Raw genomic sequence first — 110,327 nt, 5'->3', positions numbered from 1 at the left:
CCCTTGGCCACCAGACCCTCGACGGTGACCTCGCCACCCTCGGGGTAGAGCGCGGCCAGCTTGTCGAGGTTCACGACCTGGAACTCGGTCTTGAACGGGTTCTTGAAGCCCTTGAGCTTCGGCAGGCGCATGTGGAGGGGCATCTGGCCACCCTCGAAGCGCTGCGGAACCTGGTAACGGGCCTTGGTGCCCTTGGTACCACGTCCAGCCGTCTTACCCTTCGACGCCTCACCACGACCGACACGGGTCTTGGCGGTCTTGGCGCCCGGGGCGGGACGGAGGTTGTGGATCTTGAGCGGGTTGTTCTCCGCCATGATCAGACCTCCTCAACCGTCACGAGGTGGCGGACGGTGTGCACCATGCCGCGGAACTCGGGGCGGTCCTCCTTGACGACCTGCGTGTTGATGCCCTTGAGACCAAGGGAACGCAGGGTGTCACGGTGGTTCTGCTTGCTGCCGATGTACGACTTGACCTGCGTGATCTTGAGCTGCGCCATTACGCACCAGCCCCGGCACGCGCACGAAGCAGAGCCGCGGGAGCGACGTCCTCGAGGGGCAGGCCACGGCGGGCCGCGACCTCCTCGGGACGCTGCAGGCCCTTGAGGGCCGCCACGGTCGCGTGCACGATGTTGATCGCGTTGGACGAGCCGAGCGACTTCGACAGGATGTCGTGGATACCGGCGCACTCGAGCACGGCGCGCACCGGGCCACCGGCGATAACGCCGGTACCGGGGGACGCGGGCTTGAGCAGCACGACGCCGGCAGCCTTCTCACCCGTGATCGGGTGCGGGATGGTGCCCTGGATACGGGGGACCTTGAAGAAGTGCTTCTTGGCCTCCTCAACACCCTTGGCGATGGCGGCCGGCACCTCCTTGGCCTTGCCGTAACCGACACCGACGGTGCCGTCACCATCGCCCACCACGACCAGCGCGGTGAAGCTGAAGCGACGACCACCCTTCACAACCTTGGCGACGCGGTTGATCGCGACAACGCGCTCAACGTACGCGGTCTTCTCGGCGGCAGCTGCGCCGCCGTCACGGCCCTTCCGGTCCCGCCGCTCGCCGCCACCGGCACCGCCACCGCGGCGCTGGGGTCCAGCCATTGGAATTACCTCTCTTCGATTTCCGCTAGCTACGCAGTGACATCAGTCGCTGCGCGACGGGGACTCAGAACTTGAGTCCGGCTTCGCGGGCGGCGTCCGCCAGGGCGGCGATGCGCCCGGCGTACTGGTTGCCACCACGGTCGAATACGACAGCCTCGACACCGGCAGCCTTGGCGCGCTCGGCGACAAGAGCGCCGACCGACTTGGCCTGCGCCGACTTGTCGCTCTCGCCACCGCGGATCGAGGCGTCCAGGGTCGACGCCGACGCCAGGGTGTGACCCTTGATGTCGTCGATGACCTGGGCCACGATGTGGCGGTTGGAGCGCGTCACAACGAGACGCGGACGCTCAGCCGTACCCGAGATGTGCTTGCGGATCCGGATGTGGCGGCGCTTGATCGCGGCGCGCTTGTAGGCGTCGCCCTTGAGGATCTTCTGTCCGTATGCCATGGCTTACTTACCCGCCTTTCCGACCTTGCGGCGGATAACTTCGCCCTCGTACTTGACGCCCTTGGCCTTGTACGGGTCAGGCTTGCGCAGCTTGCGGATGTTCGCCGCAACCTCGCCGACCTTCTGCTTGTCGATGCCCTCGACCTGGAAGCGGGTCGGGGTCTCGACCTTGAAGGTGATGCCCTCGGGCGCCTCGACGGTGATCGAGTGGCTGTAGCCGAGCGCGAACTCGAGGTTCGAACCCTTGGCCGCAACGCGGTAACCGACACCGCTGATCTCGAGCTTCTTCACGTAACCCTGGGTCACGCCGGTGATCATGTTCGCCACCAGCGTGCGGGACAGGCCGTGCAGGGCCTTGTTCTGACGCTCGTCGTTGGGGCGGGTGACGTTCAGAACGCCGTCCTCACCCTTGGCGATGTCGATCGGCGCCACAACGGTGTGGGTCAGCGAGCCCTTGGGGCCCTTGACCGAAACCGTACGGCCGTCGATGGTGACGTCCACGCCGGCGGGAACCGTGATGGGGAGCTTGCCAATACGCGACATAGCTGTTTCCTCCGTTCCCTTCCGTTACCAGACGTAGGCGAGAACTTCTCCGCCTACGCCCTTCTTGCCGGCCTGCTTGTCGGTGAGGAGACCGTGGGACGTGGAGATGATCGCCACGCCCAGGCCGCCGAGCACCTTCGGCAGGTTGGTGGACTTCGCGTAAACCCGGAGACCGGGCTTCGAGATCCGCTTGATGCCCGCGATGGAGCGCTCACGGTTCGGGCCGAACTTCAGCTCGAGGACGAGGTTCTTGCCAACCTCGGCGTCCTCGGTCTTCCAGCCGGTGATGAAGCCCTCCTGCTGGAGGATCTCCGCGATGTGAGACTTGATCTTCGACGCCGGCATCGTCACGGAGTCGTGGTATGCCGAGTTCGCGTTACGCAGACGCGTAAGCATGTCTGCGATCGGATCAGTCATGGTCATGAATTGGCCTTCGGCCTCTCTCGCCGGGGTTTCCTGGTGCGCCATCCCTCTCCCCGATCCGAGACGGGGCGGGTGCGGCGCGGTGGACCTACGGCGTAGTAAGTCGTACGGGCACGACAGGCGCCCAACCCCACCAGCCTACGGCATGGAGGGGCGGGCCCCTGTCGACCCAGTTGCTTACCGAGAGCTTCGGGAATCCCTGTTTAGGGGGATTACCAGGAGCTCTTGGTCACGCCCGGCAGCTCGCCACGGTGAGCCATCTCACGAAGGCACACGCGGCAGAGGCCGAACTTGCGGTACACGGAGTGCGGACGGCCGCAGCGCTGGCAGCGCGTGTAGCCTCGCACGCCGAACTTGGGCTTGCGAGCAGCCTTAGCGATAAGAGCCTTCTTCGCCATCTCGCTCACGCCTCCTTGAACGGGAAGCCGAGGTGACGAAGGAGCGCGCGGCCCTCAGCGTCGTTGGTCGCCGTGGTGACCACGGTGATGTCCATACCCCGGACGCGGTCGATCTTGTCCTGGTCGATCTCGTGGAACATGACCTGCTCCGTGAGACCGAAGGTGTAGTTGCCACGGCCGTCGAACTGCTTGGGGGACAGGCCGCGGAAGTCGCGGATGCGCGGAAGCGCGAGCGACAGGGTGCGGTCGAGGAACTCCCACATGCGGTCGCCACGGAGCGTGACGTGGGCACCGATCGGCTGACCCTCGCGCAGCTTGAACTGCGCGATGGACTTGCGGGCCTTGGTGACGGCCGGCTTCTGACCGGTGATCGTGGTGAGGTCGCGAATGGCGCCATCGATCAGCTTGGAGTCGCGGGCGGCGTCGCCCACACCCATGTTGACCACGATCTTGACGAGGCCGGGGATCTGCATGACGTTCTCGTACTTGAACTCGTCACGCAGCTTGCCCGCGATCTCCTCGCGGTACTTCGTCTTCAGACGCGGAGTGGTGGTGGTAGCCATCAGATGTCCTCACCCGTCCGCTTGGCAACGCGGATCTTGTTGCCTTCGTCGTCGAAGCGGAAGCCGACACGCGTGACGACCTTGTTGCCATCCTTCTCAACGACCAGCTGGACGTTGGAGACGTGGATAGGCGCCTCGGTCGTGACGATGCCGCCCGCCTGCGAACCGCTGGCGGTCGGGCCGGCCTTGGTGTGCTTCTTGACCCGGTTGACACCCTCGACCAGGACACGCTCGTCGCGCGGGAAAGCGGCAATGACCTTGCCCTGCTTGCCCTTGTCCTTACCGGTGATGACCTGAACCAGGTCGCCCTTCTTGATCTTCATGCTTACAGCACCTCCGGCGCGAGCGAGATGATCTTCATGAACTTCTTCTCGCGCAGCTCACGGCCGACAGGGCCGAAGATACGGGTGCCGCGAGGGTCGCCGTCGTTCTTGAGAATGACAGCGGCGTTCTCGTCGAAGCGGATGTACGAGCCGTCGGGACGACGGCGCTCCTTGACGGTACGAACGATGACCGCCTTGATGACGTCACCCTTCTTCACGTTACCGCCGGGGATCGCGTCCTTGACGGTGGCGACGATGACGTCACCGATGCCCGCGTAGCGGCGACCGGAGCCACCGAGCACACGGATGCAAAGGATCTCCTTCGCACCAGTGTTGTCGGCGACACGCAGCCGCGACTCCTGCTGGATCACGTCTATCTCCTGATTGTCTGCCGGTTCCCGGCCGGGGCCCTGTTACGGACCCCGACCGAGCCTGGCGGAACTGACCTGCGAGTTTTCCCCGCAGGAATACCTTGCTAAAGGAACTCCCTTACGGGAATTACTTGGCCTTCTCGAGGATCTCGACGATGCGCCAGCGCTTCGTCGAGGACAGCGGCCGGGTCTCCGCGAGGAGGACACGGTCGCCGACACCGGCGGCGTTCTGCTCGTCGTGCGCCTTGAGCTTGTTCGTACGGCGGATGACCTTGCCGTACAGCGCGTGCTTCACACGGTCCTCGACAGCGACGACGACAGTCTTGTCCATCTTGTCGCTGACGACGAGACCCTCACGGGTCTTGCGGAAGCCGCGGGCCTCTGCGTTCTCAGTCACGTTCTTCTCGCTCATCAGGCGTTCTCCACCGTCTCGATGCCCAGCTCACGCTCGCGCATCAGGGTGTAGATCCGCGCGATGTCCTTGCGGACCGCCTTCAGACGGCCGTGGTTCTCGAGCTGCCCTGTCGCCGCCTGGAAGCGGAGATTGAACAGCTCTTCCTTGGCCTCGCGGAGCTTCGCAAGAAGCTCTTCGTTGCCCAGCTCGCGCAGCTCGGACGCCTTAGTACCGGCCGACATCACGCTTCACCTGCCTCGCGCTTGACGATCCGGCACTTCATCGGCAGCTTGTGAGCCGCACGAGTGAGGGCCTCACGCGCAATCTTCTCGTTGGGATACGACAGCTCGAACATCACGCGTCCGGGCTTGACGTTGGCGATCCACCACTCCGGGGAACCCTTACCGGAACCCATGCGGGTCTCGGCAGGCTTCTTGGTGAGGGGACGGTCCGGGTAAATGTTGATCCAGACCTTGCCGCCACGCTTGATGTGGCGGGTCATGGCGATACGAGCCGCTTCGATCTGACGGTTCGTCACATACGCCGGGGTCAGCGCCTGGATGCCGTACTCGCCGAACGCAACCTGCGTGCCGCCCTTGGCCATGCCGCTGCGCTTGGGGTGGTGCTGCTTGCGGTGCTTGACCCTACGGGGGATCAGCATTTCGGTCAGGCCTCCGTTCCGGTGCTCTCAGCCGGAGCGGCGGCGGCGGGAGCCTCGGCCTTGGGGGCCTCGGCGCCGGCAGCCTGCTGCGGCTTACGACCACGCCCGCCACGCTCGCCACCGCGGCCACCACGGGCCGGGCGGTCGGCGCCACCACGGGCCGGGCGGTTACCCGCACGGGCCGCAGCGTTCTCGGCGCGGACCTCGGCGATGTTCTTGACATCGCCCTTGTAGATCCAGACCTTCACACCGATGCGGCCGAAGGTCGTCTTGGCCTCGAAGAAGCCGTAGTCCACGTTCGCGCGGAGCGTGTGCAGGGGCACACGGCCCTCGCGGTAGAACTCCGAGCGGGACATCTCGGCGCCGCCGAGGCGGCCACCGCACTGGATCTTGATGCCCTTGGCGCCGGCCTTCATCGACGACTGCATGCTCTTACGCATGGCGCGTCGGAAGGAGACACGCGAGGACAGCTGCTCGGCGACGGCCTGAGCAACCAGCTGGGCATCCGTCTCGGGGTTCTTGACCTCGAGGATGTTCAGCTGGACCTGCTTGCCCGTCAGCTTCTCCAGCTGACCGCGGATCTTGTCGGCCTCCGCACCGCGGCGGCCGATGACGATGCCCGGACGCGCGGTGTGGATGTCCACGCGGACACGGTCACGGGTGCGCTCGATCTCCACCTTGGAGATACCCGCGCGCTCCATGCCCTGCGTCAGCATGCGACGGATGGCCACGTCTTCCTTGACGTAGTCCTTGTACAGCTTGTCGGCGTACCAACGCGACTTGAAGTCGGTCGTGACACCGAGCCGGAACCCGTGCGGGTTTACCTTCTGGCCCATTACCGGGTTCCTTCCTTGCTGCTGACGACCACGGTGATGTGGCTGGTCCGCTTGCGGATCCGGTAGGCACGGCCCTGGGCGCGCGGCCGGAACCGCTTCAGGGTCGGGCCCTCGTCGACGTACGCCTCGGAGATGTAGAGGCTGTCGGCGTCGGTGTGGTCGTAGTTGTGCGCGGCGTTGGCGATGGCGCTGTCGAGCACCTTGCCGACCGGCACGGAGGCGGCCTGCGGAGCGAATCGCAGGACGGCCTGGGCCTCCGTGGCGTGCATGCCACGGATGAGGTCCACCACGCGGCGGGCCTTCATGGGCGTGACGCGGATGTACCGCGCCTGGGCCCTGGCTTCCATGGTTGTCCCTTCAGTTACTTACGTGTCTGAATGCGATCCGCTGTTAGCGGCGCTTCGACTTCCGGTCGTCCTTGACGTGGCCGCGGAAGGTGCGAGTCGGCGAGAACTCGCCGAGCTTGTGGCCGACCATCGCCTCGGTGACGAACACCGGGATGTGGGTCTTGCCGTTGTGCACCGCGATCGTGTGGCCCAGCATCGCCGGGACGATCATCGAGCGACGGGACCAGGTCTTGATGACGTTCTTGGTGCCCGATTCGTTCTGGACGTCCACCTTCTTGATCAGGTGGTCGTCGACGAAGGGCCCCTTCTTCAAGCTACGAGGCATCTCAACCCGTCCTTAACGCTTCTTGTTCGTCTTGCGGCGGCGGACGATGTACTTGTTCGACGCCTTCTTGGGCGAACGAGTACGGCCTTCCTTCTTGCCCCACGGGGACACAGGGTGGCGACCACCGGAAGTCCGGCCCTCACCACCACCGTGCGGGTGGTCGACCGGGTTCATGACCACACCACGGACGGTCGGGCGAACGCCCAGCCACCGCTTACGGCCGGCCTTACCCCAGTTGATGTTGCTCTGCTCGGCGTTGCCGACCTCACCGACGGTGGCGCGGCAGCGCGCGTCGACAAGACGGATCTCACCGGACGGCATGCGCAGGTGGGCCATGGAGCCCTCCTTCGCGAGCAGCTGCACGGAGGCACCGGCGGAACGAGCGAACTTGGCACCGCCACCGGGACGGAGCTCGATCGCGTGGATCGTGGTACCGACCGGGATGTTGCGGAGCGCCAGGTTGTTGCCCGGCTTGATGTCAGCGCCCGGACCGTTCTCGACGCGGTCACCCTGCTGCAGGTTGCGCGGGGCGAGGATGTAGCGCTTCTCGCCGTCCGCGTAGTGCAGCAGCGCGATGCGCGCGGTGCGGTTGGGGTCGTACTCGATGTGCGCGACCTTCGCCGGCACGCCGTCCTTGTCGTGACGACGGAAGTCGATCACTCGGTAGGCGCGCTTGTGTCCGCCACCCTGGTGGCGAACGGTCACACGACCGGCGTTGTTACGGCCGCCCTTGCTGTGCAGAGGGCGGACCAGCGACTTCTCCGGCGTGGACCGCGTGACCTCGACGAAGTCGGCGACGCTGGCGCCACGACGGCCCGGCGTAGTCGGCTTGTACTTGCGGATTCCCATTTCTCAGTCCTCGTCCGATATCGGACGATCCAGACCGCCGTCAGGCGGTCGGACCGCCGAAGATGTCGATACGGTCGCCCTCAGCGAGGGTCACGATCGCGCGCTTGCTGCCGGCACGCTGACCGAAACCGGTCTTCGTGCGCTTGCGCTTGCCCTGGCGGTTGATCGTGTTGACCCCGGTGACCTTGACGTCGAAGACCGCCTGGACGGCCTGCTTGATCTGGGTCTTGTTGGCGTTCGGGGCGACGATGAACGTGTACTTGCCCTCGTCGAGGAGCGCGTAGCTCTTCTCCGAGACGACCGGCTTGAGCAGCACGTCACGGGGGTCCGTGAAGGACTTGCTCAGCGGGGTCTCGACGGTGTTCTTGCCCTCGGTCGCGTGACGCTTCGCCTTGGCGACGCGCGCGACCTTGGCGGCCTTGGCGGCCTTCGAGGCGATGCTCGGGTGGCGCGTAGCCATCAGGCCTCGCTCCCTTCGGTGTCATTGGCCTTCGGGCCGGACACGAAGGACTCGAAAGCGGCCTGGGTGAAGACCACGTCGTCCGAGACGAGAACGTCGTACGTGTTCAGCTGGCCCGGCTCCAGGATGTGGACCTGGGGCAGGTTGCGCGCGGAAAGCAGCGCGGCCTCGTCGGAGCGCTCGATGACCAGGAGCACGTTCTTGCGCTCGCTGACCTTGCCGAGGAAGCTCTTGGCGGCCTTGGTGGAGGGGGTCTCGCCCTCGACCACGTTGGTGATGACGTGGATACGAGCGTTGCGGGCCCGGTCGGTGAGGGCGTGGCGCAGGGCCGCGGCCTTCATCTTCTTCGGGGTCCGCTGCGAGTAGTCACGCGGCGTGGGGCCGTGGACGACGCCACCGCCGGCGAACTGCGGCGCACGGGTCGAACCCTGGCGCGCGCGGCCGGTGCCCTTCTGACGGTAGGGCTTCCTACCGCCACCGCGGACCTCGCCACGACGCTTGACCTTGTGCGTGCCCTGACGGGCGGCGGCCAGCTGCGCGACGACGACCTGGTGAAGCAGCGGAACGCTGATCTTCTCCACGTCGAAGATCTCGGCCGGGAGCTCTACGGTCCCGGCGTTGTCGCCGGAGGGCGACTGAATGTCAATGGTGCTCATAGTCCTCAGGCCCCCTTGGCCGCGGTGCGGACCAGGACGAGGCCGCCGTTCGGACCAGGAACCGCGCCCTTGATGAGGAGCAGGCCCTTCTCCGCGTCAACGGCGTGAACGGTCAGGTTCTGGGTGGTGACCCGCTCGTTGCCCATGCGACCCGCCATGCGCATGCCCTTGAAGACACGGCCGGGGGTGGCACAGCCACCGATGGAACCGGGCATGCGGTGCACACGGTGGGCACCGTGGGACGCCTTGCCACCCTTGAAGTTGTGGCGCTTCATGACACCGGCGAAGCCCTTGCCCTTGCTCTTCGCGGTGACGTCAACCTTGACGCCCGACTCGAAGACCTCGGCAGTGATCTCCTGACCCAGCGTGTACTCGCTGGCGTCGGAGGTACGGAGCTCCACCAGGTGGCGGCGCGGAGTTACGTCGGCCTTGGCGAAGTGGCCCTTGAGGGGCTTGTTCACCTTGCGCGGGTCGATCTCGCCGAAGGCGATCTGGACCGACTCGTAGCCGTCGACGTCGTTCGTGCGGACCTGGGTCACGACGTTCGGACCGGCCTTGACGACGGTGACCGGAACAACACGGTTGTTCTCGTCCCACACCTGCGTCATGCCGAGCTTCTCGCCCAGGATGCCCTTGATCTGCTTAGCCATTCTCAGATCACCGACCCTTAGAGCTTGATCTCGATGTCGACACCGGCCGGGAGGTCGAGTCGCATCAGGGAGTCAACGGTCTTCGGAGTCGGGTCGAGGATGTCGATCAGGCGCTTGTGCGTGCGCATCTCGAAGTGCTCGCGCGAGTCCTTGTACTTGTGCGGCGACTTGATGACGCAGTACACGTTCTTCTCAGTGGGCAGCGGCACCGGGCCCGCGACCGACGCACCAGTGCGGGTCACCGTCTCGACGATCTTCTTCGCCGAGGAGTCGATGACCTCGTGGTCGTAGGCCTTGAGCCGGATGCGGATCTTCTGTCCCGCCATGGCTACTCAGTAGTCCTGTCTTCTTCTCACGCTCTGGAACCCGGCGGTTTCACACTGCCTTCTCTCCGACCCACGCGGTCGGGCGTGTCGCACTGCCGCTGACGCGGATGCCCATCACTGGAACATCCCTCCAGGGAATGCACACGGCCCTGCCGGAACCGCGGGCCGGGGGCGGAAGGCCCACCGGGTGCCTGGTCGGTATTGCGCTCACGCTTCCCGGAAGATTCCCGTACGTCCAACCCGCAGGGGGTTGACGAGTACTGTGGGACTCGCTTCCGGTCCTCCCGGCGGGAGGCGCGCAGCATCAACGCTCGACCGAGCAACTCCGACAGTCTGCCATATGGCCTACCCCCCTGGCCAATCGAGCCGAGTAGATTACCCCGATAGTGACGCAGGTCAAACTCCCCCCGCACTATGGGTCCTCATCAACTCCCGCCGAAGGCAGGGGAAGCGGCCGGGAAACGCCCCGCGCGCCCGCCCAACGCCCTGTGGGGCAGCCAGGCATGGCACGATGCCGGCAACAGCAGAGAGGCCCGCACGACCTGAGTCGTGCGGGCCTCTCTGGGTCAGTCAGTGACCCTCAGGCAAGCGAATGCTTACTTGACGATCTTGGTGACCTGGCCGGCGCCCACCGTGCGGCCACCCTCGCGGATGGCGAACTTCAGGCCCTCTTCCATCGCGACGGGCTGGATGAGCGAAACGGTCATCTCAGTGTTGTCGCCCGGCATGACCATCTCGGTGCCCTCGGGGAGGGTCACGACGCCGGTCACGTCCGTGGTACGGAAGTAGAACTGCGGGCGGTAGTTGTTGAAGAACGGCGTGTGGCGGCCACCCTCGTCCTTGGACAGGATGTAGGCCTGGGCCTCGAACTCGGTGTGCGGGGTGACCGAACCGGGCTTGATGATGACCTGGCCGCGCTCGACGTCCTCGCGCTTGATGCCGCGGAGCAGCAGACCGACGTTCTCACCGGCCTGGCCCTCGTCGAGCAGCTTGCGGAACATCTCGATGCCGGTGACCGTGGTGGTGGTCTTGTCCTGCTTGATGCCCACGATGTCGACGGTCTCGTTGACCTTGAGGACACCACGCTCGATACGACCGGTGACGACGGTGCCACGACCGGTGATCGTGAAGACGTCCTCGATCGGCATCAGGAACGGCTTGTCGACGTCACGCTCGGGCTGCGGGATGCTCTCGTCGACGGCCTTCATCAGGTCGAGGACGGTCTGGCCCCACTCCTTGTCGCCCTCGAGCGCCTTGAGCGCCGAGACCTTGACGACCGGCAGGTCGTCGCCCGGGAACTCGTACTCGGAGAGGAGCTCACGGACCTCGAGCTCGACGAGCTCCAGGATCTCCTCGTCGTCCACCATGTCGGCCTTGTTCAGGGCGACGACGATGTAGGGAACGCCGACCTGGCGGGCCAGGAGCACGTGCTCCTTGGTCTGCGGCATCGGGCCGTCGGTGGCGGCGACCACGAGGATGGCGCCGTCCATCTGCGCCGCACCCGTGATCATGTTCTTGATGTAGTCCGCGTGACCGGGGCAGTCGACGTGGGCGTAGTGACGCGTCTCGGTCTGGTACTCGACGTGCGCGATCGAGATCGTGATACCGCGCTGGCGCTCCTCGGGAGCCTTGTCGATCTGGTCGAAGGCCGAGGCCTCGTTCAGGTCCGGGTACGCGTCGTGCAGCACCTTGGTAATGGCGGCCGTGAGGGTCGTCTTACCGTGGTCGATGTGACCGATGGTGCCGATGTTGACGTGCGGCTTAGTCCGCTCGAACTTCGCCTTCGCCACTGGGTCCTCCTGTGGAGTGGTTCTGGTACGCCTTACTCATCGGCGCCAGGTGATCTTTGCTGGGATGCCGCCCGCCAGGGTCTTTCCGCGTGGTCCGACCCTGGCGGTCGGTGTCAAGCCTAAAGCGTGCGAACGGGGTGCGTTACTCGCCCTTGGCCTTCGCGATGATCTCCTCGGCGACGTTCCGGGGAACCTCGGCGTAGGAGTCGAACTGCATCGAGTAGCTTGCGCGACCCGAGGTCTTGCTGCGGAGGTCGCCGACGTAGCCGAACATCTCCGAGAGGGGCACGAGGCCCTTCACGATGCGAGCGCCCATCCGCTCCTCCATGGCCTGGATCTGGCCACGGCGGGAGTTGATGTCGCCGATGACCTCGCCCATGTAGTCCTCGGGCGTGGTGACCTCAACGGCCATCATCGGCTCGAGGAGCACGGGGGAAGCCTTGCGCGCGGCCTCCTTGAAGGCCTGCGAACCGGCGATCTTGAAGGCCAGCTCGGAGGAGTCGACCTCGTGGTAGCCACCGTCGAGAAGAATGACGCGGACGCCCGTCATCTCGTAGCCGGCCAGGATGCCGAACTGCATGGCCTCCTGCGCACCGGCGTCCACCGAAGGGATGTACTCCTTCGGGATGCGGCCACCGGTGACCTTGTTCACGAACTCGTACGAGGCGTCGCCGCCCTCGATCGGCTCGATCGCGATCTGCACCTTGGCGAACTGACCGGTACCACCGGTCTGCTTCTTGTGCGTGTAGTCGAGTCGCTCGACGGCCTTGCGGATCGTCTCGCGGTACGCGACCTGCGGCTTGCCGACGTTCGCCTCGACCTTGAACTCACGGCGCATACGGTCGACCAGCACCTCGAGGTGCAGCTCGCCCATACCACCGATGATGGTCTGGCCGGTCTCCTCGTCCGAGTGAACCTGGAAGGAGGGGTCCTCCTCCGCGAGACGCTGGATGGCAACACCCAGCTTCTCCTGGTCACCCTTGGACTTGGGCTCGATGGCGACCTGGATCACCGGCGCCGGGAAGTCCATGGACTCCAGGATGACCGGGTTCTTGTCGTCGGACAGCGTCTCACCGGTGGTGGTCTGCTTCAGGCCCATGACGGCGACGATGTCACCGGCGCCCACCGACTCGATCTCCTCACGCTTGTTCGCGTGCATGCGGTAGATCTTGCCGATGCGCTCCTTCTTGCCCTTGACGGAGTTCAGCACCGAGGTGCCGGACTCCAGGCGGCCCGAGTAGACCCGGACGAAGGTGAGCTTGCCGAGGTGCGGGTCGCTCATGATCTTGAACGCCAGCGCCGACAGCGGCTCGTCCTCGGACGGCTTGCGCTTGACGACGACCTCGGGGTCCTTGACGTCGTGGCCCTCGATGGCCTCGACGTCGAGCGGGGTCGGCAGGTAGCGCACGACCGCGTCGAGCAGGGGCTGAACGCCCTTGTTCTTGAACGCGGTGCCACAGAACACCGGGGTGACCGTGACGCCATCGGACTTGCCGGACGCGATGGTGATGCGACGGATCGCGGCGTAGAGCTGCTCCTCGGTGGGCTCCTGGCCCTCCAGGAACAGCTCCATGATCTCGTCGTCGTGCTCCGCGACGGTCTCGACCAGCTTGCCGCGGTACTCCTCGGCAGCCTCGACGTGCGTGGCCGGGATGTCGACAACGTCGTACATCTCGCCCTTGGCCGCCTCGGCGGACCACACGAGCGCCTTCATGCGGACGAGGTCCACAACGCCCTGGAAGTCCATCTCGGCACCGATCGGGAGCTGCATGATGATCGGGACAGCGCCGAGGCGGTCCTTGATCATGTCCACGCAGCGGTGGAACTCGGCGCCGGTACGGTCCAGCTTGTTCACGAAGCAGATGCGCGGCACGCCGTAACGGTCGGCCTGACGCCACACCGTCTCGGACTGCGGCTCGACACCGGCGACACCGTCGAACACCGTGACGGCACCGTCGAGGACGCGGAGCGAACGCTCCACCTCGACCGTGAAGTCGACGTGCCCGGGGGTGTCGATGATGTTGATGGTGTAGTCGTCGCCCTCAAGCGGCCAGTGACAGGTGGTGGCAGCAGACGTGATCGTGATGCCACGCTCCTGCTCCTGCTCCATCCAGTCCATGGTGGCAGCGCCGTCGTGGACCTCACCGATCTTGTAGCTGACGCCGGTGTAGAAGAGGATCCGCTCGGTGGTGGTCGTCTTGCCCGCGTCGATGTGGGCCATGATCCCGATGTTGCGGACCTTGGCCAGGTCAAGTGAAGTGGTAGCCATAAGGCTTCAGTCTTCTCTCGGTCTCGATGTGGGTAGCGACTACCAGCGGTAGTGCGCGAAGGCCTTGTTGGACTCGGCCATCTTGTGCGTGTCCTCGCGCTTCTTGACGGCCGCACCGAGGCCGTTCGAAGCGTCGAGAAGCTCGTTGAGCAGACGCTCGGTCATCGTCTTCTCGCGACGGGCGCGGGAGTAACCGACGAGCCAGCGCAGCGCGAGCGTGCTGGCGCGACCGGGCTTGACCTCGATCGGCACCTGGTACGTCGCACCGCCGACGCGGCGGGACTTGACCTCGAGGGTCGGCTTGATGTTCTCCAGCGCGCGCTTCAGCGTGATGACCGGGTCGTTGCCGGTCTTCTCACGCAGACCCTCCATGGCGCCGTAGACGATGCGCTCGGCGGTGGAGCGCTTGCCGTTCAGCAGCACCTTGTTGATGAGGGAGGTCACCAGAGGAGAACCGTAGACCGGGTCGATGATGACCGGGCGCTTCGGGGCGGGGCCCTTACGAGGCATTCTTACTTCTCCTTCTTGGCGCCGTAGCGGCTGCGGGCCTGCTTGCGGTTCTTGACACCCTGGGTGTCGAGCGAGCCGCGGATGATCTTGTAGCGAACACCCGGCAGGTCCTTCACACGGCCGCCGCGCACGAGCACGATGGAGTGCTCCTGCAGGTTGTGTCCCTCACCCGGAATGTAAGCGGTGACTTCGATCCCACTGGTCAGACGCACACGCGCGACCTTACGCAGGGCCGAGTTCGGCTTCTTCGGGGTGGTCGTGAACACACGCGTGCAGACGCCACGACGCTGGGGCGAACCCTCGAGTGCGGGCGTCTTGTTCTTCTCGACCTTGTCCTGCCGGCCCTTCCGGACCAGCTGCTGGATCGTAGGCACTACTTCTCCGGTTTCTGTGTGCCGAATGGTGAAGCTAACCTGGAACGCCCCCGACCCACGCGGTCGGGTGTGTCGAACCCGCGGACTCCCGCCGCAAAGGGAAGGACGCAGATTTCGGTGGCCGTTGTCAGCTCGCCGTGCGGTGAAAAGCACACGCGGGAACCAGGGCACACCCCAGGCACAAGGTCTGAGCGTACCTATCGCACGGACTTCGGTCAAAACAAATGCCAGGCGGCCACCCGCGACGGACAGGTCATGTCAAGTCCCAACGCCGCCAACGATCTTCGATTTCACGTAGCGCACACACCGCGCCACGCTCCCGTCATCGGTCCAGCACGCCCACCGCGATCAGCAGCAGCCAGAACAGGGCCCAGCCGCCGACGGACAGCCAGCCCATAACAAGGCCGGTCAGAGCCAGTCCGTCCCCGTCCTCGCCGGTGCGGCGGATCTCCGCGCGCGCGGTGTGCCCGAGCACCACCGCCGGGATTCCGGTGAGTCCCGCGGTCAGCAGGCACAGCAGCCCGCACACCGCGGACCCGACCGCCTTGCCGTTCGCCGCCGGCCGCGGTGTGGGCAGAAACACCTGCGGTACGGGCGTCACGGGCGCCGGATACGGCGCGGGCCCCTGCGGGAGGTCGGCCACCACCAGCGCCAGCTCGCCGACCGTACGGGCCGCGTAGACCCGGCCCACCCGGCGGTCGAACTCGTCCTTCTCCAGCCGCCCTTCGGCGAACCCGGCGCGCAGCACGTCCACGGCCCGCTCCCGGTCGGCGTGCGAGGCCAGCATGAACGGGGCTCCGCCGCCCTGGCCCTGGGGCGGCCCCGGCCAGTGAGCGGGGGGCCGGGGCTGGAAGGGGCCCGCGAAGGGCGCCACAGGCCACTCCTGCGGCCGCGGCGGAGCCGGTGGTGTGCCGGCCGCCGCCGGGTCGTTGTTGTCCGGCCACGACGGATGCCACGACGGTTGCGACACGGAGCACCTCCCGAACCCCCGACCGGGGTTCTTCCATGATGCGCCCAAATGTCCGCCGGGCGGAGGGAAACGCCGAAGGGCGGCACCCCCGAGAGGATGCCGCCCTTCAGTTCAAGCGCCTTTCGGCTGCTCGCCTACTGGTTGTACGGACCGTAGTCGTAGTCCTCCAGCGGAACGGCCTGGCCGGAGCCGGCGCCGAACGGCGAGTAGTCGATGTCGTCGTAGCCGACGGCCGAGTACATCGCGGCCTTGGCCTCCTCGGTCGGCTCGACCCGGATGTTGCGGTAGCGGGACAGACCCGTACCAGCCGGGATGAGCTTACCGATGATGACGTTCTCCTTGAGGCCGATCAGGGAGTCGGACTTGGCGTTGATCGCCGCGTCCGTCAGGACCCTGGTCGTCTCCTGGAAGGAGGCCGCGGACAGCCACGACTCGGTCGCCAGCGACGCCTTGGTGATACCCATCAGCTGCGGGCGGCCGGAGGCGGGGTGACCGTTCTCCTGGACCACACGACGGTTCTCGGTCTCGAACTTCGAGCGCTCGACCAGCTCGCCGGGCAGCAGCTCGGCGTCGCCCGACTCGATGATCGTCACACGGCGGAGCATCTGCCGGATGATGATCTCGATGTGCTTGTCGTGGATCGACACACCCTGCGAGTTGTAGACCTTCTGGACCTCGCCGACCAGGTGGACCTGGACGGCACGCTGACCCAGGATGCGCAGCACGTCGTGCGGGTTGGTGGCACCCACGGTGAGCTGCTGGCCCACCTCGACGTGCTCGCCGTCGCGGACCAGGACCTTGGCACGCTTCGAGATCGGGAACGGCGTCTCTTCGCTGCCGTCGTCCGGGGTCACGACGAGCTTCTTGGTCTTCTCGGTCTCCTCGATCCGCACGCGGCCGCTGGCCTCGGAGATCGGGGCGACACCCTTCGGGGTACGGGCCTCGAAGAGCTCGACGACACGCGGCAGACCCTGGGTGATGTCGTCACCGGCCACACCACCGGTGTGGAAGGTACGCATCGTCAGCTGGGTACCGGGCTCACCGATGGACTGGGCGGCGATGATGCCGACCGCCTCACCGATGTCCACCAGCTTGCCGGTGGCCAGCGAACGGCCGTAGCACATCGCGCAGGTACCGACGGCGGACTCGCAGGTCAGGACCGAGCGGGTCTTGACCTCCTCGACGCCGGCCTTGACCAGCTGGTCGATGAGGACGTCACCGAGGTCGACGCCCGCCGGGGCGAGCACCTTGCCGTCGACGACGATGTCCTCGGCGAGGCAGCGCGCGTACACGGACGTCTCGACGTTGTCCGCCTTGCGCAGCACACCGTCGGCGCCGCGCTCGGCGATCGACAGCTTGAGGCCGCGCTCGGTGCCGCAGTCCTCCTCGCGGATGATGACGTCCTGCGAGACGTCCACCAGACGACGGGTGAGGTAACCCGAGTCGGCGGTACGCAGGGCGGTGTCCGCCAGACCCTTACGGGCACCGTGGGTGGAGATGAAGTACTCCAGCACGGACAGGCCCTCACGGAAGGACGCCTTGATCGGACGCGGGATGGTCTCGTTCTTGGCGTTCGACACCAGACCACGCATACCGGCGATCTGCCGCATCTGCATCATGTTTCCTCGGGCACCCGAGTCAACCATCATGAAGATGGGGTTCGTCTTGGGGAAGTTCGCGTTCATCGCCTCGGCAACCTCGTTGGTCGCCTTGGTCCAGATCGCGATGAGCTCCTGAGTGCGCTCTTCCTTGGTGATCAGACCGCGCTCGTACTGCTTCTGGACCTTCTCGTCCTGCGCCTCGTAGCCCTTGACGATCTCCTTCTTCGCCTCGGGAACGACGACGTCGGAGATGGCCACGGTGACGCCGGAACGGGTCGCCCAGTAGAAGCCCGCCGCCTTCAGGTTGTCGAGCGTCGCCGCCACGATGACCTTGGGGTAGCGCTCGGCCAGGTCGTTGACGATCTCGGAGAGCTGCTTCTTGCCCACCGAGTAGTCGACGAACGGGTAGTCCTCGGGCAGCAGCTCGTTGAAGAGCGCGCGGCCCAGGGTGGTGCGCAGCCGGAAGGTGTCGCCCGTCTGGTACTCGGGCTCGCCCTCCTCGCGCGCCGGCGGCGTCCAGCCACGCGGCGGGATGGTGCCCACCGGGAAGCGGATGTCGATCGGCGACTGGAGCGCCAGCTCGCCGGCGTCGAACGCCATGATCGCCTCGGCCGTGGAGCCGAACGCGCGGCCCTCGCCCTTGGTGTCACGCAGTTCACCGTCGGTGGTGAGGAAGAACAGACCGAGGACCATGTCCTGGGTCGGCATCGTCACCGGACGGCCGTCGGCGGGCTTGAGGATGTTGTTCGAGGACAGCATCAGGATGCGGGCCTCGGCCTGCGCCTCCGCGGACAGCGGCAGGTGCACGGCCATCTGGTCACCGTCGAAGTCCGCGTTGAACGCGGTGCAGACGAGCGGGTGGATCTGGATGGCCTTGCCCTCGACCAGCTGCGGCTCGAAGGCCTGGATGCCGAGGCGGTGCAGGGTGGGAGCACGGTTCAGCAGAACCGGGTGCTCGGCGATGACCTCTTCGAGGACGTCGTACACGACCGTGCGGCCGCGCTCCACCATGCGCTTGGCGCTCTTGATGTTCTGCGCGTGGTTCAGGTCGACCAGACGCTTCATCACGAACGGCTTGAAGAGCTCCAGCGCCATGGCCTTGGGCAGACCACACTGGTGCAGCTTCAGCTGCGGGCCGACGACGATGACGGAACGCGCCGAGTAGTCGACTCGCTTGCCGAGCAGGTTCTGACGGAAACGACCCTGCTTGCCCTTCAGCATGTCGCTGAGGGACTTCAGCGGACGGTTGCCGGGGCCCGTGACCGGGCGACCACGACGGCCGTTGTCGAAGAGGGCGTCGACCGCCTCCTGGAGCATGCGCTTCTCGTTGTTCACGATGATCTCGGGCGCGCCGAGGTCGAGAAGCCGCTTCAGGCGGTTGTTGCGGTTGATCACACGGCGGTACAGGTCGTTCAGGTCGGAGGTCGCGAAGCGGCCACCGTCCAGCTGCACCATCGGACGCAGGTCCGGCGGGATGACCGGGACGCAGTCCAGGACCATGCCCTTGGGGCTGTTGGAGGTCTGCAGGAACGCGGAGACGACCTTCAGCCGCTTCAGGGCACGGGTCTTCTTCTGGCCCTTGCCGGTGCGGATGATCTCGCGGAGGCGCTCGGCCTCCTCCTCCAGGTCGAAGGACTCCAGGCGCTTCTGCAGCGCCGCGGCACCCATCGAGCCGTCGAAGTACGTGCCGAAGCGGTCACGCAGCTCGCGGTAGAGCAGCTCGTCGCCCTCGAGGTCCTGGACCTTGAGGTTCTTGAAGCGGCTCCACACCTCGTCGAGACGGTCGATCTCGCGCTGCGCACGGTCGCGCAGCTGCTTCATCTCGCGCTCGGCACCCTCGCGCACCTTGCGGCGCACGTCGGCCTTGGCGCCCTCGGCCTCCAGCTCGGCCAGGTCGGTCTCGAGCTTCTTGGCGCGGGCCTCCAGGTCGGAGTCGCGGCGGTTCTCGATCTGCTGACGCTCGACGGAGACGTGAGCCTCCAGCGACGGCAGGTCGCGCTGACGACGCTCCTCGTCGACGTACGTGATCATGTACGCGGCGAAGTAGATGACCTTCTCGAGGTCCTTCGGGGCGAGGTCGAGCAGGTAGCCCAGCCGCGACGGAACGCCCTTGAAGTACCAGATGTGGGTGACGGGGGCGGCAAGCTCGATGTGGCCCATCCGCTCACGGCGCACCTTGGCGCGCGTGACCTCGACGCCACAGCGCTCACAGATGATGCCCTTGAAGCGGACGCGCTTGTACTTGCCGCAGTAGCACTCCCAGTCCCGGGTCGGACCGAAGATCTTCTCGCAGAAGAGTCCGTCCTTCTCGGGCTTGAGCGTGCGGTAGTTGATGGTCTCCGGCTTCTTGACCTCGCCGTGGCTCCACTGACGGATGTCGTCAGCGGTGGCCAGACCGATCCGGAGCTCGTCGAAGAAGTTGACGTCGAGCACTATGCGTCAATCCCTCTCAGGGTTGTAAGTCATGGGGTCTGATACGGGGGTCCTGGGGCCGGTCGGGGGCTCGTTGCCGAGCCCCCGGCCGGAACTCCCGTCAGACCTCTTCGACGCTGCTCGGCTCACGCCGGGACAGGTCGATGCCAAGCTCCTCCGCTGCGCGGAAGACGTCCTCGTCGGTGTCGCGCATCTCGATGGACATGCCGTCCGAGGACAGCACCTCCACGTTGAGGCACAGGGACTGCATCTCCTTGATGAGCACCTTGAAGGACTCGGGGATGCCGGGCTCGGGGATGTTCTCGCCCTTGACGATGGCCTCGTAGACCTTCACGCGGCCGGTGACGTCGTCGGACTTGATGGTCAGCAGCTCCTGGAGGGCGTACGCGGCGCCGTATGCCTCGAGCGCCCACACCTCCATCTCACCGAAGCGCTGGCCACCGAACTGAGCCTTACCACCCAGCGGCTGCTGGGTGATCATCGAGTACGGACCGGTCGAACGAGCGTGCAGCTTGTCGTCGACCAGGTGGTGGAGCTTCAGGATGTACATGTAGCCGACCGAGATCGGCTCCGGGAACGGCTCACCCGAGCGACCGTCGAACAGCGGCGCCTTACCGGTCGGGAGCACCATGCGCTCTCCGTCGCGGTTCGGGATCGTGTGCTCGAGCAGGCCGGCGAGCTCGTCCTCACGCGCACCGTCGAACACCGGGGTGGCGACGTTGGTGCCGGGGTCGACCTGGTCGGCGCCGATCGCCTGGAGGCGCTCGGCCCACTCGTCCGCGAGGCCGGAGACGTCCCAGCCGCGGCTGGCGAGCCAGCCGAGGTGGATCTCCAGGACCTGTCCCGGGTTCATTCGGGACGGGACACCCAGCGGGTTCAGGATGATGTCGACCGGGGTGCCGTCCTCCAGGAACGGCATGTCCTCGATCGGCAGGATCTTGGAGATGACACCCTTGTTGCCGTGACGGCCGGCAAGCTTGTCACCGTCGGTGATCTTGCGCTTCTGCGCGACGTAGACGCGGACCAGCTGGTTCACGCCCGGCGGCAGCTCGTCGCCCTCTTCGCGGTCGAAGACGCGGACACCGATGATCTTGCCGGTCTCGCCGTGCGGCACCTTCAGCGAGGTGTCGCGGACCTCACGGGCCTTCTCACCGAAGATCGCGCGCAGCAGACGCTCCTCGGGCGTCAGCTCGGTCTCACCCTTGGGCGTGACCTTGCCGACGAGAATGTCGCCCGCGGTGACCTCGGCGCCGATGCGGATGATGCCGCGCTCGTCCAGGTCGGCCAGGACCTCCTCGGAGACGTTCGGGATGTCCCGCGTGATCTCCTCGGGGCCGAGCTTGGTGTCACGGGCGTCGACCTCGTGCTCCTCGATGTGGATCGAGGAGAGGACGTCGTCCTGCACGAGGCGCTGCGACAGGATGATCGCGTCCTCGTAGTTGTGACCCTCCCACGGCATGAACGCCACGAGCAGGTTCTTGCCGAGGGCCATCTCGCCGTTCTCGGTGGCCGGACCGTCGGCCAGGACCTGGCCTTCGATGATCCGGTCGCCCTCGTTGACGATGACCTTCTGGTTGACCGACGTTCCCTGGTTGGACCGGGAGAACTTGTGCAGGCGGTACGTGATGTACGTGCCGTCGTCGTTGGTCGTGGTGACGTAGTCCGCGGAGACCTCCTGGACCACACCCGCCTTCGTGGCCTTGACCACGTCGCCGGCGTCGACGGCGGAGCGGTACTCCATGCCGGTGCCGACGAGCGGGGCCTCGCTCTTGATGAGCGGCACGGCCTGACGCATCATGTTCGCGCCCATGAGGGCACGGTTGGCGTCGTCGTGCTCGAGGAACGGGATCATGGCGGTCGCGACCGACACCATCTGGCGCGGCGAGACGTCCATGTAGTCGACCTCGTCACCAGGGACGTAGTCGACCTCGCCGCCACGACGGCGGACCAGGACGCGGGCCTCCTCGAAGCGCATGTCGTCGCTGAGCGTGGCGTTGGCCTGCGCGATGACGAAGCGGTCCTCCTCGTCGGCGGTCAGGTAGTCCACCTCGTCGGTGACCTGGCCGTCGACGACCTTGCGGTACGGAGTCTCGACGAAACCGAACGCGTTGACCCGGCCGTAGGAGGCGAGCGAGCCGATCAGACCGATGTTCGGGCCTTCGGGCGTCTCGATCGGGCACATGCGGCCGTAGTGCGAGGGGTGCACGTCACGGACCTCGAAGCCGGCCCGCTCACGGGAGAGACCACCCGGACCAAGCGCCGACAGACGGCGCTTGTGGGTGAGACCCGACAGCGGGTTGTTCTGGTCCATGAACTGCGACAGCTGGCTGGTGCCGAAGAACTCCTTGATGGAGGCGACGACCGGCCGGATGTTGATCAGGGTCTGCGGCGTGATCGCCTCGACGTCCTGGGTGGTCATGCGCTCACGCACGACACGCTCCATACGGGCGAGACCCGTACGGACCTGGTTCTGGATCAGCTCGCCGACGCTGCGCAGGCGACGGTTGCCGAAGTGGTCGATGTCGTCGGTCTCGACGACGATCGACTGACCGCTGTCGCCGACCGTCTCGGTCTCACCGGCGTGCAGCTTCACCAGGTACTTGATCGTCGAGATGATGTCCTCGACGGTCAGGACACCCGCGTTCAGCGGAGCGTCCGCACCCAGCTTCTTGTTGACCTTGTAGCGGCCGACCTTGGCGAGGTCGTAGCGCTTGGGGTTGAAGTAGAGGTTCTCGAGCAGCGTCTGCGCGGCCTCACGCGTGGGGGGCTCGCCCGGACGCAGCTTGCGGTAGATGTCGAGCAGCGCGTCGTCCTGGCCCTGGGTGTGGTCCTTCTCCAGGGTGGCGCGCATGGACTCGTACTCGCCGAACTCCTCGAGGATCTGCTCGGTGGTCCAGCCGAGAGCCTTGAGCAGTACGGTGACCGACTGCTTGCGCTTGCGGTCGATGCGGACACCGACCATGTCTCGCTTGTCGATCTCCATCTCCAGCCAGGCACCCCGGGACGGGATGATCTTGGAGGAGAAGATGTCCTTGTCGGACGTCTTGTCGATGGACGAGTCGAAGTAGACACCCGGCGAGCGGACCAGCTGCGACACCACGACACGCTCGGTGCCGTTGATGACGAAGGTGCCCTTGTTCGTCATGAGCGGGAAGTCGCCCATGAAGACCGTCTGGGACTTGATCTCGCCGGTCTCGTTGTTGGTGAACTCGGCGGTGACGAAGAGCGGCGCGGCGTACGTGAAGTCGCGGTCCTTGCACTCGTCGATGGAGTTCTTCGGCGGCTCGAAGCGGTGGTCGCGGAAGGTCAGCGACATCGACCCGGAGAAGTCCTCGATCGGCGAGATCTCCTCGAAGATCTCTTCGAGGCCGGACTTGGTGGGTACGTCCTGGCCGTTCTCGAGGGCCTTCTCGACGCGAGCCTTCCAGGCGTCGTTGCCGAGCAGCCAGTCGAAGCTCTCGGTCTGGAGCGCAAGAAGGTTCGGAACCTCGAGGGGCTCCTTGATCTTTGCAAAGGAGATGCGCAGCGGGGCGGTGCTGGCGCCGTTGTTCGTATTCGCGGTCGAGGCAGTGCGCGAGGCGGCCAAGAGGGGGTCCTTCCGAGGGCTCGGACTCACTACGCGCGTACCGGTCCCTCTCCCAGGCTCACGACGGGAAACCCCAGCTCAGGGAAGTTCGGTCGTCGGTGCTCGGGTGGGGGCAGACCCCTGGTGACGGGCAGGGGACAGCTAACAGGCAGCGCAAAGGGTCAGTGTAGCCACTTGGCACACTGATGTCCAGTGCGGGTTTTGGAGACCCTCGTTTTCCTCAACGCCCTCGTCTTCGACGCCCTCGGCATGCTTGCCCTCAACGCACGATGATCCTGCCCTCTTCGCCGTCGATCCATGCCTCGGATTCGGATCGTTGTGACGACGCGTCCTGAGAATTGCGCGCTGCGTGCGGTTCGTCAAGGCCCCCCAGCCGGAACGGGGCCTTCCGGAGACACGACGAAGATCACCATACCCCTCGCCACGACGAGTGCAAGGCAACCGTGGTCGTCCCCCGGATACGCCGAAGAGCGACCACCCGGATGGATGATCGCTCTTCGGTGCGTTCGCGTTACAGCCTCAGGAGGCCGTGTTCACGCGCGAGAGGTTCGCGGAACCCCGTGAGGTGTTACTTGACCTCGACGGAGGCGCCAGCGGCCTTGAGGGACTCGGCAGCCTTCTCCGCGGCCTCCTTGGTGACCTTCTCGAGGACCGGCTTCGGGGTGCCGTCGACGAGGTCCTTGGCCTCCTTCAGACCCAGGGAGGTCAGCTCACGCACGACCTTGATGACCTGGATCTTCTTCTCGCCGGCGCCGGTGAGGACGACGTCGAACTCGTCCTGCTCCTCAGCGGCCTCGGCCGGGGCGCCGGGGGCGGCGGGGCCGGCAACGGCGACCGCGGCGGCGGCGGTGACGTCGAACTTGTCCTCGAAGGCCTTCACGAACTCGGAGAGCTCGATGAGGGTCATCTCCTCGAACTGGGCAAGCAGCTCGTCCTGGGTGAGCTTCGCCATGATGGCGGTCCTTCCACTCGATCGGCGGGTGCCGGATGTACGGGATGTGGCGGGCGTACTTCGGCCCGCTGCGACCCTTGCCGCATCAGGCGGCGAGGGTCAGAAAGCGAGCCGAATTACTCGGCACCGCCCTGCTCGGCCTGCTTGGCACGGAGCGCGTCCACGGTGCGGACGAGCTTCGAGGGCAGCGCCTGGAAGAGCTGAGCAGCCTGAGACTGCTTGCCCTTGAAGGCACCGGCCAGCTTGCTGAGCAGAACCTCGCGGGACTCGAGGTCCGCAAGCTTCTTGATCTCGTCGGCGGACAGCGCCTTACCGTCAAGGACACCGCCCTTGATGACGAGATTCGGGTTGTCCTTGGCGAAGTCACGGAGACCCTTCGCCGACTCCACCGGGTCACCGGTGACGAAGGCGACAGCCGTCGGACCGTTGAACAGGTCGTCCAGCGTCGTGATCCCGGCCTCGTTGGCCGCGATCTTGGTCAGCGTGTTCTTCACCACGGCGTACTTGGCGTTCTCACCGAGCGACCGGCGCAGGTTCTTGACCTGCGCCACGGTGAGACCGCGGTACTCGGTAAGCACGGCAGCGTTGGAGTTGCGGAACTGCTCCGTCAACTCGGCCACTGCGGCAGCCTTGTCGGGCCTCGCCATAGAGCCTCGGCCTCCTTCCGGGTGATTCTGACCGCGCGGACCCGAAGGAGACTTGAGAAAACGAAACGCCCCGGCGCAGGCGCTCGGGGCGGACTCGACCGGATGCTTACGCGTGGACGCGTCTACTCCGGGAGTACTTCCACTTACACCTGCGCGGGTCGCCCACTTTGCAGTAGGTCCTTCGGCCACCACACCCTCAGGTGAGCGTGCGGCAACGACCAGCGGTCTTTGGCTTCTCGAGGAGAGTACGGGACTCGGGCGCTGTCGAGCAAATCCGGTCGGAGCGGACCCCGTCCGGGGGTGCTCAGCGGGCGCCGGTGATGCCTTTGGAGCGCGCCAGCTTCGTGAAGTCCTGGGTGTCGGCGGCCGGGGGCGCCACGGCGGCGATACGGACGCCGTAGTCCCGGTAGTACGCGGTGCTGACCAGGCTGCCCTGCGCGGTGTCGGCCCGCTCGACCTTCTTGACCAGCAGGTTCCGGTGGTCGATCCAGAGATCGACGGTCTCCGTGGTGACCCCGGCCTGGTCCAGCTGGCGCTTGAGGCCGGCCAGCTCGCGGGCGCTGAGGCCGCTGTCCCGGCCCGCCAGGTCGGCGACACGGACCCGGCCCCGGTAGTGCGTGGCCGCGGTGCCCTGGACCCGCTCGGCGCCGACCCTGCGCACGTCCCCGGAGGCCAGCAGCATCTTCACCGACTGGTTGGGGGTGGTGTTGCGCATCTGGTCCTTCAGATACATCCCGAGGCCGTCTCCGCCGCGGGCGAGGTCGGCGTACGCGTACTTGATCCAGTGCCGGCCGCCGGCCCGCTTCGCGAAGGTGTCGCTCATGCGCGCGTAGTAGGCGTCCGGGAGATAGCGGGCCCGCAGGGACGGGGTGCCGGCCTTGCGCATGGCGGCGGCGAGGGTGCCGCCGGTGTAGCGGATCGTGAGGTGGCCGGTGACGCCGTCGTCCCAGCGCAGGGCGCCGTCGGAGGACAGGGAGAGGGCCTTGCCGTAGCTGAGCGTGGAGCGGACGCGGACCGACTCGGCGCGGTCGGTGGACCGCTCGGCGGAGCGCAGGGCGGCCAGCGGGCGGTCCTGGCCGCCGTCCTGGGCGTCGCCACAGGCGGCCGGCGTGGTCAGCGCCAGCGCCAGCGCCGCGAACCCCACCCGGCGCACTGTCGTGCTCCTCATCCGGTCCCCCACCCCTGTACGCGCCCTCTGCCCGCACCGTAACCCAGGGCACCGACCACCGGGAGGGGATCACCCGGAGCGGCCGGAGAACAGGGAAGGACCCCGCACCTTCGAAAGGTGCGGGGTCCTCGACCTGCGTACGCGTCGCTGCCGCGGCTACCGGGTGAGCTGGGCTCAGACGGCGGCGCGGTCCTCCTCGACGAGGAGGTTGCGGGTGCGGTTCTGGTCCACCAGGATGCCGGGGCCCATCGTGGTGCTGATGGCGGCCTTCTTGATGTAGCGACCCTTGGCGGCGGACGGCTTCAGACGGAGGATCTCCTCCAGCGCGGCGCCGTAGTTCTCCACCAGCTGGGTGTCGTCGAACGACGTCTTGCCGATGATGAAGTGCAGGTTCGAGTGCTTGTCGACGCGGAACTCGATCTTGCCGCCCTTGATCTCGGTCACGGCCTTGGCCACGTCCGGGGTCACGGTGCCGGTCTTCGGGTTCGGCATCAGACCACGCGGGCCGAGGACGCGGCCGAGGCGGCCGACCTTGCCCATGAGGTCCGGGGTGGCGACGACGGCGTCGAAGTCCAGACGGCCCTTCGCGACCTCGTCGATCAGCTCGTCGGAGCCGACGATGTCGGCGCCCGCGGCGAGCGCGGCCTCAGCACGGTCACCGGTCGCGAAGACCAGGACCCGGGCGGTCTTGCCGGTGCCGTGCGGGAGGTTCACGGTGCCACGGACCATCTGGTCGGCCTTGCGCGGGTCGACACCCAGGCGGAAGGCGACCTCGACGGTGCCGTCGAACTTGGTCGTGGAGGTCTCCTTGGCGAGACGGACGGCCTCGAGCGGGGCGTAGAGCTTCTCCCGGTCGATCTTGGCGTCCGCAGCGCGGAGAGCCTTGCTGCGCTTGCTCACAACTGCTCCTGTGTGTTCTGAAAGGAGTCGTGGTACGGGCCGAGCGGGCCCTGCCACGTGCGACCGGCTACGGCCGCATGACTACGAGGTGGGTGTCAGCCCTCGACCGTGATGCCCATGGAACGGGCGGTGCCGGCGATGATCTTCGACGCGGCGTCCAGGTCGTTGGCGTTGAGGTCGGGCATCTTGGTCGTGGCGATCTCGCGGACCTGCGCCTCGGTGATCTTGGCGACCTTGGTCTTGTGCGGCTCGCCGGAGCCCTTCTCGACACCCGCGGCCTTGAGGATCATCTTCGCGGCCGGCGGAGTCTTGGTGACGAAGGTGAAGGAGCGGTCCTCGTAGACCGTGATCTCCACCGGGATCACCCAGCCACGCTGCGACTCGGTCGCGGCGTTGTAGGCCTTGCAGAACTCCATGATGTTGACGCCGTGCTGACCGAGCGCGGGGCCGACCGGCGGGGCCGGGTTCGCCGCACCGGCGTTGATCTGGAGCTTGATGAGCCCCGTGACCTTCTTCTTCTTGGGAGGCATAGCTCTCCGGGTCCTTTCGATTCGGGTCCTGCCCGCGTAAGGGGACCAACCCGGACGCAGGCATACCGCACAACGATAGCGGGTATGGATGTGCGGCTAAAAACCGTGCAGGTCAGACCGGCTGCGAGAGCCTGTCTGACCTGCGCGGAAGCGTGTGCCCAGAAAGAACTAGTTCTTCTGGATCTGGTCGAAGCTCAGCTCGACCGGGGTCTCGCGGCCGAAGATCTCGACGAGACCCTTGACCTTCTTCGAGTCGGCGTTGATCTCGTTGATCGTCGCCTGGAGGGTGGCGAAGGGGCCGTCGGTGACGGTGACCGAGTCGCCGACCTCGAAGTCCAGCACCTGGACCTCGACCTTGCGCTGCGGGACGGGCTTGCCCTCGGCCTCGGCGGCCTCGCGGGCGGCCTTCTCCTCGGCCTCCGGGGCGAGCATCTTGACGATCTCGTCCAGGGTCAGCGGGTAGGGGTCGTAGGCGTTGCCGACGAAACCGGTGACACCGGGGGTGTTGCGGACGACGCCCCAGGACTCGTTCGTCAGGTCCATGCGGACCAGGACGTAACCCGGCAGCTTGTTCTGCTTGATCGTCTTGCGCTCGCCGTTCTTGATCTGCGCGACCTCTTCCTGCGGCACCTCGGCCTGGAAGATGAAGTCCTCGACGTTCAGCGAGACGGCGCGCTGCTCCAGGTTCGTCTTCACGCGGTTCTCGTAGCCCGCGTAGGTGTGGATGACGTACCACTCGCCGGGCAGCGTGCGCAGCTCCTCGCGGAGCGCGGTGACGGGGTCGACCGGCTCGGCGGGCTCTTCCTCGACGATCTCGACGGCTTCGGCGACCTCGTCGGTCTCGACGACGTCCTCGACGTCCTCGTCGACCTCGGCTACCGCCTCGGCGTCACCGTCGACGTGCAGCGCGGCCTCTTCGGCGGGCTCGCCCGCCGCGGCCTCGGCAGCCTCGAACTCGTCCTGCTCGTCCGCGCCCTCGACGATGTCGAGCTCGGCGTCCACCGCCTCGACGGTTTCTCGGCGAGGCTCGGTGGCGTCGTTCAGGTTCGGGTCAGACACGATGGCTGCTTCTTCCTGGATACATAGGGGTGGAACATGCGAAAAAAGGCGCCGGTACCACGGCGCCCTTCGCTCTTGGCTCAGCCGAAGACGTACTTGGCCGCATGGTTGAGGCCATAGTCAATCACGGTGACCAAGCCAATCATGATGACGACGAAGACGATCACAACGGTCGTGTACGACGTCAGCTGATTGCGGGTCGGCCAGACGACCTTGCGGAGTTCCGCGATGATCTGGCGGTAGAAGGTGGCAAGACGCTTCAGCGGGCCCTTCTTGGCTCGCTTGCCGCCCTTGCGGGGCTTCTTGGCATCCGACAGCTCGTCCTGGGCATCAGGCGTGTCGATGGAGCCCACGGCGTCCGTCATGCGTCCTCACCTGATCCCGGAATCGTGGCCGTGCCGCGCCCGGTGAATTCAGAGCCGCACGGCGGTGCATTGCTGTACGTACATACGCACACATCCTGGCGGTGTGTGTAGCAGGGCCGGAGGGACTTGAACCCCCAACCGCCGGTTTTGGAGACCGGTGCTCTACCAATTGAGCTACGACCCTTTGTTGTGTCCCCCAACCTACCGCATCCGTCCGACCGCTCGGTGTAGACCGGTCTCGCGGTGGCTGCTGGAGGCCAACGAGGTGAGAGTGTACGTGTTCAACGGCCCGGCGTCGAACAGAAAGTGCCCGGCCGGGGGCCCAGTGTGGAAGATCGTCCTGGCCGCGGCCCGGATTCGGACCCTTGTTCCGGTGGCCGCCCGGTGCTGTTCAGTCTGTGAAACCCGTGTGCCCGCCGTGTTTCCGGTCTGGAACGATGGGCGCATGAGCGCTGCAACCCCTCCCACCGAGCGCCGGGTCTCCGCCCGAGTCGGCGCGATCTCCGAGTCCGCCACCCTCGCCGTGGACGCCAAGGCCAAGGCCCTCAAGGCCGCCGGGCGTCCGGTGATCGGCTTCGGCGCCGGTGAACCCGACTTCCCGACCCCGGACTACATCGTCGAGGCGGCCGTAGAGGCCTGCCGGAACCCGAAGTACCACCGCTACACCCCGGCCGGCGGCCTGCCGGAGCTGAAGGCGGCCATCGCCGCGAAGACCCTGCGGGACTCGGGCTACGAGGTCGACGCCTCCCAGATCCTGGTGACCAACGGCGGCAAGCAGGCCATCTACGAGGCGTTCGCCGCGATCCTCGACCCGGGCGACGAGGTCATCGTCCCGGCCCCGTACTGGACCACGTACCCGGAGTCGATCCGGCTCGCGGGCGGTGTCCCGGTGGAGGTCGTGGCCGACGAGACGACCGGCTACCGCGTCACCGTCGAGCAGCTGGAGGCGGCGCGCACGGAGAAGACGAAGGTCGTCCTCTTCGTCTCCCCGTCCAACCCGACCGGCGCGGTCTACAGCGAGGCCGAGGCGGAGGCCATCGGCCGCTGGGCCGTCGAGCACGGCCTGTGGGTGCTGACCGACGAGATCTACGAGCACCTGGTCTACGGCGACGCCACCTTCGCCTCGCTCCCTGCGATCCTGCCCGAGCTGCGGGACAAGTGCGTCGTGGTCAACGGTGTCGCCAAGACGTACGCCATGACCGGCTGGCGGGTGGGCTGGGTCATCGGCCCGAAGGACGTGGTCAAGGCCGCGACCAACCTCCAGTCGCACGCCACCTCCAACGTCTCCAACGTGGCGCAGGCCGCCGCGCTGGCCGCCGTCTCCGGTGATCTGAAGGCCGTGGCGGAGATGCGCGAGGCGTTCGACCGGCGCCGCCGGACGATCGTGCGGATGCTGAACGAGATCGACGGCGTGCTCTGCCCGGAGCCCGAGGGCGCCTTCTACGTCTACCCGTCGGTGAAGGACCTGCTGGGCAGGGAGATCCGGGGCAAGCGCCCGGAGACCACCGTCGAGCTGGCCGCGCTGATCCTGGAGGAGGCCGAGGTCGCGGTCGTGCCGGGCGAGGCGTTCGGCACGCCGGGCTACCTGCGGCTCTCGTACGCGCTGGGTGACGAGGACCTGATCGAGGGCGTCAGCCGGATGCAGAAGCTGCTGGCGGAGGCGCGGGACTGAGGTCCCCTCTTTTCCAGGTCTTTTCCAAGCGGGCCGTCTTCCTCCGGGAAGGCGGCCCGCTTCTGTGTGCGAGCAAGCCCACTAAAGGGGAACCGGCTACCGGTGTGGCGTCCCGGTGCGGCAGGATCTCTGGATGGAGCGTGTACGTGATCTCTCGGAGCTTCCCAAGGCCCATCTGCATCTGCACTTCACCGGCTCGATGCGACCGGGCACCGTCCTGGAGCTGGCCGACAAATACGGGGTGCGGCTGCCCGAGACGCTGATCGAGGCCCTGACCAGCGGCGAACCGCCGAGACTGCGGGCCACCGACGAGCGCGGCTGGTTCCGCTTCCAGCGGCTTTACGACGCGGCGCGCTCGTGCGTGCGCGAGCCCGAGGACATCCGGCGGCTGGTCCGGGAGGCCGCCGAGGAGGATGTCCGGGACGGCTCGGGCTGGCTGGAGATCCAGGTGGACCCGACCTCGTACGCGCCCCGGCTGGGCGGGCTGATCCCGGCGCTGGAGATCATCCTGGACGCGGTGGACACGGCGTCCCGCGAGACCGGGCTCGGGATGCGGGTGCTGGTGGCCGCGAACCGGATGAAGCACCCGCTGGACGCGCGCACCCTGGCCCGGCTCGCGGTGCGGTACGCGGACCGGGGCATCGTCGGCTTCGGCCTCTCCAACGACGAGCGGCGCGGCATGGCCCGCGACTTCGACCGGGCCTTCCACATCGCCCGCGAGGGCGGCCTGCTGTCGGCGCCGCACGGCGGTGAGCTGACGGGGCCGGCGTCGGTGCGCGACTGCCTGGACGATCTGCACGCCACCCGGATCGGGCACGGGGTGCGCGCGGCGGAGGACCCGCGCCTGATGAAGCGGCTGGCGGACCGGGGCATCACCTGCGAGGTCTGCCCGTCGTCCAACGTGGCCCTCGGTGTCTACGAGAAGCCCGAAGACGTCCCCCTGCGCACCCTGTTCGAGAGCGGTGTCCCGCTGGCCCTCGGCGCCGACGACCCCCTTCTCTTCGGCTCCCGGCTGGCCGCCCAGTACGAGATCGCCCGCCACCACCACGCCTTCACGGACGCCGAACTCGCCGAACTGGCCCGCCAGTCGGTACGCGGCTCGGCGGCGCCGGCGGACACGAAGGAGCGCCTCCTTGCGGGCGTCGACGACTGGCTGACCCAGCCGGTGGCCTGAGGGGTACAGGGGTACAGGGGTACAGGGACGTCATGAGACTGACCGTTTTCGGCGCCACCGGCGGTGTGGGTGGCGAGATCGTCCGGCAGGCCCTGGACGGGGGGCACGAGGTGACGGCCGTCGTCCGGGACCCCGCCCGGCTCACCGTCACCGGGGACCGGCTGCACGTCGTCCGGGCCGACCTGTCCGACCCCGAGGCGCTGCGCGGCGCTGTCGCGGGCCGGGACGCGGTCCTGTCCGGGCTGGGCGCGCGCAGCCGCAAGGACGCGGGGGTGACCGCCCGGCTGACCCGCGTGGTGCTGGCCGCGATGGCGGCGGAGGGGACGCGGCGGCTGGTGATCGTCAGCGCCGCCCCGGTGGGCCCGGCCCCCGAGGACGACGGCCTCCTGGACCGCGCGCTGCGGTCCGTGGTGTCTTCCGTCTTCAAGGACGTCTACGCCGACCTGCGCGAGACGGAGGCGGAGCTGGCCCGCAGCACGACCGAGTGGACGTCGGTGCGCCCGCCGCGCCTGCTGGACCGGCCCCTGACCGGCCGCTACCGCACGGTGCTGGGCGGCTTCCCGCGCGGCGGCCGGGCCATCGGGCGGGCGGACGTGGCGCACGCGATGCTGGCGACGACCGGTGACCCGGCGACGGTCCGGCAGGGCGTCGGGGTGGCGTACTAGTCGGGTGGCGTACTAGTCGGGGGGCGTACTAGTCGGTGGCGTACTAGAGGCCGACGCCGATGGTCACTGGTTCGTTGACCAGTGTCACGCCGAATGCCTCGTGGACGCCGGCGACGACCTCGCGGGCCAGGGCCAGCAGGTCCTCGGTGGTGGCCTCGCCCCGGTTGGTGAGGGCGAGGGTGTGCTTGGTGGAGATACGGGCGGGCCCGGTGCCGTACCCCTTGGTGAAGCCGGCCTTGTCGATCAGCCAGGCCGCGGAGGTCTTCGTACGCCCCTCCCCCGCCGGGTAGGCGGGCGGCGTCGCGTCCTCGCCGAGCCGTTCCCGCACCCGGTCCCGGAACGCGGCGAACTGGTCCTCGTCGAGGATCGGGTTGGTGAAGAAGGACCCGGCGGACCAGGTGTCGTGGTCCTCGGCGTCGAGGACCATGCCCTTGCCCGCGCGCAGCTTCAGCACGGTCTCGCGGGCGGCGGCCAGCGGCACCCGGTCGTCCGGCTCGACGCCGAGGACGCGCGCGGTCTCCGCGTACCGGATCGGCGCCGAGAGCCCGCCCGCGTCCTCCAGCCCGAAGCGGACGCGGAGCACGACATGGCGCTCGGGGTCGGCCTTGAAGCGGCTGTGGCGGTAGGAGAAGGCGCACTCCTCGCCGGTGAGCGTGACCGTCTCGCCCGCCCGGCGGTCGTAGGCGACCACCTCGGTGATGGTGGCGGAGACCTCCTGGCCGTACGCGCCGACGTTCTGGATCGGGGTGGCGCCGGCCGAGCCGGGGATACCGGCCAGGCATTCGATCCCGGCGAGCCCGGCCTCGACGGTGCGGGCGACGGCGTCGGTCCAGACCTCGCCGGCGGCCAGTTCCAGGGTGGTGCCACGCAGTTCGACACCACGGGTGGCGATGCGCAGGGCGGTGCCGTCGAAGCCCTTGTCGCCGATGACCAGGTTGGAGCCGCCGCCGATGACGAGCAGCGGGGTACCGCTGTCGTCGGCCTCGCGGACGGCGGCGATCACCTCGGCGTCGGTGGTGGCGGTGACCAGCCGGGTCGCGGGACCGCCCAGCCGGAAGGTGGTCAGCGGGGCGAGGGGGGCGTCGTGGAGTACGTGCACGGGGCAAGACTACGAGACGCGGGAAACGGTAAGGGGCGCCCGCCATTGCCGGACGCCCCTTACTTCTGCCGCTGTGTGTCAGGCCAGCCGGACGACCGCCCTGGACATGCCCAGCACCTTCAGCCCGGCGCTGGTCGCGACGAGGTCGACGCGGACGGTGTTGTCGTCCAGCTTGGCCGCGACCTTGGCCGAGACCTCGATCAGCGCGCCCTTGTCGTCGTCGGGCACGGGGACCGGCTTGGTGAAGCGGACGCCGTACTCCACGACCGCGGCCGGGTCACCGGTCCAGTCGGTGACGACGCGGATCGCCTCGGCCATGGTGAACATGCCGTGCGCGATGACGTCCGGCAGGCCGACCTCCTTGGCGAACCGCTCGTTCCAGTGGATGGGGTTGAAGTCCCCGGAGGCGCCCGCGTAGCGCACGAGCGTGGCGCGGGTCACGGGGAAGGTCTGCGCCGGGAGTTCGGTGCCGACCTCGATGTCGTCGTACGCGATCTTCGCGGTCATCGCTGCTCAGACCTCCTCGGCCGCGCGGGCCACCAGCTTGGTCCAGGCGGTCACCACGTGTTCGCCGGACTCGTCGTGCACCTCACCCCGGATGTCCAGGATGTCGTTGCCCGCCATGGACTTGATGGCCTCGATGGTGGAGGTGACGGTGAGACGGTCACCGGCGCGCACCGGGCGGGTGTAGGCGAACTTCTGGTCGCCGTGCACCACGCGGCTGTAGTCCAGGCCGAGCTGGGGGTCCTCGATGACCTGTCCGGCGGCGCGGAAGGTGATGGAGAACACGAAGGTCGGCGGGGCGATCACATCGGCGTGCCCGTAAGCCTTGGCGGCCTCCGGGTCGGTGTACGCCGGGTTGGTGTCGCCGACGGCCTCGGCGAACTCGCGGATCTTCTCGCGGCCCACCTCATAGGGCGCGGTGGGCGGGTAGGTACGCCCCACGAAGGACTGGTCGAGCGCCATGGGCCCGGCACCTCCTGGTCTAGCGGAATGACTGCTGGAAAACGACTTGAGGCCGCCCCCCATAGTGCCGGGGGCGACCTCAAGTACGAGCCTGAAATTATCGCGTTTCGCGATGCGCGGTGTGCGCATTGCAACGCGGGCAGTGCTTCTTCATCTCCAGACGATCCGGGTTGTTACGCCGGTTCTTCTTGGTGATGTAGTTCCGCTCCTTGCACTCCACGCAGGCCAGCGTGATCTTCGGGCGGACGTCGGTGGCAGCCACGTGAGTGCTCCTAGGACGAACGGATGGGCTAGTTCAACGCATGTAAGAGTAGCCGATCGAAGGACCGACCCCGCAATCGGCTACTATCAGTAGCGGTGACCGGACTTGAACCGGTGACACAGCGATTATGAGCCGCTTGCTCTACCGACTGAGCTACACCGCTTTGATGAGATCGGAACCCGCCTTACGGCGGGTACCTCTCACACCAGAGCCCCAAAACGGAATCGAACCGTTGACCTTCTCCTTACCATGGAGACGCTCTGCCGACTGAGCTATTGGGGCGAGCGAGGAAGACATTACACGGTCCGCCGCCGTTCGCCCAAATCCGTATCCGGGCGCCCATCACGGGCCGTCTCCCGGGCCCCTGGAGCCGCTCCGGCACCGCCCAGGACCCGTGCCACGCCGGTACGACTATTGCCCTCCTCCGCGGTCCGCGCGGCCGTCGACCCTACGCTCGACCCACTTCGCGTGATCTTGATCTCTCCCCCTGATCTCTGTCCCCCGCTTCCTGGAGTCCGAGAGCCCGATGCCCGACAGCCAGCCGCCGCCGCACCCCGCTCCGGAGCCGCCGGGCCCCGCCGATCAGGGCGCCCTCGTGCTGTGCGGGGCGCGGCTCACCGACGGGCGGACGGTGGACGTACGGCTGGGCGGCGGGCGCATCGAGGCGGTCGGCACGGCGGGCAGCCTGGCGCGAGGCCCCGCCCGCGCCGGCGCCCCACGGGTGGACCTGCGCGGCTATCTGCTGCTCCCGGCCCCCGTCGAGCCGCACGCCCACGGCGACACCTGCCTGACCGCCGAACCCCCCGGCCCGGCCTCGACCGCCCCCGAGGACGTGCAACGCAGAGTGACCGAGGCGACCCTGCTCCAGCTCGGACACGGCGCGACGGCGGTACGGGCCCAGGTGCGGATCGGCGATGTACAGGGACTCGGCGCGCTGGAGGCGGTGCTCCAGGCCCGCCGTTCGCTGCGCGGGCTCGCGGAGCTGACCACGGTGGCGGTGCCGAGGCTGCTGACCGGGATCGCGGGCGCGGACGGTCTGGCGATGCTGCGGGACGCGGTGAAGATGGGCGCCTCCGTGGTGGGCGGCTGCCCCGACCTGGACCCCGACCCCATCGGCTATGTGGAGGCGGTGCTGGAGGTGGCCGCCGAGCAGGGCTGCCCGGTCGATCTGCACACCGACGCCGCCGACTCCGCCCGGCTGTCCCGGCTCGCGGCGATGGCGGGCGGGCTGCGCCCCGGTGTGGCGCTCGGCCCGTGCGCGGGTCTGGCCCGGCTGCCCGCCGAGACGGCCCACCGCGTGGCGGACCGGCTCGCGGCGGCGGGTATCGCGGTGGTGTGCCTGCCCCAGGGCGGCTGCGCGGGCACTGACCGGCGGGGCACCGCGCCGGTACGGCTGCTGCGCGCGGCCGGGGTACGGGTCGCGGCGGGCAGCGGCGCCCTGCGGGACGTGGCCAACCCGGTGGGCCGGGGCGATCCGCTGGAGGCGGCGTATCTCCTCGCCTCCGGCCACGGCATGCGCCCGGCCGACGCCTACGACGCGGTGAGCGCGTCGGCGCGGGCGGTGCTGGGGCTGCCGGAGGTGCGGGTGGAGGCGGGGTTCCCGGCCGAGCTGCTGGCGGTGCGTGGGGACCAGCTGGCGGGGGCCCTGTCGCTGGCGTACAGCCGGATCGTCGTACATCGGGGGCGGGTGGTGGCCCGGACGAGCGCGGTGCGGGAGTACTGCAACTCGGCGGCCGAGGCGGAGTTGGGGCTGCCTCGGCAGGGGCGCGGGAAGCTGTCATAACAGCGTTTTATCTGCGGGGAGTTGAGCTTGTCGCGGTACGGGCGGGCGCCGCGTGCGCCCCCGGTTGCCGCCGTGCGCCGTGGTCCCTCGGGGGGAAGCTCTGCGGCCGGCTCGGGCTCGTGGGGCGAATGGGTTGTGCCGGGCGTACGGTCGTAGTCATGCGCATTGTCATCGCTGGAGGTCATGGTCAGATCGCGCTGCGGCTGGAGCGGCTGCTCTCGGCGCGCGGGGACGAGGTCGCGGGCATCATCCGCAAGCCGGAACAGGCGGCGGATCTGCGGGCGGCCGGTGCCGACCCGGTCCTGCTGGACCTGGAGTCCGCGTCGGTGGAGGAGGTCGCGGAGCGGTTGCGGGGTGCCGACGCGGCGGTGTTCGCGGCGGGCGCCGGCCCGGGCAGCGGCAACGCCCGCAAGGAGACGGTGGACAAGGGCGCGGCGGTGCTGTTCGCGGACGCGGCGGTGCGGGCCGGGGTACGCCGGTTCGTGGTGGTCTCCTCGATGGGCGCGGACCCCTCGCACACCGGTGACGAGACCTTCGACGTGTACCTGCGGGCCAAGGGCGAGGCCGACGCGTACGTCACCGCGCAGGACGCCCTCGACTGGACGATCCTGCGCCCCGGTTCGCTGACGAACGAGCCGGGCACGGGGCTGGTCGAGCTGGCGGCGCACACCGGGCGGGGTCAGGTCGCGCGGGACGACGTGGCGGCCGTGCTGGCGGAGCTGGTGGAGACCTCGTCGACGGCGGGGCTGACGCTGGAACTGATCGAGGGGTCGGTGCCGGTGGCGGTCGCGGTGAAGGCGGTCGCGGGGAACTGAGGGGTGCTCAGCGGGGCTTTCGTGTCCGTTGGTTGGTGCCCTGGCGGCGCGTTGGCGGGACCTCGGCGCGGTCAGAAGAGCGGGAGCTGGCCGGGGAAGTCAGGGACGACATAGCCGTCCAGCGTGGGCTGGGCCGCGCCGATCTGGGCGGGCTGCCGGGAGCCCGCGCACGAGACCATCTCCTGGCTCTCCCGCGCGCCGGGCGGGTCGTGGCGCGCGAATCGGCCGGCGACGACGGCGATCTCGCGGTGGCACACGGGACAGGTTCTGCGGCGCGAGGACATGGGGCCAGTGTGCCCCGAGGGTCTGACAGGACGACCGGGGACCACCCTCGGCCCCGGACCTCTGTTACTCACTTTCGGGTGACGCCCCTGGAGCGGCTGGGGTGGCGTGACCTGGCGAAACAGCGCCTCGCCTCAGTGATCACAAGGATTCTCGGCCCACATAGGCGTCAACTCGGTGCATTTTTCCTATGAATGGACGTTACAGGCGAGAGTCACGGAAATATGGCCGATCGGTAACACGGTTCACGTATCCACCACATCTCGTCCGCATCTCGGACAAGGTTGTGAATGCGCGGCCAGCTGGTCGCCATCCGCACACCGCACGCCTTCCGCATACGGTTGCCCCGTATACGGGTGTGCCCGCACCTTGCAGGAGCCCCTGTGACTGCTTCGTCTTCCGTGACCGCCCGTCGCCTGGCCGCCGCCGCTCTCGCCGCCGGGGCGCTGGTCGGAGCGGTGGCCCTGCCGGCCTCCGCCGCGGACCGCTCGCACCGCGAGAACGTCGAGATCAGCCGCGTGCAGTACGACTCTCCCGGTTGGGACAACGGCTCCAACCGCTCCCTCAACAACGAGTGGGTGGAGGTCACCAACAACTCCCGCCACCGGGTGAACCTCGACGGCTGGAGGCTGACGGAGGACCGGCGCGGGGTCACCTACACGTTCCGCCACTTCAGCCTCGGCGGCCACCAGTCGGTCCGCGTCCACACGGGCGTCGGCCGTGACACCTCGCGCGACCTGTTCCAGGACCGCCGCAACTACGTCTGGGACAACCGCCGCGACACCGCGACGCTCCGCAACGACAACCGCCGCGTCGTCGACAGCGCCTCGTGGGGCGACCGCAACCACCGCGACGACGACAACCGCGGCCACGACGGCCGCGGCCACCACCGCCGCTGAACCTTGTGACGAACGGCGCGGCACCTCTCTCGGGGGGTGCCGCGCCGCTTTTGTGCCTGAACTCCCTTCGAAAGTTCCGAGTTCAGAACCTCCGGATGTGCAGGGCGCAGCCGCCGTGGCGCCGCTGTCAGCACGTGACCGTAGCCTTCGGCCATGCGCATAGGTTCGATCACACGTGACGCCGTACTCAAGACCATCGCCGAGTACGACCAACTGGGCCGGACGGAGTTCCTTACCAAGTACGGCTTCGCCGAGTCCCTTTCCTACGTTCTCGTGTACGAGGGGCGTTGGTACGACTCCAAGGCCATCGCCGGTGCGGCACACCAGTGGGACCACGGCCGGGCACTGCTGCCCTCGGAATTCAGCGGCGGCAGGGATCATGCAGCAGCCTGGCTCAAACAAGCCGGGTTCACAGTCAAGACCGTCAAGAACCCTGACTGGGCACGTGATGAGATCATCCTGGCCTGTCAGCTTGTGATGGCCAACGGCTGGAGGGGGCTCGACGCGAGCGACCAGCGTGTCGTCGAGCTATCCGGCCTCTTGCAACTGATGCCGATTCACGCCGAAGCCGACCGCAACGAAAAGTTCCGGAACCCGAATGGGGTGGCCAGGAAGACGTTCGACATTGCGACACGGCATCCGGAATACCGAGGCAAGCCCACCAACGGCGGAGCCCTCGATGTTGAAGTGCTGAATGACTTCCTTGCCAAGCCGGCCGAGATGACTGAGGTGGCTCAGCTCATCCGGCAGGGCATCGCCACAGGCGACCTCCAGGACCTCGCGCCCGACCAGGAGGAGGAACTGGATGACTACAGCGCGCCCGAGGGACGCCTGCTGATGCGTCGGCACAGGAGCCGGGAACGGAACAAGGCCCTGCGCAAGAAGAAAATCGCTGCGGTCCTCCGACAGGGCGGACGTCTCGCATGCGAGGCGTGCGGCTTCGATTTTCAGGAGGTCTACGGCGAGCGCGGAAACGGCTACATCGAGTGTCACCACGTCGTCCCCCTGCACGAGGCCGGCGAAGGCCGCACCAAGCTCAGTGACCTCGCCCTCATCTGCGCCAACTGCCACCGAATGATCCACCGCCGCGCACCGTGGCCTACGCCTAAGGAACTCCAGGCACTCATTGAGACCCGCCGGGTGAGCCAGAGCTCCATCCCTGGGCAGCAACAGATCACGTCGGGTGCTGAGGAGTCCGGTCACCTCGCGTAGGGGGCCGGGCGCCGCTGCCAGGTGCCTGTGTTGAGTCAGCGCAGGCAGGAGTGGGGCCCACTGCGGTCACCCAAAACGAAGAAACCCCCTCCGAACAGCCGTAATGGCTGTTCGGAGGGGGTTTTTCCCAATGTGGCGGCGCCAGGATTCGAACCTGGGAAGGCTGAGCCGGCAGATTTACAGTCTGCTCCCTTTGGCCGCTCGGGCACACCGCCTGGGTTGTTGTAAGGGGGCCCGCCTTGGCGATGCTCCCTGGCAACGACGTAAACGATACCTGATGCGAGGGGGTGCTTCGCCACCCGGTTGATCGCCGTTCCCGGGGTCCGGGGGTGGCTAGGCTGGTGCGGATGCGGTCCGGCTGGATGCCGGGCTCGGCGGCCGGCGCCCCGGCGCACGGTCCGCACCCGTTCCGCCCCCGATGCAAGGAGCCACAGGACATGGCCGACTCCAGTTTCGACATCGTCTCGAAGGTCGAGCGGCAGGAGGTCGACAACGCCCTCAACCAGACCGCCAAGGAGATCTCGCAGCGCTACGACTTCAAGGGCGTGGGCGCCTCGATCTCGTGGTCCGGCGAGAAGATCCTCATGGAGGCGAACTCCGAGGACCGGGTCAAGGCCGTGCTCGACGTCTTCGAGTCCAAGCTGATCAAGCGTGGCATCTCCCTCAAGTCGCTGGACGCGGGCGAGCCCCAGCTGTCCGGCAAGGAGTACAAGATCTTCGCGTCCATCGAGGAGGGCATCTCCCAGGACAACGCCAAGAAGGTGGCGAAGATCATCCGCGATGAGGGCCCCAAGGGCATCAAGGCCCAGGTCCAGGGCGAGGAGCTGCGCGTCAGCTCCAAGAGCCGCGACGACCTCCAGACCGTCATCGCGCTGCTCAAGGGCAAGGACTTCGACTTCGCGCTGCAGTTCGTGAACTACCGGTAGGACTTCCGGCAGGACACACCGCTGAGCGCGGGCCCCGCCCCGGCTTCCCCGGCGGCGGGGCCGGCCATGTGCGATCGTTCCCGCATGAGCAGTGACTACGACCGTGTCCGCACCGGTATCGAGTTCATGACTGCCTATGTCTCCGGGGACGAGCTCCTGACGGAGTATCTGGAGGAGCGGCGGCAGGAGGACCCCGCGGCGACGGACACGCTGCTGGACGGTACGGCGGCCCTGTGCGCGGCGCTGCTGCACACGCTGGCCCGTACGACGCGGCGCTCCGAGCACGAGATCCTCCAGGAGCTGGCCCGCGGCACCCACCGCAGCGAACGCCGCTCCGAGGACTGAGCCCCTCCTGAGAAGACCCCGCTCAGTCGCGGCTGTTGCCGAAGATGACCCGGTAGAGGACCAGCAGGACCAGGGAGCCGCCGATCGCGGCGGCCCAGGTGGCGCCGTCGTAGAAGTGCTTGGAGACCGGGTGGTCCAGCCAGCGCGACGAGATCCAGCCGCCGATGAAGGCGCCCGCGACGCCGATCAGGGTCGTGCCGATGAAGCCGCCCGGGTCACGGCCGGGCAGCAGCAGCTTGGCGATGGCTCCGGCCAGCAGGCCCAGGATGATCCAACCGAGAATGCTCATGCCAGGAACCTGCCCTCCCGCGCCACGTCCGCACACCTGGCCGCGTAAGAAGCCGGTGTGCCCTGTCAGGTCGTAGGACGCCGCGCGGGCGGGTTCCGGTTGCCCTCAGGCGACGCGCGCCCCGAACGGCTCGTCCGTGCGGACGATCTCGCGGCCCAGCGGGAGCAGGGACACCGGGATCAGCTTGAAGTTGGCGATGCCGAACGGGATGCCGATGATCGTCAGGCACAGCGCGATGCCCGTGGTGATGTGGGCCAGGGCCAGCCACCACCCCGCCAGTACCAGCCAGAGCACATTGCCGACGCACGAGGGCGCGCCCGCCTCCCCGCGCTCGATCGTGGTGTACCCGAAGGGCCACAGGGCGTAGACGCCGATACGGAAGGCGGCTATCCCGAAGGGGATGCCGATGATCGTGACGCACAGCAGCACGCCGGCGAGCAGGTAGCCGAGGAACAGCCAGAAGCCGCTCAGGACGAGCCAGATGATGTTCAGTAGGGTCTTCACCGGTTTCGACCTGCCATCTTCTCCAGTCGGGCGATCCGCTCGGCCATCGGCGGGTGCGTGGAGAACATCCGCGAGAGTCCCTGGCCGGGCCGGAACGGGTTGGCGATCATCATGTGGCTCGCGGTCTCGATACGCGGCTCCGGGGGCAGCGGGAGCTGCTGGGTGCCGCTCTCCAGCTTGCGCAGCGCGTCCGCGAGGGCCAGCGGGTCGCCGGTGAGCTGGGCGCCGGAGGCGTCCGCCTCGTACTCCCTGGAGCGGCTGACGGCCATCTGGATGAGGGTGGCCGCGAGCGGGCCGAGGAGCATGGTCAGCAGCATGCCGATCAGGCCCGGACCCTCGTCGTCGTCCGAGCGGCCGATCGGGATCAGCCACGCGAAGTTGACCAGGAACATGATCACGGAGGCGAGGGCGCCGGCCACGGACGAGATGAGGATGTCGCGGTTGTAGACATGGCTCAGCTCATGGCCGAGGACACCGCGCAGCTCGCGCGGGTCGAGCAGGCGCAGGATGCCCTCGGTGCAGCAGACGGCCGCGTGGCGCGGGTTGCGGCCGGTGGCGAAGGCGTTGGGGGCCTCCGTGGGCGAGATGTACAGCCGGGGCATGGGCTGGCGGGCCTCGGTGGAGAGCTCGCGCACGATGCGGTACAGCTCGGGTGCCTCGAACTCGCTCACCGGGCGCGCCCGCATGGCGCGCAGGGCCAGCTTGTCGCTGTTCCAGTACGCGTACGCGTTCGTGCCGAGCGCCACCAGGACCGCGACGATCAGCCCCGTACGGCCGAAGAAGCTGCCGATGACGATGATGATCGCCGACAGTGCCCCGAGGAGTACTGCGGTCCTGAGCCCGTTGTGCCGGCGGTGCACCCTGGCCCTCCAAATCGTGCGGCGGGGGAACCCTTCGGTCCAGTGGACCCTCCCGTTCTGGTCAACGCGAGGCGACGGCCGCGAGTTCCCAGGTGGGCGCGGTGGCGCGGACACCCGTACGAGTGAGGGGCTGCCGGCGGCGCCCGTCAGAAGAGGCTGGTGGCGGCGAAGCGCAGCACCAGCTGGGGTGCGCCCGAGAGGGCCACGCCGACGGCGCCGGTGAGGGCGAGCGCGACGGTGAGCGGGGCGGGGACGCGGTGCCGTACGGGTTCGCCCTCGGGGGCGCGGAACAGCAGGGCCGTCCACCGGAGGTAGTAGTAGAGCGCGATCACGACGTTGACGGCCATGACCACGGCGAGCCAGCCGAGCCCGGCGTCCACGGCCGCGGAGAACACCGTGACCTTGGCGAAGAGCCCGATCACGCCGGGCGGGAGTCCGGCCAGGCACAGCAGGAAGAAGGCCAGGAGGACGGCGGTGACCGGGTTGGTGGCGTACAGGCCCCGGTAGTCGCTGATCCGGTTGAGCCGCTTCGTACGGCCCACCAGGGCGGCCACCGCGAAGGCGCCGAGGTTCACGGCGGCGTACATCAGGGCGTAGGCGACGGTGGAGCCGATCGCCTTCTGGCCGTCCCCGGTGTATCCGGCGGCGGCGATCGGCACCAGGAGGTAGCCGGCCTGGCCGATGGAGGACCAGGCGAGGAGGCGTACGGCGCTGTACGCGCGCGTGGCCCGCTGCCGCAGGGCGCCGGCGTTCCCGGCGGTCATGGTGAGCGCGGCCAGGACGGCGAGGGCGGGGCCCCAGACGTCGGCGTACGCCGGGAAGGCGATCACGGTGACGAGGATCAGGCCGGAGAAGCCGACGGCCTTGCCCACGACCGAGAGGTAGGCGGCGACCGGGAGCGGCGCGCCCACGTAGGTCTCGAGGACCCAGAAGTGGAAGGGCACGGCGGCCGTCTTGAAGGCGAAGCCGATCAGGGTGAGGACGACGCCGGTCTGGACGAGGGTGTGGAGCTGGCCGTCGACCTGAGGGAGGCGCCGGGCGATCTCGGTGAGGTGCAGGGTGCCGGTGGCGGCGTAGACGAAGCTGACGCCCATCAGGCTGACGGCGGTGGCGGTGACCGAGGAGAGGAAGAACTTCAGGGCGGCCTCGGCCGAGCGCGCCTCGCCGTGCCGGATGCCGACGAGGGCGAAGGCGGGCAGGGAGGCGACCTCCAGGGCGACGATCAGGGTGGCGAGGTCGCGGGAGGCGGGCAGCAGGGCGGCGCCGGCCGCCGAGGAGAGCAGCAGGAACCAGAACTCGCCGGCCGGGACGCGCCGCCGGTCGTCCTGGACGCCGGTCACGGACAGCAGGGCCGCGAGCAGGGCGCCGCCGAGGACGAGGAACTGGATGACGACCGTGAAGTGGTCGGCGGTGTAGCTGCACGCGCGCGTGGAGCCGGTCAGGCAGAAGGTGGCGCGGTCGCCGTTCAGCAGGGGCAGCAGCATGAGCGCGGCGGCGGCCAGGCCCGCGATGGAGAGCCATCCCAGGAGCGGCTTGCGGCCCTCGGGCAGGAACAGGTCGGTGACGAGCACGGCGAGGGCCGTGACGGCGACGATGACGGGCGGGGCGACGGCGAGCCAGTCGACGGACTGGATCAGTGCGTCGACCGCCGGTGCGGCCAGGTGCTCCACCGCCGCCTGGGCCGCCGTGTGGAGCGCATAGTCGGCCGCGTGGCCGCCGGGGGACTGGGCCAGGGCGCTCATCGGGTGCCTCCTGCGAGGAGCTGCTGCACGGCCGGGTCGCTGAGGCCGAGCAGGGCCCTGGGCCAGAGTCCGGCGAGGACGGTGAGGACGACGAGCGGGGTCCAGGCGGCGAACTCGTAGCCGCGTACGTCGGCGAGTTCGGGCAGGTCCTGGTTCGGGTCGCCCATGCAGACGCGGCGGACCACGACCAGCAGGTACGCGGCGGTCAGCAGGGTGCCGAAGGCGCCGATCGCCAGGAAGACGAGGTAGGCGGGGCGGCTGAGCCCGGCGGCGGGCTGGAACGCGCCGAACAGGGCGAGCATCTCGCCCCAGAACCCGGCGAGTCCGGGCAGCCCGAGCGAGGCGACGGCGCCGAAAGCGAGCAGCCCGCCGAGACGCGGGGCCCTTCCGTACAGGGCGCCCCCGCTGTGCGCGGCCAGGGTGTCGAGGTCGGTGTTGCCGGTGCGGTCCTTCAGGGCGCCGACCAGGAAGAACAGCAGGCCGGTGATGAGGCCGTGGGCGATGTTGGCGAACAGGGCGCCGTTGACGCCGGTCGGGGTCATGGTGGAGATGCCGAGCAGTACGAAGCCCATGTGGCCGACCGAGGAGTAGGCGATCAGCCGCTTCAGGTCGCCCTTCGCACCCCGCTTGGCGAGGGCGAGGCAGGCCAGGGACCCGTAGATGATGCCGACGACGGCGAACGCGGCGAGGTAGGGCGCGAAGACCCGGAATCCGTCGGGCGCGACCGGGAGCAGGATGCGGACGAACCCGTACGTGCCCAGCTTCAGCAGGACGCCGGCGAGCAGCACCGAGCCGACGGTCGGGGCGGCGGTGTGGGCGTCCGGGAGCCAGCTGTGCAGGGGCCACATCGGGGCCTTCACGGCGAGCCCGATCCCGATCGCCAGAACGGCGATGACCTGCACGGACGTGGTCAGCGACCGGCCGTTGTCAGTGGCGAGTGCCACCATGTCGAACGTGCCCGCTTTGATCCCGATCAGGAGCAGGCCGAGCAGCATGATCACGGAGCCGAGCAGCGTGTACAGGATGAACTTCCACGCGGCGCGGGTCCGGCCCTCGCCGCCCCAGCGGGCGATGAGGAAGTACATCGGGATCAGCACGGTCTCGAAGGCGAGGAAGAAGAGGACGAGGTCGAGCACGGCGAAGGAGGCGAGGGTGCCGCCTTCGAGCAGCAGTACCAGGGCGGTGAACGCCTTCGGGGAGGGTCCCGTGGGCGGCTTGAAGTAGGAGTAGAGCGCGCAGAGGAAGGTCAGCAGCGCGGTCAGGAGAAGAAGGGGGAGGGAGATGCCGTCGATGCCGAGGTGGATGCGCACCTGGAGTGCGGGAATCCAGCTGATGTCGGTCGTGGCCTGCATCTTCGAGGGGTGGTCGTGGTCGAAACCGAGCGCGAGGACGATCGCGGCGATGAGGACCACGCCGGTCACGCTCACGCCGTGCCGGAGCACGGCCTGCTCGGGCGACTTCCCCTTCAGTCCCGGCGGGGCCGGGAGAAGAGCGGCGGCCGCGCCGAGGAGCGGCACGGCGACGACGAACGCCAGAAGGAACTGCATCACTGATTCGCTGATACCGATCACGCCGGCTCACGCTCCCGAGGCGACGAGGAGGACGGCGACCGTCAGGACGACGGTGCCGGCGAGCAGCGCGCTCACATAGGTCTGCACATTGCCGGTCTGCGCCCGCCGTACGGCCGCGCCGAGCAGCCGGGGCAGGGCGGCGGCGCCGCGTACGTAAGTGTCGACGACCTCGCGGTCCAGGAAGCGGACGAGGCTCGCGGCGCCCAGGACGGGGCGGACGAACAGCGCCGAGTACACGGCGTCGAGGTGGAAGCCCGCGGCGGCGGGCCCGTACAGCGGGCCGAGCAGCAGGCGGCCGGGGTCGGCCGGGTCGGGGGCCCCCGCGATGTCGCCGTACGCCGGTTCGTGGGCGGCGATGGCCTCGGCCTCGACCAGGCCCGCGTCGCCCTCCGGATGAGCGGCGACGGCGCCCAGCGGGACGCGGGGCGCGCGGGCGGCGGCGCGCTGCCAGGCGCCGTAGGCCAGGAGTCCGCCGACCACGGCGAGGCCGGTGCCGAGGATGGAGGTGAGCAGGGTGGGGGCGAGGCTGCGGCCGTCGAACCAGCCGGGCAGCGCCCGGTAGGCGAGCGCGCCGAAGGCCAGCGAGGGCACGGCCAGTACCCAGAGCACGACGGTCATGGTCTGCGGCTGGCGGCCGTGGTTGGGGGCCTCGGCGCCCCGGCCCCGGAAGGCCAGCAGCCAGAGCCTGGTGGCGTAGGCGGCGGTGAGCAGGGCCGTGGCGAGCGCGGCGACGAGCACGATCCAGCCGGCGGCGCCCGGTGCCGGGCCGGGGTGGCCGGTGGCGAGGCGTTCGGCGGCGCCGAGGACGGACTCCTTGGAGAAGAACCCGCTGAACGGCGGGATCGCGGCCAGCGCGAGCAGGGCCACGGTCATCGTCCAGAAGGCGTCCGGGACGCGGTCGCGCAGGTGGCTCATCCGGGACATGGCGGCCAGCGAGTTGGTGCCGGCGGCGTGGATGACGGCTCCGGCGGCGAGGAACAGCAGCGCCTTGAAGGCGCCGTGGGCGAGGAGGTGGAAGACGGCGGCACCGCGGTCGCCGACGGCGAGGGCTCCGGTCATGTAGCCGAGCTGGCCGATCGTCGAGTAGGCGAGGACGCGCTTGATGTCGTCCTGGGCGAGCGCGGCGAGGCCGGAGCCCAGCATGGTCACGGCGGCCATCACGGCGAGGACCGTCATCGCGGCGGCGGACGCCTCGAACACGGGGAGGAGACGGGCGACGAAGTAGACACCGGCGGCGACCATCGTGGCCGCGTGGATCAGCGCGGAGACGGGCGTGGGGCCCGCCATCGCGTCGGGGAGCCAGGTGTGCAGCGGGAACTGCGCCGACTTGCCCGCCACGCCCGCGAGGAGCAGCAGCGCGATCAGGGTGGGGTGGTCGAGTCCGCCGCTCGCCACGGCGCCGAGGACGCGGGTGATGCGGAAGGACCCGGCGTCGGTGCCGAGCGCGAACAGGCCGATCAGGAACGGCACGTCACCGAGCTTGGTGACCAGGAACGCCTTGAGGGAGGCGGCGCGGGCCTCGGGGGTGCCCCAGTAGTGGCCGACGAGGAAGTAGGAGCAGATGCCCATGACTTCCCAGCCGACCAGCAGCACGATCAGGTCGCCGGAGTAGACGACGAGGAGCATCGCGGAGGTGAAGAGGGAGACGAGGGCCGCGTAGGAGGGGTAGCGGGGGTCGTCGCGCAGGTAGCCGGTGGAGTAGATCTGCACGCAGGTCGCCACGAAGGCGACCAGGATCGCGACGAGCGCGGCGAAGCCGTCGATGTGCAGCGCCAGGTCGACCGGGACCGAGCCGGTGGGCGTCAGCAGGGTGTACGCGTCGATGGCCCGGCCGCCGCCCTGGCGGGCCGCGACCAGCGCGGCCAGTACGAGCGCGGCCAGCGGCGGCAGTACGGCGAGCGGGCGGACGAAGCCGGGCGCGGTGCGGCCCAGCAGGAGTCCGGCGACGGCGCCGAGGAAGGGCAGGGCGGGGACGAGGGCGGCGAGGGTGGTGGTGGTCACGCGGTGGCCTCAGCCTTCTCGGCCCCAAAGGCGTCGGGGTGGTCGGGGTCGTCGCCGGAGGTCTCGGCGGTGTCGCGGAGCTTGTCGATGTCGGCGGTGCCCCGGTCGCGGTACACGGCGAGGACGATCGCCAGGCCGATGCCGATCTCGGCGGCCGCGATGGCGATGGTGAACAGGGTCAGCGCCTGGCCGGAGTGCAGGGTGTCCTTGGCGGCCCGGCTGAGCCAGACGTCGAAGGCGACGAGGTTGAGGTTGACGGCGTTGAGCATCAGCTCGACCGACATCAGGACCAGGATCGCGTTGCGGCGGGCGAGGACGCCGTAGAGGCCGGTGCAGAAGAGGAGGGCGGCGAGGACGGCGGGGTAGGCGAGGTGCATCAGCGGGCGCCTTCCTTCTCGCCGGGGGTCTTGGTGGTCTTGGTGAGCTTCGGGGCGTCGGGGGCCTGGTCCGCCTTGTTCTTGCGGGACAGCACGATCGCGCCGACCAGGGCGGCGAGGAGCAGGACGGACAGCGCCTCGAAGGGCAGCACCCAGTGCCGGAAGAGGCTCTCGCCGGTGACGCGGGTGGTGCCGGCGGCCGGGCCGTCCAGGTCGATCCAGGTGGCGCGGAACGCGTCCGTCACCACCCAGACCAGGGCGCCCGCCGAACCCACGGCGACGACGAGGGCGGGCAGCCGGTTGCCGGAGTCGGCGTCCGGGGAGCGGCCGATGGGGGCCCTGGTGAGCATCAGCCCGAAGAGAAGGAGGACGACCACGGAACCGACGTAGATGAGGACCTGCACCCAGGCGATGAACTCGGCGGTGAGCAGGAGGTATTCGACGGCCAGCCCGCCGAGCGTGACCACCAGCCACAGGGCGGCGTGCACCAGCTGGCGGGTGGTGACGGTGATCAGCGCGGCGCCGAGGGTGACCAGACCGACGAGGACGAACGCGATCTCGACGCCGGTCGGGGACAGGAAGCCGTGCGGGGCGGTGGCGGCGAGGCTCACTGCTCTCCCTCCTGTTGCTGGTCGTCGGGGTGCGCTGCCTCTTCGGCGGCTCGGGCTTCTTCGGCGGCCTGGGCGGCGGCCAGTTTGTCGGCGCTCTTGCGGGCGGCGGCGATCTCCTTCGGCTCCTCCGCGCCCGGGTCCAGCGCGGGCGGGGCCGGGACGGTCCACATCCACTCGCGGAGCTTGTCGCGCTCGTGGGTCAGCTCGAGGATGTCGGTCTCGGCGTACTCGAACTCCGGGGACCAGAACAGCGCGTCGAAGGGGCAGACCTCGATGCAGATACCGCAGTACATGCAGAGGGAGAAGTCGATGGCGAACCGGTCGAGGACGTTGCGGCTGCGCTCGCGGCCGCCGGGGGCGGCGGCCGGGACCGTCTCCTTGTGGGAGTCGATGTAGATGCACCAGTCGGGGCACTCACGGGCGCAGAGCATGCAGACCGTGCAGTTCTCCTCGAACAGGCCGATCACCCCGCGAGTGCGGGGCGGCAGGTCGGGCTGGACGTCGGGGTAGCGCTCGGTGACCGTCTTCCTGGTCATCGTGCGCAGGGTGACGGCCAGGCCCTTGGCCAGGCCGGAGCCGGGGATGGGAGACATTTAGGCGATCACCACCTTGATGACGCCGGTGAGGGCGATCTGGGCGAGGGCGAGCGGGACGAGGACGGTCCAGGACAGCTTCTGGAGCTGGTCCTCGCGCAGCCGGGGGTAGGTGACGCGGAGCCAGATCACCAGGAAGGCGAGGATCGCGGTCTTCACCAGGGTCCACACCCAGCCGAGTCCGTCGGCACCCCAGGGGCCGTGCCAGCCGCCCAGGAAGAGCACGGTGGTCAGACCGCACAGGACGACGATGCCCGCGTACTCGGCGAGCAGGAACAGGGCGAAGCGCAGGCCGGTGTACTCGGTGTACGCGCCGAAGATGATCTCCGAGTCGGCCACCGGCATGTCGAACGGCGGCCGTTGCAGCTCGGCGAGTCCGGCCACGAAGAACACGACCGCGCCGGTGAGCTGCCACGGCAGCCACCACCAGTGGAAGGCACTGACGATGCCGGGCAGGGAGACCGTGCCGGCCGCCATCGCCACGGAGGCGGCGGCGAGCAGCATCGGGAGTTCGTAGGCAAGCAGCTGGGCGGCGGTGCGCAGGCCGCCGAGCATGGAGAACTTGTTCGCGCTGGCCCAGCCCGCCATCAGCGAGCCGAGGACGCCGACGCCCATCACCGCGAGCACGAAGAAGATGCCCGCGTCCAGCACCTGGCCGACGGCCCCCGCGCTCGGCCCGATCGGGATGGCGAGCAGCACCAGCAGGTACGGCAGCAGGGCCACGGCGGGGGCGAGCTGGAAGACGCGGCGGTCGGCACCGGCCGGGACCACGTCCTCCTTCTGCGCGAACTTCACACCGTCCGCGACGAGCTGCGCCCAGCCGTGGAAGCCGCCCGCGTACATCGGGCCGAGGCGGCCCTGCATATGGGCCATCACCTTGTGCTCCGTCTGGCCGATGACCAGCGGGAACGTCAGGAAGACGACGAACACGACGAGGAGCCGCAGGATGACGTCCAGCACGTCGTTCACTGCGCGCCTCCGGTGGGTTCGTCGGGGGTTTCGGTTGGTTCCTGCCCGGGAGCAGGGGGTGTCTTCGGGGACTCGTCCGGCTCCTCGAAGGCCGGCCGGGCGTGATGCCAGGGGGCGTCGGCACTGCGCGGGGCAGCCTTACGCTCCGCCGGCTGGGCGAGCTCGCTCGGCTCGATTGGCTCGCTCGGCTCCGAGGGCCCGCTCGGCTCAGTCGGCGCTGAAGACTCAGCGGCCTCCGGAGTCTCGGTCCGCTGCGAAGCCGACCCCTGCGAGGCACTCCGCGACCTGCGCGGCCCCCTCGGTGCCTCGGCCGGCGTCTCGGCCGGAGCCTCCGTGCCCTCCGGCGCCCCCTGGCCGGCCGACCCCTGACTCGCACTCCGCGTCCGGCGCGGCGCAGCAGTCCCGGCATCCGGCTCCGGCGAACTCTGGCTCGCCGAACCCTCACTCCCACTCCGCATCCGCCGAGGCGGCGCCGCACCGGCATCCGGCTCCCCCGGAACCTGACGAGCCGAACCCTCGCTCGCACTCCGCGCCCGACGCGGCCGGACGGTCTCTGCCTCGGCGCCGGCCGGCGCCCCGCTGCCCTCCGCCGAGGTCCGGGCCCGCCGGGCCGGCCGCTCCCCCGCCGCCCCCCGCGCGGGACGCGAAGGCGCGGGCGGCAACTGCCCCTTCAGCGGCCCCCACTCGTTGGGGTCAGGCCCCCCCGGCGGCAGCATCTGGCGGCGCTTGGGCCCGCCGTGCTCGGACTCCCCCGGTTCCTTCGCGCCCGGCCACGCCTTGGCGACGCGGGCGGCGAGGACGAAGTCCTTGCGCAGCGGGTGGCCCTCGAAGTTCTCCGGGAGGAGCAGGTGGTCCAGGGCGGGGTGGCCGGTGAAGTCGACCCCGAACATCTCGTGGGTCTCCCGCTCGTGCCAGGCGGCGCCCGCGTACACACCGACGGCGCTGGGCAGCACCGGCGCCTCGTGCGGGACGGTCGTACGGACCAGCAGGCGGCGGACCGGGTTCAGGGCGACGACGTGGGCGGACACCCAAAAGCCGGTGCCGGGTTCGTCGACCGCGCTCAGCCAGTCGAAGTAGGTGCAGGTCAGCGTCGTACGGGCCGTCTCCAGGGCAGTGAGCCAGGCGGCGGGGGGCACGTCGACGGTGAGGACGTCGTAGGACTCCTCGGCGGTGGCTTCGGGGCCGAAGAGTTCCTCGGCGGAGGCGGGCAGCCAGCCGGGCGCGGTCATCGCGCGTCCCCCTCAGGAGCGGCGGGCGCGGGCGGCCGGACCAGGTCGCTCTGCAACGCGGCGGCGGACGGGCGGGCGGCGCCCCCCTTGCCGTACCGCTCCGCCAGCGACTCACGGGCGATCTTCTCCTGGAGCTTCAGGATGCCCTGGAGCAGTGCCTCGGGGCGCGGCGGGCAGCCCGGCACGTACACGTCGACCGGGATGATCTGGTCGACGCCCTTGGTGACGGAGTAGGAGTCCCAGTACGGTCCGCCGCAGTTGGAGCAGGCGCCGAAGGAGATGACGTACTTCGGCTCGGGCATCTGCTCGTACAGCCGCTTCACGGCGGGCGCCATCTTGTCGGTGACCGTGCCGGAGACGACCATCAGGTCGGCCTGGCGGGGGCCCGGCGCGAAGGGGATGACGCCGAGCCGGATGAAGTCGTGGCGGGCCATCGACGCGGCGATGAACTCGATCGCGCAGCAGGCGAGGCCGAAGTTGAAGACCCAGAGCGAGTAGCGGCGGCCCCAGTTCAGGACGACCTTCATCGGCTCGGGGGCGAGCCGGGCGAGCGCGCCCAGCCGCTTCGGCTCGGGCAGCAGCACCGGCTCGGGGGCGGCCGGGTTCACGTCCATGTCAGGACGCCCTTCTTGTAGGCGTACAGCAGGCCGACGGCGAGGAAGCCCAGGAAGATGAACATCTCCACCAGGGTGGCCGCGCCGTAGCCGGGGGCGGCGAAGACCGTCGCCCAGGGGAACAGGAAGATCGAGTCGACGGCGAAGATCACGTACAGGAAGGCGTAGACGTAGTAGCGGACCTGGGTGTGGGCCCAGCCCTCCCCGACGGGGTCGACGCCGCACTCGTAGGTCATGAGCTTCTCGGGGGTGGGCACCACGGGCCGCAGCAGGCGGCCGGCGCCGAAGGCGGCCGCGACGAAGAGCACGCCGATGACGGCGAGCAGCCCCACGACCGAGTAGGACCCGAAGTAGTCCGACGCGGTGTCGGCCGCGGCGACCGTCGTTACCCCCAACGTCTCGCGCACCGTGCGTCCCTCGCTCCCTGACCCGCGTGTCCTCCGTGACCTCCGCGCACCGTGTGACGGGATGCGGTCAGAGGTTTGCGTACGCACGGGAGTCTAGGCCCTGATAAAGCGCCGGTAAGCAGCCCGTCACGCCGTGCGAGGCCGGGAGCGGGCCGGGGGTGGGGTTTTCCCCAGGGACCGGAAGGCGGTCCACCGCATGGCGTGGGGGCCGCCGGGCACGGCAGTCTGACCGCCATGACCGCTCCCGCTCCCGCCGCCGGACCGGCCGGCGACACCGGCCGTCCGCCGCCCGCCCGGCTCGCCTTCGACGCGCACACCTGGAAGGAGATCGCGCATCTCCTGCTGAACCTGCCGCTGGCGGTGGTGGGCTTCGTCTACGCGGTCACCGCGCTGTCCGTGAGCGGGGGCCTCACCGTCACGGTACTCGGGCTGCCGCTGCTGGCGGGCTCCCTGCTGGGCGCCCGGCTGCTGGGCCGGCTGGAGCGGGCGCGGGTCCGGGCGCTGCTCGGGGTGCGGGTGCCCGAGCCGTCGCCGCTGCCGTTCGCCCGGAGCGGTGGGGTGGTGCGGCGGCTGTGGCTGGCGCTGCGGGACCCGGTGGGCTGGCGGTCGATGCTCTACTGCCTGATCCGGCTGCCCTGGGGCGTGCTGACCTTCGGCACGGTGCTGACCTCGCTCTTCGTGCTGTGGCCGGTGCTGGGGTTCCTGGCGCGAGGTCTTGCGAACGTGGACCGGGCGCTGGCGCGGGCGCTGCTGGCGCCGTCGGACGAGCTGGAGCGCCGGATAGCGGAGCTGGAGTCGGACCGGGGTGTGGTCGTCGACACCGCCGCCGCCGATCTACGGCGTATCGAGCGGGACCTGCACGACGGAGCACAGGCCCGCCTGGTCAACCTCGCCATGGAACTCGGACTCGCCAAGGAAAAACTCCACCACGACCCCGAAACAGCCGCCCGCATGGTCGAAGAAGCCCACGGCGAAGTCAAAACCGCCCTCAAAGAACTCCGCGACCTCGCCCGAGGCATCCACCCCGCCATCCTCACCGACCGAGGACTCGACGCAGCCCTCTCCCACATCGCCACCCGCTGCACCGTCCCCGTCACCCTCACCGTCGACCTCCCCACCCGACCCGCACCCGCCATCGAAGGCATCACCTACTACACCGCCAGCGAACTCCTCCAGAACATCAGCAAACACAGCCACGCCCACACCGCCACCCTCGACCTCCGGCACACCCCCCACCACCTCACACTCCAAATCCGAGACGACGGAATCGGCGGAGCAGACCCCGCCCACGGATCAGGGCTGGCGGGACTCGCCGAACGCCTCGGCGCCGTCGACGGCGTGTTCGTCGTGGACTCCCCGCCCGGCGGGCCGACGGTCGTCACGGCCGAGCTGCCCTGGCGGGGCCGTGACGACGAGCACGGCGCCGGACGGTAGGGAAAACCCCCTGGTCGAGACGGGGACGCGCGCCATGGTCCGCACCGGGTGCGGACGAGCACGCTGAGCAGGCAAGTCACCACGAGGAGAACGGGGAAGACACCGATGGCCACGCATTACACGCCGTACCGGGAAGAGCAGGGCCGCCACCGCCTCCCCGCCGCGCTGCGGGCACCGCTGGAGGCGCGGACCTGGCGGGAGCTGGGATACGTACTGCTCGGTCTGCCGGTGGCCATCGCCCTGTTCGTCTGGTCGGTGACGATGATCTCGCTCGGCGCCGGCCTGCTGGTGACCTTCGTCGGGGTGCCCGTGCTGGCGCTGGCCCTGGTCGGCTGCCGGGGCTTCGGGGCGCTGGAGCGGGCGCGGGCGGGCGCGCTGCTCAAGGTGCGGGTGGCCGCGCCGGAGCCGCTCAGGCCCAGCGGGCCGGGGCTGCTGCCGTGGCTGGGCGCGGTGCTCAAGAGCGGCTCTTCCTGGCGGCACCTGGTGTACGCGCTGGTCCACTTCCCGTGGGCGGTGTTCTCGTTCTCGGTGGCCATCAGCTTCTGGACGTACGGCTGGGCGCTGCTGACGTACCCGCTGTGGTTCTGGGTGTTCCCGATGTGGGCCGGGCAGGGCGGCATCCAGCTGTACGGAGACGACCACCACAGCGTCTACGTGGACAACCCCTTCGAGATCACCGTGACCGCGCTGATCGGGCTGGTGTTCACGCTGGTCACTCCGTGGCTGCTGCGGGGGCTCACTACGGTGGACGGGCTGCTGGTGCGCGGCCTGCTCGGCCCGTCCCGGCTGACGGCACGCGTGGAGGAGCTGGAGTCGGACCGGGGTGTGGTCGTCGACACCGCCGCCGCCGACCTACGGCGTATCGAGCGGGACCTCCACGACGGAGCACAGGCCCGCCTGGTCAACCTCGCCATGGAACTCGGACTCGCCAAGGAAAAACTCCACCACGACCCCGAAACAGCCGCCCGCATGGTCGAAGAAGCCCACGGCGAAGTCAAAACCGCCCTCAAAGAACTCCGCGACCTCGCCCGAGGCATCCACCCCGCCATCCTCACCGACCGAGGACTCGACGCAGCCCTCTCCCACATCGCCACCCGCTGCACCGTCCCCGTCACCCTCACCGTCGACCTCCCCACCCGACCCGCACCCGCCATCGAAGGCATCACCTACTACACCGCCAGCGAACTCCTCCAGAACATCAGCAAACACAGCCACGCCCACACCGCCACCCTCGACCTCCGGCACACCCCCCACCACCTCACACTCCAAATCCGAGACGACGGAATCGGCGGAGCAGACCCCGCCCACGGATCAGGGCTGGCGGGACTCGCCGAACGCCTCGGCGCCGTCGACGGTGTCCTGGTGGTGGACTCGCCGCCCGGCGGGCCGACCACCGTGACCGCGGAACTGCCCTGGCGCACCTGAAGAAGCTGGAATGCTGGGCCTCCTTGTCGGCAGGCGTGTGGGGGCTCGGGAAATCGTGGAGAACAAGGTGCGCGTGGTCATCGCCGAGGACTCGGTACTGCTCAGGGAGGGGCTGACCCGGCTGCTGACCGACCTCGGGCACGAGGTGGTGGCCGGGGTCGCGGACGCGGAGGCGCTGCTCGCCACCATCGCGGAGCTGGCCGGACGGGACGAGCTGCCCGACGTGGTGGTGGCGGACGTACGGATGCCGCCGACGCACACCGACGAAGGGGTGCGGGCCGCCGTGGAGCTGCGTAAACGCCACCCCGAACTGGGAGTGCTGGTGCTGTCGCAGTACGTGGAGGAGCGCTACGCCACCGAACTGCTGGCCGGTTCCAGCCGGGGCGTCGGCTATCTGCTCAAGGACCGGGTCGCGGACGTGCGCGAGTTCGTCGCCGCGGTGGAGCGGGTCGCCGGCGGCGGTACGGCGCTGGACCCGGAGGTGGTGGCGCAGCTGCTGGGTCGCAGCCGCAAGCAGGACGTGCTGGCGGCGCTGACCCCGCGCGAGCGCGAGGTGCTGGGGCTGATGGCGGAGGGGCGGACCAACTCGGCCGTGGCCCGGCAGCTCGTGGTGAGCGACGGCGCGGTGGAGAAGCACGTCAGCAACATCTTCATGAAGCTGGGTCTGACCCCGAGCGACGGAGACCACCGGCGTGTTCTGGCGGTGCTGACCTACCTGAACTCCTGACGCACCGAGACTGGGCGGCGTAGCAAGTCCATATAACGGGAGATACGCAGCGATCCTCGGAAGCCGACCCTAAGCGACGTAGGGTTGATCCTGGGATTGGTCCGGGGGAAGACCGCCCCCGGACGGCCGCCTCGAAGGAGGTCCAGTTCAGTGACCAGTCAGGTCAGCAGCCCAGCGGAGCAGGCCGACGAGAACGTCGTGGCAGAGCAGCGCAGACCGGGCGGAGCGAAGGACGTGCGGCGTCTGGACCGGGTGATCATCCGGTTCGCGGGGGACTCCGGTGACGGTATGCAGCTCACCGGCGACCGGTTCACCTCGGAGACCGCGTCCTTCGGCAACGACCTCTCCACCCTTCCCAACTTCCCCGCCGAGATCCGCGCCCCCGCCGGCACCCTGCCCGGCGTCTCCTCCTTCCAGCTCCACTTCGCCGACCACGACATCCTCACCCCGGGCGACGCGCCGAACGTGCTGGTCGCCATGAACCCGGCCGCGCTGAAGGCCAACGTCGGCGATCTGCCGCGCGGCGCCGAGATCATCGTCAACACCGACGAATTCACCAAGCGCGCCCTGGCGAAGGTGGGGTACGCCGATTCCCCGCTGGACGACGGCTCGCTCGATGGCTACCACCTGCACCCGGTGCCGCTGACCACGCTCACGGTCGAGGCGCTGAAGGAGTTCGACCTCTCCCGCAAGGAGGCCGAGCGCAGCAAGAACATGTTCGCGCTGGGTCTGCTGAGCTGGATGTACCACCGGCCCACCGAGGCCACCGAGAAGTTCCTGACAGCCAAGTTCGCCAAGAGGCCGGACATCGCGGCGGCCAACGTGGCCGCGTTCCGGGCGGGCTGGAACTTCGGTGAGACGACGGAGGACTTCGCCGTCTCCTACGAGGTGGCGCCGGCCGCGCGGGCCTTCCCTCCGGGTGTCTACCGCAACATCTCCGGGAACCTGGCCCTGGCCTACGGGCTGATCGCCGCCTCCAAGCAGGCGGATCTGCCGCTGTTCCTGGGCTCGTACCCGATCACCCCGGCCTCCGACATCCTGCACGAGCTGTCGAAGCACAAGAACTTCGGTGTGCGGACCTTCCAGGCGGAGGACGAGATCGCGGGCATCGGCGCGGCGCTGGGCGCGGCGTTCGGCGGTTCGCTCGCGGTGACGACGACGTCCGGTCCCGGTGTGGCGCTCAAGAGCGAGACGATCGGTCTCGCGGTGTCGCTGGAGCTGCCGCTGCTGGTGATCGACATCCAGCGCGGCGGTCCGTCGACGGGTCTGCCGACCAAGACCGAGCAGGCCGACCTGCTCCAGGCGATGTACGGGCGCAACGGCGAGGCACCGGTCCCGGTGGTGGCGCCGCGCACCCCGGCCGACTGCTTCGACGCGGCGCTGGAGGCGGCCCGGATCGCGGTGACGTACCGCACCCCGGTGTTCCTGCTCTCCGACGGCTACCTGGCCAACGGCTCGGAGCCGTGGCGCATCCCGGACCTGGACGAACTCCCGGACTTCCAGGTGCAGTTCGCGCAGGGCCCGAACCACACGCTGGAGGACGGCACCGAGGTCTTCTGGCCGTACGAACGGGACCCGCGCACGCTGGCCCGCCCCTGGGCGGTGCCGGGCACACCGGGCCTGGAGCACCGCATCGGCGGCATCGAGAAGCAGGACGGCACGGGCAACATCTCCTACGACCCGGCCAACCACGACCTGATGGTCCGCACCCGCCAGGCCAAGATCGACGGCATCGAGGTCCCCGAGGTCGAGGTGGACGACCCGGACGGCGCGCGGACGCTGGTGCTCGGCTGGGGTTCGACGTACGGCCCGATCACCGCGGCGGTACGGCGGCTGCGCGCGGCCGGCGAGTCCATCGCGCAGGCCCATCTGCGCCATCTCAACCCGTTCCCGGCGAACCTCGGCGAGGTGCTGAAGGGATACGACAAGGTGGTGGTCCCGGAGATGAACCTGGGGCAGCTCGCCACCCTGATCCGGGCGAAGTACCTGGTCGACGCCCGCTCGTTCAACCAGGTCAACGGCATGCCGTTCAAGGCGGAACAGCTCGCCACCGCGCTCAAGGAGGCCATCGATGACTGACTCCGCACGCGAGCTGCTCCAGCTGGTCCCCAAGGCCGAGGGCAAGCAGTCGATGAAGGACTTCAAGTCCGACCAGGAGGTCCGCTGGTGCCCCGGCTGCGGTGACTACGCGATCCTGGCGGCCGTGCAGGGGTTCATGCCGGAGCTGGGGCTGGCGAAGGAGAACATCGTCTTCGTCTCGGGCATCGGCTGCTCGTCCCGCTTCCCGTACTACATGAACACCTACGGGATGCACTCCATCCACGGCCGCGCCCCGGCCATCGCCACCGGGCTCGCGTCCTCGCGGCGGGACCTGTCGGTGTGGGTGGTCACCGGTGACGGGGACGCCCTGTCGATCGGCGGCAACCATCTGATCCACGCGCTGCGCCGCAATGTGAACCTCAAGATCCTGCTGTTCAACAACCGGATCTACGGGCTGACCAAGGGCCAGTACTCCCCGACCTCCGAACTCGGCAAGATCACCAAGTCGACGCCGATGGGGTCGCTGGACGCGCCGTTCAACCCGGTCTCGCTGGCGCTGGGCGCGGAGGCGTCGTTCGTCGCCCGCACCATCGACTCCGACCGCAAGCATCTGACCGAGGTGCTGCGGGCGGCCGCCGACCATCCGGGCACGGCGCTGATCGAGATCTACCAGAACTGCAACATCTTCAACGACGGTGCCTTCGACGCCCTCAAGGACAGGCAGCGGGCCGAGGAGGCGCTGATCCGGCTGGAGCACGGGCAGCCGGTGCGGTTCGGCGCGGACAACTCGCGCGGTGTCGTACGGGACCGGACCGGGGAGCTGACGGTGGTCACCGTGACCCCGGACAACGAGGCGGACCTGCTGGTCCACGACGCGCACGCGGCCTCCCCCACCACGGCGTTCGCGCTGTCCCGGCTGGCCGACCCCGACACCCTGCACCACACCCCGGTCGGGGTGTTCCGGGCGGTGGACCGGCCGGTCTACGACAGCCTGATGTCCGAGCAGCTGGACACCGCGATCGAGCAGCAGGGCAAGGGCGATCTGGCCGCGCTGCTGGCGGGCGGGGACACCTGGACGGTCGTCGGCTGAGGTCGTCTGCCGTCGGCTGAGACTGTTCTACGAGGTCCGGGAGCGAGCCTCCCGGACCTCGTCGTAGGTGCGGCGCGCCTTCTCCACCTGGTCCATACGGTCCTGGGTCCAGACGGACAGCGCCCTGACCTGCTCGGCGGCCTCGCGGCCGAGGTCGGTGAGGGAGTAGTCGACGCGGGGCGGGATGACCGGCTTGGCGTCCCGGTGCACCAGGCCGTCGCGCTCCAGGGTCTGGAGGGTCTGGGTGAGCATCTTCTCGCTGACCTCCCGGCCGCCCCAGCTCCCGACCGCCCGCCGCAGCTCCCCGAACCGGTAGGACCGGTCCAGCAGCTCGATCAGTACGAGCACGCCCCAGCGGCTCGTCACATGCTCCAGCACCAGCCGCTGCGGGCACAGGACGTCGCTGACCTCGTTACTTACCGCCATAGCAGTACCTTACTTGAAAGTGGGTACTGTCGTTTGGTTAGCGCACTTCCTAGGGTTAGTGACATCACCCGAAGTTCCCCCTAGGAGAGACCCCCATGAGCATCGTCGTCACCGGAGCCACCGGCCACCTCGGCCGCCATGTCATCGCCCAGCTGCTGGAGCGGGTGCCCGCGGAGCAGATCACCGCCGTCGTACGGGACGAGGCGAAGGGCGCCGAATTCGCCGAGCGCGGTGTGCGGCTCGCCGTCGCCGACTACAACGCGCCCGAGACCTTCGACGGGCTCTTCTCGGCCGGCGACAAGGTGCTGCTGATCTCGGGCAACGAGTTCGACAAGGGCCGGGTGGGCCAGCACCAGGTCGTCATCGACGCGGCGAAGGAGGCGGGCGTGGCGCTGCTCGCGTACACCAGCGCGCCGGGCACCCTGACCGCGACGCTGGCCGACGACCACCGGGCCACCGAGCAGGCGGTGCTCGCCTCCGGGCTGCCGTACTCGCTGCTGCGCAACGGCTGGTACCACGAGAACTACACCGAGAACCTGGCCCCCGTGCTCGCCCACGACGCGGTGGTCACGGCAGCGGGCGACGGCCGGGTCTCCTCGGCCGCCCGCGCCGACTACGCCGCCGCCGCGGTCGCCGTGCTGACCGGCGCGGGCCACGAGAACACCACGTACGAGCTGGGCGGCGACGTGGCGTGGGGCTTCGCCGAGTACGCGGCCGAGCTGAGCGCGCGGACCGGGCGGACGATCACCTACCAGCCCGTGTCCGGGGAGACCCTCAAGGGCATCCTGTCCGGCGCGGGGCTGCCGGAGGCGCTCGCGGAGATGCTGGTCGGGGTGGACGCGTCGATCGCGCGGGGCGAGCTGGTCGTGGCGGGCGGGGAGCTGTCCCGGCTGATCGGCCGGCCGACGACGCCGCTCGCGGTGGCGGTGGAGGAGGGGCTGAAGGCGAGCTGAAGGGCCGAGCCGGTTCCGGGCGCGCCGCCCTCTCCGTCTCGGTCATGACCGTATGGCGATACGGGCATGACAGGCGGGGTGGGGCGGCGTTACCTTCGTTCTCGCGTGGCGGAATGCGAGAAGGAGGAGCCCGTGGCCGGGACGTCCAAGGGTGAACACCGAATAGGTCTGCTGAACGGCATTGCCGCGTACGGCATGTGGGGGCTCGTCCCCCTCTTCTGGCCGCTGCTGAAGCCGGCGGGCGCCATGGAGATCCTGGCCCACCGGATGGTGTGGTCCCTGGTCTTCGTCGCCGTCGCGCTGCTGTTCGTGCGGCGCTGGGCCTGGGCGGGGCAGTTGCTGCGCCAGCCACGCCGTCTCGGACTGGTCGCGGTGGCAGCCGCCGTCATCACCGTGAACTGGGGCGTCTACATCTGGGCCGTGAACTCCGGCCATGTGGTGGAGGCGTCCCTCGGGTACTTCATCAACCCGCTGATGACCATCGCGCTGGGTGTGCTGCTGCTGAAGGAACGGCTGCGGCCGGTGCAGTGGGCGGCGGTCGGCGTCGGCTTCGCGGCGGTGATCGTGCTGACCGTGGGGTACGGGCAGCCGCCGTGGATCTCCCTCTGCCTCGCGGTCTCCTTCGCCACGTACGGACTGGTGAAGAAGAAGGTCGGCCTCGGCGGCGTCGAATCCCTGGCCGCCGAGACGGCGATCCAGTTCCTCCCCGCGCTCGCCTACCTGCTCTGGCTCAGCACCCACGGCGACCTCACCTTCGCCACGGAGGGGCCCGGCCACGCCGCCCTCCTCGCCTCCACCGGCATCGTGACGGCCCTCCCCCTGGTCTGCTTCGGCGCCGCCGCGATCCGCGTCCCCCTCTCCACCCTCGGCCTCCTCCAATACCTGGCCCCCGTCTTCCAGTTCCTCCTCGGCATCCTCTACTTCCACGAGGCGATGCCCCCGGAGCGCTGGGCGGGCTTCGCCCTGGTCTGGCTGGCGCTGGTGTTGCTGACAGCAGACGCGATGCGCTCCGCGCACCGGGCACGGGTGGTGGCGATGTCCCGCCCGGCGGACCCGGCTACGGCTGCGGTGGACGCGGTGGATGTCTGACGGGCTGAAATTCGAGGAGTACGCGGCTTGGGCGCAGGAGGACCCGGCGGGGGCCTACCGGCCAGCCTGAGGAGGACTCAGCCTGGGTTCCTGGGTTCCTGGGACGAAGGGCGGGTTCTCCGAGGTGAAGGTGCGCGAGCTGGAGGCCATGCGGCGGGCGATCGTTGTTTCTGCTCAGGGGGTTGGGTCTGCCAGTCCTAATCCGCCGGTGGGGTGCGTCATCCTGGATCGGGGCGGGCGGAATGTCGGTGAGGGGTTTCACCGGCGCAAGGGGGAGGCGCATGCCGAGGTCAATGCGCTTGCGGTGGCTGGGGAGCGGGCGTTGGGCGGGACGGCCGTGGTCACGCTCGAGCCGTGCAATCACTACGGGCGCACTCCCCCTTGCCGTGAGGCGCTGATCGACGCGGGGGTCTCCCGAGTCGTCATCGCCGTGATGGACCCGACCTCGCGTGGGGAAGGCGGGGCTGCGCTGCTCCGGGAGGCCGGGGTGGAGGTCGAGCAGGGGTTTCTCGCGGATGAAGCGCTGTTGGTTCTCGGACCCTGGCTGGCCTCCCTCACCCATGAGCGCCCTTTCATCACGTGGATCCATCAGGCAGGACCCGGCGGTGCTCCTCTCGCGGACGAGGTCAGCCTGCTGCGGCAGTCGCATGACCTCGTGATGTGGGCGGAGGGAGGGATTGAGGAGGGGCGGCCGGGGAGTCATGGGGCCGGAGTGTTCCGGGTTCCGGCCCTTCCGCTGGGGAGCGACGCCGGTGAAGCGGTGAAGGTGCTCGGTGAGGCAGGCGCGCGTTCCGTGCTGGTCGTGGGGACTCCCGATTCGCCAGGGCTGGAGCAGTTGGCGGACCGGGTGATCTGCTACCTGCCGTTCACGGCGGAGCCGTGGTCGCCTCTGCCTGCGGGGTACCGGCTCAGCGAGGTCACGCGGGGTGTGGCGTACGTACGTGTGGTCGGGCAACAGGTCCAGGCGCGCGGAAGTGTGGCAACTGGCCATGTGGGTGGGCGTCCGGCGATATAAGGGCTGTATGGCGACTTCTTCATCGCGGCCTGCGCCGCTGCATTGGAAGGTTGTGGTCGACGCGGTCGACCCGCATACGCAGGCCGACTTCTGGGGTGCTGCGTTGCATTACGAGCCCGAGGACAACAGTGCGTTGATCGAGCGGCTGCTGTCGTTCGGGGCGTTGTCCGGTGAGGCGACGGTCGAGTATCACGGGCGGCCGGCGTTCCGGGATCTTGTGGCTGTACGGCACCCCGACGACCCCTACGACCCCGAGACGGGGACCGGGTTGGGGCGGCGTCTCCTCTTCCAGCGCGTGCCGGAGGCGAAGGACGGCAAGAATCGTCTCCACCTCGACCTTCATGCCGGCCCGGAGCGGCGGAAGGACGAGGTGGCGCGGCTGACCGCGCTGGGGGCGACCGTGCTGCGTGAGGTGAGTGAGCCCGCGGGGTCGTGGACCGTGCTGGCGGACCCTGAGGGGAACGAGTTCTGCGTCCAGTAGTAGACAGAGGCATGAGCATCCGTGAGTTTCTGAGACCCGTCCTCGTCGTCGCGCTGCTGGCCCCGGTCGGCGCTTGTGCCGGGGCGAGCCACCCTGCGGGTACCGCGACCGCTTCCAAGTCCGCGCGTGCGAACCCCCGTCCCGTCTCCGCCGTCATGCCGGACATCACCGGCGGCAACGCCGGCCGCGCGGTCGAGCAGATGGGCCCCGACACCGAGGTGGCCTTCAAGGACGTGAGCGGGAAGGGGCGTTCGGTGGACGGCCCGGCCGCGTGGAAGGTCTGCGAGACCCGGCCGGGGCCGAACCAGCAGATCACCGGCTATCCCGTGATCCTCGGCGTGGTGCGGGTCGCGGAGAGCTGCGAGGGCACTGTCCTGAAGTGAGGTGACCTCACGCGTCGGCCGCGGCCGCGCGTGCGGTCAGCCGGGTCATCCGGGTGTGGGCCGACTCCAGGGGGCGGGGGTCGGCTGCTGCCGGGCCGGGCTTCGCCGCGAGCGCGGTCCATACGTCGATCAGGTCGCGGCCCATCCGGAGCGCCTGCTCCGGGTCGCCCACCGCCCGCCACGCGGTCGCCGCGCTGCGTACGTTGCCGTAGGCCGCCGCCGGGTCACCCGCTTCGGCGCGCTTACGGGCCAGGTCCAGGGACAGGTCGAAGGCGCGGGCCGGGTCGCCGGTCAAGTACGCGATGTACGCGCACAGTTCACGCAGATGCAGCACCTCGGGGTGGCGGGGGCCCAACGTGCCGGACGCCTCGGCGACCGCCCGGCTCGCCAGCTCGGCCGCCCGCTCGACCTGTCCGTCCCGTACGGCGTCCCCGACGCGACCCAGCGCCGCCGTCCACACCTCGGCCCCGTCCGGCGTCTCCGCCGCGGGCGCCTCCGCGAGCATCTCCTCCGCGATGGCGTCGAAACGGCTCGGGGGGATGGGCTCGGGGTCGGACGGGGGGACGGCTTCCGGGGTCGGCTCGGGGCCGAGGACGAGTTCGGGTCCCGGCTTGGTACCGGGGGTGGTAGCAGGTCCCGAACTTGGCTTGCTTTTCGTGTAGTTGACGGACCGGCGAGTGGCCCCGGGTATCCGCTCCGCCGGAGGCGCCCCGAGCGGCGCACTCCGGGGAGTGGGAGTGGGTTCCGCTGCGGACAGGGACGCCGCCGGAGGCACGGGCGCCACCCCCAGCCCGCCCGCCGAAGAAGTGGGCTCAGCCTCCACCGAAGGCGCACCCCCCATGACCGGCGGCGGCCCGAAAACCCCCCGAGGCGGCTGTACGGTCCCCGGCGCCGCGGGCAGCCGCGTCGGGGTCCCCGTCATCCGGGTCGTCCCGTCGGGCGAGATCTCCAGCGGGATCAGGCAGCCCGCCGCGTCGTCGTGGATGGTGGCCCGTATCGGGGTGCCGTGGGCCGTGGCCAGGTGGTGGAGGTGGCTGAGTACGGCGTCGTGGATGTCCTCGTCCGGAGCCGGACGTACGGGGGTGCCGGCGACCGACGCCGCGCCGGTGGCCGAGACGCGGACCTGGACCGGCCGGTCCCCGCGCCGCTTCTCGAAGATCGGTCGAGACATCCGTTTCCCTCACTCCCCCGGCGCCGCGCTCCGGTCGTACGCCTCCTGGCAACCAGTCTCGCCGCCCGCCGCGCCCCGCGCGTCACCACGACGTCACAGCCTCGCACCAGCCGCCCTTGCCGCGCGATACTTGCATGTGCATAAGATGCGTACAGATCTATTGTGGCTTCAACCGCACTCGCCCCAGGGGTCCCCATGAGCCGTCGCTTTCTCTTCGTCCTGGGCAGCGCCCGCACCCAGGGCAACACGGAGTTCCTCGCCCGCGCGGCCGCCGAGCAGTTGCCCGAGGGCGTGGAGCAGGAGTGGGTCCGGCTGGCCGGGCTCCCGCTGCCCGAGGCCGAGGACCTGCGGCACGACAGCGACCACGTACGGCCCGCCGCCGACACCCCGGCCGGGATGCTGCTGGACGCCACCCTCGCCGCCACGGACATCGTGATCGCCTCGCCGCTGTACTGGTACTCGCTGTCCAGCCTCACCAAGCGGTACCTGGACCACTGGTCGGGCTGGCTGCGCATCCCCGAGGCCGGCTTCAAGGGCGCCATGGCGGGCCGGACCCTGTGGGGCGTGACGGCGCTCGCGGACCGTGACCCCTCGGTCGCCGAGCCGCTCATCGGCACCCTCAACAACTCCGCCGCGTACCTGAAGATGCGCTTCGGCGGGGTGCTGCTGGGCAACGGCAGCGGACCCGGCGACGTACGCGCGGACACCGAGGCGCTGGCCCGGGCGAAGACGTTCTTCGAGCGCGAGGCACCCCTCGCCCGCTTCCCCGGCGCCTGAGCCGGCTCAGGCCGTGATGTCCTTCGTCGTGAACCGCGCCCACGCCGCCGTGCCGAAGACCGCCGCGTAGACCGCCTGGAGACCGAGGTTGTGGCGGAGGTCGTCCCAGAGGACCGGGTCGCGCAGGAGGTCGGCGAAGGACAGCCAGTAGTGGGAGAACAGATACGGCTGGATGGCATGCAGCTGCGGGATCTGGTCGAGGATCTGGACCGTGATCAGCAGTCCCACGGTGGTCGCCATCGCCGCGATCCCGCTGTTGGTCAGCGTCGACACGAACAGCCCGAGCGCCGCCACGCCGATCAGCGAAGCCGCCACGGCCAGGGCGATCAGCAGCGCCCGGAGCAGACCCTCGCCGAAGCCGATCCGGGTGCCGGAGATGGTCGTGACCTCGCCGAGCGGGAACAGCAGCGCACCCACGGCCAGCGCGGAGACCGCGACGACCAGGGTGGCCAGCAGGCAGAAGGCCAGGACGGTCGCGTACTTGGTCAGCAGCAGCCGGGTACGGCCCGCCGGGGCGACCAGCAGATAGCGCAGCGTGCCCGCGCCCGCCTCGCCCGCGACGGCGTCACCGGCGATCACACCGACCACCAGCGGCAGGAAGAACGGCAGAGTCGCCGCGAGCGCGGTGAAGACCAGGAACAGGCCGTTGTTGGTGATCTGCGCGATGAACGCCGGACCGCCGCCGCCCCGGTCCGCGTCCCCGCCGCCGCCCGTCTCGATCCGCACCGCGATCCCGATCAGCACCGGTACCGCCGCGAGCACCGCGAGCAGCACCAGGGTGCGCCAGCGGCGCAGGGTGGTGACCAGCTCGCTGCGCAGCAGCCCGAAGGTCCACAGCGGCCGGGGCACGGCGGGGTACGTCGGCTCAGCCCGCGACATCGAAGCCCTCTCCGGTCAGTGCCACGAACGCGTCCTCCAGCGAGGCCCGTTCCAGCGTGAATCCCCGTACCCGCACGCCCGCCGCGACCAGGGCCGCGTTCACCTCGGCGAGGTCGCGGGCGGGCGGTTCGCCGGTGACCGTCTCGCCGGTCACGGTGAGGTCGGTGACGCCTTGTTCCTTGAGCACACGGGCCGCGTCGGCCGGGTCCGGGGTGGTCACGGCGAGCCGGCCGCGCGCCCCGGCGGACAGGTCGGCCACCGCGCCCTGGATCACGAGCCGGCCGCGGGTCATCACCGCCGCGTGGGTACAGACCTGCTCGATCTCGTCGAGGAGGTGGGAGGAGAGGAAGACGGTGGTGCCGTCGGCGGCCAGTTCGCGGACCAGGCCGCGGATCTCGCGCATGCCCTGCGGGTCGAGACCGTTGGTGGGCTCGTCCAGCACGAGCAGGCGGCGCGGCCGGAGCAGGGCGGCGGCGAGCCCGAGGCGCTGCTTCATGCCGAGGGAGTACGCCTTCGCCCTCTTGCCTCCGGCCGCGGCGAGCCCGACCCGCTCCAGCGCGGCGGCGACGCGGGCGCGCCGGGTGCGGGGGTCGGCGGCCGGGTCGGCGGCGTCGTAGCGCAGCAGGTTGTCCCGGCCGGAGAGGAAACCGTAGAGCGCGGGGCCCTCGATGAGGGCGCCGACCTCGGGCAGTACGGCGCGGGTGGCGCCCGGCATGGGGCGGCCCAGGACGTGCGCGGTGCCCGAGGTCGGGTCGATCAGGCCCATCAGCATGCGGATGGTGGTGGTCTTGCCGGAGCCGTTGGGGCCGAGGAAGCCGAAGACGCTGCCCGCCGGGACGGTCAGGTCCAGACCGTCCACGGCGAGCTGGCCGCCCCGGAACCGCTTGGTGAGGCCGCGCGTGGCGATGACCGGCGCGGCCTCGTGTCCGGCGGCGGACGGTGGCTCCATCGGTTCCCCTCGTGTCTCGGGCGGCTCCGGCGGGCGGTCACTTGTCCGCGTCGGCCGCCTTCACCAGGGCGTCCTTGGTGACCGCGCCCGCGTACACCGTGCCGTCGTCGGTGATCAGGGCGTTGACCAGGCGGGTGGAGAAGACGGTGCCCTTGCCGAAGTCGCCGGAGACCTGGTCGCCGAGCGAGCCGAGGAAGCCGCCCATCGCGCCCTCCTGGGAGCTGGTGGGCCCGCCCTTGGCGCCGGTGTCGAACTTGGCGATGGTGGTCCAGCCCTCGCCGATGGTGTCGGCGCCGCTCAGACCGCCCGGCGCGAACTCCTCGCCGAAGCCCGGAGCGTGCTCCCGCCGGCCGTCCTCGCCCGGCTTCTCCTCGGTCACCTTCGCGCCCTTGGGCGGGCGGAAGTCGAAGGTGGAGGCGGGCGGCGCGGCGAAGGAGACCTTGGTGAAGCCCGCGTCGAGGACGGGGGCGCCGCCGCTCTTCGGGGCGAGGGTGAACTTCAGCGGCAGACCGGTCTTGGCGTCGACGCCGATGGTGACGGCGCGGACGGTGGAGCCGGCCTGCTTGGGCTTGATGACCAGCTGGTAGGCGTCGCGGCCGGCGATCCGGGTGGTGCCGTCGACGGTGACCGAGGTGGTGTCGTCGACCGACTTCAGGGCCTCTTCGGCGAAGTCGTCGGGCGTGGCGGACGGCTGGTGCTCGCGCTTGTCGCCCTTCTCGCCGGAGTGCTGGGCGGTGGTGTGGAAGACCTCGTTGCTCGCGCTGTCGTAGCCCCACACGTCCTTGCTGTTGTGGATGAGGCTGTACTCGGCGTCGCGCTGCAGCAGCGAGACCTTCTGCCGCTCGGGGCCGTCGGCGGCCACACGCAGGGTGTGGGTGCCGGAGGTCAGTTCGGTGAGCTTGGTCCGCGGGTCGGCGGAGGAGCCGTCGCCCTCCTGGCCGGAGCCCAGGCTGTCCTGGAGGCCGCCGAGGTCGGGCAGGCCGAGGTCGGTGCTGACCTTGACGGTGCCGGACATCCGCTGGACGTCGGACTTGGCGATCTTCTCGATGAGCTGCTGGGCGCTGATCTTCGGCAGGTCCGGGTCGCCGGAGGCGGCGAGTGCCGGGACCAGCCCGATGGTGGCCGCCGCGACACCCACCACCGCGACGGGCACGACGTACCGGGCGGCCTTGCGGCGTCCGGAACGCGGGTCCTCGTCGGGGCCGGTGCCGGTCGCGTGGTCGGATTCGTACGGTGCCATGTGTGCCTTACCTCCGTCGTCGGCGGCGGCTGCGCTCGCTGTGGTCCACCTGAGCCGCCATTCTCACCCGAATCGGTGAGGAGTGGTGGTTTCCCTGGTTCCCATCAGACCAAATCGGCAGTCCTGGGGCGTCAGCCCACGGAGCCAACTCGGCGTACACCTGCGGTATGACGTACGGGCCGGGCGCCCGCGCCGACCCGTAGGGGTCGGGTGAGGCGCCCGCCCCTCCCGGTCATCCGGCCCGGTGCACCACGGCGTCGCACAGCTCGATCAGCGCCGCCTTGGCGGTGCACTCCTTCAGCGGGGCGAGCGCGGCGCGGGCCTCCTCCGCGTACCGCACCGCGTCGCGGCGGGCCTGCTCCAGCGCGGGGTGCGCGCGGAGCGCGGCCAGTGCCTCGGCGAGCCGGGCGTCGTCGGTGAGGTCGGAGTCCAGCAGCTCGCACAGCGCGAGGTCACCGGGCTCGCCGAGCCGGGCGGCGCGCTCGCGCAGCCGCAGCACGGGCAGCGTGGGGACGCCCTCGCGCAGGTCGGTGCCGGGGGTCTTGCCGGACTCGTCGGAGTCGGAGGCGATGTCCAGCACGTCGTCGGCGAGCTGGAAGGCGACGCCGAGCCGCTCGCCGTACTGGGTGAGCACGTCGACGACGCTCTCGTCGGCGCCGGACATCATGGCGCCGAACCGGCAGGACACGGCGACCAGGGAGCCGGTCTTGCCGGAAAGCACGTCGAGGTAGTGCTCGACGGGGTCGCGGCCGTCCTGGGGACCCGCGGTCTCCAGTATCTGGCCGGTGACGAGGCGCTCGAAGGCGAGGGCCTGTACGCGGACGGCCTCGGGGCCGAGATCGGCGAGTATCTGCGTGGCGCGGGCGAAGAGGAAGTCACCGGTGAGCACCGCGACGGAGTTGCCCCAGCGGGTGTTGGCGCTGTCCACGCCGCGCCGCACGGCCGCCTCGTCCATGACGTCGTCGTGGTAGAGCGTGGCCAGGTGGGTCAGCTCGACGACGACGGCGGAGGGCACGATGCGCGGGGCGTGCCGGTCGCCGAACTGGGCCGCCAGCAGCACGAGCAGCGGACGGAACCGCTTGCCGCCGGCCCGCACCAGGTGCTGGGCGGACCCGGTGATGAAGGGGACCTCGCTCTTGGTGGCCTCTAGCAGGCCCGCCTCGACAGCCGCCAGTCCGGCCTGGACATCGGCTTCCAGTGCCTGGTCCCGCACGCTCAGCCCGAACGGCCCGACGACGGTCACGAGGTATCTCCTGTCTGCTGGTGTCTGCTGGCGACTTCACGGCTTGTCGATAGGTCGCTGCCATCAGTCAAGTCAGCGTATCCGGTCCTCTTTGGATCACCGATCGCACCCACCGGTCCAGCTCACGAGGTATCGGTTTTCGTCCGGCATGTCCTGGATGAGTGGACAAGGGCCGATATGGAGGGAGTCGGTCGGACGATCCGGCACTCCGGGGGGCATGCCGATCCAACGAACGGGAGCGTCCCAGAGGTTCCGCCCCAGGGGGACCGACACTCCCTAATACCCACAGACGGCCCAAATGCACATAATCCCCCATGTCTGATTTTGCGTATTTTGCGATTCCGTGAGTTGGCTCACGCGGGCCACCCCCTCGCGCCTACCCCCGCAAACCCTCCTCTCACCCCCTTCTTACCGTGCCCGGTACGGAAGTTGAGGATTGGCGACCGCAAAGGATCAAGTAGGCCATTTGGGACAGATCAAGGTCAACTAGTACTTCGGGTGAATCCGGTACTTGTTCCGGACATGTGCGGTCGCATACGTTCCCGCCCTGTCAGGCGAACGCCGAATCCTGCCGCGCCTGGCACACCCATTCACGAACTCATTCGTACGGCAGGAGCGGGGGACCCAGGTAAGCCGCCGGACCGGTCGACACATGTCGCGCCGGAACGGCTCGGGGTGAAGCCATGACGTCCCCGGTGTCCGACGGGCACCGGGGACGACGCGGCCGGGCACCTCCCCGCCCGAACCCGACAGCTCACCTCGCAGGCGACGGAGAGGAACTTCGACATGTCTGCTGTTGCTCAGCCGCGCCGTGCCCGCACCAAGCGCATCGTCCGCACGCTCGCCGTCACCGGTACCGGTGCCGCGCTGTTCGCGCTCCCCCTCATCGGCGCCACCAGCGCCTCCGCCGCCCCGGCCGCCAAGCCCGCCGCCGCCTCCACCGTGTACCCGAACAACCTCGACGGCTGGATCCGCCAGTCCCTGGCGATCATGGCCGAGAAGGGCATCCCGGGCACCTACAACGGCATCCACCGCAACGTGATGCGGGAGTCCTCGGGCAACCCGCTGGCCATCAACAACTGGGACATCAACGCCATCAACGGCACCCCGTCCAAGGGCCTGCTCCAGGTGATCGACCCCACCTTCAGCACCTACCACGTGGCCGGCACCTCCTTCGACCCGTACAACCCGGTCGCCAACATCACCGCCGCCTGCAACTACGCGGCCCACCGCTACGGCTCGATCGACAACGTCAACGGCCCGTACTAGAGGGACCGGCCGTACGGCCTCCGCACCGCGCCCCCGTCGCACGCCTCGCGCGTACGGCGGGGGCCGTCGGCGTCACAGGGCGAAGAGGCGCTCCAGGACGACGGCCACCCCGTCGTCCTCGTTGGAGAGGGTGACCTCGTCGGCCACCGCCTTCAGTTCCGGGTGGGCGCCGGCCATCGCGACACCGTGGGCCGCCCACTGGAACATCGGGATGTCGTTCGGCATGTCGCCGAAGGCGACCGTGTCCCGGCGGGCGAGGCCCAGGTGCTCGGCGGCCAGCGCGAGACCGGTCGCCTTGGTGATCCCGCACGGCTGCAGCTCGACCGTGCCGGGGCCCGACATGGTGACCGTGGCCAGCGAGCCGACGACCGAGCGGGCCGTGGCCGCCAGCTCGTCGTCGGACAGGCCGGGGTGGCGCAGCAGCACCTTGCTGATCGGTTCGCACCACAGCTCCTCGCGCCGCTCCACCCGTACGGCGGGCAGGGTCGGGTGCGGCATCCGGTAGCCGGGCTCGATCAGGGTGAGCCCGTCCACGCCGTCCTGGTCGACGGCCGCGTGGACCTGGCCCACCTCGGCCTCGATCTTGCCGAGGGCGGTCTCGGCCAGCTCCCGGTCCAGCCGGACCGACCACAGCAGGGTGCCGGTGGCGGCGTCGTAGACCTGGGCGCCCTGCGCGCACACCGCGAGCCCCGTGCCGCCGAGCGCGGCCAGCAGGGGGCGTACGCGGGGCGCGGGGCGGCCCGTCACCACGAGGTGCCGGGCTCCGGCGCGTGCCGCCCCCGCGAGCGCGGTGAGCGACCTGGCGGAGACCGTGTCGTCGCCGCGCAGCAGCGTCCCGTCCAGGTCGGTGGCGATGAGTGAGCGAGTGGAGGGTGCGGCCATGATCAGAGAATACGGACCGCGGCTCCCCCCGACTCACCACGCGCGCACCGGAGTTGACGCGTCGGTCAGCTCCGCGCGCCGTGTGCCGCCGCCAGGTGCTTCGCCAGGCGCGGGGAGGCGAATTCCGTGCCGCACACGAAGCGCATCACCGGGCCGTACGACGCGGCCGCCGGCAGGCCGGTGAAGTACAGGCCGGGCAGCGAGGAGACATAGCCGGGGCCGAGGCGGGGAGCGCCCCTGGTGGCCGCGAGGCCGGTGCGCAGGCCGGGGCCCAGGAAGTCCAGCGCGGCCAGGTCGACCCGGTAGCCGGTGGCCGCGATGACGTGGTCGGCGGTGAGCCGGTCGGTGCGGCCGCCGTGGGTGCGCACGGTGAGCACCGACGCGCCGTCCACCGCCTCGACGGACTTGACCCGCGCCACCTCCCGCACCCGCACCCGGCCCTCGAAGCGGTCGCGCAGCCACCAGGCGCCGAGCGGGCCGAGGACCCGGCGGACCAGCTGGTGCCGGGTGGCCTCGGGCAGGAAGCGGTAGGGCTGGGCGTAGTAGCTGAGCGCCCACAGCGACCAGGCGCGGCCGAACGGCGACTCGGGCCGGAACCTGGGCTGCTCCCAGGGCGGCGCGCCGAAGGCGACCTTCCCCCGGCCGCGCGAGACGACCCGTACCTTCGCGCCCGCCTCGGCGGCGAGGGCGGCCGTCTCCAGCGCGGACTGTCCGGCGCCGACGACGATCAGCTCCTTGCCCGCGAACCGGCCGAGGTCGTGATGGTGGGAGCTGTGCGAGACCAGTGCGGGCCCGCCGAGCGCCGCCCCGGCCAGCTCGGCGGGCAGGTGGGCGAAGCCGGAAAGACCGGTGGCGACCACGACGGCGCGGGCGGCGAACTGCTCCCCCGAGTCGAGCTTCAGCTCGAACCCGCCGGGCCGCGCACGCTCCACGGACACCACCCGGACCTGCTCAAGATCCGGCACCAGCCGCTGCTGGAACCACTCCCCGTAGGCGATGAAGGTCTCCGCCGGGATGATGTCCTCGTCGGTGACCAGGCGCCGGACGCCCGCCGCGTCGCAGTAGTCGGCGAGGGTGTGGCCGGGCTGGGGGCAGTCGAGGCTGGAGGCGGCCGGAGTGGATTTCAGGAGCATGCCCTCGGGCATGTGGTCGCGCCAGCTGACCATGGGGTCGCCGAAGACGCGTACGGGGATGCCGCGCGCCCGCAGATGGGCGGCGGTGGACAGGCCGTACGGCCCGGCCCCGATGACTGCAACCGGTCGGATCACGAAGTCCCTCCCAGGACGCGGTGCGCCACGTGCGTGGCCTTGCCTACTTCGTGGAGTGCGGGGTGCCGCCGCCCCGGCGGTTGGTCCGCCAGAGCTGGTAGAGGTGCTTCGCGCCGGGGCGGACGAAGCGGGCGAGCATCGTGAGGAACGGCATCGGGTCGTCGCCCGCGAGCCAGGCCAGCTCGGTCCCGCTGGCCCGCGCCGGGGCGTTCGGCGTGGTGTAGCCGCTGCGCCGGTAGGCGAGCAGCGCGGGCAGGTCGATGTTCTCCACGACGAACCGCCGCCCGGCCTGCTGCTCGCCCTCGGGGACGGCCCGGCCGGTGAGGTTCAGGTGCAGGGCCCGTACGACGTCCACGCCCGACTCGCTCTCGAAGAGCCGGAACTGGGCGCCCGTACGGGGGTTGAAGTCCAGCAGCTTGTACTGCCCGTCACGGCGGTCGAAGCGCAGGTCGAGGTCGACGACACCGGCGAAGCCGAGCTGTTTCACGAACCTGGTTGCCAGGTCAGCGAGTTCGGGGTTGTCGACGACATAGGCGTGGGCCGTCATGCCCGCGTGCGGGGGCCAGGAGCGGACCTTGACGCCGGTGAAGACGGCGAGCGGGTTCGCGTCCGCGTCGAAACAGGCGTGCACGATCCAGTCCTCGGCGGCCTCCCTCGGCAGATACTCCTGGAGGATCACGCCGGGGTCGTCGCCCCAGTCGCGGGCGAGGGCGAGCAGGCCGGCGCGGGTGCCGATCCGGGTGGTGCCGCCCACGGCGGGGCGTCTGCGCCGGACGAACGCCTCGCGGTTCTTGGCCACCACCGGGAACAGCGCCTGGTCCGCGAAGGCCACGATCTCGTCGTACGAGCGCGGGAAGACGGTCGTCGGGGTGGCGATGCCGTGCTCCTGGCACAGCTCGTGCAGCCCCTGCTTGCTGGCCAGCCGCCTCGGCAGGGCCGCTTCGACGCGCGGGAACAGGAAGGCACCGGACAGCTCGTCCTGGTGCTCGGCGACGAGTACGGCCGCTTCCTCGTCGGTCGGGATCAGGACGGCCGGGCGGCCGATGCGGCGGCCGATCCTCCGTAACCCCTCGACCAGGTGCTCCGGTTCCTCCGCGCCGGTCGTCGGCCAGACGAACGCCCGCTCCAGATAGCGGGATGCGGCGGCCGGCGTGTACGGGTCCTCGGTGATGGCATACATCGGCACACCCAGCCGGCCGAGGCTGCGGATCGCGCCGACGCCACCGTGATGCAGCGGATATCCGCCGAACTTGACTATCAGGCCGGGCACTTCACGGTCCGCCTCAAAAGGCGCGCCGAAGCGGCTTCCGGCCACGGGTCCCCCCACGTGTCCCCCTTTTGGACCGGACCCACCCCGTCCGTGTCCCCCGAAGGACGCTAAGCCGGAACACTTCCCTCCGACAAGAGCCATTCGGACATTGCGAACTCTTTAGACACGGCCCCGGCCGGCCCCCCGCACCCTGCCCAACACACCGTCTCCGGACGTAACGTGTGGCCCGACGCCATGGATCATCAACCCAGGCCGAAGCGGATGAGAGTGAGGCAGCACCCCATGCCCCCCGTGCCACCGTTCGACGTTCCCGAGGGTGACCCCTTCGGTCCGCACAACCTTCCCCTTGGCGTGTTCTCGCCCTCCGGCAGCACCGATCGCCGGGTCGGTGTCCGGCTCGGCGGCCATGTCCTGGACGCGGGCGCCGCCGCCACCGCGCTGGACTCCCCGCACGCGGAACTGCTCACGGCGCCGACCCTCAACCCACTGCTGGCCGCCGGGCCCGCCGTCTGGTCCGAGGTGCGCGCGGCGCTGACCGAGTGGGTCACACTGCCCGCTCACCGGGCCACCGTGGAGCCGCACTTCCACGAGCTGTCGCAGGTCACGCTCCATCTGCCGTTCGAGGTCGCCGACTACGTCGACTTCTACGCCTCCGAGCACCACGCCCGTAATGTCGGGCAGATCTTCCGTCCCGACTCCCCCGACCCGCTCACCCCCAACTGGAAGCACCTGCCCATCGGTTACCACGGCCGGGCGGGCACGATCGTGGTCTCCGGCACCGATGTCGTACGCCCCTTCGGCCAGCGCAAGGCCCCCGCCGACCCGGCGCCGGTCTTCGGGCCCTCCGTCCGGCTGGACATCGAGGCGGAGGTCGGCTTCGTGGTGGGCGTGCCCTCCGCGCAGGGCACCCCGGTCCCGCTGACCGGGTTCCGGGACCACGTCTTCGGCCTCTGTCTGCTCAACGACTGGTCGGCTCGGGACATCCAGGCATGGGAGTACGTCCCGCTCGGCCCCTTCCTCGGCAAGTCCTTCGCCACCTCGGTCTCGGCGTGGATCACCCCGCTGGCCGCGCTGGAGGACGCGCGGGTGGCCCCGCCCGAGCGCACCCACCCGCTGCTGCCCTACCTCGACGACTCCGTCCCCGGCATCGAGCCCGGCGGCTACGACCTGCGGATCTCCGTGGCGATCAACGGCCAGGTGGTGGCCGAGCCGCCCTTCTCCACCATGTACTGGACCGGCGCCCAGCAGCTCGCCCACCTCACGGTCAACGGCGCCTCGCTGCGCACCGGCGACCTGTACGCCTCCGGCACGGTCAGCGGCCCGGCCGAGGGGCAGCGCGGTTCGCTGCTGGAGCTGACCTGGAACGGCCGCGACCCCCTCGAACTCCCCGACGGCAAGCGGGCGTTCCTGGAGGACGGCGACGTGGTCACCTTCACGGCCTGGGCGCCGGGGAAGGACGGGAGCCGGATCGGGCTCGGCGAGGTCGAGGGGCGGATCGTCAGCGGCTGAGGCGGGGGCGGGCCGACGGGGTGCGTGTGGTGCCGTACGCCTGTCTTCGGCGGGCCGGGGCCGTCATACTGACGGCATACGAACCGGGCGGCACGCACCCGCGTCCCAGCGGGCCGTACCTCTTTCCGACCAGGCACGTCCGAACAGGAACCGGAGCCCCGGCATGACCGTCTGCCTGCTCCTGCTGACCGTCCTCGCCCTGACGGCCGCCGTACCGGCGCCCCGTGCGCTGACCCGCGCCGACTGGCCGGAGCGGGAGCCGGTGGTGGCGCTGTGGGTGTGGCAGTGCCTGGTCGCCACGGTCCTGCTGTGCTGTCTGACCGCGCTGGTCCTGGGCGCGGCGGCCGTCTTCCACACCGTGCGTGACCATGTCTTCGCCCCGGCCCCGCCCGCCGTCACCGCCGCCTACGACCTCTCCGCCGCGCCCGCCTGGGCCGCCGCCCTCACTCTGCTGCTGGCCTCCGGCGCCGCCTGGACCACGGCGATGCTGGGCCGCGAGCTGACCGAGGCCCGGCGGCGGCGCGGGGTGGCCCGCGCGCAGCTGCGGGAGCCGGACCTGCCCGCCGGGCTGCCCCCGGCGCGCGGTCCGCTGCTGGTGCTGGAGGACGAGTATCCGGACGCCTGGTGGATGCCCGGTCATCCGGCCCAGCTGGTGGTGACCACGGGGGCACTGCACCGGCTCACCGGGCATCAGGTCGACGCGGTCCTCACCCATGAGCGGGGCCACGCCCGCGCCCACCACGACTGGCTGCTGCATCTGTCGAGCGCTCTCGCCACGGGCTTTCCGCGCATCCCGCTCTTCGCCCACTTCTGCGACCAGACGCACCGGCTGGTCGAGCTGGCCGCCGACGACACCGCCTCCCGGCGCTGCGGCCATGTCACCACCGCGCTGGCCCTGATCGAGCTGAACCAGCACCGGGGCGTGCTGTCCTGCGCCTCCAGCCACCGGCTTCTCGGGGAGCGCGTGGACCGGCTGCTGGAGCCGCCGCCCCGGCTGCCGCGCGGGCGCCGGGCGCTGACCACCGCCGTGGCCGCGCTGGTGCCGTTGCTGCCGCTGCTGATCACCTTCGCGCCGGGGCTGACGGCGCTGGCGTGACCCTGCCGGTCAGGACCAGTCCGGCTCCGGCTCCTCCTCGCCCTCGGGCCAGTAGAGGTCGGGGGAAGCGGCGGAGGCTGATGCGGGGGCGTGGGCGGGTGCGGGTGCCTGGGCCTTGGGTGCCGCTTCCGGTGAGCCGGCCGGGGCGGCCTGGGCCTCCAGCACCGCGAGCACACCCTCCCCGTACGTGGCGAGCTTCTTCTCGCCGACCCCGTTCAGCGTGCCCAGCTCGCGCACCGAGCGGGGGTGGCTGGTGGCGATCTCGCGGAGCGTGGCGTCATGGAAGATGACGTACGCCGGGACGCCCTGCTCCTTCGCCTGCTCCGCGCGCCAGGCGCGCAGCGCCTCGAAGACGGGCACCAGCTCGGCGGGCAGCTCGGCCGCCGCGGTCTTCCCCCTGCGCTCGCCCCGGCCGGAGGAGCGGGCGACGGTCGGGCGCTTCGGCTCCTTGCGCAGCGGCACCTCGCGCTCGCGCCGCAGCACCTCCCCGCTCGTCTCGGTGATCACCAGCGTGCCGTACTCCCCCTCGACGGCCAGCAGGCCCTGGGCGAGCAACTGCCGCACCACGCCCCGCCATTCGCCCTCGGCCAGGTCCTCGCCGATACCGAAGACGGACAGCTGGTCGTGGTCGAACTGGATCACCTTCGCGGTGCGCTTGCCGAGCAGGATGTCCACGATCTGCACGGTGCCGAACTTCTGGCCACGCTCGCGCTGGAGCCGCACCACGGTGGAGAGCACCTTCTGCGCGGCCACCGTGCCGTCCCAGGTCTCCGGCGGGGTGAGGCAGGTGTCGCAGTTGCCGCAGCCCGCCTGGTCCGGGTCCTGGCCGAAGTAGGCGAGGAGCTGGCCGCGGCGGCACCGGACGGTCTCGCACAGGGCGAGCATCGCGTCGAGGTGGGCGCCGGCGCGGCGGCGGAACGCCTCGTCGCCCTCGCCGGACTGGATCAGCTTGCGCTGCTGCACGACGTCGTTGAGCCCGTACGCCATCCAGGCGGTGGAGGGCAGTCCGTCGCGGCCCGCGCGGCCGGTCTCCTGGTAGTAGCCCTCGATGGACTTGGGCAGGTCGAGGTGGGCGACGAAGCGGACGTCGGGCTTGTCGATGCCCATGCCGAAGGCGATGGTGGCGACCACGATCAGGCCGTCCTCGCGCAGGAACCGGGACTGGTGGTCGGCGCGCACGGCCGCGTCCAGGCCCGCGTGGTACGGGACGGCCGCGATGCCGTTGGCGGTGAGGAACTCGGCGGTGCGCTCCACCGAGTTCCGGGAGAGGCAGTAGACGATGCCGGCGTCGCCCGCGTGCTCCTCGCGGAGGAAGGCGAGGAGCTGCTTCTTGGGGTCGGCCTTGGGGATGATCCGGTACTGGATGTTGGGCCGGTCGAAGCTGGCGACGAAGTGCCGGGCCTCGGGGAGGTTCAGCCGCTGGGTGATCTCCTCGTGGGTGGCATGGGTGGCCGTGGCCGTGAGCGCGATCCTCGGCACGTCCGGCCAGCGCTCGCCGAGCAGGGAGAGGGACAGGTAGTCGGGGCGGAAGTCGTGACCCCACTGGGAGACACAGTGCGCCTCATCGATGGCGAAGACGGAGATCTTGCCCCGGGAGAGCAGATTGAGCGTGGCGTCCACGCGCAGCCGCTCCGGGGCCAGGTAGAGCAGGTCCAGCTCGCCGGCGAGGAACTCGGCCTCCACCGTGCGCCGCTCGTCGAACCCCTGCGTGGAGTTGATGAAGCCGGCCCGGACACCGAGGGCGCGCAGCGCGTCCACCTGGTCCTGCATCAGCGCGATCAGCGGCGAGACCACCACGCCCGTGCCGGGGCGGACCATGGCCGGGATCTGGTAGCACAGCGACTTGCCGCCACCGGTCGGCATGAGCACCAGGGCGTCACCGCCCGCCACCACATGCTCGATGATCGCTTCCTGCTCACCGCGGAAGGAGTCGTACCCGAAGACCCGGTGCAGCGTGGCCAGCGCCTCACTCTGGTCCGCGCCCGGCTCCTCGGTCACCGTCGTCATCTCGCTGATCCCACCTGTCCCGCTCATCGCCATCCCCGGTGCGCCGTCCCTCGACCACCGCCTCCACCATAGGCGCCCCCGCCGACAGCCCCTTGAGTTATCCACAGGAGACCTGCCCGTTTCCCGTCGATAGTCTGGATGCTCCGGCGAGACTCCGTCCCATGGGAGCACTGATGAGCGTCGCACCGAAGGCGTCCACATCCGCCTGGCCGACCCCGCCGGAGGGCGGGTGGACCGCCGACGACCTGGACCAGCTTCCGAATCTTCCTCCGCACACGGAGTTGATCGACGGGAGCCTCGTCTTCGTGAGTCCGCAGACCATCTTTCACGAGCGTGCCATCGACTACCTCAAGTGGCAGCTGCAGTCCGTCGCACCGGACGACTTGGAGATCTTCCGCGAACTCACCATCGATCTGGACCAGCAGAACAGGCCGGAGCCCGACGTGGTCGTGGTGCGCGCGGACGCGGCGGAAGACATGACGCAGACGCGGTTCCCCGTGAGCGCGGTCGTGCTGGCCATCGAGGTCATGTCCGAGGAGTCCGTGTCCCGGGACCGCGAGACCAAGCCCATGAAATACGCCCGCGCGAAGATCCCTCACTTCTGGCGGGTCGAGAACGAGCGGGGCCGCGCCGTGATCCACGCCTTCGAGCTGGAGCCGACCACCGGCACCTACACCAGCGTGGGCATCTTCCGGGACCGGATGAAGGTCGAGGCGCCTTTCGCCGTCGACCTGGACCTCACCCGGATCAAGACCCGCCGGGACACGGCCGAGTAGCCACCGCTCGCACACGCACGACGGCCCGGCACCCCCCGAGACTGGGGTGCCGGGCCGTCGTGTCGGGTCAGCGGACGAAGACCCCCGCCTGTCCCGCCAGGTCCAGGAAGTACTGGGGTGCCACGCCCAGGACCACCGTCACCGCCACGCCCACCGCGATGGCGGTCATGGTCAGCGGGGACGGGACCGCGACCGTGGGGCCGTCCGGCCTCGGGTCGCTGAAGAACATCAGGACGATCACCCGGATGTAGAAGAAGGCGGCGATGGCCGAGGAGATCACGCCGACCACGACCAGCGGGGCCGCGCCGCCCTCCGCCGCCGCCCGGAACACCGCGAACTTCCCCGCGAAACCGCTGGTCAGCGGGATACCGGCGAAGGCCAGCAGGAAGACCGCGAAGACCGCCGCGACCAGGGGTGAGCGGCGGCCGAGCCCGGCCCACTGGGAGAGGTGCGTCGCCTCGCCGCCCGCGTCGCGGACCAGGGTGACCACGGCGAAGGCGCCGATCGTCACGAAGGAGTACCCGGCGAGGTAGAAGAGGACCGCCGAGACACCGTCCTCCGTCGTGGCGATCACACCCGCGAGGATGAAGCCCGCGTGCGCGATGGACGAGTACGCCAGCAGCCGCTTGATGTCGGTCTGGGTGATGGCGACGATCGCGCCGGCCAGCATGGTGACGATCGCCACGCCCCACATCACCGGCCGCCAGTCCCAGCGCAGCCCCGGCAGCACCACGTACAGCAGCCGCAGCAGCGCGCCGAACGCGGCCACCTTGGTCGCCGCCGCCATGAAGCCGGTCACCGGGGTCGGGGCGCCCTGGTACACGTCCGGGGTCCACATGTGGAACGGCACCGCGCCCACCTTGAACAGCAGGCCCATCACCAGCAGCGCCATGCCGATCAGCAGCAGCGCGTCATTGCCCATGGTGTCCGCGAGCGCCGGGTCGACCCCGCTGACCGTGCCGTCCACCACGGCCGCGATGCGCGCGTACGACACCGAGCCCGCGTAGCCGTACAGCAGGGCGATGCCGAACAGGGTGAACGCCGAGGCGAAGGCGCCGAGCAGGAAGTACTTGACCGCGGCCTCCTGCGACATCAGCCGCTTGCGGCGGGCCAGCGCGCACAGCAGGTACAGCGGGAGGGAGAGCACCTCCAGGGCCACGAACAGCGTCAGCAGGTCGTTCGCCGCGGGGAAGACCAGCATGCCCGCGACCGCGAAGAGCAGTAGCGGGAACACCTCGGTGGTGGTGAACCCGGCCTTCACGGCCGCCTGTTCGCCCTCACCGCCCGGCACGGCGGCGGCCTGCGCCGCGAAGGAGTCGACCCGGTTGCCGTGCGCCGCCGGGTCCAGCCGCCGCTCCGCGAAGGTGAACAGGCCGACCAGCCCGGCCAGCAGGATCGTGCCCTGCAGGAACAGGGCCGGTCCGTCCACCGCGATGGCGCCCATGGCCGCGATGTGCGCCTTGGTGGTGCCGTACCCGCCGGCCGCGAGCGCGACGACCGCGGCGAACGCGGCGCACAGCGCGACGGCGGAGACGAACACCTGGGCGTAGTAGCGGGAGCGGCGCGGCACGAACGCCTCGACGAGCACCCCGATCAGGGCGGCGCCGAACACGATCAGCGTCGGCGACAATTGTCCGTATTCGATCTTCGGCGCGTCGATCTTGGAGATCGGATCGGCCGCCGTTGTCCACAGGCTGTGGACGGCTGTTGTGCTCACTTGGCCGCCTCCACCGCGGGCTTGGGGTCCTTCTCGTGTACGTCGGACATGGTCTGCTTGACCGCCGGGTCGACGATGTCGGTGAGGGGCTTCGGATAGACGCCCAGGAAGACCAGCAGCACGATCAGCGGCGCCACCACCAGCACCTCACGCACCCTCAGGTCGGGCATCGCCGAGACCTCCGGCTTCACCGGGCCGGTCATCGTGCGCTGGTACAGCACCAGCGTGTACAGCGCGGCGAGGACGATGCCGAGGGTGGCGATGATCCCGATCACCGGATACCGGCTGAACGTGCCGACCAGCACCAGGAACTCGCTGACGAACGGCGCGAGTCCCGGCAGCGACAACGTCGCCAGACCGCCGATCAGGAACGTGCCGGCGAGCACCGGGGCGACCTTCTGCACACCGCCGTAGTCCGCGATGAGCCGGGAGCCGCGCCGGGAGATCAGGAACCCGGCGACCAGCATCAGCGCGGCCGTCGAGATGCCGTGGTTGACCATGTAGAGGGTCGCGCCGGACTGGCCCTGGGTGGTCATGGCGAAGATGCCCATGACGATGAAGCCGAAGTGCGAGATCGACGCGTACGCCACCAGCCGCTTGATGTCCCGCTGGCCGACCGCGAGCAGCGCCCCGTAGACGATGCCGATCAGCGCCAGGACGAGGATCACGGGCGTCGCCCACTTCGACGCCTCCGGGAAGAGCTGGAGGCAGAAGCGGAGCATGGCGAAGGTACCGACCTTGTCGACCACCGCCGTGATGAGCACCGCGACCGGCGCGGTGGACTCCTGCATGGCGTTGGGCAGCCAGGTGTGCAGCGGCCACAGCGGCGCCTTCACCGCGAAGGCGAAGAAGAAGCCGAGGAACAGCCAGCGTTCGGTGCTCGTCGCCATGGTCAGCGAGCCGTTCGCGCGGGCCTCACCGATCTCCTGGAGGCTGAAGCTCCCGGCGACGACATACAGCCCGATCACCGCGGCCAGCATGATCAGGCCGCCGGCCAGGTTGTAGAGGAGGAACTTCACGGCCGCGTACGACCGTTGCCGCGAAGCCGCCTCCTCGCCCTGGCTGTGGGCCCGGTCCCCGAAGCCGCCGATGAGGAAGTACATCGGGATCAGCATGGCTTCGAAGAAGATGTAGAAGACGAAGACGTCGGTCGCCTCGAAGGAGATGATCACCATCGCCTCGACGGCCAGGATCAGCGCGAAGAAGCCCTGGGTGGGCCGCCACCGCTTGCTGCCCGTCTCCAGGGGGTCGGCGTCGTGCCAGCCCGCCAGCACGATGAAGGGCATCAGCAGCGCGGTCAGCCCGATCAGGGCCACCGCGATGCCGTCCACGCCCAGTTCGTAGCGGACCCCGAAGTCCCTGATCCAGGAGTGCGACTCGGTGAGCTGGTAGCGGGCGCCGTCCGGGTCGAAGCGGACCAGGACGACGATCGCCAGCGCGAGCGTGGCCAGGGAGACCAGCAGGGCCAGCCACTTGGCGGCGGTGCGCCGCCGGGCCGGCACGGCGGCCGTGGCCACCGCCCCGAGCGCCGGGAGCAGCGCTGTCGCGGTCAGCAGGGGAAATGACATCGAAGCCATCGGTATCAGACCGCCCTCATCAGCAGGGTCGCGGCGACCAGGAGGGCCGCGCCGCCGAACATCGAGACCGCGTAGGAGCGGGCGAAGCCGTTCTGGACACGGCGCAGCCGCCCGGACAGGCCGCCGAAACCGGCCGCCGAGCCGTTGACGACACCGTCGACCAGGGTGTGGTCGACGTAGACCAGCGACCGCGTCAGGTGCTCGCCGCCGCGCACCAGCACGACATGGTTGAAGTCGTCCTGGTACAGATCGCGCCGGGCGGCGCGGGTGAGCACGGAGCCGCGCGGGGCGACGGCGGGGACCGGCTTGCGGCCGTACTGCGCCCAGGCCAGGCCCACGCCGACGACCAGGCAGACCATGGTCGCGCCGGTGACGGTGGCCGCGCTGAGCGGCGAGTCGCCCTCGGCGTGACCGGTGACGGGCTCCAGCCAGTGCAGGAAGCGGTCGCCCAGGTTGAAGAAGAAGCCTCCGGCGACCGAGCCGACTGCCAGCACGATCATCGGGATCGTCATGGTCCGCGGGGACTCGTGCGGGTGCGGTTCGCGGCCCTCGGCATCGGGCTGCCAGCGCTTCTCGCCGAAGAACGTCATCAGCATCACGCGGGTCATGTAGAACGCGGTGATCGCCGCGCCCAGCAGGGCCACCCCGCCGAGAATCCAGCCCTCGGTGCCGCCCTTGGCGAACGCCGCCTCGATGATCTTGTCCTTGGAGAAGAAGCCGGACAGACCGGGGAAGCCGATGATGGCCAGGTAGCCGAGGCCGAAGGTGATGAAGGTGATCGGCATGTACTTCCGCAGGCCGCCGTACTTGCGCATGTCGACCTCGTCGTTCATGCCGTGCATCACCGAGCCGGCGCCGAGGAACAGCCCGGCCTTGAAGAAGCCGTGGGTGACCAGGTGCATGATCGCGAAGACATAGCCGATCGGGCCGAGGCCCGCCGCGAGGACCATGTAGCCGATCTGCGACATGGTCGAACCGGCCAGCGCCTTCTTGATGTCGTCCTTGGCGCAACCGACGATCGCACCGAACAGCAGCGTGACCCCGCCGACGACGGTGACGACGAGCTGCGCGTCCGGGGCACCGTTGAAGATCGCGGCGGAACGGACGATGAGGTAGACGCCCGCCGTGACCATGGTGGCCGCGTGGATCAGGGCCGAGACCGGGGTCGGGCCCTCCATCGCGTCACCGAGCCAGGACTGCAGCGGCACCTGGGCGGACTTGCCGCACGCGGCGAGCAGCAGCATCAGGCCGATCGCGGTGAGCCGGCCCTCGGACGCCCGGCCCGCGTTCTCCAGCACCGGCCCGAAGGCGAAGGTGCCGAAGGTGGTGAACATCAGCATGATGGCGATGGACAGGCCCACGTCGCCGACCCGGTTGACCAGGAACGCCTTCTTCGCGGCGGTCGCGGCGCTGGGCTTGTGCTGCCAGAAGCCGATCAGCAGGTACGAGGCGAGGCCCACGCCCTCCCAGCCGACGTACAGCAGCAGGTAGTTGTCGGCGAGGACCAGCAGGAGCATCGCCGCGAGGAACAGGTTGAGGTAGCCGAAGAAGCGGCGGCGCCGCTCGTCGTGCTCCATGTACCCGATGGAGTAGAGGTGGATCAGCGAGCCGACACCCGTGATCAGCAGGACGAACGTCATCGACAGCTGGTCGAGCCGCAGGGTGACGTCGGCCTGGAAGTCGCCGACCGAGATCCAGCTCCACAGGTGCTGGGTCCAGGTGCGGTGTTCGGCGTCCTTGCCGAGCAGCCCGGCGAAGAGGACCAGGCCGATCACGAAGGAGGCGGTCGACAGCAGGGTGCCGACCCAGTGGCCGACGGCGTCCAGGCGCCGGCCGCCGAGCAGGAGCACGACGGCTCCGAGCAGGGGCGCCGCGATGAGCAGCGCGATCAGGTTCTCCACGATTCTTCCGACCCCTTACAGCTTCATCAGGCTGGCGTCGTCGACCGAGGCCGAGTGGCGGGTGCGGAACAGCGACACGATGATCGCCAGGCCCACCACGACCTCCGCGGCGGCGACGACCATCGTGAAGAAGGCGATGATCTGGCCGTCGAGGTTGCCGTGCATCCGGGAGAAGGTGACGAAGGCGAGGTTGCAGGCGTTGAGCATCAGCTCCACGCACATGAACACCACGATCGCGTTCCGCCGGATCAGCACGCCGGTGGCGCCGATGGTGAACAACAGGGCCGCGAGATAGAGGTAGTTGACGGGGTTCACTGGGCCGCGTCCTCCGTCCGCTTGAAGTTCGCCGGTTCGTTCTCCGTGCGCTCCAGGCGTTCCTCGGCGCGCTGTTCCAGCGCCTTGAGGTCGCCCAGGGCCTGTGCGGAGACGTCCCGGATCTGGCCGCGTTCGCGCAGCGTCCGGCTGACGCTCAGCTCTGCGGGGGTGCCGTCGGGCAGCAGGCCCGCGATGTCCACCGCGTTGTGCCGGGCGTAGACGCCGGGGGCGGGCAGCGGGGGTACGTGCTTGTTCTCGCGGACCCGCTCGGCGGCCAGCTCGCGCTGGGTCTTGGCCCGCTCCGTGCGCTCGCGGTGGGTGAGCACCATGGCGCCGATCGCGGCGGTGATCAGCAGGGCGCCGGTCAGCTCGAAGGCGAAGACGTACTTGGTGAAGATGAGGGTCGCCAGACCCTCCACGTTGCCGCCCGCGTTGGCCTGGCCGGTGCCGTTGAACTGGGTCAGGGAGGCGTTGGCGATGCCGCCCACCAGCAGGACACCGAACCCGAGCCCGCACAGCAGGGCCAGCCAGCGCTGGCCCCTGATGGTCTCCTTCAGCGAGTCCGCGGCGGTCACGCCGACGAGCATCACCACGAAGAGGAAGAGCATCATGATCGCGCCGGTGTAGACGACGATCTGCACGACCCCCAGGAAATAGGCGCCGTTGGCGAGGTAGAACACCGCCAGGATGATCATGGTCCCGGCGAGACAGAGCGCGCTGTGCACGGCCCGCCGCATCAGGACGGTGCACAGGGCGCCGATCACCGCGACGCTGCCGAGAATCCAGAACTGGACCGCCTCACCGGTGGAGGTGCCCGCGGAGAGAGTGGCCGCGGCGGCCAGCTGCGCGCTCATGCCTCCACCCCCTCGTCCTCGGGCTTCTCGCCCTTGGAGATGGCCACTTGGCGGACCGTGCCCGGAGCGGCCTCGGTCACCAGGCCCCGGTAGTAGTCCTGTTCGTCGGTGCCGGGGAAGATCGAGTGAGGGGCGTCGACCATGCCCTCGTCCAGACCGGCGAGCAACTGCTCCTTGGTGTAGATGAGGTTGGCCCGGCTGGAGTCGGCCAGCTCGAACTCGTTGGTCATCGTCAGCGCGCGGGTGGGGCACGCCTCGATGCACAGGCCGCACAGGATGCAGCGGGCGTAGTTGATCTGGTAGACGCGGCCGTACCGCTCGCCCGGCGAGTAGCGTTCCTCGTCGGTGTTGTCGGCGCCCTCGACATAGATGGCGTCGGCGGGGCAGGCCCAGGCGCACAGCTCGCAGCCCACGCACTTCTCCAGGCCGTCCGGATGGCGGTTGAGCTGGTGCCGTCCGTGGAAGCGGGGAGCGGTGGTCTTCTTCTGCTCCGGGTACTGCTCGGTCAGCCGCTTCTTGAACATGGCCTTGAAGGTCACGGCGAAGCCGGCCACGGGATTCTGGAAACCGGGTGCGGTCTCCTTGGGCTCCTCAGCCATCGGACGCCTCCTTTCCATCCGAAGTTTCGTCACTGACAGTGTCCACTCCGCCACTGACAATCAGCTCCCGCTCCTGGCGCGACCGGCGCCGGGGCACCGGGGGCAGCTGCTGTCCGGGCAGTGGCGGTACGGGGAAACCGCCCGCCAGCGGATCGAATCCGGGCTCCGGGGCCGGTGCCTCGTCGCCCTTGGCCCTGTCGCGGAACATGTCGGCGACGAAGGAGATCAGCAGCAGGGCGAGCACACCACCGCCGACGTAGAGCGCGATGTCGGCGAACTCGTAGTTCTCGTTGCGCAGCACCCGCACGGTCGCCACCAGCATCAGCCAGACCACCGAGACCGGGATGAGCACCTTCCAGCCGAGCTTCATCAGCTGGTCGTAGCGGACGCGGGGCAGGGTGCCGCGCAGCCAGATGAAGAAGAACAGCAGCAGCTGGACCTTGATGACGAACCAGAGCATCGGCCACCAGCCGTGGTTGGCGCCCTCCCAGAAGGTGCTGATCGGCCAGGGGGCCCGCCAGCCGCCGAGGAAGAGGGTGGCCGTCACCGCCGACACCGTCACCATGTTCATGTACTCGGCGAGCATGAACAGCGCGAACTTGATCGACGAGTACTCGGTGTTGAAGCCGCCGACCAGGTCGCCCTCGGACTCCGGCATGTCGAAGGGGGCGCGGTTGGTCTCGCCCACCATCGTGATGACGTAGAGGATGAAGGAGACCGGCAGCAGCAGGATGTACCAGCGGTCGTGCTGCTGTTCCACGATGGTGGAGGTCGACATCGACCCCGAGTAGAGGAACACCGAGGCGAATGCGGCGCCCATGGCGATCTCGTACGAGATCATCTGCGCGCAACTGCGCAGACCGCCCAGCAGCGGGTACGTCGAGCCGGAGCTCCAGCCCGCCAGCACGATGCCGTAGATGCCGACCGAGGCGACCGCCAGGATGTACAGCATGGCGATCGGCAGGTCGGTGAGCTGCATCGTGGTGCGGTGGCCGAAGATCGAGATCTCGTTGTCGGCGGGGCCGAAGGGGATCACCGCGATCGCCATGCAGGCCGGGATGGCCGCGATGATCGGCGCGAGGACGTAGATCACCTTGTCCGCGCGTTTGACGACGACGTCCTCCTTGAGCATCAGCTTCACGCCGTCGGCGAGCGACTGGAGCATGCCCCAGGGGCCGTGCCGGTTGGGTCCGACGCGCAGCTGCATCCAGGCGACGACCTTGCGCTCCCAGACGATGGAGAACAGCACCGTCAGCATCAGGAACGCGAAGCAGAACACCGCCTTGACGACGACGAGCCACCAGGGGTCGCGGCCGAACAGCGAGAGGTCTTCAGCGGCGAGGAACGGGCTCATCCTCGAACCTCCTTGGGGGCCTCGTCGGCATGCACCGCCGGGCCGATACGGACGAGGGAGCCGGGCCGGGCCCCGGTGTCGGAGGCGACGCCCCGGCCCACCGAGTCCAGCGGGAGCCAGACCACCCGGTCGGGCATCTCGGTGACCTGAAGCGGGAGTTCGGTCGTCCCGGCGGGGCCGGTGACGGCGAGCGCGTCGCCGTCCTTGACGCCCGCCTCGGCGGCCGTCGCCGCGGACACGCGCGCGTGGGCGGCGTGCCGGGTGCCGGCCAGCGCCTCGTCGCCCTGCTGGAGGACGCCGAGGTCGAGCAGGAGCCGGTGCCCGGCGAGCACGGCCTCCCCGGCGGCCGGGCGGGGCAGCACGGCCCCGCTGTGCAGCGGGTCGGCGGCAGTGGCTCCGGTCCAGGCGCCGAGCCGGTCGATCTCCGCGCGGATGGTGCGCAGGTCCGGCAGGCCCAAGTGGACGTCCAAGGCATCTGCCAGCATCTGGAGAACGCGGGCGTCGGCCGGGGCGAGGCGGCGGGTCATCTGGTCGGGCTTGAGCGCGGCCTCGAAGAAGCGGACCCGGCCCTCCCAGTTGAGGAAGGTGCCCGCCTTCTCGACCACCGCCGCGACCGGCAGCACCACGTCGGCGCGCTCGGTGACCTCGCTGGGCCGCAGCTCCAGCGAGACCAGGAAGCCGACGCTGTCGAGCGCCTCACGCGCGCGTGCCGGGTCGGGCAGGTCGGCGACCTCCACCCCGGCGACGAGGAGCGCGGACAGCTCGCCGGTGGCGGCGGCCTCCACGATCTGCTGGGTGTCGCGCCCGTAACGGGCGGGGAGTTCGGCCAGCCCCCAGACGGCGGCGACCTCCTCCCGCGCGCGCGGGTCGGTGGCCGGGCGGCCGCCCGGCAGCAGCGAGGGCAGCGCGCCCGCCTCGACGGCACCGCGCTCCCCCGCCCGCCGGGGAATCCACACCAGCCGGGCGCCGGTCGCGGCGGCCACGCGCGCGGCGGCCGTCAGGCCGCCCTCGACCCCCGCGAGCCGCTCGCCGACCACGATCACCGCGCCCTCGGCGCGCAGCGCCTCGGCCGCCTCGGTGCCGGCGTCCTCCAGGCCGACCCCGCCGGCCAGCGCGTCCAGCCACTCGGGCTCGGTGCCGGGCGCGGCGGGCAGCAGGGTGCCGCCCGCCTTCGTCAGGCCCCGGGTGGCGTGCGTGGCCAGGGCGTACACCTTCTGGCCGTGCTTGCGCCACGCCTTGCGCAGCCGCAGGAAGACGCCGGGCGCCTCCTCCTCGGCCTCGAACCCGACCAGCAGCACGGCGGGCGCCTGCTCCAGCACGGTGTACGTGACCCCGGTGCCGTCGAGGTCGCGGCCCCGGCCGGCCACCCGGGCGGCCAGGAAGTCGGCCTCCTCGCCGCTGTGCACGCGGGCGCGGAAGTCGATGTCGTTGGTGTCGAGCGCCACCCGCGCGAACTTGCTGTACGCGTAGGCGTCCTCGACGGTCAGCCGGCCCCCGGTGAGCACCCCGGCACGGGACCGGGCGGCACTGAGGCCCCGCGCGGCCGCGTCCAGCGCCTCCGGCCAGGAGGCCGGCTCCAGCACGCCCTCGGCGTTGCGGACCAGCGGGGTGTCGAGCCGGTCGCGGAGCTGGGCGTAGCGGAACGCGAAGCGGCCCTTGTCGCAGACCCAGTCCTCGTTGACCTCGGGGTCGTTGGCGGCGAGCCGCCGCATGACCTTGCCGCGCCGGTGGTCGGTGCGCGTCGCGCAGCCGCCCGAGCAGTGCTCGCACACCGACGGCGAGGAGATCAGGTCGAAGGGGCGCGAGCGGAACCGGTAGGCGGCCGAGGTGAGCGCGCCGACCGGGCAGATCTGGATGGTGTTGCCGGAGAAGTACGACTCGAACGGGTCGCCCTCGCCGGTGCCGACCTGCTGGAGCGCGCCCCGCTCGATCAGCTCGATCATCGGGTCGCCCGCGACCTGGTTGGAGAACCGGGTGCAGCGGGCGCACAGCACGCACCGCTCGCGGTCGAGCAGCACCTGGGTGGAGATCGGCAGCGGCTTGGCGTAGGTGCGCTTGCGTCCCTCGAAGCGGGACTCGGCGTTGCCGTGCGACATGGCCTGGTTCTGGAGCGGGCACTCGCCGCCCTTGTCGCAGACCGGGCAGTCCAGCGGGTGGTTGATGAGCAGCAGCTCCATCACCCCGTGCTGCGCCTTCTCGGCGACCGGCGAGGTGAGCTGGGTCTTCACCACCATGCCGTCGGTGCAGGTGATGGTGCAGGACGCCATCGGCTTGCGCTGGCCCTCCACCTCCACGATGCACTGGCGGCAGGCGCCGGCCGGGTCCAGCAGGGGGTGGTCGCAGAAGCGCGGGATCTCGATGCCGAGCTGCTCGGCGGCCCGGATGACCAGGGTGCCCTTGGGCACGCTGAGTTCGATGCCGTCGATCGTCAGCGTGACGAGGTCCTCCGGCGGGACCGCCGCCTGCCCCCCTCCTGAGGGGGCATTTGTGGTCACGGTCATGCGTTCACCTCCGGGCGGTCCGCCCAGGCCGTCGACTTGGCCGGGTCGAAGGGGCAGCCCCGGCCCGTGATGTGCTGCTCGTACTCCTCGCGGAAGTACTTCAGCGAGGAGAAGATCGGCGAGGCCGCGCCGTCGCCCAGGGCGCAGAAGGACTTGCCGTTGATGTTGTCGGCGATGTCGTTCAGCTTGTCGAGGTCGGACATCGCCCCCTTGCCCGCCTCGATGTCGCGCAGCAACTGCACCAGCCAGTACGTCCCTTCGCGGCAGGGCGTGCACTTGCCGCAGGACTCGTGGGCGTAGAACTCGGTCCAGCGGGTGACCGCCCGCACCACGCAGGTGGTCTCGTCGAAGCACTGGAGCGCCTTGGTGCCGAGCATGGAACCGGCGGCGCCGACGCCCTCGTAGTCGAGGGGGACGTCGAGGTGTTCGTCGGTGAACATCGGGGTGGAGGAGCCGCCCGGTGTCCAGAACTTCAGCCGGTGGCCGGGGCGCATGCCGCCGCTCATGTCGAGCAGCTGGCGCAGGGTGATGCCGAGCGGCGCCTCGAACTGGCCGGGGCTCGCCACGTGCCCGCTGAGCGAATAGAGCGTGAAGCCGGGCGACTTCTCGCTGCCCATCGAGCGGAACCAGTCCTTGCCCTGGTGCATGATCGCGGGAACCGAGGCGATCGACTCGACGTTGTTCACGACCGTGGGGCAGGCGTACAGGCCCTCGACGGCCGGGAAGGGGGGACGCAGTCGCGGCTGGCCGCGGCGCCCCTCCAGCGAGTCGAGCAGCGCGGTCTCCTCGCCGCAGATGTACGCGCCCGCGCCCGCGTGCACGGTGAGTTCGAGGTCGAGTCCGCTGCCGAGGACGTCCTCGCCGAGGAACCCGGCCGCGTACGCCTCGCGCACCGCCTCGTGCAGCCTGCGCAGTACGGGGACGACCTCGCCGCGCAGATAGATGAAGGCGTGCGAGGAGCGGATCGCGTAGCAGGCGATCACGATGCCCTCGATGAGGCTGTGCGGGTTGGCGTAGAGGAGCGGGATGTCCTTGCAGGTGCCGGGCTCGGACTCGTCGGCGTTGACGACCAGGTAGTGCGGCTTGCCGTCGCCCTGCGGGATGAACTGCCACTTCATGCCGGTCGGGAAGCCGGCGCCGCCGCGGCCGCGCAGTCCGGATTCCTTGACGTAGGCGATCAGGTCGTCCGGGGACATGGCGAGCGCCTTGCGCAGGCCCTCGTAGCCGTCGTGCCTGCGGTAGACGTCCAGCGACCAGGACCGGTCCTCGTCCCAGAAGGCCGAGAGCACGGGGGCGAGCAGCTTCTCGGGGCTGGTGTCCTTGACGTCGGGTACCACGGTCATCACTCCCCCTCCTCTGCGGTCGGGCCGGCCGGATGGTCCGGGTCGGAGGCGGAGGTCTCCAGCGGGGCGTCGTGGGAGCTGAGCTGCTCGGCCGGCGAGGGGTCGTGCACCGCGCCCTCCTCGTGTGGGCCGCCGTCGCGCGGGTGGACCACGCGCGCGGGGTGCGCCTCGCCCTTGGCCAGGCGGAGTCCCACCAGGGAGGCGTGGCCCGCGCTGCCGCCCTCTTCGACGGCGCCGGGGCGCTCGTCGGGGAAGCCGGCCAGGATGCGGGCGGTCTCCTTGAAGGTGCACAGCCGGGCGCCGCGCGTGGGCTCCACGGGCTCTCCGGCGCGCAGGTCGTCGACGAGGCGGGTGGCGCTGGCCGGGGTCTGGTTGTCGAAGAACTCCCAGTTGACCATCACGACGGGCGCGAAGTCGCAGGCCGCGTTGCACTCGATGTGCTCCAGGGTGACCAGGCCGTCGCCGGTGGTCTCGCCGTTGCCGACGCCCAGGTGCTCCTGGAGGGTCTCGAAGATGGCGTCGCCGCCCATGACCGCGCACAGGGTGTTGGTGCAGACACCCACCTGGTAGTCGCCGGAGGGGCGGCGCCGGTACATCGAGTAGAAGGTGGCGACCGCGGTGACCTCGGCGGTGGTCAGCTCCAGCACGTCGGCGCAGAACTTCATGCCGGTGCGGGTGACGTAGCCGTCCTCGGACTGCACGAGGTGCAGCAGCGGCAGCAGGGCGGAGCGGGAGTCGGGGTAGCGCGCGATCACCTCGCGCGCGTCCGCCTCCAGCCGGGCCCGGACGTCGTCCGGGTAGGCGGGCGGGGGCAGTTCCGGCATGCCCAGGCCGACGCCCCGCTCGGAAGAAGAGGTGGTCACCGGTCGACGCCTCCCATCACGGGGTCGATGGACGCCACGGCCACGATGACGTCGGCGACCTGGCCGCCCTCGCACATCGCCGCCATGGCCTGGAGATTGGTGAAGGACGGGTCGCGGAAGTGGACCCGGTAGGGGCGGGTGCCGCCGTCGGAGACGGCGTGCACGCCGAGTTCGCCCTTGGGCGACTCCACGGCCGCGTACGCCTGGCCCGGCGGGACCCGGAAGCCCTCGGTGACCAGCTTGAAGTGGTGGATCAGGGCCTCCATGGAGGTGCCCATGATCTTCTTGATGTGGTCCAGGGAGTTGCCGAGCCCGTCCGGGCCGAGCGCGAGCTGCGCGGGCCAGGCGATCTTCTTGTCGGCGACCATGACCGGGCCCGGCTGGAGCCGGTCCAGGCACTGCTCGATGATCCTGAGCGACTGGCGCATCTCCTCAAGCCGGATCAGGAAGCGGCCGTAGGCGTCGCAGGTCTCGGCGGTGGGCACGTCGAAGTCGTAGGTCTCGTAGCCGCAGTACGGCTGGGCCTTGCGCAGGTCGTGCGGGAGGCCGGTGGAGCGCAGGATCGGGCCGGTGGCGCCGAGCGCCATGCAGCCGGCCAGGTCGAGGTGGCCGATGTCCTGCATACGGGCCTTGAAGATGGGGTTCCCGGTGGCGAGCTTGTCGTACTCCGGGAGGTTCTTCTTCATCTTCTTGACGAACTCGCGGATCTGGTCGACCGCGCCGGGCGGCAGGTCCTGGGCGAGTCCGCCGGGGCGGATGTACGCGTGGTTCATCCGGAGGCCGGTGATCAGCTCGTAGATGTCGAGGATCATCTCCCGGTCACGGAAGCCGTAGATCATGATCGTGGTGGCGCCCAGCTCCATGCCGCCGGTGGCCACGCACACCAGGTGGGAGGACATCCGGTTCAGCTCCATCAGGAGCACCCGGATGATGTCGGTGCGGTCGGTGATCTGGTCCTCGATGCCGAGGAGCTTCTCGACGGCGAGGCAGTAGGCGGTCTCGTTGAAGAAGGACGTCAGGTAATCCATGCGCGTGACGAAGGTGGTGCCCTGCGTCCACGTGCGGTACTCGAGGTTCTTCTCGATGCCGGTGTGCAGATAGCCGATGCCGCAGCGGGCCTCGGTGACCGTCTCGCCCTCGATCTCCAGGATCAGGCGGAGCACTCCGTGGGTGGACGGGTGCTGGGGACCCATGTTGACGACGATGCGCTCGTCGTCCGCCCTGGCCGCGGACTGGACGACCTCGTCCCAGTCGCCACCGGTGACCGTGTAGACGGTGCCCTCGGTGGTCTCGCGGGAGGCTGCTGACTGCGTGCTCACGAGTACGACCTCCGCTGGTCCGGAGCCGGGATCTGGGCGCCCTTGTACTCGACGGCGATGCCGCCGAGGGGGTAGTCCTTGCGCTGCGGGTGGCCCTGCCAGTCGTCCGGCATCATGATCCGGGTGAGGGCCGGGTGGCCGTCGAAGACGAGCCCGAAGAAGTCGTACGTCTCGCGCTCGTGCCAGTCGTTGGTCGGGTAGACCGCGACCAGGGACGGGATGCGCGGGTCGGCGTCGGGGGCGCTGACCTCCAGCCGGATCAGCCTGTTGTGGGTGATCGAGCGCAGGTGGTAGACGGCGTGCAGCTCGCGGCCCTTGTCGCCGGGGTAGTGCACCCCGCTGACGCCGGTGCACAGCTCGAAGCGGAGCGCCGGGTCGTCGCGCAGGGTACGGGCGACGCGGACCAGGTGCTCGCGCTCGATGTGGAAGGTCAGTTCGTCGCGGTCGACGACGGTCCGCTCGATGGCGTTCTCCGGGAGCAGGCCCTGCTCCTCCAGCGCGCCCTCCAGCTCGTCGGCGACCTCGTCGAACCAGCCGCCGTAGGGCCGGTTCGCCGGGCCGGGGAGGCGGATCGAGCGGACCAGGCCGTCGTAGCCGGAGGTGTCGCCGCCGTTGTCGGCGCCGAACATGCCGCGCTGGACGCGGATCTCCTCGCCGCCCTGGCCGCGCTGGCCGGGGAGGTTGGAGGCCGAGAGGTCCTTCTCGGGGTTGACGCCGTTGGTGCCGTTCTCGTCGCTCACCGCAGCAGCCCCTTCATCTCGATCGTGGGCAGGGCCTTGAGCGCGGCTTCCTCCGCCTCGCGGGCGGCTTCCTCGGCGTTGACGCCGAGCTTCGTGCCCTGGATCTTCTGGTGGAGCTTGAGGATCGCGTCCAGCAGCATCTCGGGGCGGGGCGGGCAGCCGGGGAGATAGATGTCGACCGGGACGATGTGGTCGACGCCCTGGACGATCGCGTAGTTGTTGAACATGCCGCCCGAGGACGCGCAGACGCCCATGGAGATGACCCACTTCGGGTTGGGCATCTGGTCGTAGACCTGCCGCAGCACCGGCGCCATCTTCTGGCTGACCCGGCCCGCGACGATCATCAGGTCGGCCTGGCGCGGTGAGCCGCGGAAGACCTCCATGCCGAAGCGGGCGAGGTCGTAGCGTCCGGCGCCGGTGGTCATCATCTCGATGGCACAGCAGGCGAGTCCGAAGGTGGCCGGGAAGACGGACGCCTTGCGCACCCAGCCCGCGGCCTGCTCGACGGTGGTCAGCAGAAAGCCGCTCGGCAGCTTTTCTTCGAGTCCCATGACTTAAAGGCCCCTCAGTCCCATTCCAGGCCGCCGCGCCGCCATACGTACGCGTACGCGACGAAGACGGTGAGCACGAAGAGCAGCATCTCCACGAGCCCGAAGACCCCGAGCGCGTCGAAGGTGACGGCCCAGGGGTAGAGGAAGACGATCTCGATGTCGAAGACGATGAAGAGCATCGCCGTCAGGTAGTACTTGATGGGGAAGCGCCCGCCGCCGGCCGGCGTGGGGGTCGGCTCGATGCCGCATTCGTAGGCTTCGAGCTTCGCGCGGTTGTAGCGCTTCGGACCGATCAGCGCGGCCATGACCACGGAGAAGATCGCAAAGCCTGCCCCGAGGGCTCCCAGTACGAGGATGGGCGCGTACGCGTTCACCGCTCCTCGCTCCCTTCAGTCGGCATTGACTGGTGGCGGTTCAGGGGCTCACAGCTGCCTCTTCCGTCCCACCGACCCCACCCGTCCCGGCGAAGATCGAGAACATGTGAAGCAGGTCACAAGCCCAACTGCTCCGCATCCTATGCCCGACGCTCTGTGATCTGCGACACGGGGTATTCCACAAGCTTTGTGATCTCCACCACCTGACGAAGGATCATGAAGGCGGAGGATGGGTGATCTTCGCACGCGAAGCGTTCAGTTGATCACCAGAAGTGACAATCCCGCTCGTCGATGCAGGCCAGAGGGGGTGCGGAGGGGGTGCGGAGGGGGTGCCTCAATATCAAGAGGGTTCCGGTGCATGCAAATTGGTGCTGGGCGCATGTGCCTGCTAGTGCGGGGCATTCACACCTCGGAGGGAGATCCGGGGCGCGATGTGGACGCGGTCCGGGCGCGTGCGCGCGTTCACGAACTCCGGCGGCGCAGCCGTCCACCGCGGACGCGAGCGCTCCGGTGACCGTTCCGTGACCTCCACCACACCGGTGGCGGCCGTTCCGGAGCCGGGCTTGGCCATCGACCCCAACCGATGGTAGGTGCGGGGCAATTCGGACGTAATGATCAAAGACCGTGATCAACGGGCCAATGGGCCCCGTCCGCTATGTCCGTTACGGCGTCAATAAAGAGTGACGCGACCAGATTTCGGGGACCCGATTGAACAATTGTGGCGCAGCACACGTTTGTTGAAGATATGAAGGAGCCCCTGGTACCGGTTGTTCCCATGTCCCACACCGCTCACATACGCAGCCACCGGAAGCCCCGCCGCAGCGCGTCGTCCATCGCCGTGCGCTCCGGTGCCGCCGTCGGCGTCCTCAGCACCCTGGCGGTCGCCGGAGCGGCCGGCTACGCGAACGCGGCCGAGGCCGAGCCCGTGACGCAGACGCTCGAACTCCCCACCCTCACCGCCGACGTGGCCACCCAGGTCGCGCAGTCCGCGGACGCCACCCAGCTGGCGGCCGCGAACTACGAGCTGCAGGCCGAGCGTGACGCGGCCGCCGCCAGCGCCGCGAAGCAGGCCAAGGCGGACCTCGCCGAGGCCCAGCAGAAGGCCGAGGCGAAGAAGAAGGCGCAGGAGGAGGCCCGTAAGGAGGCCGCCGCCCGCGCCACCCGCAACGCCGAGCGCACCGTGCTGTCCGCCAGCGCGGGCACCGACGCGGGCAGCTCGACCATCACCGGCTCGTCCAGCGCGACCGGTTCGGCCGCGTCCATCGTGTCGTTCGTGAAGTCCCAGGTCGGCAAGGCGTATGTGTCCGGCGCCACGGGTCCGTCCGCCTACGACTGCTCCGGTCTGGTGCAGACGGCGTTCAAGCAGGTCGGCATCAGCCTGCCGCGCGTCTCCCAGGACCAGTCCACGGCCGGCACCCAGGTCTCGCTGAGCAACCTCCAGCCCGGCGACATCCTCTACTGGGGCAGCGCGGGCAGCGCGTACCACGTGGGCGTCTACGTCGGCGACGGCATGTTCGTCGGCGCCCAGAACCCCTCCTCGGGCGTAGCCGAGAAGCCCCTCTCCTACGACCCCCCGACCGGCGCGGTCCGGGTCCTCTGACCCAGCCCCACCCGAACACGAAAGGCCGCTGCCCTCGGGGGGCAGCGGCCTTCGTGCGTCTCCTGCCATGCTCGGGCCCGGGCCGCCGGTCGGCGGTCGTCCGAGGAGCAGAGGGAGACAGTGCGATGCCACGCGTGTTCGTCCAGGGAAGTCCCGCCGAGTACTACCCGCGTCATGCCCCGGAGGCCGGGCGCGGTGCGGTGCGTCGTGTCACCGAGACCGGCGAGGAGGTTCTGCACAAACCGTGCCGGGACGTCACGGAGTTCGGGCCCGACCTCGCCGCGCTCATCGACGACATGTTCCGCACCATGTACGTCGCCGAGGGCGCCGGGCTCGCGGCGAACCAGGTCGGCGTCGGTCTGCGGCTCTTCGTGTACGACTGCCCCGACGACGACGGCATCCGCCATGTCGGGCACATCGTCAACCCGGTGCTGGAATCCGCCCCGGCGGGGCGGCCGTTGCTCGACGACGTCGAGGGGTGCCTCTCGGTCCCCGGTGCCGTGCTGTCCGTACCCCGGCCCGAACGGGCCGTCGTACGCGGGCAGGACAAGGACGGCAACCCGCTTGTCATCGAGGGCACCGGGTACTTCGCGCGCTGCCTGGCCCACGAGACGGACCACACCCACGGGTTCGTCTACCTGGACCGCCTCTCCAAGCGGGAGAGGCGGGACGCGCTGCGGCAGGTGGCGGCCCGGCGGGACGAGGTGCTCGCCCGCCGGGCGGCCAGGGCAACTCGGTCGAGCTGACCCTGGAGCGGGCTCACGCCTTCGGAGCGACCTTGGTCAGGCCGTTGATGATCCGGTCCATGGCGTCGCCGCCGGTGGGGTCGGTGAGGTTGGCGAGGAGTTTGAGGATGAACTTCATCAGGACGGGGTGGGTCAGGCCGCGCTGGGCGCCGATCTGCATGACCTTCGGGTTGCCGATGAGCTTCACGAAGGCGCGGCCGAGGGTGTAGTAGCCGCCGTAGGTGTCCTTCAGGACGCGCGGGTAGCGCTGGAGGGCGATCTCGCGGGTGGCCGGGGTCGGGCGGGCGTGGGCCTGCACGATGACGTCGGCGGCGAGCTGGCCGGACTCCATGGCGTAGGCGATGCCCTCGCCGTTGAAGGGGTTCACCATGCCGCCGGCGTCACCGACCAGCAGCAGGCCCTTGGTGTAGTGCGGCTGGCGGTTGAAGGCCATCGGCAGGGCCGCGCCCCGGATCGGGCCGGTCATGTTCTCCGGGGTGTAGCCCCACTCCTCCGGCATGGACGCGCACCACGCCTTGAGGACCTCGCGCCAGTCCAGCTCCTTGAAGGAGTCGGAGGTGTTCAGCACGCCGAGGCCGACGTTGGACGTGCCGTCACCCATGCCGAAGATCCAGCCGTAGCCGGGCAGCAGGCGGTCCTGGGCGCCCCGGCGGTCCCACAGCTCCAGCCAGGACTCCAGGTAGTCGTCCTCGTGACGGGGCGACTCGAAGTACGTACGCACCGCCACGCCCATCGGGCGGTCCTCCCGGCGGTGCAGGCCCATCGCCAGCGACAGCCGGGTGGAGTTGCCGTCGGCCGCGACCACCAGCGGAGCGCGGAACGTCACCTGGCGCTTCTCGTCGCCCAGCTTCGCCGTCACGCCCGTGATCCGGCCCGTGCGGTCGTCGATGATCGGCCCGCTGACGTTGCACAGCTCGAAGAGGCGGGCGCCCGCCTTCTGCGCCTGCCGGGCCAGCTGCTCGTCGAAGTCGTCGCGCTTACGGACCAGGCCGAAGTTCGGGTAGGAGGCGAGATCGGGCCAGTCCAGCTGGAGCCGGGAGCCGCCGCCGATGATGCGCAGGCCCTTGTTGCGCAGCCAGCCCGCCTCCTCGGAGATGTCGATGCCCATGGCCACGAGCTGCTTGACCGCACGCGGGGTGAGGCCGTCGCCGCAGACCTTTTCCCTGGGGAACTCGGTCTTCTCCAGCAGCAGGACATCGAGTCCGGCCTTGGCGAGGTGGTAGGCGGTGGTGGAGCCGGCCGGCCCCGCGCCCACGACGATCACGTCTGCGGTGTTGTCGGAGAGGGGCTCAGTCACGGCGGGTTCTCCCCAAGGTTGTGAATCTTCGTGCCGACGGGCACTGGACATGGGCAGTCTATTCAGCAGAATTGATCAACCGGCTGAAGGGCTCCCCCGTGAACCGAACTCACCCCGTAGTACGGCTGCGTGTGCCCACCGACGAGGACGCCTTCGTCTGGCACCGGGTCTTCGCCGATCCCGAGGTCATGCGGTTCCACGGGGGACGCGCGGCCGAGCTGTCCGTGTACGAGGAACTCACCGCGCGGCAGCGGCGGCACGACGCCGAGCTGGGGTTCTGCCTGTGGTCCGTGCTGGACGACTCCGATGACGTCGTCGGGTTCACCGGGGCTCAGCCCTGGCCCCACACCTGGGGGCCCGCCGGGGAGATCGAGATCGGGTGGCGGCTGGGGCGGGCGCACTGGGGGCTGGGATACGCGTCCGCCGCCGCTTCGGCCTGTGTCGAGCGGGTGCGCGCCGCCGGGGTCCGGCGGGTGGTCGCCATGGTCGACGCCGAGAACGAGCGGTCCATCGCTGTCACCCGGCGGCTGGGGATGCGGCTCTCCGAGCGGTTCGTGACGCCCTCCTCCGAGCGGGAAGGGCATTGCTACTCGCTTGAGTTGTGACGCTCAGTAGCTAATTGTTACAGAAAGACAGACATCGCTTCCGAGTGGGCCTGCCCGGGGTTACCCTGCCAGTACCACTGGGGGTGACATCAGTGCGAATACCACCCAAAACGCCCGAGGTGCGGGTGCCTCGGCTGGTCGGGCTCATGGCTGTGGACGCCCGCGAGGCCGCTCGCGCCCGGGGGCTCTTCCTCAACTCGCCGGACCGGCCCGAATTCCAGCGCGTGGTCGTCGATTACGTCGTGCGGCAGTATCCGCCCGCCGGTGCCGAGGTTCCACCCGACTCGATGGTCTACGTGTGGTTCGACCTCGGGGACGGCGAAGGGGGCGGGGGTGTGCGGGAACCCCGGCCTCCCGTACCGCCCTCCGGTGGGCTTCAGCGGGAACTCGGGGAGCCCGGCGACGCGTTCGAGATGATCGGGCGCTGAGGTGCCCTCCGTCAGGGCTGCTTGAAGCCCCTGTGCAGGGCCACCACGCCTCCGGTGAGGTTCCGCCACGCCACCCTCGACCAGCCCGCCTTCTGGAGCTTCTCCGCCAGCGCCGGCTGGTCGGGCCAGGCTCGGATGGATTCCGCCAGGTACACGTACGCGTCCGGGTTCGACGAGACCGAGCGGGCCACCGGGGGGAGCGCCCGCATCAGGTACTCCGTGTACACCGTGCGGAACGGGGTCCACGTGGGGTGCGAGAACTCGCAGATCACCACCCTGCCGCCGGGCTTCGTCACGCGGTACAGCTCGCTCAGCGCGGCGTCCGTGTCCTGGACGTTGCGCAGGCCGAAGGAGATCGTCACCGCGTCGAAGGTGTCGTCCTTGAACGGCAGCCTCGTCGCGTCTCCCGCGGTGATCGGCAGCCACGGGTACTTCTTCTTGCCCACCTGGAGCATGCCCAGGGAGAAGTCGCAGGGGACCACGTAGGCGCCTGTGCGGGCGAAGGGGAGGGACGAGGTCGCCGTGCCCGCCGCCAGGTCCAGGACCTTCTGCGCGGGGCGCGCGTCCACCGCCTTCGCCACCTCCTTGCGCCAGCGCCGGTCCTGGCCGAGCGACAGCACGTCGTTCGTCAGGTCGTACCGTTCCGCCACGTCGTCGAACATCTCGGCGACTTCGTGCGGCTGCTTGTTCAGGGAAGCGCGGGTCACGTTGTCATTGTTGCAGGCTCGTCCGCCGGGGATCGGTTCGGTGGGGGGTGCCGGGTGGTGCGTCGTGGGGCGGGGCCGCGCCGGGGGGTGTCCGTCCTCGGTCCGGCGACTCCTGTTTCCTCGATGCGTTCGACTTGGTGTTTCGCCGGCCGCTGCGGGCGGACACCCCCCGACACGTCCCCTCGCCGCCGTCGCCCGCTGTCCCGCCGTTTCGGTCAGCGGCTTCGGTGGACCATACGGCCCTCGATCACCGTCGCCACGCAGGTGCTTGCGCCCTGCTTCACCAAGTCCTCGCGGGTCGCGACATCGAACACCGCGAATCTGGCCGGGGTCCCCGGTGCCAGTGGGGGCATGAGGATCAGGGGGGTCGGGGAGAGTGCCGGGGGGCCCGGTAGGCGGGGTGGGCGTTGGCCTACTGCCAAGCCTGCTCTGCGTACTACGTCCGCCACCGTGCGCGTGCGCAGGTCGCCTGCCACCGCCACCGTGCCGTGGGCCAGCATGCGCTGTACGCCCCTGCGCGCGCTCGCGCCCAGCCGGGAGGGGGTGCTGTTGAGGAGCTGCCGCGCCCGCTCGCCGGTGATGGGGGCCGAGCCCAGAGTGTCTGACTCCCTGGGGTCCGGGTGGTAGGTGGACTCCAGCAGCTCCGGGGCGTACGGGTTCAGCAGGCCGGGCAGCAGGATGCCGGGCCAGCGCCGCACCCTGGCCCCAGGGGCGGCGGCGGTCAGTTTCTCGTACGGGCCTACGGCTGCCACCGACGCCCCGTCGATCAGGACCGCCGCCTCGGGCGAGTACTCGGCGACGTGAAGTGTCAGCACGATGCGCCTAGTTGGAGGCGATCAGCTTCAGTTCGGGGTGGGCCGTGCCGCCCTCGATCGCCGTCGAGGAGATGTGGGAGACCACCCTGTCGTCGACCGGGTCGTTCGCCGGGTCGTCGTGGACCACGAGGTGCTCGTACGTCGTGGCTCGCTGCGCGGGGGTACGGCCTGCCTTGCGGATCAGGTCGATGATCTCCAGGCGGTTGGAGCGGTGCTTGGCACCGGCCGAGGAGACCACGTTCTCCTCCAGCATGATCGAGCCCAGGTCGTCCGCGCCGTAGTGCAGCGACAGCTGGCCGACCTCCTTGCCCGTGGTCAGCCACGAGCCCTGGATGTGCTGGACGTTGTCCAGGAACAGGCGGGCGATGGCGATCATGCGCAGGTACTCGAAGAGCGTCGCCTGCGTGCGGCCCTTCAGGTGGTTGTTCTCGGGCTGGTAGGTGTACGGGATGAAGGCGCGGAAGCCGCCCGTACGGTCCTGCACGTCCCGGATCATGCGCAGGTGCTCGATGCGCTCGGCGTTGGTCTCGCCCGTGCCCATCAGCATCGTGGACGTCGACTCCACGCCCAGCTTGTGCGCCGTCTCCATGATCTCCAGCCAGCGCTCGCCGCTCTCCTTCAGCGGGGCGATGGCCTTGCGCGGGCGGGCCGGGAGCAGCTCGGCTCCGGCACCCGCGAAGGAGTCCAGGCCCGCCTGGTGGATGCGGGTGATGGCCTCCTCGACCGAGACCTTGGAGATGCGGGCCATGTGCTCGACCTCGGACGCGCCGAGGGAGTGGATGACCAGCTGGGGGAACGCGTCCTTGATCGCCTTGAAGTGCGACTCGTAGTACTCGACGCCGTAGTCCGGGTGGTGGCCACCCTGGAACATGATCTGGGTGCCGCCCAGTTCGACCGTCTCCGCGCAGCGGCGCAGGATGTCGTCCAGGTCGCGGGTCCAGCCCTTCTTGGTGTCCTTCGGGGCCGCGTAGAAGGCGCAGAACTTGCACGCCGTGACGCACACGTTCGTGTAGTTGATGTTGCGCTCGATGATGTACGTCGCGATGTGCTCGGTGCCCGCGTACTTGCGGCGGCGCACGGCGTCGGCGGCCGCGCCGAGCGCGTGCAGGGGGGCGTCGCGGTAGAGGACGAGCGCTTCCTCGGGCGTGATGCGTCCGCCCGCTGCGGCTCGGTCCAGCACGGCTGCGACATCCAAAGAAGCGAGTTCGGCCTTCTCGGTCACCGGGCGTCCCTTTCGTCAAGGGTTGTGGACGGACCAAGCCAGCCTACGCCAGGGCCGGGGATCACCCGACTTCAGGAGGTGTACGCGCCCATCAGCACCCCCAGCAAGGTGCCGGTCAGGAGGAAGGGGCCGAAGGGGATGGCCGACTTGCGGGTGGCCCTGCGGGTGAGGAGGAGGACGACGCCGTACAGGGCGCCCGTGGTGAAGGTGGCGAACGTGCCCAGCATCAATGTCGGCCAGCCGTACCAGCCCAGCGCAGCGCCTAGCGCCGGGGACAGTTTCACGTCCCCGAAGCCCATGCCGGAAGGGTTCAGCAGGTGCAGGGCCAGGTAGCCGATGCCCAGGGTCAGGGCTCCGTAGAGGGCTGTGCGCCAGCTTCCGGTGTGGTCGGGGAGGGCTGTCGCCAGGGCCAGGAGGAGCAGGACGGCCGGGGTGAGGGGGAGGGTCAGGGGGTCCGGGAGGCGGTGTACCCGTAGGTCCACCACGGTCAGGAGGATCGCTGCCGGGGCCAGGGCCAGCCAGGCGGCCAGTTCGGGGCGGGGGCCCGTCGCCAGGGCCAGGAGCGCGCAGACCGAGGCCGTGACCGCGGGGAGGGTGGATGCTCTCGTGCGCGGGCATCCGGGGCACGGAGTCACGCCCAGCCAGCCGCTCAGCGGGTGGTCCGCCTCGCACGCCGTGCGCCAGGGCATGCCCTGCGGGGTCGTGAAGCGGTACGCGGCTCTGGGGAGCAGGGCGCCCGTGATCGCGCCCCACAGCGCGGCCAGCGCCACCGGGAGCAGGTCAGTCATCGTCCGTCACCTTGGACAGGCGGGCCTCGGGGTTGCCCTCGGCCGCGCTGGTGGAGGTGTAGGTGAGGTCGTCGCCGGTGGGCCTCAACTCCACCTCGTGCGCAGTGGGGTTGCAGCCCTTGTGGTTGCCCTTGGCACCGGTCGAGGTGGCCAGCAGGCGGTCGGAGGTCGCTCGCTTCAGGGTGAGGACGTCCACACAGACCGCGCCGAGCTGATCCGTCTGGCGCAGGCGGCCCAACTCCTTGCCCACGGACGCCTGGTGGATGGTCACTCGGAAGGTGCCCATGGGCAGGGCGCCGTCCAGGCCGGTGGCCTTGCCCTCCCAGGTGCCCAGGTAGCGGGCCGGGATCGCGCCGGCGCGGTCAGCCGGTGCCGAGTGGGTCGGGGCGCCGCCCGCCGTGTCGTTGCCGCCGCCGTGACCGGGGCCCAGCAGGGTCGTGACGCCCAGGGACACCGCGGCCAGCGCGCCCGCCACGGCCAGGGCCACCGTGCAGCTCACCCGGCGTCCGCGTCCCGTCGCCCCTGGTGCCGACGTTGCCGCCAAGCTCACGCTCACCTTGCCGGGGGCCGTGCCCCCGGCCGGGGTCATCACCGGCGCCGGGCCGAACGCCCCCGTCACCGCCGGGCTGCTGAAGTCCACCGGGCCCGACGGGGCGTCGGCGGACGCCTCCAGGTTGAGGATCTGGACCGCGCTCCTGCTGACCTGCTCGACCAGGGCGCCGGGGAGCCAGCCGCCGGTCATGAGAGAGGCGGCGCCCTGCGGGGCGAGCCGGCGGGCTACGTCGGTGGGGGTGGGGCGCAGGTCGGGGTTCTTCGTCAGGCAGGCGGCCGCGATCTCGCGCAACTCGCCGTCCAGCGAACCGAGTTCCGGCTCCTCGTGGACGACCTTGTAGAGCAGGGCCGCCGAGGAGTCGCCGGGGAAGGGCGGGCTGCCGGTCGCCGCGTAGGCGAGGACGGCGCCCAGGGAGAACACGTCCGCCGCGCCGGTGACGCGGCCGCCGAGGATCTGTTCGGGGGCCATGTAGCCGGGTGAGCCCACGGAGGCGCCGGTCGCGGTGAGGGAGGCGGTGCCGGCGGTGGCGCGGGCGATGCCGAAGTCGATCAGCAGCGGGCCGTCCAGGGTGAGCAGCACGTTGGAGGGCTTCACGTCCCGGTGGACGAGGTCCAGTTCATGGACGGTGGCCAGCGCTTCGGCGAGACCCGCGCCGAGGGCCCGCACGGTGTGCCGGGGCAGCGGGCCGAGGGCGGTGACGGCCTGGGCGAGGGAGGGGCCCGCCGCGTAGGCCGTGGCGGCCCAGGGGACCGGGGCGTCCGGGTCGGCGTCGAGTACGGGGGCGGTCCAGGCGCCGCCGACCCGGCGCGCGGCCGCCACCTCGCGGCGGAACCTGGCCCGGAACTCCTCGTCCAGCGCGTACTGCGGGTGGACGATCTTCACCGCGACGGTGCGGCCGCCCGCGCTGCGGCCCAGGTAGACCCGGCCCATGCCGCCGGAGCCGAGCCGGCCCAGCAGCCGGTACGGTCCGACGGCGGCCGGTTCGTCCGCTCCGAGCGGCTGCATGGCGACCCCTCCCCCGCGGGCTCCCCCGTAAAGCCGCGCCCTCGCAGCGTAGTGATTACGCCCCGAGCAGTTCCACCTTCACGTCCGCCGGGAAGCCCGTCGTGGGGCCGACGCGGCGGGCGAACTCCTCGACCGCCTTCAGCTGCGGGGGGCCGAAGCTGAAGTCGAGGGTGGTGAAGTACTGCTCCAGGGTCGCCTCGTCGAACGCCTCCCAGCGGGCGGCCTGCTCGGCGACCTTGCCGACCTCCTCCAAGGAGACGTTGCGGGAGGCGAGGAACGCCTCGTGCACCTTGCGGGTGATCTCCGGCTCGCGTTCGGCGTAATCGCGCCGCGCGGCCCACACCGCGAAGACGAACGGCAGGCCCGTCCACTCCTTCCACAGCGCGCCCAGGTCGTGCACCTGAAGGCCGTAACGCGGCGCGTCGAGCAGGTTGGCGCGCAGGGCCGCGTCGCCGATGAGGACGGCGGCGTCCGCCTCCTGCATCATCAGGCTCAGGTCGGGCGGGCAGGTGTAGTACTCCGGCCGCACGCCGTACCGCTCGGCCAGCAGCAGCTGGGCCAGGCGGACCGAGGTCCGCGAGGTCGAGCCGAGGGCGACACGCGCGCCGTCGAGCTCGTCCAGGGGCACCTGCGAGACGATCACGCAGGACATCACGGGGCCGTCGCAGCCCACGGCGATGTCCGGGAAGGCGACCAGGTCACCGGCGTTGCGCAGGAATTCCACGAGCGTGATCGGGCCGATGTCGAGATCACCGCGCACCAGCTGCTCGCTGAGCTTCTCCGGGGTGTCCTTGGTCAGCTCGAAGTCGAGGAGCGTGCCGGTTCTCGCTAGCCCCCAGTAGAGGGGCAGGCAGTTGAGGAACTGGATGTGGCCGACGCGCGGCCGGGTGCGAGAATTGTCCACATAGCGAGACTAGACCCCTTGCCATACATGGCCCGGACCGGGCCGTCGTCAGCGCGCCCGGCAGGGGGTTCAAACATTCGGGTGACGTGATCTTGACCTCTATTGCTTTCGGCGGCCTGCGTGCTAGGCTCGCCGCAAGTTGCAGTTTGGTTTCCCTTGCAGTACAGAGCCTGCGGAGCATGTGACCGCGGGCTCTCGTCGTTTTCAGATGAATGCAGTCGTGCAGCACCGTTCGCACTTGCAGGTTCTGGAGCAGGGCAACCCTTTTGGGCCCAAGGAGGGCTTATGGCTACCGGAACCGTTAAGTGGTTCAACGCCGAAAAGGGCTTTGGCTTCATCGCCCAGGAGGGCGGCGGCCCCGACGTCTTCGTTCACTACTCCGCGATCAACGCCACCGGCTTCCGCTCCCTCGAGGAGAACCAGCAGGTGAACTTCGACGTGACGCAGGGCCCGAAGGGTCCGCAGGCGGAGAACGTCACCCCCGTCTGATCGCTGCCTGATCGCAGAATCTGAGCGCAGTACCCAAGGAGCCCCACGCCTTCCGGCGACGGGGCTCCTGCCTTTGTGCCGTGACCTTCCGATGAATTCCGGGCGAATTCCGCGTCCCGCACGCCACCCATTGAGCACCGGGGGCGGACGCATTCCGGTCCCGGGGTTCCCACCCGAACGGCCGCGGGAAGTCCCCGGAACCCTCTAGGGTCCCTCCCCATGACCGACTCCCCCGTCTCCCCCGACTTCCTCGCCGCCACCCGGACGTTCTACGACGCCATCGCCGAGGACTACTCGGATCATTTCCGGGACGCCCACATCTCCCAGCCCCTCGACCGGGCCCTGCTCCGGGTGTTCGCGGAGCTGGTGGGGGCGGGCGCGGCCGTCGCCGACCTGGGGTGCGGGCCCGGCCGGATCACCGGGTTCCTCGCAGCCCACGGCCTCGATGTGTTCGGCCTCGACCTCTCCCCCGCCATGCTGGCGATCGCCCGCCGTGAGAACCCCGGCCTGCGCTTCGCACAGGGCTCCATGCTGGAGCTGGACCTCCCCGACGGGAAGCTGGCCGGCGTCGTGTCCTGGTACTCCAGCATCCACACTCCGGTGGAGCAACTGCCCGCGCTGTTCGCCGAGTTCCGCCGGGTACTGGCGCCGGGCGGCCATCTGCTGCTCGCCTTCCAGGCCGGGGAGGAACCCCGGCGCCATGACCAGCCGTGGGGGCATCCGGTCAGCCTCGACTTCCTGCGCCGCGATCCGGAGCGGATGGCCGCGCTGCTGACGGAGGCGGGGTTCGCCCTCGGCTCCCGCACGGTACGGGAGCCCGGCCCCACGGAGCCCGTCCCGCAGGCGTGCCTGTTCGCCCGGGCGCGCTGAACTCAGGGGCCCGTGTTCTGGCCCGAGCCCTCGTACAGGCCCTCCACCTCGTCCGCGAAGTCCCGCAGGATGCGGGCGCGGCGGAGCTTCATGGACGGGGTGAGGTGGCCGGTGTGCTCGGTGAAGTCGCCGGGCAGGACGGTGAAGCGGCGGATGGACTCGGGGCGGGAGACGAGCTGGTTGGCCTGCTCGACGGCGTCCCACAGCACGGCGTTCAAGTCCGGGTCGCCGACGAGCAGTTCCGGCGGCACCGGGTGCTTGCCGTTCATCTGGCGCCAGTGGTTGAGTCCGTCCGCGTCCAGGGTGATGAGCGCGCCGATGTAGGGGCGGCCGTCGCCGACGAGGAGGCAGTGGGAGATCAGGGGGTGCTGGCGCAGCCAGTTCTCCAGCGGGGCCGGGGCCACCGACTTGCCGCCCGCCGTGATCAGCAGCTCCTTCTTGCGGCCGGTGATGGTGAGGTAGCCGTCGTCGTCCAGCTCGCCCAGGTCGCCGGTGGGCAGCCAGCCGTCGCGGGTCGCGGGGACGACACCGCCCGCCTGCTGGTCCCAGTAGCCGCGCAGCACATGGTCGCCGGAGATCAGGATCTCGCCGTCGGCCGCGATCCGGACCCGGGTGCCGGGCAGCGGCCAGCCGACGGTGCCCAGGCGGGGCCTCAGCGGCGGGGTGACGGTGGTCGCGCCGGTGGACTCGGTGAGGCCGTACCCCTCGAAGATCTCGATGCCCGCGCCGGCGTAGAAGGCGGCCAGGCGGCGGCCGAGGGGGGAGCCGCCGCAGATGGCGTAGCGGACCTTGCCGCCCATGGCGGCGCGCAGCTTGCGGTAGGCGAGCGGGTCGAAGAAGGAACGGCTCGCCTTCAGTGCGGCGCCCGGGCCGTTGCCGGTGCCGGTCTGGCGGGCCTCCAGCGCCTCGCCGTAGCGCACGGCGGTGGCGGCGGCCCGGTCGAAGGCGGCGGTCTTGCCGCTCGCCTCGGCCTTCGCGCGGGCGGTGTTGTACACCTTCTCCAGCATGTACGGGATGGTCAGCAGACAGGTCGGACGGAACGCGGCCAGGTCCGGGAGGAGTTGCTCGGGCTTGAGGCTGGGCGCGTGGCCGAGTCGTACGCGGGCCCGTACGCAGGCGATGGCGACCATGCGGCCGAAGACGTGGGACATCGGCAGGAACAGCAGCACCGACGCCTCGTCGCCGGTCGTCGCCTTGAAGACCGGGTGCAGGAGCTCGATGGCGTTGTCGACCTCGGCGAAGAAGTTGCCGTGCGAGAGTGCGCAGCCCTTGGGCCGGCCGGTGGTGCCCGAGGTGTAGATCAGCGTGGCGAGGGTGTCGGGGCCCAGCATGCCCCGGCGTACGGCGACTTCACCGTCCGGCGTCCCCGCGCCCGCCTCGGCGAGCAGCTCCACATGTCCCTCGTCGATGACCCACACGTGCCGCAGCTCGGGCAGCTGGGCCAGCTCCGGGGCGATGGCCGCGCCCTGGGCGGTGGTCTCGGTGATGAGGGCGACGGCGCCGGAGTCCTGGAGTATCCAGCGGGTCTGGTAGACGGAGGAGGTCGGATAGACGGGCACGGTGACCAGACCGGCCGCCCACGCGGCGAAGTCCAGCAGGGTCCACTCGTAGCGGGTGCGGGCCATGACGGCGATCCGCTCGCCGGGCATCAGCCCCTCCGAGACCAGCCCGCGCGCCACCGCCAGCACCTCGGCCGCGAACCGCTCCGCCGTCACGTCCTCCCACTCGCCGTCGGCGTTCTTCCGGCTGAGCACGACCGCGCCGGGCGCGGCCTCGGCGTTGTCGAACGGCAGGTCGGCCAGGGAGCCGTGCGTCACCGGGGGCGCCAGCGGCGGTACCGCCACCTCGCACACGGCCCCGTCCAGGCGCCGGATCTCGGGCTCCACCAGCACCGGGCGGCCGTCGTAGTCGAGGGCCGAGACGTGCGGGGCGGGCGAGACGGGGGCGTTGGGGTACAGGGCGGTCACGGGCGGCTCCTGGGACGTGCAGCGGTGTACTGCTTGCTGCATGACATACGCGCCCCGCGCACCGGGGCGTTCACGGCGGCCTTCCGTGGACCCGGTGCGCCGCCGTTCAGGCTGGCGATCGTACGAGGCGCCTGTGGCGACCCTGTGCGCATCGGGCGGTGGTCCGGAGCCGGGCGTGTGCAGTGTCGGAGGTTTCGTGAGGGATGTTCTGCTTCTGCCGCCGTCCGGC

115 protein-coding genes, 4 tRNA genes and 1 riboswitch (1 of these 120 running past the window's edge) are annotated in these 110,327 nt (G+C 69.8%); of the genes, 30 read left to right on the top strand and 89 right to left on the bottom strand.

Annotation, left to right across the window (positions count from 1 at the left end; translation table 11 throughout):
* The 36 genes from rplO to ACIGA3_RS26235 form a co-directional block, all read right to left on the bottom strand.
* Window positions 1-314, bottom strand: partial view of a 50S ribosomal protein L15 gene (rplO, locus tag ACIGA3_RS26410; protein WP_399720256.1) — the 5' portion only. Its footprint begins 142 nt before the window's first position; 314 of the gene's 456 nt are visible here — the first part of the coding sequence; it begins with the start codon at window positions 312-314; its stop codon lies off the left edge, out of view.
* 2 nt (window positions 315-316) lie between these two features.
* Complete coding sequence (gene rpmD, locus ACIGA3_RS26405; protein WP_052580766.1) at window positions 317-496, bottom strand: 50S ribosomal protein L30; 180 nt, start codon at window positions 494-496, stop codon at window positions 317-319.
* Window positions 496-1,101 (bottom strand): 30S ribosomal protein S5, encoded by a 606-nt coding sequence (gene rpsE, locus ACIGA3_RS26400; protein ID WP_399720255.1) that lies wholly within the window; start codon window positions 1,099-1,101, stop codon window positions 496-498. The genes rpmD and rpsE overlap by 1 nt, the downstream gene beginning before the upstream one ends.
* Before the next feature lie 64 nt (window positions 1,102-1,165).
* A complete protein-coding gene (gene rplR, locus ACIGA3_RS26395; protein WP_018543917.1) occupies window positions 1,166-1,549 on the bottom strand; it encodes a 50S ribosomal protein L18 in 384 nt (127 codons plus the stop codon).
* A gap of 3 nt (window positions 1,550-1,552) precedes the next feature.
* Window positions 1,553-2,092, bottom strand: a complete 540-nt coding sequence (rplF, locus tag ACIGA3_RS26390) for a 50S ribosomal protein L6 (protein WP_399720252.1) — start codon at window positions 2,090-2,092, stop codon at window positions 1,553-1,555.
* A 24-nt stretch (window positions 2,093-2,116) separates the two neighbouring features.
* Window positions 2,117-2,515, bottom strand: a complete 399-nt coding sequence (gene rpsH / locus ACIGA3_RS26385) for a 30S ribosomal protein S8 (protein WP_026248232.1) — start codon at window positions 2,513-2,515, stop codon at window positions 2,117-2,119.
* A 212-nt stretch (window positions 2,516-2,727) separates the two neighbouring features.
* Window positions 2,728-2,913 (bottom strand): type Z 30S ribosomal protein S14, encoded by a 186-nt coding sequence (locus ACIGA3_RS26380; RefSeq protein WP_003948630.1) that lies wholly within the window; start codon window positions 2,911-2,913, stop codon window positions 2,728-2,730.
* A gap of 5 nt (window positions 2,914-2,918) precedes the next feature.
* The gene (gene rplE / locus ACIGA3_RS26375; RefSeq protein ID WP_030930495.1) at window positions 2,919-3,476 is read right to left on the bottom strand and encodes a 50S ribosomal protein L5; all 558 of its coding nucleotides are present in this window, start codon (window positions 3,474-3,476) and stop codon (window positions 2,919-2,921) included.
* Window positions 3,476-3,799: a 50S ribosomal protein L24 gene (gene rplX / locus ACIGA3_RS26370; RefSeq protein ID WP_399720248.1), complete on the bottom strand. Its 324-nt coding sequence runs from the start codon at window positions 3,797-3,799 to the stop codon at window positions 3,476-3,478. Before rplX ends, rplE begins: the two co-directional genes overlap by 1 nt.
* Before the next feature lie 2 nt (window positions 3,800-3,801).
* Entirely contained in the window at window positions 3,802-4,170 is a 369-nt protein-coding gene (rplN, locus tag ACIGA3_RS26365) for a 50S ribosomal protein L14 (protein ID WP_003992364.1), read from the bottom strand.
* Between the two features lie 127 nt (window positions 4,171-4,297).
* The gene (rpsQ, locus tag ACIGA3_RS26360) at window positions 4,298-4,582 is read right to left on the bottom strand and encodes a 30S ribosomal protein S17 (protein WP_030811683.1); all 285 of its coding nucleotides are present in this window, start codon (window positions 4,580-4,582) and stop codon (window positions 4,298-4,300) included.
* Window positions 4,582-4,806: a 50S ribosomal protein L29 gene (gene rpmC, locus ACIGA3_RS26355; protein WP_007494763.1), complete on the bottom strand. Its 225-nt coding sequence runs from the start codon at window positions 4,804-4,806 to the stop codon at window positions 4,582-4,584. The genes rpsQ and rpmC overlap by 1 nt, the downstream gene beginning before the upstream one ends.
* Window positions 4,806-5,225, bottom strand: coding sequence for a 50S ribosomal protein L16 (rplP, locus tag ACIGA3_RS26350; RefSeq protein WP_030811678.1), 420 nt, complete (start codon window positions 5,223-5,225; stop codon window positions 4,806-4,808). The genes rpmC and rplP overlap by 1 nt, the downstream gene beginning before the upstream one ends.
* A gap of 5 nt (window positions 5,226-5,230) precedes the next feature.
* The gene (gene rpsC / locus ACIGA3_RS26345) at window positions 5,231-6,061 is read right to left on the bottom strand and encodes a 30S ribosomal protein S3 (RefSeq protein ID WP_388996883.1); all 831 of its coding nucleotides are present in this window, start codon (window positions 6,059-6,061) and stop codon (window positions 5,231-5,233) included.
* Window positions 6,061-6,408 carry a 50S ribosomal protein L22 gene (rplV, locus tag ACIGA3_RS26340; RefSeq protein ID WP_399720242.1) on the bottom strand — a complete coding sequence of 116 codons (348 nt, stop codon included), beginning with the start codon at window positions 6,406-6,408 and terminating at the stop codon, window positions 6,061-6,063. Before rplV ends, rpsC begins: the two co-directional genes overlap by 1 nt.
* A 43-nt stretch (window positions 6,409-6,451) precedes the next feature.
* On the bottom strand, window positions 6,452-6,733 hold the full coding sequence (rpsS, locus tag ACIGA3_RS26335; protein WP_388996886.1) for a 30S ribosomal protein S19: 282 nt from the start codon (window positions 6,731-6,733) through the stop codon (window positions 6,452-6,454).
* A gap of 12 nt (window positions 6,734-6,745) precedes the next feature.
* Entirely contained in the window at window positions 6,746-7,582 is an 837-nt protein-coding gene (rplB, locus tag ACIGA3_RS26330; protein ID WP_388996889.1) for a 50S ribosomal protein L2, read from the bottom strand.
* 40 nt (window positions 7,583-7,622) lie between these two features.
* Complete coding sequence (gene rplW, locus ACIGA3_RS26325) at window positions 7,623-8,042, bottom strand: 50S ribosomal protein L23 (protein WP_399720239.1); 420 nt, start codon at window positions 8,040-8,042, stop codon at window positions 7,623-7,625.
* On the bottom strand, window positions 8,042-8,698 hold the full coding sequence (rplD, locus tag ACIGA3_RS26320; protein WP_399720236.1) for a 50S ribosomal protein L4: 657 nt from the start codon (window positions 8,696-8,698) through the stop codon (window positions 8,042-8,044). The genes rplW and rplD overlap by 1 nt, the downstream gene beginning before the upstream one ends.
* Window positions 8,699-8,703: 5 nt before the next feature.
* Entirely contained in the window at window positions 8,704-9,348 is a 645-nt protein-coding gene (rplC, locus tag ACIGA3_RS26315; protein ID WP_018543906.1) for a 50S ribosomal protein L3, read from the bottom strand.
* A gap of 17 nt (window positions 9,349-9,365) precedes the next feature.
* Window positions 9,366-9,674 (bottom strand): 30S ribosomal protein S10, encoded by a 309-nt coding sequence (gene rpsJ / locus ACIGA3_RS26310; RefSeq protein ID WP_003948644.1) that lies wholly within the window; start codon window positions 9,672-9,674, stop codon window positions 9,366-9,368.
* A gap of 596 nt (window positions 9,675-10,270) precedes the next feature.
* Complete coding sequence (gene tuf, locus ACIGA3_RS26305; RefSeq protein WP_399720233.1) at window positions 10,271-11,464, bottom strand: elongation factor Tu; 1,194 nt, start codon at window positions 11,462-11,464, stop codon at window positions 10,271-10,273.
* 142 nt (window positions 11,465-11,606) lie between these two features.
* Window positions 11,607-13,733, bottom strand: a complete 2,127-nt coding sequence (gene fusA, locus ACIGA3_RS26300; RefSeq protein WP_399720231.1) for an elongation factor G — start codon at window positions 13,731-13,733, stop codon at window positions 11,607-11,609.
* 39 nt (window positions 13,734-13,772) lie between these two features.
* On the bottom strand, window positions 13,773-14,243 hold the full coding sequence (gene rpsG, locus ACIGA3_RS26295) for a 30S ribosomal protein S7 (protein ID WP_081218873.1): 471 nt from the start codon (window positions 14,241-14,243) through the stop codon (window positions 13,773-13,775).
* Between the two features lie 2 nt (window positions 14,244-14,245).
* Window positions 14,246-14,617 carry a 30S ribosomal protein S12 gene (rpsL, locus tag ACIGA3_RS26290; RefSeq protein ID WP_003948652.1) on the bottom strand — a complete coding sequence of 124 codons (372 nt, stop codon included), beginning with the start codon at window positions 14,615-14,617 and terminating at the stop codon, window positions 14,246-14,248.
* A gap of 322 nt (window positions 14,618-14,939) precedes the next feature.
* Window positions 14,940-15,404 carry a DUF1707 and DUF4190 domain-containing protein gene (locus ACIGA3_RS26285; protein ID WP_399720510.1) on the bottom strand — a complete coding sequence of 155 codons (465 nt, stop codon included), beginning with the start codon at window positions 15,402-15,404 and terminating at the stop codon, window positions 14,940-14,942.
* 317 nt (window positions 15,405-15,721) lie between these two features.
* Complete coding sequence (locus ACIGA3_RS26280) at window positions 15,722-19,621, bottom strand: DNA-directed RNA polymerase subunit beta' (RefSeq protein ID WP_399720228.1); 3,900 nt, start codon at window positions 19,619-19,621, stop codon at window positions 15,722-15,724.
* A gap of 100 nt (window positions 19,622-19,721) precedes the next feature.
* Window positions 19,722-23,207 (bottom strand): DNA-directed RNA polymerase subunit beta, encoded by a 3,486-nt coding sequence (gene rpoB, locus ACIGA3_RS26275; RefSeq protein WP_388996908.1) that lies wholly within the window; start codon window positions 23,205-23,207, stop codon window positions 19,722-19,724.
* A 568-nt stretch (window positions 23,208-23,775) separates the two neighbouring features.
* Entirely contained in the window at window positions 23,776-24,159 is a 384-nt protein-coding gene (rplL, locus tag ACIGA3_RS26270; RefSeq protein WP_393595891.1) for a 50S ribosomal protein L7/L12, read from the bottom strand.
* Window positions 24,160-24,275: 116 nt separating this feature from the next.
* On the bottom strand, window positions 24,276-24,806 hold the full coding sequence (gene rplJ / locus ACIGA3_RS26265) for a 50S ribosomal protein L10 (protein ID WP_399720224.1): 531 nt from the start codon (window positions 24,804-24,806) through the stop codon (window positions 24,276-24,278).
* 304 nt (window positions 24,807-25,110) lie between these two features.
* On the bottom strand, window positions 25,111-25,974 hold the full coding sequence (locus ACIGA3_RS26260; protein ID WP_399720221.1) for a hypothetical protein: 864 nt from the start codon (window positions 25,972-25,974) through the stop codon (window positions 25,111-25,113).
* Between the two features lie 174 nt (window positions 25,975-26,148).
* Entirely contained in the window at window positions 26,149-26,874 is a 726-nt protein-coding gene (gene rplA, locus ACIGA3_RS26255) for a 50S ribosomal protein L1 (protein WP_399720219.1), read from the bottom strand.
* A gap of 95 nt (window positions 26,875-26,969) precedes the next feature.
* Window positions 26,970-27,404: a 50S ribosomal protein L11 gene (rplK, locus tag ACIGA3_RS26250; protein ID WP_018543896.1), complete on the bottom strand. Its 435-nt coding sequence runs from the start codon at window positions 27,402-27,404 to the stop codon at window positions 26,970-26,972.
* Between the two features lie 168 nt (window positions 27,405-27,572).
* A complete protein-coding gene (gene nusG / locus ACIGA3_RS26245) occupies window positions 27,573-28,463 on the bottom strand; it encodes a transcription termination/antitermination protein NusG (protein ID WP_399720215.1) in 891 nt (296 codons plus the stop codon).
* Window positions 28,464-28,543: 80 nt separating this feature from the next.
* On the bottom strand, window positions 28,544-28,828 hold the full coding sequence (gene secE, locus ACIGA3_RS26240; RefSeq protein WP_030811625.1) for a preprotein translocase subunit SecE: 285 nt from the start codon (window positions 28,826-28,828) through the stop codon (window positions 28,544-28,546).
* 111 nt (window positions 28,829-28,939) lie between these two features.
* A tRNA-Trp gene (locus tag ACIGA3_RS26235) sits at window positions 28,940-29,012 on the bottom strand.
* A 261-nt stretch (window positions 29,013-29,273) separates the two neighbouring features.
* On the opposite strand from ACIGA3_RS26235, the gene ACIGA3_RS26230 reads away from it, so the two are divergent.
* From ACIGA3_RS26230 to ACIGA3_RS26220, 3 genes are all read left to right on the top strand, one after another.
* Entirely contained in the window at window positions 29,274-30,500 is a 1,227-nt protein-coding gene (locus tag ACIGA3_RS26230; RefSeq protein WP_399720212.1) for a pyridoxal phosphate-dependent aminotransferase, read from the top strand.
* Between the two features lie 133 nt (window positions 30,501-30,633).
* Entirely contained in the window at window positions 30,634-31,674 is a 1,041-nt protein-coding gene (locus ACIGA3_RS26225; protein WP_399720210.1) for an adenosine deaminase, read from the top strand.
* A gap of 32 nt (window positions 31,675-31,706) precedes the next feature.
* The gene (locus tag ACIGA3_RS26220; protein WP_399720209.1) at window positions 31,707-32,339 is read left to right on the top strand and encodes an NAD(P)-dependent oxidoreductase; all 633 of its coding nucleotides are present in this window, start codon (window positions 31,707-31,709) and stop codon (window positions 32,337-32,339) included.
* A gap of 43 nt (window positions 32,340-32,382) precedes the next feature.
* Here the strand turns inward: ACIGA3_RS26220 and ACIGA3_RS26215 are convergent, their stop codons facing one another.
* The 6 genes from ACIGA3_RS26215 to ACIGA3_RS26190 all read right to left on the bottom strand — a co-directional run bounded on the left by ACIGA3_RS26215 (window position 32,383) and on the right by ACIGA3_RS26190 (window position 34,948).
* The gene (locus ACIGA3_RS26215) at window positions 32,383-33,438 is read right to left on the bottom strand and encodes a UDP-N-acetylmuramate dehydrogenase (RefSeq protein WP_399720206.1); all 1,056 of its coding nucleotides are present in this window, start codon (window positions 33,436-33,438) and stop codon (window positions 32,383-32,385) included.
* A 78-nt stretch (window positions 33,439-33,516) separates the two neighbouring features.
* Window positions 33,517-33,945, bottom strand: a complete 429-nt coding sequence (locus ACIGA3_RS26210) for a MaoC family dehydratase (protein WP_399720204.1) — start codon at window positions 33,943-33,945, stop codon at window positions 33,517-33,519.
* A 6-nt stretch (window positions 33,946-33,951) separates the two neighbouring features.
* Window positions 33,952-34,404 (bottom strand): MaoC family dehydratase N-terminal domain-containing protein, encoded by a 453-nt coding sequence (locus ACIGA3_RS26205; RefSeq protein ID WP_399720201.1) that lies wholly within the window; start codon window positions 34,402-34,404, stop codon window positions 33,952-33,954.
* A gap of 97 nt (window positions 34,405-34,501) precedes the next feature.
* A complete protein-coding gene (rpmG, locus tag ACIGA3_RS26200) occupies window positions 34,502-34,666 on the bottom strand; it encodes a 50S ribosomal protein L33 (protein ID WP_003948671.1) in 165 nt (54 codons plus the stop codon).
* A gap of 90 nt (window positions 34,667-34,756) precedes the next feature.
* Window positions 34,757-34,829, bottom strand: a tRNA-Met gene (locus tag ACIGA3_RS26195).
* 46 nt (window positions 34,830-34,875) lie between these two features.
* Window positions 34,876-34,948: transfer RNA gene (locus tag ACIGA3_RS26190), tRNA-Thr, on the bottom strand.
* 244 nt (window positions 34,949-35,192) lie between these two features.
* Between ACIGA3_RS26190 and ACIGA3_RS26185 the strand changes: the two genes are divergently transcribed.
* Window positions 35,193-36,449 (top strand): amidohydrolase family protein, encoded by a 1,257-nt coding sequence (locus ACIGA3_RS26185; RefSeq protein WP_399720198.1) that lies wholly within the window; start codon window positions 35,193-35,195, stop codon window positions 36,447-36,449.
* A gap of 158 nt (window positions 36,450-36,607) precedes the next feature.
* The gene (locus ACIGA3_RS26180) at window positions 36,608-37,264 is read left to right on the top strand and encodes an SDR family oxidoreductase (RefSeq protein WP_399720196.1); all 657 of its coding nucleotides are present in this window, start codon (window positions 36,608-36,610) and stop codon (window positions 37,262-37,264) included.
* Window positions 37,265-37,335: 71 nt separating this feature from the next.
* Here the strand turns inward: ACIGA3_RS26180 and ACIGA3_RS26175 are convergent, their stop codons facing one another.
* Window positions 37,336-37,548: a hypothetical protein gene (locus ACIGA3_RS26175; RefSeq protein WP_399720193.1), complete on the bottom strand. Its 213-nt coding sequence runs from the start codon at window positions 37,546-37,548 to the stop codon at window positions 37,336-37,338.
* A 381-nt stretch (window positions 37,549-37,929) separates the two neighbouring features.
* Between ACIGA3_RS26175 and ACIGA3_RS26170 the strand changes: the two genes are divergently transcribed.
* Both ACIGA3_RS26170 and ACIGA3_RS26165 read left to right on the top strand, forming a co-directional pair.
* On the top strand, window positions 37,930-38,445 hold the full coding sequence (locus ACIGA3_RS26170; RefSeq protein WP_399720191.1) for a lamin tail domain-containing protein: 516 nt from the start codon (window positions 37,930-37,932) through the stop codon (window positions 38,443-38,445).
* 153 nt (window positions 38,446-38,598) lie between these two features.
* Entirely contained in the window at window positions 38,599-39,657 is a 1,059-nt protein-coding gene (locus ACIGA3_RS26165; RefSeq protein ID WP_399720188.1) for an HNH endonuclease, read from the top strand.
* A gap of 133 nt (window positions 39,658-39,790) precedes the next feature.
* On the opposite strand, the gene ACIGA3_RS26160 is transcribed toward ACIGA3_RS26165, so the two are convergent.
* A tRNA-Tyr gene (locus tag ACIGA3_RS26160) sits at window positions 39,791-39,872 on the bottom strand.
* A 222-nt stretch (window positions 39,873-40,094) separates the two neighbouring features.
* Between ACIGA3_RS26160 and ACIGA3_RS26155 the strand changes: the two genes are divergently transcribed.
* Window positions 40,095-40,583, top strand: a complete 489-nt coding sequence (locus tag ACIGA3_RS26155) for a YajQ family cyclic di-GMP-binding protein (protein ID WP_388996956.1) — start codon at window positions 40,095-40,097, stop codon at window positions 40,581-40,583.
* An 84-nt stretch (window positions 40,584-40,667) separates the two neighbouring features.
* The gene (locus ACIGA3_RS26150) at window positions 40,668-40,928 is read left to right on the top strand and encodes a hypothetical protein (protein WP_217461841.1); all 261 of its coding nucleotides are present in this window, start codon (window positions 40,668-40,670) and stop codon (window positions 40,926-40,928) included.
* 22 nt (window positions 40,929-40,950) lie between these two features.
* Here the strand turns inward: ACIGA3_RS26150 and ACIGA3_RS26145 are convergent, their stop codons facing one another.
* The 13 genes from ACIGA3_RS26145 to ACIGA3_RS26085 form a co-directional block, all read right to left on the bottom strand.
* On the bottom strand, window positions 40,951-41,217 hold the full coding sequence (locus ACIGA3_RS26145) for a GlsB/YeaQ/YmgE family stress response membrane protein (protein ID WP_399720184.1): 267 nt from the start codon (window positions 41,215-41,217) through the stop codon (window positions 40,951-40,953).
* Window positions 41,218-41,322: 105 nt separating this feature from the next.
* Window positions 41,323-41,721 carry a YccF domain-containing protein gene (locus ACIGA3_RS26140; protein WP_399720181.1) on the bottom strand — a complete coding sequence of 133 codons (399 nt, stop codon included), beginning with the start codon at window positions 41,719-41,721 and terminating at the stop codon, window positions 41,323-41,325.
* Window positions 41,718-42,581, bottom strand: a complete 864-nt coding sequence (gene htpX, locus ACIGA3_RS26135) for a zinc metalloprotease HtpX (RefSeq protein WP_399720178.1) — start codon at window positions 42,579-42,581, stop codon at window positions 41,718-41,720. Before htpX ends, ACIGA3_RS26140 begins: the two co-directional genes overlap by 4 nt.
* A 146-nt stretch (window positions 42,582-42,727) precedes the next feature.
* Window positions 42,728-44,251 carry an NADH-quinone oxidoreductase subunit N gene (locus ACIGA3_RS26130; protein WP_399720507.1) on the bottom strand — a complete coding sequence of 508 codons (1,524 nt, stop codon included), beginning with the start codon at window positions 44,249-44,251 and terminating at the stop codon, window positions 42,728-42,730.
* Window positions 44,252-44,319: 68 nt separating this feature from the next.
* Complete coding sequence (locus ACIGA3_RS26125) at window positions 44,320-45,894, bottom strand: NuoM family protein (RefSeq protein ID WP_399720175.1); 1,575 nt, start codon at window positions 45,892-45,894, stop codon at window positions 44,320-44,322.
* 6 nt (window positions 45,895-45,900) lie between these two features.
* Window positions 45,901-47,895: an NADH-quinone oxidoreductase subunit L gene (locus tag ACIGA3_RS26120; protein ID WP_399720172.1), complete on the bottom strand. Its 1,995-nt coding sequence runs from the start codon at window positions 47,893-47,895 to the stop codon at window positions 45,901-45,903.
* A complete protein-coding gene (gene nuoK / locus ACIGA3_RS26115) occupies window positions 47,892-48,272 on the bottom strand; it encodes an NADH-quinone oxidoreductase subunit NuoK (protein ID WP_399720170.1) in 381 nt (126 codons plus the stop codon). The genes ACIGA3_RS26120 and nuoK (ACIGA3_RS26115) overlap by 4 nt, the downstream gene beginning before the upstream one ends.
* The gene (locus ACIGA3_RS26110; RefSeq protein ID WP_399720167.1) at window positions 48,272-48,883 is read right to left on the bottom strand and encodes an NADH-quinone oxidoreductase subunit J; all 612 of its coding nucleotides are present in this window, start codon (window positions 48,881-48,883) and stop codon (window positions 48,272-48,274) included. Before ACIGA3_RS26110 ends, nuoK (ACIGA3_RS26115) begins: the two co-directional genes overlap by 1 nt.
* Window positions 48,880-49,476 (bottom strand): NuoI/complex I 23 kDa subunit family protein, encoded by a 597-nt coding sequence (locus tag ACIGA3_RS26105; protein WP_399720165.1) that lies wholly within the window; start codon window positions 49,474-49,476, stop codon window positions 48,880-48,882. Before ACIGA3_RS26105 ends, ACIGA3_RS26110 begins: the two co-directional genes overlap by 4 nt.
* The gene (locus tag ACIGA3_RS26100; protein ID WP_399720162.1) at window positions 49,477-50,445 is read right to left on the bottom strand and encodes an NADH-quinone oxidoreductase subunit H; all 969 of its coding nucleotides are present in this window, start codon (window positions 50,443-50,445) and stop codon (window positions 49,477-49,479) included.
* Complete coding sequence (locus tag ACIGA3_RS26095) at window positions 50,442-51,674, bottom strand: NADH-quinone oxidoreductase subunit C (RefSeq protein ID WP_399720160.1); 1,233 nt, start codon at window positions 51,672-51,674, stop codon at window positions 50,442-50,444. Before ACIGA3_RS26095 ends, ACIGA3_RS26100 begins: the two co-directional genes overlap by 4 nt.
* On the bottom strand, window positions 51,671-52,288 hold the full coding sequence (locus ACIGA3_RS26090; RefSeq protein ID WP_399720157.1) for an NADH-quinone oxidoreductase subunit B: 618 nt from the start codon (window positions 52,286-52,288) through the stop codon (window positions 51,671-51,673). Before ACIGA3_RS26090 ends, ACIGA3_RS26095 begins: the two co-directional genes overlap by 4 nt.
* Window positions 52,279-52,695 carry an NADH-quinone oxidoreductase subunit A gene (locus tag ACIGA3_RS26085; RefSeq protein WP_399720155.1) on the bottom strand — a complete coding sequence of 139 codons (417 nt, stop codon included), beginning with the start codon at window positions 52,693-52,695 and terminating at the stop codon, window positions 52,279-52,281. The genes ACIGA3_RS26090 and ACIGA3_RS26085 overlap by 10 nt, the downstream gene beginning before the upstream one ends.
* A 234-nt stretch (window positions 52,696-52,929) precedes the next feature.
* On the opposite strand from ACIGA3_RS26085, the gene ACIGA3_RS26080 reads away from it, so the two are divergent.
* The 5 genes from ACIGA3_RS26080 to ACIGA3_RS26060 all read left to right on the top strand — a co-directional run bounded on the left by ACIGA3_RS26080 (window position 52,930) and on the right by ACIGA3_RS26060 (window position 59,411).
* Window positions 52,930-54,129: a sensor histidine kinase gene (locus tag ACIGA3_RS26080; RefSeq protein WP_399720152.1), complete on the top strand. Its 1,200-nt coding sequence runs from the start codon at window positions 52,930-52,932 to the stop codon at window positions 54,127-54,129.
* 105 nt (window positions 54,130-54,234) lie between these two features.
* Complete coding sequence (locus tag ACIGA3_RS26075) at window positions 54,235-55,554, top strand: sensor histidine kinase (RefSeq protein ID WP_399720149.1); 1,320 nt, start codon at window positions 54,235-54,237, stop codon at window positions 55,552-55,554.
* A gap of 67 nt (window positions 55,555-55,621) precedes the next feature.
* A complete protein-coding gene (locus ACIGA3_RS26070) occupies window positions 55,622-56,281 on the top strand; it encodes a LuxR C-terminal-related transcriptional regulator (protein ID WP_399720504.1) in 660 nt (219 codons plus the stop codon).
* Window positions 56,282-56,431: 150 nt separating this feature from the next.
* The gene (locus ACIGA3_RS26065; RefSeq protein ID WP_399720147.1) at window positions 56,432-58,360 is read left to right on the top strand and encodes a 2-oxoacid:acceptor oxidoreductase subunit alpha; all 1,929 of its coding nucleotides are present in this window, start codon (window positions 56,432-56,434) and stop codon (window positions 58,358-58,360) included.
* Window positions 58,353-59,411 carry a 2-oxoacid:ferredoxin oxidoreductase subunit beta gene (locus tag ACIGA3_RS26060; RefSeq protein WP_399720144.1) on the top strand — a complete coding sequence of 353 codons (1,059 nt, stop codon included), beginning with the start codon at window positions 58,353-58,355 and terminating at the stop codon, window positions 59,409-59,411. The genes ACIGA3_RS26065 and ACIGA3_RS26060 overlap by 8 nt, the downstream gene beginning before the upstream one ends.
* Window positions 59,412-59,438: 27 nt before the next feature.
* Here ACIGA3_RS26060 and ACIGA3_RS26055 read toward each other — a convergent pair whose 3' ends face one another.
* On the bottom strand, window positions 59,439-59,837 hold the full coding sequence (locus tag ACIGA3_RS26055) for a winged helix-turn-helix transcriptional regulator (RefSeq protein WP_399720143.1): 399 nt from the start codon (window positions 59,835-59,837) through the stop codon (window positions 59,439-59,441).
* Window positions 59,838-59,932: 95 nt separating this feature from the next.
* Between ACIGA3_RS26055 and ACIGA3_RS26050 the strand changes: the two genes are divergently transcribed.
* The 5 genes from ACIGA3_RS26050 (at window position 59,933) to ACIGA3_RS26030 (ending at window position 63,758) form a co-directional block, all read left to right on the top strand.
* Window positions 59,933-60,790: an SDR family oxidoreductase gene (locus ACIGA3_RS26050; RefSeq protein ID WP_399720141.1), complete on the top strand. Its 858-nt coding sequence runs from the start codon at window positions 59,933-59,935 to the stop codon at window positions 60,788-60,790.
* A gap of 132 nt (window positions 60,791-60,922) precedes the next feature.
* Complete coding sequence (gene rarD, locus ACIGA3_RS26045) at window positions 60,923-61,879, top strand: EamA family transporter RarD (RefSeq protein WP_399720138.1); 957 nt, start codon at window positions 60,923-60,925, stop codon at window positions 61,877-61,879.
* A 130-nt stretch (window positions 61,880-62,009) separates the two neighbouring features.
* On the top strand, window positions 62,010-62,894 hold the full coding sequence (ribD, locus tag ACIGA3_RS26040; protein WP_399720135.1) for a bifunctional diaminohydroxyphosphoribosylaminopyrimidine deaminase/5-amino-6-(5-phosphoribosylamino)uracil reductase RibD: 885 nt from the start codon (window positions 62,010-62,012) through the stop codon (window positions 62,892-62,894).
* Between the two features lie 7 nt (window positions 62,895-62,901).
* Window positions 62,902-63,375 (top strand): VOC family protein, encoded by a 474-nt coding sequence (locus ACIGA3_RS26035; RefSeq protein ID WP_399720132.1) that lies wholly within the window; start codon window positions 62,902-62,904, stop codon window positions 63,373-63,375.
* Window positions 63,376-63,386: 11 nt separating this feature from the next.
* Complete coding sequence (locus ACIGA3_RS26030; RefSeq protein ID WP_399720130.1) at window positions 63,387-63,758, top strand: hypothetical protein; 372 nt, start codon at window positions 63,387-63,389, stop codon at window positions 63,756-63,758.
* Window positions 63,759-63,765: 7 nt separating this feature from the next.
* Here ACIGA3_RS26030 and ACIGA3_RS26025 read toward each other — a convergent pair whose 3' ends face one another.
* Window positions 63,766-64,929, bottom strand: coding sequence for a tetratricopeptide repeat protein (locus tag ACIGA3_RS26025; protein WP_399720127.1), 1,164 nt, complete (start codon window positions 64,927-64,929; stop codon window positions 63,766-63,768).
* Between the two features lie 195 nt (window positions 64,930-65,124).
* On the opposite strand from ACIGA3_RS26025, the gene ACIGA3_RS26020 reads away from it, so the two are divergent.
* Window positions 65,125-65,706 (top strand): flavodoxin family protein, encoded by a 582-nt coding sequence (locus tag ACIGA3_RS26020; protein ID WP_399720125.1) that lies wholly within the window; start codon window positions 65,125-65,127, stop codon window positions 65,704-65,706.
* 6 nt (window positions 65,707-65,712) lie between these two features.
* On the opposite strand, the gene ACIGA3_RS26015 is transcribed toward ACIGA3_RS26020, so the two are convergent.
* From ACIGA3_RS26015 to ACIGA3_RS26000, 4 genes are all read right to left on the bottom strand, one after another.
* The gene (locus ACIGA3_RS26015; protein WP_399720123.1) at window positions 65,713-66,585 is read right to left on the bottom strand and encodes an ABC transporter permease; all 873 of its coding nucleotides are present in this window, start codon (window positions 66,583-66,585) and stop codon (window positions 65,713-65,715) included.
* Window positions 66,572-67,534 (bottom strand): ABC transporter ATP-binding protein, encoded by a 963-nt coding sequence (locus tag ACIGA3_RS26010; protein WP_399720120.1) that lies wholly within the window; start codon window positions 67,532-67,534, stop codon window positions 66,572-66,574. The genes ACIGA3_RS26015 and ACIGA3_RS26010 overlap by 14 nt, the downstream gene beginning before the upstream one ends.
* A 37-nt stretch (window positions 67,535-67,571) precedes the next feature.
* Window positions 67,572-68,774 carry an outer membrane lipoprotein carrier protein LolA gene (locus ACIGA3_RS26005; RefSeq protein ID WP_399720118.1) on the bottom strand — a complete coding sequence of 401 codons (1,203 nt, stop codon included), beginning with the start codon at window positions 68,772-68,774 and terminating at the stop codon, window positions 67,572-67,574.
* Between the two features lie 232 nt (window positions 68,775-69,006).
* Entirely contained in the window at window positions 69,007-70,017 is a 1,011-nt protein-coding gene (locus tag ACIGA3_RS26000) for a polyprenyl synthetase family protein (protein ID WP_399720115.1), read from the bottom strand.
* Window positions 70,018-70,566: 549 nt separating this feature from the next.
* A riboswitch (cyclic di-AMP (ydaO/yuaA leader) is annotated at window positions 70,567-70,800 on the top strand.
* Between the two features lie 3 nt (window positions 70,801-70,803).
* Between ACIGA3_RS26000 and ACIGA3_RS25995 the strand changes: the two genes are divergently transcribed.
* Entirely contained in the window at window positions 70,804-71,286 is a 483-nt protein-coding gene (locus ACIGA3_RS25995; protein ID WP_399720113.1) for a transglycosylase SLT domain-containing protein, read from the top strand.
* A 72-nt stretch (window positions 71,287-71,358) separates the two neighbouring features.
* Here ACIGA3_RS25995 and ACIGA3_RS25990 read toward each other — a convergent pair whose 3' ends face one another.
* The 3 genes from ACIGA3_RS25990 to ACIGA3_RS25980 all read right to left on the bottom strand — a co-directional run bounded on the left by ACIGA3_RS25990 (window position 71,359) and on the right by ACIGA3_RS25980 (window position 74,751).
* A complete protein-coding gene (locus ACIGA3_RS25990) occupies window positions 71,359-72,168 on the bottom strand; it encodes an HAD family hydrolase (RefSeq protein WP_399720111.1) in 810 nt (269 codons plus the stop codon).
* A gap of 65 nt (window positions 72,169-72,233) precedes the next feature.
* Window positions 72,234-73,436, bottom strand: coding sequence for an FAD-dependent oxidoreductase (locus ACIGA3_RS25985; RefSeq protein WP_399720108.1), 1,203 nt, complete (start codon window positions 73,434-73,436; stop codon window positions 72,234-72,236).
* A gap of 43 nt (window positions 73,437-73,479) precedes the next feature.
* Window positions 73,480-74,751: an ATP-grasp domain-containing protein gene (locus ACIGA3_RS25980; RefSeq protein ID WP_399720501.1), complete on the bottom strand. Its 1,272-nt coding sequence runs from the start codon at window positions 74,749-74,751 to the stop codon at window positions 73,480-73,482.
* A 246-nt stretch (window positions 74,752-74,997) separates the two neighbouring features.
* Here ACIGA3_RS25980 and fahA point away from each other — a divergent pair, with 246 nt between their 5' ends.
* Entirely contained in the window at window positions 74,998-76,215 is a 1,218-nt protein-coding gene (gene fahA / locus ACIGA3_RS25975) for a fumarylacetoacetase (protein ID WP_399720106.1), read from the top strand.
* Between the two features lie 163 nt (window positions 76,216-76,378).
* Window positions 76,379-77,311, top strand: a complete 933-nt coding sequence (locus ACIGA3_RS25970) for a M56 family metallopeptidase (RefSeq protein ID WP_399720104.1) — start codon at window positions 76,379-76,381, stop codon at window positions 77,309-77,311.
* Window positions 77,312-77,320: 9 nt separating this feature from the next.
* On the opposite strand, the gene recQ is transcribed toward ACIGA3_RS25970, so the two are convergent.
* A complete protein-coding gene (recQ, locus tag ACIGA3_RS25965; protein WP_399720101.1) occupies window positions 77,321-79,345 on the bottom strand; it encodes a DNA helicase RecQ in 2,025 nt (674 codons plus the stop codon).
* A 146-nt stretch (window positions 79,346-79,491) separates the two neighbouring features.
* Between recQ and ACIGA3_RS25960 the strand changes: the two genes are divergently transcribed.
* Window positions 79,492-80,094, top strand: a complete 603-nt coding sequence (locus tag ACIGA3_RS25960; protein WP_399720099.1) for a Uma2 family endonuclease — start codon at window positions 79,492-79,494, stop codon at window positions 80,092-80,094.
* 67 nt (window positions 80,095-80,161) lie between these two features.
* Here ACIGA3_RS25960 and nuoN read toward each other — a convergent pair whose 3' ends face one another.
* Genes nuoN through ACIGA3_RS25890 form a run of 14 tightly spaced genes read right to left on the bottom strand, consistent with a single transcriptional unit; the run spans window position 80,162 to window position 96,102 of the window.
* The gene (gene nuoN / locus ACIGA3_RS25955; RefSeq protein WP_399720097.1) at window positions 80,162-81,811 is read right to left on the bottom strand and encodes an NADH-quinone oxidoreductase subunit NuoN; all 1,650 of its coding nucleotides are present in this window, start codon (window positions 81,809-81,811) and stop codon (window positions 80,162-80,164) included.
* Window positions 81,808-83,379, bottom strand: coding sequence for an NADH-quinone oxidoreductase subunit M (locus tag ACIGA3_RS25950; RefSeq protein WP_399720095.1), 1,572 nt, complete (start codon window positions 83,377-83,379; stop codon window positions 81,808-81,810). The genes nuoN and ACIGA3_RS25950 overlap by 4 nt, the downstream gene beginning before the upstream one ends.
* Window positions 83,380-83,393: 14 nt before the next feature.
* Window positions 83,394-85,289: an NADH-quinone oxidoreductase subunit L gene (gene nuoL, locus ACIGA3_RS25945; RefSeq protein WP_399720092.1), complete on the bottom strand. Its 1,896-nt coding sequence runs from the start codon at window positions 85,287-85,289 to the stop codon at window positions 83,394-83,396.
* A gap of 15 nt (window positions 85,290-85,304) precedes the next feature.
* The gene (gene nuoK / locus ACIGA3_RS25940) at window positions 85,305-85,604 is read right to left on the bottom strand and encodes an NADH-quinone oxidoreductase subunit NuoK (RefSeq protein WP_030742982.1); all 300 of its coding nucleotides are present in this window, start codon (window positions 85,602-85,604) and stop codon (window positions 85,305-85,307) included.
* Window positions 85,601-86,458: an NADH-quinone oxidoreductase subunit J gene (locus tag ACIGA3_RS25935; protein WP_399720090.1), complete on the bottom strand. Its 858-nt coding sequence runs from the start codon at window positions 86,456-86,458 to the stop codon at window positions 85,601-85,603. Before ACIGA3_RS25935 ends, nuoK (ACIGA3_RS25940) begins: the two co-directional genes overlap by 4 nt.
* The gene (gene nuoI / locus ACIGA3_RS25930) at window positions 86,455-87,057 is read right to left on the bottom strand and encodes an NADH-quinone oxidoreductase subunit NuoI (protein WP_399720087.1); all 603 of its coding nucleotides are present in this window, start codon (window positions 87,055-87,057) and stop codon (window positions 86,455-86,457) included. The genes ACIGA3_RS25935 and nuoI overlap by 4 nt, the downstream gene beginning before the upstream one ends.
* Window positions 87,050-88,411 carry an NADH-quinone oxidoreductase subunit NuoH gene (gene nuoH / locus ACIGA3_RS25925; RefSeq protein ID WP_399720085.1) on the bottom strand — a complete coding sequence of 454 codons (1,362 nt, stop codon included), beginning with the start codon at window positions 88,409-88,411 and terminating at the stop codon, window positions 87,050-87,052. Before nuoH ends, nuoI begins: the two co-directional genes overlap by 8 nt.
* Entirely contained in the window at window positions 88,408-90,912 is a 2,505-nt protein-coding gene (locus ACIGA3_RS25920) for an NADH-quinone oxidoreductase subunit G (protein ID WP_399720082.1), read from the bottom strand. Before ACIGA3_RS25920 ends, nuoH begins: the two co-directional genes overlap by 4 nt.
* The gene (gene nuoF, locus ACIGA3_RS25915) at window positions 90,909-92,255 is read right to left on the bottom strand and encodes an NADH-quinone oxidoreductase subunit NuoF (RefSeq protein WP_399720080.1); all 1,347 of its coding nucleotides are present in this window, start codon (window positions 92,253-92,255) and stop codon (window positions 90,909-90,911) included. Before nuoF ends, ACIGA3_RS25920 begins: the two co-directional genes overlap by 4 nt.
* On the bottom strand, window positions 92,255-93,118 hold the full coding sequence (nuoE, locus tag ACIGA3_RS25910) for an NADH-quinone oxidoreductase subunit NuoE (RefSeq protein WP_399720077.1): 864 nt from the start codon (window positions 93,116-93,118) through the stop codon (window positions 92,255-92,257). The genes nuoF and nuoE overlap by 1 nt, the downstream gene beginning before the upstream one ends.
* Entirely contained in the window at window positions 93,115-94,437 is a 1,323-nt protein-coding gene (locus ACIGA3_RS25905) for an NADH-quinone oxidoreductase subunit D (protein ID WP_399720075.1), read from the bottom strand. The genes nuoE and ACIGA3_RS25905 overlap by 4 nt, the downstream gene beginning before the upstream one ends.
* Entirely contained in the window at window positions 94,434-95,177 is a 744-nt protein-coding gene (locus tag ACIGA3_RS25900; protein ID WP_399720073.1) for an NADH-quinone oxidoreductase subunit C, read from the bottom strand. The genes ACIGA3_RS25905 and ACIGA3_RS25900 overlap by 4 nt, the downstream gene beginning before the upstream one ends.
* On the bottom strand, window positions 95,174-95,728 hold the full coding sequence (locus tag ACIGA3_RS25895; protein ID WP_164191787.1) for an NADH-quinone oxidoreductase subunit B family protein: 555 nt from the start codon (window positions 95,726-95,728) through the stop codon (window positions 95,174-95,176). Before ACIGA3_RS25895 ends, ACIGA3_RS25900 begins: the two co-directional genes overlap by 4 nt.
* A 14-nt stretch (window positions 95,729-95,742) precedes the next feature.
* A complete protein-coding gene (locus ACIGA3_RS25890) occupies window positions 95,743-96,102 on the bottom strand; it encodes an NADH-quinone oxidoreductase subunit A (RefSeq protein WP_030813697.1) in 360 nt (119 codons plus the stop codon).
* Between the two features lie 775 nt (window positions 96,103-96,877).
* Here ACIGA3_RS25890 and ACIGA3_RS25885 point away from each other — a divergent pair.
* Both ACIGA3_RS25885 and def read left to right on the top strand, forming a co-directional pair.
* A complete protein-coding gene (locus ACIGA3_RS25885) occupies window positions 96,878-97,702 on the top strand; it encodes a C40 family peptidase (RefSeq protein WP_399720070.1) in 825 nt (274 codons plus the stop codon).
* A gap of 125 nt (window positions 97,703-97,827) precedes the next feature.
* A complete protein-coding gene (def, locus tag ACIGA3_RS25880) occupies window positions 97,828-98,448 on the top strand; it encodes a peptide deformylase (RefSeq protein ID WP_399720067.1) in 621 nt (206 codons plus the stop codon).
* 13 nt (window positions 98,449-98,461) lie between these two features.
* Here def and ACIGA3_RS25875 read toward each other — a convergent pair whose 3' ends face one another.
* Window positions 98,462-99,796 carry a geranylgeranyl reductase family protein gene (locus ACIGA3_RS25875; RefSeq protein WP_399720064.1) on the bottom strand — a complete coding sequence of 445 codons (1,335 nt, stop codon included), beginning with the start codon at window positions 99,794-99,796 and terminating at the stop codon, window positions 98,462-98,464.
* Between the two features lie 47 nt (window positions 99,797-99,843).
* On the opposite strand from ACIGA3_RS25875, the gene ACIGA3_RS25870 reads away from it, so the two are divergent.
* Window positions 99,844-100,350, top strand: a complete 507-nt coding sequence (locus tag ACIGA3_RS25870; protein WP_399720062.1) for a GNAT family N-acetyltransferase — start codon at window positions 99,844-99,846, stop codon at window positions 100,348-100,350.
* 92 nt (window positions 100,351-100,442) lie between these two features.
* Complete coding sequence (locus ACIGA3_RS25865; RefSeq protein ID WP_399720059.1) at window positions 100,443-100,778, top strand: PASTA domain-containing protein; 336 nt, start codon at window positions 100,443-100,445, stop codon at window positions 100,776-100,778.
* An 11-nt stretch (window positions 100,779-100,789) separates the two neighbouring features.
* Here ACIGA3_RS25865 and ACIGA3_RS25860 read toward each other — a convergent pair whose 3' ends face one another.
* From ACIGA3_RS25860 to ACIGA3_RS25835, 6 genes are all read right to left on the bottom strand, one after another.
* Window positions 100,790-101,485 (bottom strand): demethylmenaquinone methyltransferase, encoded by a 696-nt coding sequence (locus ACIGA3_RS25860; RefSeq protein WP_399720057.1) that lies wholly within the window; start codon window positions 101,483-101,485, stop codon window positions 100,790-100,792.
* 215 nt (window positions 101,486-101,700) lie between these two features.
* Complete coding sequence (locus ACIGA3_RS25855) at window positions 101,701-102,300, bottom strand: hypothetical protein (RefSeq protein WP_399720055.1); 600 nt, start codon at window positions 102,298-102,300, stop codon at window positions 101,701-101,703.
* A 7-nt stretch (window positions 102,301-102,307) separates the two neighbouring features.
* Window positions 102,308-103,522 (bottom strand): cyclic dehypoxanthinyl futalosine synthase, encoded by a 1,215-nt coding sequence (gene mqnC, locus ACIGA3_RS25850; protein WP_399720052.1) that lies wholly within the window; start codon window positions 103,520-103,522, stop codon window positions 102,308-102,310.
* Between the two features lie 71 nt (window positions 103,523-103,593).
* Window positions 103,594-104,310 (bottom strand): prepilin peptidase, encoded by a 717-nt coding sequence (locus ACIGA3_RS25845; protein WP_399720050.1) that lies wholly within the window; start codon window positions 104,308-104,310, stop codon window positions 103,594-103,596.
* Window positions 104,303-105,868 (bottom strand): serine/threonine-protein kinase, encoded by a 1,566-nt coding sequence (locus tag ACIGA3_RS25840; RefSeq protein WP_399720048.1) that lies wholly within the window; start codon window positions 105,866-105,868, stop codon window positions 104,303-104,305. Before ACIGA3_RS25840 ends, ACIGA3_RS25845 begins: the two co-directional genes overlap by 8 nt.
* Before the next feature lie 55 nt (window positions 105,869-105,923).
* On the bottom strand, window positions 105,924-106,772 hold the full coding sequence (locus ACIGA3_RS25835) for a menaquinone biosynthesis protein (protein WP_329013653.1): 849 nt from the start codon (window positions 106,770-106,772) through the stop codon (window positions 105,924-105,926).
* A gap of 285 nt (window positions 106,773-107,057) precedes the next feature.
* Between ACIGA3_RS25835 and ACIGA3_RS25830 the strand changes: the two genes are divergently transcribed.
* Together ACIGA3_RS25830 and ACIGA3_RS25825 are read left to right on the top strand one after the other, a co-directional pair.
* The gene (locus tag ACIGA3_RS25830; RefSeq protein ID WP_030813734.1) at window positions 107,058-107,261 is read left to right on the top strand and encodes a cold-shock protein; all 204 of its coding nucleotides are present in this window, start codon (window positions 107,058-107,060) and stop codon (window positions 107,259-107,261) included.
* A gap of 219 nt (window positions 107,262-107,480) precedes the next feature.
* Window positions 107,481-108,131, top strand: coding sequence for a class I SAM-dependent methyltransferase (locus ACIGA3_RS25825; protein WP_399720046.1), 651 nt, complete (start codon window positions 107,481-107,483; stop codon window positions 108,129-108,131).
* Between the two features lie 2 nt (window positions 108,132-108,133).
* Here the strand turns inward: ACIGA3_RS25825 and ACIGA3_RS25820 are convergent, their stop codons facing one another.
* Window positions 108,134-110,098, bottom strand: a complete 1,965-nt coding sequence (locus ACIGA3_RS25820; protein ID WP_399720043.1) for an AMP-dependent synthetase/ligase — start codon at window positions 110,096-110,098, stop codon at window positions 108,134-108,136.
* Window positions 110,099-110,327: the final 229 nt, after the last annotated feature.

Source organism: Streptomyces sp. NPDC085596, assembly GCF_044541565.1.
Lineage (GTDB): Bacteria > Actinomycetota > Actinomycetes > Streptomycetales > Streptomycetaceae > Streptomyces.
This window is presented reverse-complemented; position numbering and strand designations above follow the sequence as displayed.

Excerpts from the sequence above, each read along its gene's own strand:
- rpmD (WP_052580766.1), bottom strand. The coding sequence starts at position 496 with ATGGCGCAGCTCAAGATCACGCAGGTCAAGTCGTACATCGGCAGCAAG.
- rpsE (WP_399720255.1), bottom strand. The coding sequence starts at position 1,101 with ATGGCTGGACCCCAGCGCCGCGGTGGCGGTGCCGGTGGCGGCGAGCGG.
- rplR (WP_018543917.1), bottom strand. The coding sequence starts at position 1,549 with ATGGCATACGGACAGAAGATCCTCAAGGGCGACGCCTACAAGCGCGCC.
- rplF (WP_399720252.1), bottom strand. The coding sequence starts at position 2,092 with ATGTCGCGTATTGGCAAGCTCCCCATCACGGTTCCCGCCGGCGTGGAC.
- rpsH (WP_026248232.1), bottom strand. The coding sequence starts at position 2,515 with ATGACCATGACTGATCCGATCGCAGACATGCTTACGCGTCTGCGTAAC.
- ACIGA3_RS26380 (WP_003948630.1), bottom strand. The coding sequence starts at position 2,913 with ATGGCGAAGAAGGCTCTTATCGCTAAGGCTGCTCGCAAGCCCAAGTTC.
- rplE (WP_030930495.1), bottom strand. The coding sequence starts at position 3,476 with ATGGCTACCACCACCACTCCGCGTCTGAAGACGAAGTACCGCGAGGAG.
- rplX (WP_399720248.1), bottom strand. The coding sequence starts at position 3,799 with ATGAAGATCAAGAAGGGCGACCTGGTTCAGGTCATCACCGGTAAGGAC.
- rpsQ (WP_030811683.1), bottom strand. The coding sequence starts at position 4,582 with ATGAGCGAGAAGAACGTGACTGAGAACGCAGAGGCCCGCGGCTTCCGC.
- rpmC (WP_007494763.1), bottom strand. The coding sequence starts at position 4,806 with ATGTCGGCCGGTACTAAGGCGTCCGAGCTGCGCGAGCTGGGCAACGAA.
- rplP (WP_030811678.1), bottom strand. The coding sequence starts at position 5,225 with ATGCTGATCCCCCGTAGGGTCAAGCACCGCAAGCAGCACCACCCCAAG.
- rpsC (WP_388996883.1), bottom strand. The coding sequence starts at position 6,061 with ATGGGCCAGAAGGTAAACCCGCACGGGTTCCGGCTCGGTGTCACGACC.
- rplV (WP_399720242.1), bottom strand. The coding sequence starts at position 6,408 with ATGGAAGCCAGGGCCCAGGCGCGGTACATCCGCGTCACGCCCATGAAG.
- rpsS (WP_388996886.1), bottom strand. The coding sequence starts at position 6,733 with ATGCCTCGTAGCTTGAAGAAGGGGCCCTTCGTCGACGACCACCTGATC.
- rplB (WP_388996889.1), bottom strand. The coding sequence starts at position 7,582 with ATGGGAATCCGCAAGTACAAGCCGACTACGCCGGGCCGTCGTGGCGCC.
- rplW (WP_399720239.1), bottom strand. The coding sequence starts at position 8,042 with ATGGCTACGCGCCACCCGAGCATCGCCTCGAAGGCCGCCAAGGCCGCC.
- rplD (WP_399720236.1), bottom strand. The coding sequence starts at position 8,698 with ATGAGCACCATTGACATTCAGTCGCCCTCCGGCGACAACGCCGGGACC.
- rplC (WP_018543906.1), bottom strand. The coding sequence starts at position 9,348 with ATGGCTAAGCAGATCAAGGGCATCCTGGGCGAGAAGCTCGGCATGACG.
- rpsJ (WP_003948644.1), bottom strand. The coding sequence starts at position 9,674 with ATGGCGGGACAGAAGATCCGCATCCGGCTCAAGGCCTACGACCACGAG.
- fusA (WP_399720231.1), bottom strand. The coding sequence starts at position 13,733 with ATGGCTACCACTTCACTTGACCTGGCCAAGGTCCGCAACATCGGGATC.
- rpsG (WP_081218873.1), bottom strand. The coding sequence starts at position 14,243 with ATGCCTCGTAAGGGCCCCGCCCCGAAGCGCCCGGTCATCATCGACCCG.
- ACIGA3_RS26285 (WP_399720510.1), bottom strand. The coding sequence starts at position 15,404 with ATGCTGGCCTCGCACGCCGACCGGGAGCGGGCCGTGGACGTGCTGCGC.
- rplL (WP_393595891.1), bottom strand. The coding sequence starts at position 24,159 with ATGGCGAAGCTCACCCAGGACGAGCTGCTTGCCCAGTTCGAGGAGATG.
- rplJ (WP_399720224.1), bottom strand. The coding sequence starts at position 24,806 with ATGGCGAGGCCCGACAAGGCTGCCGCAGTGGCCGAGTTGACGGAGCAG.
- ACIGA3_RS26260 (WP_399720221.1), bottom strand. The coding sequence starts at position 25,974 with ATGAGGAGCACGACAGTGCGCCGGGTGGGGTTCGCGGCGCTGGCGCTG.
- rplK (WP_018543896.1), bottom strand. The coding sequence starts at position 27,404 with ATGCCTCCCAAGAAGAAGAAGGTCACGGGGCTCATCAAGCTCCAGATC.
- secE (WP_030811625.1), bottom strand. The coding sequence starts at position 28,828 with ATGACGGACGCCGTGGGCTCCATCGACACGCCTGATGCCCAGGACGAG.
- ACIGA3_RS26230 (WP_399720212.1), top strand. The coding sequence starts at position 29,274 with ATGAGCGCTGCAACCCCTCCCACCGAGCGCCGGGTCTCCGCCCGAGTC.
- ACIGA3_RS26225 (WP_399720210.1), top strand. The coding sequence starts at position 30,634 with ATGGAGCGTGTACGTGATCTCTCGGAGCTTCCCAAGGCCCATCTGCAT.
- ACIGA3_RS26220 (WP_399720209.1), top strand. The coding sequence starts at position 31,707 with ATGAGACTGACCGTTTTCGGCGCCACCGGCGGTGTGGGTGGCGAGATC.
- ACIGA3_RS26210 (WP_399720204.1), bottom strand. The coding sequence starts at position 33,945 with ATGACCGCGAAGATCGCGTACGACGACATCGAGGTCGGCACCGAACTC.
- ACIGA3_RS26205 (WP_399720201.1), bottom strand. The coding sequence starts at position 34,404 with ATGGCGCTCGACCAGTCCTTCGTGGGGCGTACCTACCCGCCCACCGCG.
- ACIGA3_RS26185 (WP_399720198.1), top strand. The coding sequence starts at position 35,193 with ATGCCCGACAGCCAGCCGCCGCCGCACCCCGCTCCGGAGCCGCCGGGC.
- ACIGA3_RS26180 (WP_399720196.1), top strand. The coding sequence starts at position 36,608 with ATGCGCATTGTCATCGCTGGAGGTCATGGTCAGATCGCGCTGCGGCTG.
- ACIGA3_RS26175 (WP_399720193.1), bottom strand. The coding sequence starts at position 37,548 with ATGTCCTCGCGCCGCAGAACCTGTCCCGTGTGCCACCGCGAGATCGCC.
- ACIGA3_RS26165 (WP_399720188.1), top strand. The coding sequence starts at position 38,599 with ATGCGCATAGGTTCGATCACACGTGACGCCGTACTCAAGACCATCGCC.
- ACIGA3_RS26155 (WP_388996956.1), top strand. The coding sequence starts at position 40,095 with ATGGCCGACTCCAGTTTCGACATCGTCTCGAAGGTCGAGCGGCAGGAG.
- ACIGA3_RS26150 (WP_217461841.1), top strand. The coding sequence starts at position 40,668 with ATGAGCAGTGACTACGACCGTGTCCGCACCGGTATCGAGTTCATGACT.
- ACIGA3_RS26145 (WP_399720184.1), bottom strand. The coding sequence starts at position 41,217 with ATGAGCATTCTCGGTTGGATCATCCTGGGCCTGCTGGCCGGAGCCATC.
- nuoK (WP_399720170.1), bottom strand. The coding sequence starts at position 48,272 with ATGCACCTCGCCTACCCCGCCGTCCTCGCCGCCCTCCTCTTCTGCACC.
- ACIGA3_RS26105 (WP_399720165.1), bottom strand. The coding sequence starts at position 49,476 with ATGTCTCCCATCCCCGGCTCCGGCCTGGCCAAGGGCCTGGCCGTCACC.
- ACIGA3_RS26095 (WP_399720160.1), bottom strand. The coding sequence starts at position 51,674 with ATGACCGCGCCCGGCTGGCTGCCCGCCTCCGCCGAGGAACTCTTCGGC.
- ACIGA3_RS26090 (WP_399720157.1), bottom strand. The coding sequence starts at position 52,288 with ATGGACGTGAACCCGGCCGCCCCCGAGCCGGTGCTGCTGCCCGAGCCG.
- ACIGA3_RS26080 (WP_399720152.1), top strand. The coding sequence starts at position 52,930 with ATGACCGCTCCCGCTCCCGCCGCCGGACCGGCCGGCGACACCGGCCGT.
- ACIGA3_RS26075 (WP_399720149.1), top strand. The coding sequence starts at position 54,235 with ATGGCCACGCATTACACGCCGTACCGGGAAGAGCAGGGCCGCCACCGC.
- ACIGA3_RS26060 (WP_399720144.1), top strand. The coding sequence starts at position 58,353 with ATGACTGACTCCGCACGCGAGCTGCTCCAGCTGGTCCCCAAGGCCGAG.
- ACIGA3_RS26055 (WP_399720143.1), bottom strand. The coding sequence starts at position 59,837 with ATGGCGGTAAGTAACGAGGTCAGCGACGTCCTGTGCCCGCAGCGGCTG.
- ACIGA3_RS26050 (WP_399720141.1), top strand. The coding sequence starts at position 59,933 with ATGAGCATCGTCGTCACCGGAGCCACCGGCCACCTCGGCCGCCATGTC.
- ACIGA3_RS26035 (WP_399720132.1), top strand. The coding sequence starts at position 62,902 with ATGGCGACTTCTTCATCGCGGCCTGCGCCGCTGCATTGGAAGGTTGTG.
- ACIGA3_RS26030 (WP_399720130.1), top strand. The coding sequence starts at position 63,387 with ATGAGCATCCGTGAGTTTCTGAGACCCGTCCTCGTCGTCGCGCTGCTG.
- ACIGA3_RS26025 (WP_399720127.1), bottom strand. The coding sequence starts at position 64,929 with ATGTCTCGACCGATCTTCGAGAAGCGGCGCGGGGACCGGCCGGTCCAG.
- ACIGA3_RS26020 (WP_399720125.1), top strand. The coding sequence starts at position 65,125 with ATGAGCCGTCGCTTTCTCTTCGTCCTGGGCAGCGCCCGCACCCAGGGC.
- ACIGA3_RS26015 (WP_399720123.1), bottom strand. The coding sequence starts at position 66,585 with ATGTCGCGGGCTGAGCCGACGTACCCCGCCGTGCCCCGGCCGCTGTGG.
- ACIGA3_RS26010 (WP_399720120.1), bottom strand. The coding sequence starts at position 67,534 with ATGGAGCCACCGTCCGCCGCCGGACACGAGGCCGCGCCGGTCATCGCC.
- ACIGA3_RS26005 (WP_399720118.1), bottom strand. The coding sequence starts at position 68,774 with ATGGCACCGTACGAATCCGACCACGCGACCGGCACCGGCCCCGACGAG.
- ACIGA3_RS25995 (WP_399720113.1), top strand. The coding sequence starts at position 70,804 with ATGTCTGCTGTTGCTCAGCCGCGCCGTGCCCGCACCAAGCGCATCGTC.
- ACIGA3_RS25990 (WP_399720111.1), bottom strand. The coding sequence starts at position 72,168 with ATGGCCGCACCCTCCACTCGCTCACTCATCGCCACCGACCTGGACGGG.
- ACIGA3_RS25970 (WP_399720104.1), top strand. The coding sequence starts at position 76,379 with ATGACCGTCTGCCTGCTCCTGCTGACCGTCCTCGCCCTGACGGCCGCC.
- recQ (WP_399720101.1), bottom strand. The coding sequence starts at position 79,345 with ATGAGCGGGACAGGTGGGATCAGCGAGATGACGACGGTGACCGAGGAG.
- ACIGA3_RS25960 (WP_399720099.1), top strand. The coding sequence starts at position 79,492 with ATGAGCGTCGCACCGAAGGCGTCCACATCCGCCTGGCCGACCCCGCCG.
- ACIGA3_RS25950 (WP_399720095.1), bottom strand. The coding sequence starts at position 83,379 with ATGTCATTTCCCCTGCTGACCGCGACAGCGCTGCTCCCGGCGCTCGGG.
- ACIGA3_RS25935 (WP_399720090.1), bottom strand. The coding sequence starts at position 86,458 with ATGAGCGCGCAGCTGGCCGCCGCGGCCACTCTCTCCGCGGGCACCTCC.
- nuoI (WP_399720087.1), bottom strand. The coding sequence starts at position 87,057 with ATGGCTGAGGAGCCCAAGGAGACCGCACCCGGTTTCCAGAATCCCGTG.
- nuoH (WP_399720085.1), bottom strand. The coding sequence starts at position 88,411 with ATGAGCCCGTTCCTCGCCGCTGAAGACCTCTCGCTGTTCGGCCGCGAC.
- ACIGA3_RS25920 (WP_399720082.1), bottom strand. The coding sequence starts at position 90,912 with ATGACCGTGACCACAAATGCCCCCTCAGGAGGGGGGCAGGCGGCGGTC.
- nuoF (WP_399720080.1), bottom strand. The coding sequence starts at position 92,255 with ATGACCGTGGTACCCGACGTCAAGGACACCAGCCCCGAGAAGCTGCTC.
- ACIGA3_RS25895 (WP_164191787.1), bottom strand. The coding sequence starts at position 95,728 with ATGGGACTCGAAGAAAAGCTGCCGAGCGGCTTTCTGCTGACCACCGTC.
- ACIGA3_RS25885 (WP_399720070.1), top strand. The coding sequence starts at position 96,878 with ATGTCCCACACCGCTCACATACGCAGCCACCGGAAGCCCCGCCGCAGC.
- def (WP_399720067.1), top strand. The coding sequence starts at position 97,828 with ATGCCACGCGTGTTCGTCCAGGGAAGTCCCGCCGAGTACTACCCGCGT.
- ACIGA3_RS25875 (WP_399720064.1), bottom strand. The coding sequence starts at position 99,796 with ATGTCCAGTGCCCGTCGGCACGAAGATTCACAACCTTGGGGAGAACCC.
- ACIGA3_RS25845 (WP_399720050.1), bottom strand. The coding sequence starts at position 104,310 with ATGACTGACCTGCTCCCGGTGGCGCTGGCCGCGCTGTGGGGCGCGATC.
- ACIGA3_RS25840 (WP_399720048.1), bottom strand. The coding sequence starts at position 105,868 with ATGCAGCCGCTCGGAGCGGACGAACCGGCCGCCGTCGGACCGTACCGG.
- ACIGA3_RS25830 (WP_030813734.1), top strand. The coding sequence starts at position 107,058 with ATGGCTACCGGAACCGTTAAGTGGTTCAACGCCGAAAAGGGCTTTGGC.
- ACIGA3_RS25825 (WP_399720046.1), top strand. The coding sequence starts at position 107,481 with ATGACCGACTCCCCCGTCTCCCCCGACTTCCTCGCCGCCACCCGGACG.